Genomic DNA, 115343 nt, shown 5'->3' with positions numbered 1-115343 from the left:
TAAATACATCAGCGATTACTTTAATTCCTACGACCGTCATTTCGATTCGAATGACGTATGAATCAGCAAATCCAACTGAAATTGTTGGGGTAACATTCATTGCACAAGTACTCTCTATGATCGGAGCGATTTGGATTGACCGCTATTTTTACCGAAGAAGGAGTAGGAAGGGGCGGAAAAAATGAGCATTGTCAATACGATATCATTATGGGTAATCCCTTGTGTCATTGGTTTTATCCTTCTATATGGCACGATAAAGAAAGTTCCGACGTATGAATCGTTCGTTGAGGGGGGAAAAGAAGGGATTCAAATTGCAATCTCTATTTTACCGTTTATGGTTGGAATGCTCGTATCTATTTCTATATTTCGAGCTTCAGGTGCATTAGATGCAATGATATCAGTAATGAAGCCGATGTTAGATTTAATTCATGTCCCAGCAGAAATTGTTCCACTAGCACTTATACGTCCTATTTCGGGCTCTGCTGGTTTAAGTATTACGACCGATTTAATTGCGACGTATGGACCGGACTCGTTCATTGGGCGATTGGCTTCTACGATGCAAGGGAGTACAGACACAACTTTTTATATTTTAACAGTATACTTCGGAGCTGTTGGAATTAGAAAAATGGGAGATGCATTAAAAGTAGGACTTTTTGCCGATTTAATCGGAATTATTTGTTCGATTGTATTTGTTTCTCTATTGTTTCAGTAATGCTATTCATTTTTTATGCTATTTCGCTTATAATACGTATACGACCACTATTAAGGTGTTGCTTAATAGTGGTTTTTTTATGCGGTATTTTTGACAAAATAATGAACTTTTATTGTGAGCAATATGAAAAATATGGACAATAATAAAAGGTAAAAACATGATTTGACCTTTATATGTTTATTATCATCGCTATGTTGTTTAAGTAAGATGGAGCAAAAAGCCGTCAAGCGTAGGCGGTTGCCAAGTCTTTCTAATGTAAGGTAAGATAAATTCGAGGTGAAAAAAAGAAATGGAACGATTACAAAAAGTGATTGCGCAAGCAGGTATTGCATCGAGAAGAAAGGCTGAGGAATTAATTCAGCAAGGAAAAGTGAAAGTTAACGGAAAAATAGTGAAGGAGTTAGGAACGAAAGTAACTCCTCAAGATAAAGTAGAAGTAAATAACATCCCTCTTGAAAAAGAAGAACCTGTTTATTTTTTACTATATAAACCAACTGGCGTAATTTCAAGTGTATCAGATGATAAAGGAAGAAGTGTTGTAACAGACTTTTTCCCGGAAATTACACAACGTTTATTCCCAATCGGACGCTTAGATTATGATACGTCTGGCGTATTATTAATGACAAACGATGGGGACTTCGCAAACGTATTAATGCACCCTAGATATAAAGTTGAAAAAACATATGTTGCAAAAATAAAAGGGCCTCTAACAGGTGAGAAAATTCGCATGTTAGAACGCGGTGTGATGTTAGAAGACGGAAAAACAGCACCAGCGCGTGTGAAAATCATTTCTTGGGACAAGCGTAAAGAAATGGCGATTGTACAATTAACAATTCATGAAGGACGTAACCGTCAAGTACGTCGTATGTTTGAAGCGTTAGATTGTAAAGTAGTGAAACTAAAGCGTGAACGCTATGCTTTCTTAGAAGTAGGAAGCCTGCGACCTGGTGATGCAAGAGAATTGACACCACATGAGGTAAAACAATTACGTGCATTGGCTTCTACAAAGCCTCGCTAATCGATATTGTGAAAATTTCACCAGTGGAATGCTCCGCTGGTGATTTATTAAAAAATACATATATTCATCACTCGTCGAAGAGAGGGGAGACAATATGAAAAAAAATCGCTTATTATTTCGCGTTATTATTCTGCTCATTTTATGTGGTGCTGTAGGATTTACACTTTATCAAGGATATTTCTCTAAAGAAGAGAAAATGGAAATTGGAAAAGAAGCACCTAACTTTGTTGTGACAGATTTAGAAGGAAAGAAAATTGAGCTAAAAGATTTTAAGGGAAAAGGTGTATTTTTAAACTTTTGGGGTACGTGGTGTAAACCTTGTGAGAAAGAAATGCCTTATATGAATGAACTATATCCAAAGTATAAAGAAAAAGGCGTTGAAATCATTGCGTTAGATGCAGATGAAACGGATATTGCTGTTAAGAATTTTGTGAAACAATACGATCTTAAGTTCCCTGTTGCAATCGATAAAGGTGGAGAAATTATAAAAACGTATGGAGTAATACCATTACCAACAAGCTTCTTGATTGATAAAGATGGTAAGGTGATTCAAGAGATTAAAGGTGAACAAACGAAGGAACAATTGGAGGAGTATTTAAAGAAAATCACTCCGTAATAAAGAAAACCTTTACATACAAGGCGCTTACCTATAGTGCCTTTGGTTTAAAAATTCTGAGTATTGCGGTAACTTGAGGTTAGAATATACAATAGTACATATAGATACAGGGGCGGTGAGAGTGTTGAAAGAAATTAAATGTGAATGTGGACATGTGAATCCGATAGGAACTGTTTTTTGTGAAGCTTGCGGGAAACCATTTGAAAGCAATGAAAATATAAAACTATTGGATATGCGCTATGAGGGGAGTGCTCGGAGATCTCTCACGCAAACAAAAACGATTATTGATAAAATTTGGAGCTTTTTCTCTTCTGTAAAAGTCGGTGTATGGCTCATTGTAATCACTTTAGCTGCATCGGCGATAGGGACTATTTTTCCGCAAGAAATGTACATAACTCCAGGAATTGCACCAGCTGAATATTATAAGCAAGAATACGGATTTTTAGGGCAATTATACTATCAATTAGGCTTTAATAATTTATACGGTTCGTGGTGGTATATGATTTTAATTGCTTCAATTGGTATTTCACTTGTGATATGCAGTTTAGATCGTGTCATTCCACTTTATAAAGCTTTAAAGAAGCAAGGGGTGAAAAGACACCCTAGCTTTTTAAAGAGACAAAGATTATACGGTACTGGTACACCGCAAGATGGTGATTTTGAAAGAGTTCAAAAGAATTTAAAGAAAAGAAACTATAACGTAAAAGTGGAAGACGGAAATATTTTGGCGGAAAAGGGACGGTTTTCACGCTGGGGTCCATATGTGAATCATATCGGTCTTATTATCTTTTTATTTGGTGCAATGCTCCGTTTTTTACCGAGTATGTATGTAGATGAAACGCTTTGGTTACGTGATGGTGAAACGAAAGAAATACCAGGGACGGATGGCCAATATTATTTAAAAAGTGAGAAGTTTATAAAGGAAGTTTATGATAAAAGTAAGGACAAGGAGGTTTTTGATGAAGCAATTGACCGTGTAGGTGATAAAATGATTGCGAAAAACTTCCAAACGAATGCCGTATTATATAAAGCGGTAGGTGAAAAGATAGCTGGACAAAAACCAAAATTGGAAAAAGTAAAAGAAGTTGAAATTCGAGTAAATGAACCGCTGAAATTTGATCAATTTGCTGTTTATCAATTGAGTTATAGAGAAAATGAATTTAAAAGTATGTCCTTCCGTTTGCAAAATAAAGAAAATAATCAAAAGTGGGGACCGATTAAAGTTGATTTAACAAACCCTGCAGAAAAATATGATTTAGGAAATGGTTATTCTTTAGAACTATTAAGCTATTTCCCTGATTTTTATTTTGATGAGAATGGAAGACCAAATACAAAAACAAAATTACAAAACAACCCTGCATTTGTATTTAAAATGTTTACACCTGAAACACCAGATGGTGAAGTGAGTTTTGTTGGTATTCAGCAAAATATAGAACCTGATGGGAATAACAAATATAAAATGTCCTTTGCAGGTGTGGAAATGCAAAATGCAACAGCACTTACTGTAAGAAAAGATTTAACGCTTTGGATTCTCGGTATTGGAGGGTTTATATTTATGGTTGGTGTCATTCAAGGAATGTATTGGAATCATCGCCGTATTTGGATACAACGCGTTAATGATGAATGGTGGATTGCAGGACATACGAATAAAAACTGGTTCGGTTTAAAGAAAGATATTGAAAGAGTACTAGAAGGTACAGCAATTCCGCAACCAAATGATAAAGTAGTCGATAAAAAAATTAGTTAAGGTGGGGAAACGATATGGTGCAAATAAGTAGTAACTTTCTCTTTACCGCATTTATTTTATATTTAATTGCCACTCTATTTTTTGGGGGAGCAATTAAAGAAAAGGGTCATAAATGGGCAAATGTAGGAATAACGATTACAATTTTAGGGTTTATTGCACAAACGGTATATTTTGTTACAAGATGGATTGCATCAGGACATGCACCGGTTAGTAACTTTTTTGAGTTCGGTACGTTTTTCGGCATGATGCTTGTCGGAGCATTTATTGTCATGTATTTTATGTACCGCGTAAGTATAATTGGGCTCTTTGCATTACCAGTTGCGCTTTTATTAATTGCCTACGCGAGTATGTTTCCGAGGGAAATATCACCGCTTATTCCATCTTTAAAAAGTAATTGGTTACATATTCACGTGACGACTGCGGCTGCAGGGCAAGCAATTTTAGCAATTAGTTTTATTACAGGCGTTATGTATTTATTGAAAAATGTAGATCAATCAGTGAAAAGTAAACGTACATTTTGGCTAGAGACGGTAGTATTCACACTTGTTTGTACAGTTGGGTTTATTGGAGTAACAACGGTATATTCTAGTATGAAATATGAAGCAAAGTTTCAATGGATTGATAAAAATGAACAACAAGTGGAAATGAAATACAATCTTCCGGCTTTAGTGGGGCCGCATGAAGGGAAGTTACTGACAGAAAATAAATTAGAGCCGACAGTTGAAGTTCCGGCGATTGTAAATGCGAAAAAATTAAATACTGTTATTTGGTCAGTGTTAGTCGGAACGTTACTCTATATTGTATTAAGGCTAATTTTACGTAAACGAGTATCAGCGGCACTTCAGCCGTTAGTGAAAAATACGAATAGCGATTTGTTAGATGAAATAGGATATCGTTCTATTGCAATTGGATTCCCAGTTTTCACATTGGGTGCATTAATTTTCGCTATGATTTGGGCTCAAATAGCGTGGACACGTTTTTGGGGCTGGGATCCGAAAGAGGTTTGGGCACTTATAACGTGGCTCTTTTATGCGGCGGTATTACATTTACGTTTATCAAAAGGATGGCATGGAGAGAAGTCAGCATGGTTAGCGGTAATTGGTTTTGCAATCATTATGTTTAACTTTATTGTAGTAAACTTAATTATCGCGGGTTTACATTCATACGCATAGAGAAATAAAATAGGAGAGTGTATGTCACTTTCCTATTTTATTTTTGTCAACTTTTCTTCTTTTTTGAGAAAAACATGACAAAGTAGCGGTTGATTTTGTAAAATGATGTCGAGGACATTATATACTGTTCAAAAAAAATACATAGTTTTGGAAAAAAATTGAACAAACTTTATTATTCTTGTGAAGCATAATATGGGAAGTGAAACATTTAGAAGATTGCTTAAATAAACGAGAATAGCGCAACATAATAGTATAGAAGGGTAGGTGTGAACCGTTGTGGTAAAAGTACGCAACGGGTAGAAATGGAAAATGAATCAAGAATTTTAATTGTAGACGATGAGGATCGTATTCGTCGTTTGTTGAAAATGTATTTAGAGAGAGAACAATACACAATTGAAGAAGCAGACAATGGTGATACAGCTTTAGAAATGGCGCTGCAAAATGATTATGATTTAATCCTATTAGATCTTATGATGCCTGGTAAAGATGGTATTGAAGTATGTAAAGGGGTTCGTGAGAAGAAAGCGACGCCAATTATTATGTTGACAGCAAAAGGTGAAGAAGTAAATCGAGTACAAGGGTTTGAGGTAGGAACCGATGATTATATTGTGAAACCATTTAGCCCACGTGAAGTAGTGCTTCGAGTGAAAGCGGTCTTACGCCGTTCTGTACCAACAACATTCTTTACACAAGATACAACGACAAAAGATGTTACTGTATTCCCTCATTTAACAATTGATAATGATGCACACCGTGTTACAGCAGATGGTAATGAGGTGAACTTAACACCGAAAGAGTACGAATTACTATTATTCTTAGCGAAAGCGCCTGATAAAGTATTCGATCGTGAGCAATTGCTAAAAGAAGTATGGCAATATGAATTCTTCGGAGATTTACGTACAGTTGATACGCATGTAAAGCGTTTACGTGAGAAGTTAAGTAAAAAATCACCCGATGCTGCGAAGATGATTGTTACCGTTTGGGGCGTAGGTTACAAGTTTGAGGTTGTGAACGACTGATGCTTTGGAGAAGTGTAGTAGGGAAGTTATGGATGACCATATTACTTCTCGTTTCGTTCGTGCTTGGATTTGTTGCGATTTTACTTTCACAGTTTTTTAGAACATATTATGTAGATATGAGTGAAGCTAGGCTTCAAAAAGTTGCAACAAGTGTTTCAGAGTTAATTGAAGAAGGTGCCGATGTAAAAACGATTGAGAATATCGCGTACAAATTCTCTGACCCACTTTCAAGGATCATTATTGTAGAAGATGGTAAAGAAATATCTTCTTCACCGAAACAAGAAGGATTAGTCACTCTTACAATGGATGATTTGAAAGAAGATAAAGAATTAGCGGCTGTTTTTACAGACAAAAAAGAAATTAAGAATAACATTAGAAAAGCCTCTAATAGTAGAAAGAATAAAAATACTGAAAATGATATTATGATTGTCGGAAAACCAGTGCAGTCAAAAAATCAAAGTGCAGTGTTTGTATACGAATCTTTACAAGTACCGATACAAGGTATGGAAAGAACGACTGATTTTATATTCTTATCAGCAGGGATTGCGATTATATTAACAACTTTCTTTGCATTCTTCTTATCTACTCGAATTACAGCGCCACTTCGTAAAATGCGTGAGGTTGCTTTTGAGGTGTCGCGTGGGAAGTTTGATGCAAAAGCTCCTATGGTATCCCAGGACGAGATTGGTGAGCTTGCAACAGCCTTAAATCAAATGGGGAAACAGTTGAAGTTTAATATGAATGCCCTGCAGCAAGAGAAAGAACAGTTAGCTAGTATTTTAAGTAGTATGGCAGATGGGGTTATTACATTAAATCAAGAGGGTGAAGTCGTTGTAATCAATCCGCCGGCTGAACATTTCTTACAAGTTTGGCAAGAAGAAAAAGAGATAGAGCTCAGTAAAAAACTACCTTCTGAACTTGTTGAACTATTCCATCTCGTTGTAGAAAGCGAACAACAACAAGTGGTTGAAATTAATTTACAAAAAGGTAACTATGTAGTTCTTATGACGCCGCTTTACAATCAAACGAAAATTCGTGGGGCTGTAGCTGTATTGCGTGATATGACGGAAGAACGCCGTCTTGAGAAAATGCGCCAAGACTTTATTGCGAACGTATCACATGAACTTCGTACACCGATGGTCATGCTCCAAGGGTATAGTGAAGCAATTTTAGATGATATTGTGCAAACAAAAGAAGAAATTAACGAGTTTGTTCAAATCATTTATGATGAATCCGTTCGTTTAGGGAAACTTGTAAATGAATTGTTAGATTTAGCGCGTATGGAAAGTGGTAATGTAGAGTTACATATAGGTGAAGTTGATATTCATCCTTTCGTTGAAAAAATAGGTCGTAAATTCCAAGGAATTGCAAAGGATAAAGAAGTCGCGTTAACGGTTGATTTCAAAAATCCAATTGAGCAATACCCGTTTGATGCAGATCGTATGGAACAAGTATTGACGAATTTAATTGATAACGCAATACGTCATACGAACGCAGGTGGACACGTAACGCTTGTAATTGATACGAAAAATAATGGTCTTATTTTTGAAGTACAAGATTCGGGCGCTGGTATTCCAGAAGAAGATATTCCATTTTTATTTGATCGTTTCTATAAAGCTGATAAAGCAAGAACACGTGGGAAAAAAGGTGGAACAGGACTCGGGCTTGCGATTGCAAAAAATATTGTGCAAGGCCATGATGGGAAAATTGCTGTTTCAAGTGTTGTTGGAGAGGGAACTACATTCTCTGTATATTTACCGAATCGTATAATTTAAATATGCGTTTTAAAAGTTGATAATGAATAAAGTTCTACTGTTGTTTATTTTTTTGTAAAATCAATTAAATAAATAATAGTAGAACTTTTTTTCTAACTTAGTCGAATGAAGAATGATGAGAGGGGTGTCGTAAAGCAATGAAATTATATACAAAAACAGGAGATAAAGGGACAACAAGTGTAATAGGTGGCAGAGTGGATAAAGATAATATCCGAGTGGAAGCATATGGCACGATAGATGAGGCGAATTCTCATATTGGATATGCGATGACTAAACTACAAGGCGGGGTTTTCGGAGATATTTACAATGAACTTGAAACGATTCAACATGAACTATTTGATTGCGGGGGAGACTTGGCGATAGTAGGTGAGAAAATTCCTTATAAAGTAAAAATTGAAATGGTCGAAAACTTAGAAGGTAGAATTGATTCATATATAGAAGAAGCACCGCCGCTAGAGCGCTTTATTTTACCAGGTGGAAGCGAATCGGCAGCTGCTATTCATATTGCACGTACAGTTGTAAGGCGAGCAGAACGATGTATCGTGTCCTTGCAAAAGGAAGGAGAAATAAATGCAGTTGTTCTAAAGTATGTCAATAGATTATCTGACTATTTATTTGCAGTGGCTAGAGTAATAAACGCTCGATTACAAGTAAAAGATGTAGAGTATAATCGCAGTGCAATCGTTTTTCGTGATAAGAAAGAGAAGGAAGTGGAGTGATTCACTTTCTTTTTTTGTATACTTTTTTCTGTAATATACCAAAATAGAGAAGGTATGGTCGTAATTAGAAAACGGAGGATGTATATGAAAGCTTTAAAATACGGCGTCATGTTATTGACAGTACTGTTTTTATCTCAATTACATGTGTACGCAGAGGGAAATCAATGGGCATGGCCTGTTGAAGGACAGATAAGTGATTATTTTGGAACAAGGCACGGAAAACACTACGGTATAGATATAGCGGCACCGATCGGCACGCCTGTGTCAGCTATTCAAGAAGGGAAGGTAACAAAGTCTTATTATTCAAGTAGTTATGGAAACGTTATATTTATTAAACATGGAGAATATGAGGCTGTGTATGCACATTTAAATAAGAGATATGTAGTTCAAGGGGATTATATTTCAAAAGGAGAAATAATTGGAGAAGTAGGAAATACAGGAGAATCCCGAGGTGCACACTTACATTTAGAAGTTCATCAAGGAAGATGGACGATGGCAAAAAAGAATGCGATGAATCCATTGCTTGTTTTACATGAACAAAGAAATGAAACAGTTTCTTCATCGTTATACGTTGTCCAAAAAGGTGATACTCTAGTTAGCATTGCACGGAAATTTAGAATGTCCGTTAAGGAAATTCAAGAAAAAAATGGGTTGCAACAAGAGCTCATTTATCCAAATCAACAATTATATGTAAAGTAAAAAAAGAGCTAGTTTAACTAGCTCTTTTTTACCAAAAAATAAAGACACATATAAATCCAGAAATAGCTAAGTAGCTATATAAGTAAAATACTTTCGCTCTTGTTTTTTCGTTTGTTCGAAATAGTACAATAGTCGGTTCAATTAAACCAATTGTCAAACAAAGTAAACCAAGAAGCATACAACCGATTGAAATAGAGTACAGGGCGATTTGTGGTCCTTGAAATGGAATCATCCATTTTAATAAAAATGCAATGAGTGCAGTATAGCAAATGCTGCCGATGTATTTATTCAACGGTGCATTAGAACGGAAACCAGGAAGTTTTTTTAAGAAAGAGCGGGAAACAACTTCAGTTTGTAAAGATGTATGCTCTTCGATTATTTTTTGAGCTTCTTTTCCTTTTTGGAAAAGGGATAATATCCAGTTTCGCTCACCTTGAAAAATAAATTGTGAAGTTGTTAAATAATGATCCACCTTCACTTTATTCCAACTCTTCCACGGATGACGCTCACATAATTTTAATTTACTTTCTGTCTTTTTATCATACTGATAAATACTGATGCCATCTTCATCGAAAGCAGCATAGTATGTCTCGCTTGAGAATGTGCCTAAATCAATTGGACAGTAGAAAAGTAATTCTTTTTTTAAGTAAAAGTATTCTTTCCTTAAGTTTTTTTTCATTGTTTCTCGAATAGAGTGTCTCTTCTCTTTCTTCATGACATTTCCTCCATAATCCAGAAAATGTTCTTATCTTAACAATTCAACATCTTATCACTTTTAATTATATATGACTAGGGGATTCATAGGAGAAATGCCGAATACTAAAAAATATGGAGTGTATTGTAAAATATAATGAATGATTTTGATTATGTAAAATCAACAACTTATTTTTAATAAGTTACGATTTTTTTGTTCACAATACGATCATGTTGTTGTATAATGAAGTGGAAAATAGAATATCGGTCTATCTTCGGGGCAGGGTGAAAATCCCGACCGGCGGTGATGAACTATATGTGATTTTGTTCTAAGCCCGCGAGCCGTTAAGGCAGGATTTGGTGTGATTCCAAAGCCGACAGTACAGTCTGGATGGGAGAAGATGGAGGTTCAAGCGTTCAAAAAAGATAAGTATTTGAACGTCTGTTTGATGTGCCTTAAATTCTCCCTTTGTGTAAAACACAAAGGGTTTTTTCGTTCTATGAAAAAGTAGGCATAGCAGAACCTTTCCACTTTCCATGAGATGATCGATGGAAAAGGAGAGAGAAAGATGAAACAAAAAAACAGTGTAGTGCAGATGGTGAGTGTAGCGATGCTAAGTAGTATTGCATATTTACTGATGATGTTGGATTTCCCATTCCCAGGGCTTCCGCCATTTTTAAAAATTGATTTTAGTGATGTACCAGCTCTAATTGCTGCAATTATTTTCGGGCCGGTTGCAGGGATAATTGTAGAAGCGATAAAGAATATTTTACATTACGGGATTCAAGGGAGTTTAACGGGAGTACCAGTTGGAGAAATTGCTAACTTTATTGCAGGATGTTTATTTATTGGACCAGCAGCTTTCTTATTTAGAAAGTATCGTACTGTTAAGAGTTTAACGACAGGATTAATGCTAGGGACAATTACAATGGCTCTTATTATGAGCGTATTAAATTACATCATCATATTCCCAGCTTACACTTGGTTTTTAAATTCACCAGCTATGTCTAGCGAAGCGATAAAGACAACGGTTGTAACGGCAATCTTACCATTTAATTTGATTAAAGGAATTGTTGTGACAATTGTATTTGTAGCGTTATTCTCACGCCTGAAAGTATGGGTGTTTGCAAAAATGAAAAATGCATAAAATATAAAATAAAACCATTAGTAGTATGTAACTACTAATGGTTTTTTAATAAGGAGAATGAAAATAGAAAACAAAAAATACCCCTCAAAGAAATGAGGGGTATTTTTTGAAGTTAATAAAAGACTATTCGAACTTTAAAGCATCGCCGTCGAATGATTCGTCAGCAACTTTAATTGAGTCAGTTGGACAACCTTCAAATGCATCCATCATATCTTCAAGTAATACATCTGGAATTTCAACAATACCTTGGTTATCGTCTAATGTTACGAATGCAATACCTTCATCATCATAGTCATAAATGTCTGGTGCAGCAGCGCCACAAGCACCACATGCGATACAAGTATCTTTATCAACGATTGTATATTTTGCCATCTTTTTTCCCTCCTGATAATATGTATGTGAAAAGCTCGCCATAAAAATTATAACCTTATTGTAAAACGGTTTTTAAAACTTTTCAACATAAAATTATAATGATAATCCTTATCAATTAGAGTGTCAACTAATTTCTGCATTATGTCATAAGATTTTCAAAATACGTAAATGTTATTTCGTTTGGTACAATAGAATATATACAAGTACATATTGCCCATATGATAAGTTTAATGAGTAACTAAGTTAGATTGAAAGGTGGAAGCGGTAATGCAACTACAATATACTGTATTGTATTGTTTAAAACAATTGAATGGTGAAAGGACCGTTTCTTCTATTTATTATTTATTAAAGGGAAAACGTTCTTCGCAAACGTTACAAGATGGAAATATGTTCCGAATTTCTTTTTTGTTTGGAATATATAAATCGCTAAATAGAGCTGAATATGATCGTGAAGTTGCAAAGTTGTTGCAAGCAGATTTGATTCAAGAAATACATGAAAATACATATTTGTTAACACCTAAAGGTAAAATGCAGTTACATACATGGGAGGAAGGGTATGCTTTTCCAGCGCATTTACATGGTTTGCACTATGGTGAATTAGGTGAAACATTTTGGAAAAGATTATCTTTAATTATTCAAACTATATCTAATTTACAACAGAATAATACGAAGTTTATTCCTATTCAACAAGATACAGAAATAATGGTTTGGGTGAAACGCTTTTTAACAGGTATGCCGTATAGGCGTAGTGAATTGGCAAAAAGATTATGGAAAGAAATATATACTCTTTTAAGGAAATGTGATGTGGTAGAAGCAACGATTGTAACATATAGATTAACAGGATATGAACGTATCGGTTGTACATTGCAGCAGTTAGCAGAAATTACGAAACGAGATGTTTTCAGGGTGTACTTTTTATTTTGGGGTACAATTCATTTCCTTATACAAGAAGTTCGCGATTATGAAAATGAATTTCCGTTATTAGCTGAAATTATTTCTTATCCAAATGAGAGAGCTGAATTATTTAGTTTATCAACAAAAAAAACATATAATTTTTGGAGGCAAGGGCGCTCATTAGAAGAAATAGCGACAATTAGAAATCTAAAGGTTGCAACGATAGAAGATCATTTTGTTGAAATTGCTTTGCGAGAAAGAGATTTTTCAATCGAGATGTTTATGGAAAAAGACAAAATAGATAAAGTAACAGAAGTAATTGATGCATTACAAACACGTAAGCTGCGTGAGTTGAAACAAGCGGTTGGAGAGGATATCTCTTATTTTGAAGTTCGTCTTGTATTGGCGCGGATGGAGGGTATAAATGAAACTTGAGGAATATTTATATAGGTGGTTTGGATATTCTGAATTTCGTCCAGGTCAAAAAGGGGTAATTACAGATTTATTGGAAGGAAAAGATGTTATAGCGATGCTTCCGACCGGAAGAGGGAAGTCTATGTGCTATCAACTTCCAGGGCTCATGCAAGAAGGGACAGTACTTGTTGTATCACCATTATTATCTTTGATGGAAGATCAGGTTACACAATTAAAATATGTTGTGAAAAACCGAGTGATAGCATTTAATAGTTTTCGGACATTACAGGAAAAAAGAGAAGCGATGAAAAGATTAGCTTCTTATAAATTTATTTTTGTATCACCAGAGATGTTGCAGTCGGAATTGTTAATAAGAGAATTGAAGAAAGTTCATATTTCATTATTTGTTGTGGATGAAGCTCATTGTATTTCGCAATGGGGTTATGATTTTAGACCAGATTATAAAAAACTAAATGTAGTTATTAAGAATATTGGGTCTCCTACAGTGCTAGCATTAACTGCAACAGCGACGAAAGATGTACTCCGAGATATAGCAGAGAGTTTGAATTTGGAGAATGTGACGCAGCATGTATACTCTATTGATCGTCCAAATATAGCAATGGAAGTACAATTTGTAGAGACGATAGAAGAGAAGAAAGAGGCGCTTTTGGACCAGGTGATGTATTTACAAGGGCCGGGGATTGTATATTGTTCAAGCAGAGCGTGGACAGAACGTTTAACGGAATATTTAAGAGGAAAAGGCGTTACTGGTGTCGCTTTCTATCATGGTGGTATGGAACATGAAGAGCGTATGTTAATTCAACAGCAGTTTATGAATGACCAATTACAGCTTGTAATATGTACAAGTGCTTTTGGTATGGGAGTAAATAAATCGAACACGAGATATATTATTCATTTTCACTATCCGACTAATATAGCTTCTTATTTACAAGAAATCGGAAGAGCTGGAAGAGATGGTGAACCAAGTATAGCTATTTTACTATGTAGTCCGTTAGATCACGATTTACCAATTTCAATAATTGAAGATGAATTGCCAAGCCAGTCACAAATACAATTTTTATTTTCTTTACTACAGGAAAGAATGTTTCAAACGAAAGAATTACCAATAGAAGAGGTAGAAGAAATTTGTTATAATGCAGCAAGATTTAATGAACAATATTGGCGTTTCATCCGCTATCATCTTGAACAGCTTGGAATCATACAACAACGAAAACTAATATTAGAGAGCTTGTCAGATGAAATTATGAACAGATTAATAGCTGAAGTAGAAATAAGGTTACGTAATAAATATAGTGAGCTAGAAAATATGAAATCGTGGATACAAGTGAAAGGATGTAGACGTGAATATTTGCTACAACAGTTCGATTACAGAAAAGAGGGCGAGTTAAAGAATTGCTGCGACTATTGTCATATTACAAAAACAGATTATAAAAAAAGACAAGCGCAACAATCGGATTTCGACTATAATTGGGAAACAGAGTTACAAAAGCTTTTCGGTCTAGAAAAGATGGGGGAATGATGAACATTCAAAGGCATAATATTGAAGATATGAGTCCGAAAGAAATAAGGCTGAATCTGTATATCACACAGTTCATTATTATCGGTATCGGTTGTTTACTAGCATATATACTATTCCGAGATATAAAATCGGTGTATAGTCTGTGGAAATGGGAACCGGTGTCTATATTTATAATAGGTGGCTTGTTAGCGATTGGTATTGTGTTATTAGATTATGTTGCAATGCGAGTATTTCCAGAGTCTTGGTTTGATGATGGTGGTATTAATGATAGGATGTTTCAAGGGATGTCAGTTATGCATCTACTCGTTATTACGTTCATTATCGGCTTTGCAGAAGAATTTTTATTTAGAGGTGTAGTGCAGACGCACTTTGGAATTGTAATAGCGAGTTTTGTATTTGCAGTGTTACATATTCGGTATATAAAAAAGCCATTTTTGTTTTGTTTCGTCTGTTTCATTAGTTTTGTCTTTGGTTACGTATTTGAATGGACAGGAAATTTGTTTATAACAATCTTTGCACACTTTCTTGTTGATTTTATAATGGGACTCCAATTAAGAAAATAAATGGAAGGTGGTGGTGAACAACATGAGAAGACGAATTCCTGATTTTGAAGAGGAATTAGAAGTTGAGCGAGTGGAAGAAAAAGAAGGTTTACCGCCGCGTAGTGAAATTCATAGAAATAAAGAAAAAAAACAAAAGTTTAAAATGAATCATATTTTCGTTCGAGTTTTAACATTTCTATTCATATTACTACCAATTAGCATCTTATGGTATACAGATAAATATATTCAGGTGAAAAGTGATAGTAATAACGCTGGAAAAAGTGCATTTGAGGTTATTTTTTTTGATTCAGCTAAATCTGAGTCCGAGGCATCATCTGAGAAAGTCGTCACGCATACGGTGAAAGAGGGAGAAACTTTAGAAAGTATAGCGAAGCAATATTTTTCAGATGAAACTGGGATCGAAGTGATTAAAAAGTATAATGATTTACAAAAAGATGAAGTGAATGTAGGTCAAGAATTAAAAATTCCGATAAAAGATAAGTCCACAAAGCGAGAAAGTTAGTAAAATACTTACTATAAAAACTGAGGATTATCTTTATGAGGAGGGGAGTAAAAATATATGATATGGATTATCTTATTAAGTACTCTCGTTTGTATTGGTATTATAATGCTTCTTGTAATGTATACAGAAGCAATGCGTAATACGGTGCTAGAACATACTTTAATATTTGAAGAATTTCCGAAAAGTTTTCAAAAAGTAAATGTATTTTTTATATCTGATATTCATAGAAGGGTCATTTCGAATTCGTTAATTGAACAAGTAAAAGGAAGAGTTGATCTTGTAATTATTGGTGGTGATTTAGCGGAAAAAGGTGTCCCTTTATCGAAAATCTCTGCAAATATACAAAAGCTAAGAGCGATAGCTCCTGTATATTTTGTATGGGGAAATAATGATTATGAAATTGAATATCATGAATTAGATGCTTTGTTATTAGAAAATAATGTAAAAGTTTTAGATAATACAAGAGTTGTATTTGAGTCTGAATTAGGAGAGAAAATTTGTTTGCTCGGTGTAGATGATGTTGGTTTGGAACGTGATCGTTTAGATTTAGCGTTGGCTGATTGTAAAGAAGATGGTTTTCGCATATTAATTAGCCACAACCCTGATATAATAAATAAAATGTCTGGAAAAGAACAAATTTCACTTGTGCTAAGTGGACATACACATGGAGGGCAGATTCGATTATTCCCATCTAAAAAATATTTAAAAGGTGGCGTATATAAGCATTCAAATATAACTCTTTTTGTTAGTAATGGGTATGGAACAACGTTGATTCCACTTCGCTTCCGAGCACCTGCTCAAACACATATTATTACGTTATGCGGAGGGAAATGATGCCAACTCTAAACGGAAAATATAACATAAAAGCTGTTTCAAAAATAATTGGAGTTCAACCAAGTACGCTTCGTGCATGGGAAAGAAGATATCAAATGATTGCCCCAAAGCGGAATCATGCGGGGCATCGATTATATACAGAAGAGCATATTCAAATTTTGAAATGGTTAATGGACAAGGTTTCTTCCGGCATGATGATTGGACAAGCAGTTCAATTATTAGAAGGGAATCGTTTGCAGAATAGTGTTCAAAATGAAATACATTACGATAGAGAAGTTGTTTTAGTGGACGATTTACTACAAGCTTTGTTAAAATTTGATGAAATTACAACTTCTGCATTGTTAAACGAGGCCTTTAGTATTTATGCAACAGAAAAAGTTATCGCAAGTATTGTTCTTCAAGTGTCAAATAAATTGTTAACGTTAAAAAATAATAATGAAGTTACAATGGTGCAATTCCAATATGTCGTATCATTTTTACAAACGCGTCTAGGGATGGTATATCATAATGCATCATCGTTTTCTTCTATACACAAAGTTGTTGTGTTAGAAAGTAATATGTTGAAAGGGTTTGTTTTCTCAACGTATTTACGATTAAAAGGATATGAGGTGATATATATTAGGGCAAGCTTAGCGGAAGATAGTATTACGTTAGCTGTTGAGCAAATAAGACCTAAATATGTAGTAATCTCTTTTGATGACGGACGAGAACTGAAGAACGCAACGAGCTACTTGAATTTGTTGCAAGAAAAAAGTGAAAACCTTTCTGTTGGGGTTATAGGAGAAATAGGTGCTGGAGATCAGTTGAACATTCAAACAAGCCTAATTGGTGACACGAAAGAAGAATGGGATGATTGGTTAAAAATATTAGAATAGTTGTTCGAAAAGAACCATCTATTTTCTATTTCATATAATAAAAATTATATTCATTGGTTGCGTAGGGAGGGTATGAGATGAGGCTGGAACGATTAAATTACAATAAGATAAAAATTTTCTTAACATTTGATGATTTATCTGAACGAGGATTAACGAAAGAAGATTTGTGGAGAAATGCACCGAAAGTACAGCAATTATTTCGTGATATGATGCAAGAAGCAAATAAAGAATTGGGATTTGAAGCGGATGGCCCGATTGCAGTTGAAGTATTTTCTCTACAAGCACAAGGAATGGTCGTAATTGTAACGAAAGAACATCAAGAAGCGGATACAGATGATGAGTTCCGTGACGAGTTTATTGAAATGCAAGTGACTCTAGATGAAAGCGAGCATATCCTTTATGAGTTTGCTACACTAGATGACGTAATTAACCTGTCGAATCGTTTATATAACCTTGATGTAACTGGCGGAAAATTATATACGTGGGATGGGCGTTTCTATCTTTGGATGGAAGAAGAGGAGCAAATACAATTACTGAAGGCAGATTTTATAGCTATTTTAGCGGAATATGGTAATCCGTCTACAGCAACTATTTATCGTCTAATGGAGTATGGTAAAGAATTAATGGCTTCTCAAGCAATTGAACAAATACACAATTACTTTGTGAAAAAACAAAACCTTAGCTAATGTAACATAGCTAAGGTTTTGTTTTTTACCTTACTTAAATGTATTTTTTCAAAGTACTGTACATGAATAAAATAAAAAATATTTAAATATTTAAGTATTTTACTTTTCTAAAAGCGATAAAAGGACTATAATGATAGTGAAAACGCTTGCAAAAGAAAATACTTTGTATATATTTGTTAGCGTTTTCTATTGCATTCCAAATTTAACGGTGTATACTAGGCAATGAAGGTTTACTAAACAAGTGAAATTACAGGGGGTTTACTTACTATGGTAGCCGAAAAGGGAACTCAAACAAAAACACAACAACAAAGGGAACAACATTTTGAACTATTGAATTCAACACAAATTGTTATCAGTGAAGCGTTAGAAAAATTGGGTTATCCAAACGAAGTATATGAATTATTAAAAGAACCAGTTCGTATGATGACAGTGAAAATACCAGTTCGTATGGATGACGGGACTGTTAAAATATTTACAGGATATCGTGCACAACATAATGATGCTGTTGGTCCAACGAAAGGTGGAATTCGCTTCCATCCGAATGTAACAGAAAATGAAGTGAAAGCACTTTCAATTTGGATGAGTTTAAAATGTGGTATTGTTGATTTACCATATGGCGGAGGTAAAGGTGGAATTATCTGTGACCCGCGTGAAATGTCATTCCGTGAGTTAGAAAGATTAAGCCGCGGTTATGTACGAGCAATTAGCCAAATCGTAGGACCGACGAAAGATATTCCAGCTCCAGATGTATTCACAAACTCTCAAATTATGGCATGGATGATGGATGAGTATAGCCGTATTGACGAATTTAATTCACCAGGATTTATTACAGGTAAGCCACTTGTATTAGGTGGATCACATGGACGTGAAACAGCAACAGCGAAAGGTGTTACAATTTGTATTCGCGAAGCTGCAAAAAAACGCGACATTGATATTAAAGGTGCACGCGTTGTTGTTCAAGGATTCGGTAATGCTGGTAGCTTCTTAGCTAAATTTATGCATGATGCAGGTGCGAAAGTTATTGCGATCTCAGATGCTTACGGCGCATTACATGATCCAAACGGATTAGATATTGATTATTTATTAGACCGTCGTGATAGCTTCGGTACAGTAACAAAACTATTTAATAATACAATTTCAAACAAAGAATTGTTAGAACTTGATTGCGACATTTTAGTTCCAGCTGCAATTGAGAACCAAATTACAGAAGAAAATGCTAATGATATTAAAGCAAAAATCGTTGTTGAAGCTGCAAATGGTCCAACAACATTAGAAGCAACTAAAATTTTAACAGATCGCGGAATTTTACTTGTTCCAGACGTATTAGCGAGTGCTGGTGGGGTAACAGTATCTTACTTTGAGTGGGTACAAAATAACCAAGGTTACTACTGGACTGAAGAAGAAGTAGAACAACGTTTAGAAAAAGTAATGGTAAGATCATTTGATTCTATTTATGAAACAGCACAAGTTCGTAAAGTGAATATGCGCTTAGCAGCGTATATGGTCGGTGTTCGTAAAATGGCTGAAGCAAGTCGCTTCAGAGGTTGGGTATAATATTATATTGTGAGAAAACGTGATTCCTTTCGAGGGAATCACGTTTTTTTTGTTGAAGTATTAGAGTGAGGTGTTGTAAATGGGAAATGAAATGATGGAACGGGTAGAACAATTAGAAGAAAAGGTTAAGAGGTTAGAGGGAGAACTTGCAAGAACGACGAAAGCCAAAAAGACAAGTATTGTTCGGGTGTTCGGGGAAGGGCTACTGTTTTTAATATTTGGTGCGGTTGTAGTAGGGCCAATTATCGCCTTTGTAATCACGATTCTTACTGGATTTGCTGAAAAATAAAATAAAAACGAAAAGAACGCTTGTTCTATGCGAACAAACGTGCTATACTCTCCTTAGATAAACAAAACGGAAATGATTTTAAGGAGAGATAAATGATGAAAATGACAGTAGACCAAAGATTTATGATGCCAGCGGATGTTGTAGAACGAGTGGAAGTATTAAGAAACAAACAAAGTAAGCGCGGCACATTATTACAATCAGTAAATAAATTTTTCGGTTTAGATACGAAAGAAGATTGTGTTTGGTTTTACGGTTTTTATGGAGTTGCTGTAAGTATTTTATTATTTATGGTGTTCACATCAAATATTTTCGATTTTCTCTTCGCGTAAGAAATATGCTATAAGGACATTGCTACCGAATACATATATAAAGAAGTAAGGTAATCTTCTGAAGCGGGAGTTGGTAGTAATGGCGATGTTTCCTATAGAGCGTAACTATATTGGATATGGAAGTTCACGGCCGGGAATTCCTCTTTCTAAAGTAAGGTTTATTGTAAGCCATGATACGGGGAATCCTGGTAGCAATGCGATTGGGAATCGGGATTATTTTAATGAAATACAACCGAAAGCTTCGGCACATACATTTATAGATGACAAAACAATACTAGAAATTATTCCTATAAATGAAGTTGCTTATCATGTTCGATATGGTGTGCCGACAGATAATGACTTATATGGGTATGATGCCAATAAGGCTGCCATTGGAGTGGAGCTTTGTTATGGCGGTGATGTTAATTTTTGGGAAGCATATACACGTTTTACGTGGTATCATGCGTATTTATGTCAAAACTTCGGCTTGAATCCGAAAAAAGATATCGTATCACATAAAACACTTGATCCAGCCAGAAAGATTGATCCTGAAAATGTTTTAGGGAAACAAGGTATTAAATTTCAGCAGTTTTTAGCAGATGTCTATCGGATGTACGTTTCGTTTAGATGACAAATATATGAAAAATGAATACAATAAAGATAGGTGCCTACTGCTGTAAGTAGGTTTTTTCTTGTTTTTATAAATAGTGTATTGGTAGAAGACTAGGAGTGAACCGAGTATGCAGAAAGAAACAGCTATCATAATTGGAGGCGGTCCGTGCGGATTAGCAGCAGCAATTTCGTTGCAAAAGGTAGGGATAAATCCGTTAGTAATTGAAAAAGGAAACATTGTAAATGCGATTTATAATTATCCAACCCATCAAACATTTTTCTCTTCTAGTGAAAAATTAGAAATTGGTGATGTAGCTTTTATTACAGAAAATCGTAAGCCTGTTCGAAATCAAGCGCTTGCGTATTATCGTGAAGTAGTAAAGCGTAAATCTGTACGTGTAAATGCTTTTGAACGAGTAGAGAAAGTTCAAAAAGATGGAGAAGTTTTTCAGGTTGAAACGACAAAGCGTGACGGAAGTAAAGAAATGTATATAGCGAAATATATTGTTGTAGCAACTGGATATTATGACAATCCAAATTATATGAACGTTCCAGGTGAGGAATTGAAGAAGGTAGCTCACTATTTTAAAGAAGGACATCCTTATTTTGATCGAGATGTAGTAGTTATAGGTGGGAAAAACTCGAGTGTAGATGCCGCGTTAGAGCTTGTGAAAGCTGGTGCGCGTGTAACGGTACTATATCGCGGAAGTGAGTATTCACCAAGCATAAAGCCTTGGATTTTGCCAGAGTTTGAGGCGTTAGTTCGAAATGGTACAATTCACATGCATTTCGGGGCTCATGTGAAAGAAATTACTGAACATACATTAACGTATACAGTTGATGGCGAAGCATATACAATCCAAAATGATTTTGTATTTGCGATGACTGGTTACCATCCTGATCATAGTTTCTTAACAAAGATGGGTGTTCGGATTGATGAAGCGACAGGACGTCCAATTTATGCAGAGGATACGATGGAAACGAACGCTGCAAATATTTTCATTGCAGGTGTAATTGCTGCTGGAAATAATGCAAATGAAATATTTATTGAGAACGGTCGATTTCATGGGGATGCGATTGCGCAAACCATTGCAACAAGAGAAATATAAAAAGAAGCTGTCGGAATAAACTTCGACAGCTTCTTTTTTAATCGTGCATAAACATGTTTTGGATTGCTTCATGAGAAGTTGTATTCTCTAATGCAACTAATAATTTAATACGTGCTTTTTGAGCGTTTAAACCGTATGTGAATACAATACCCATATCTTTTAATTGTTTGCCGCCACCTTCATATGAATATACATCTTGAACGATCCCATTGAAACAGCGAGAAACTAATACGACAGGAATTCCTTTATTTATTAGCCGTTCTAGACTAGGAAGTGTTCTTGGAGGTAAATTACCTTGTCCAAGCGCTTCAATAACAATCCCGTCTACTGGAAGATTTTCAATTGCTGCTAACAATGTATCGTCCATACCAGCGTACGCTTTTAGAACGACTACATTTTTAGAAACCTTATTTACTGAATATGTTTCGTGATGTACTAAAGCATGGTGGAATACAACACCACGTTTTGTTACCATACCGATTGGTCCATACTGTGGACTTTGGAATGTTGCTACATTACTTGTATGTGTTTTCGTTACGTTTGTAGCGCAATGAATTTCGTCGTTTAATACGACTAAAACGCCTTTTTCGGCAGCTTCACTACTGCTAGCGACTTTTACAGCTGATAAGAAGTTATATAGACCATCAGCACCTAATTCATTGCTAGAGCGCATTGCGCCTGTTACAACGATCGGAATAGTTGCTTGTACTGTTAAATCTAAGAAATAGGCCGTTTCTTCTAATGTATCCGTACCATGCGTAATGACTACGCCATGAATGTTGTCTTGTTTTACTCTTTCATCAATGATGACTTGTAATTGTAACATTTCGCTCGGTGTCATATGAGGAGATGGTAGATGAAACACATCTTCAACGATTAAATCAACATCGCCTTCTAAATCAGGAATGAATTTTAAAAGAGGATTTTTTTCACCTGGTTGTACGACCCCAGTTTCTTTATCTTCCTCCATTGCAATTGTTCCACCTGTGTGTAAAACTAGGATTCTTTTCAATGCTTATACCCCTTTCAAGTAAAAAAATACATTTAGAACATAACATGTTTTGAGTAAATTCGACAATGGAAATGTATAAAAGTATGCCTCGAAAATGACAATAAAATGAAATGCTATATGTACGATGTATAAAATTACGAAACGAAATGTGCAAATACAGTATAGGAGGGAGCCATTACGTTGAAAAAGATGGAGAGAATGCTTATTCGTATATTAATAATACAATTCATTTGTCTTTCTGTTGTGCAATTGTTATTTATACATAAGTCATCAGTGAAATATTTATCTAAAATTGTTTATTATGAAGGTGTCATGGTAAAAAACAAAGCAGAAATCTTACAGGTGAATAGGTAGTTTTCATTTTCTTCTATGAAGGATTATGCTACAATAATTGAGGATTTAATGACGTGAAGCAAATGAGAAGAAGCAGGAGAATACCTGCTTTTCGTTTTGTTTTATAAGTGAAAAAATGAGGTGTTACAATGGATAAACGAATTTCAATTGCTATAGATGGTCCAGCAGCTGCTGGAAAAAGTACAGTTGCGAAAGTTGTAGCGAAGAAGCTTTCTTACGTTTATATTGATACAGGCGCAATGTATCGTACGATTACATACGCAGCCCTTGAGCAAAAAGTGGATATTGAAAATGAAGAGCAGTTAATGGAAGTTGTAAAAAATGTGAAAATCGAGTTTCAGCAAGGAGAAAATACACAACTTGTATTTTTAAATGGACAAGATGTTTCTGAAGTAATTCGTACACCTGAGGTAACGAATCGAGTATCGATTGTGGCGAAACATCGCCTTGTTCGTGAAGAAATGGTACGCCGTCAACAAGAGTTAGCGGAAAAAGGCGGCGTTGTAATGGATGGTCGTGATATTGGTACACATGTGTTACCAGATGCTGAAGTGAAGATCTTTATGCTTGCTTCTGTTGAAGAAAGAGCAGAAAGAAGACATTTAGAAAATATGAATAAAGGTTTCGATTCTAATTTAGAGCAATTAAAAGAAGAAATTGCTCAGCGTGATAAATTAGATTCAGAACGCGAAGTTTCTCCTCTAAAAAAAGCTGATGATGCATTGGAATTAGATACAACTTCTTTATCAATTGAAGAAGTTGTCCAAAAAATTATGGGTATTGTTTCGGGAGTGTTTGCGAAATAAAGAAAGGGGGGAGCCTCTTTCTTTTTTGTTTATATAAAAATGTAAAGGATACGTGAATTGTGAGTCTCTTTCCTTGACAAATGACTGGATTTATAAGAAGTTAGTTAAAGAGGAATAAAACTGTCAGAATATATTCGCTATTATATTTCAAAACATACTTTCTTCAACATGATTTTGCTGTATACTATTTATATAGGTTTAATATATTTTCTAGTGAAATGTATGAAGCTTACGTATGTGATGATAAATTCTTAAACATGCAAATGAAAACAATTGTTTTCATTTCGTATATACATAAAAAATGCTTTGTCAATTCTGTAGGGAGGTATTTCCATGGTAGAGAAAATGAATGAAGAAGTTATGGATTCAAAAGAATTACAAGTTGGTGACGTTGTTACAGGTACTGTAACGAAAGTTGAAGAGAAACAAGTGCTTGTAAATGTTGGATACAAAACAGATGGCGTAATTCCAATTAGTGAATTAGCTAACGTTCATATTGAAAAAGCAAGCGATGTTGTAGAATTAGATCAAACACTAGAATTAAAGGTTATTAAGTTAGAAGAGGATGATCTTGTATTATCTAAACGTGCTGTTGATGCAGAAAAAGCATGGGTAGAATTACAAGAGAAATTTACTTCTGGTCACGTATTTGATGTTACCGTAAAAGATATCGTGAATGGTGGATTAGTTGTGGACCTTGGTGTTCGTGGCTTTATACCAGCTTCACTTGTAGAAGTACATTATGTAGAAGATTTTACTGACTATAAAGGCAAAACATTAGCCGTGAAAATTGTTGAATTGGACCGTGAAAAAAATCGTGTAATCCTTTCGCATAAAGCGGTAGTAGAATTAGAACTAGATTCTAAGAAGAAAGAAGCAATTTCTTCATTAAAAGAAGGCGACGTTGTTGAAGGGACAGTACAACGACTAACGGATTTTGGTGCTTTCGTTAATGTTGGCGGTGTGGACGGTTTAGTTCATATTTCACAAATTTCACACGAACGTGTAGAGCAACCTTCTGAAGTATTAGAGCAAGGTCAAAAGGTAAAAGTAAAGGTATTATCTGTTGATGCTGACACACAACGTATTTCTTTATCAATTAAAGCAGCTCAACCGGGACCTTGGGAAAATGTTGGTGGCGAAGTAAAAGCTGGAGATATTCGTGAAGGAGTAGTAAAACGTCTTGTTACATTCGGTGCATTCGTTGAAATTTTACCGGGCGTTGAAGGTCTTGTGCATGTATCTCAAATTGCAAATCGTCACGTGAAAAATCCAAATGAAGTATTGGAAATGGGACAAGAAGTAAAAGTGAAAGTGCTTGAAGTGCATGTAGCAGAGAAACGTATTTCTTTAAGTATAAAAGAAGCGCTTGAGGAAAATAATGTAACTGAAGATTATAGTCAGTATGAACCGAATGCTGATTCTGCTACTTTCCAATTAAGTGACATTATTGGTGAACAACTGAAAAAATTAAAAAAATAAAGAGGGGTACAAGTGGTAAGGGCAAAACGTAAATTAGATCATATTGAATACGCTCTTTCTACTGGTCAGTCTCGTACGCATGGCTTTCATGATATTGATTTTGTGCATCAAAGCTTGCCAAATTCAAATTATGACACAATAACATGTGAAACAAAAATCGGCGAACTTTCACTAAGTTCGCCGATTTTTATCAATGCGATGACTGGTGGTGGAGGAGAGAAAACGTTACATATTAATGAGCAATTAGCATATGTAGCGAAACGTCATAACCTTGCTATGGCTGTAGGATCGCAAATGGCAGCGTTAAAAGATGAAAGTGAGGCTGCTTCTTATAAGATTATTAGAAAGGTAAATCCAAATGGTATTTTCTTTGCTAATTTAGGTAGTGAGGCAACTGTTGAACAGGCAGAGCGTGCTGTTGATATGGTTGAAGCGAATGCATTGCAAATTCATTTAAATGTCATACAAGAGTTAACGATGCCAGAAGGAGACCGTGACTTTACTGGTGTACTTCAGCGTATTGAGAAAATTGTTTTAAATAGTAAAGTTCCTGTCATTGTAAAAGAAGTTGGATTTGGGATGAGTAAGGAAACAATGCAACAGTTAGCGAGCGTAGGTGTAACGGCAATTGATATTGGCGGACAAGGTGGTACGAATTTTGCTGCTGTTGAAAATGAAAGAAGACAGCGAATGCTTTCTTATTTTAATAACTGGGGCATACAAACAGCTACCTCGATTATTGAAGCAACCTCTACAAATAATAACCTCTCTTTTATTGCATCTGGGGGTATACAAACAGCGCTTGACGTAGCGAAAGCAATCGCATTAGGGGCGAATACAACTGCTTTTGCTGGATACTTTTTACGCATTTTAATGCAAGATGGCATCGAGAAGTTAGTGGATGAAATTGATCTATTACATGCAGACTTGAAATTTATTATGACAGCTCTTGGCGCGAAGACGATAGAAGAGTTACAGTCTGTTCCTCTTGTTGTAAAGGGCGAAACGTATCATTGGTTAACGCAGCGTGGCATTGATACGACGCATTATAGTAGAAGATAAAAAATCGACCGTTTGGTTGATTTTTTTGTTTTCTATTCATTTTAGTAATATAAAGCGAGGGATGGAATTGATATTCTAGAAAAATGAAATAATTCCTATATATAAACAGTATCTTGTAAAATTTGCGACTGAGAAATGTAGATAATGTGCCATTGAATTATTGCAGAAGGTTTAATTTTTCTAAGAAAAATAGGTATGGATAAAAATAAAGTTTAGAAAGATTTGTATGTGAAATGTTATTTCAATATGAATAGAAATTATGAAGAAATATGTAAAAGACGGTTTCGTACAATATCGAAACCGTCTTTTTGTATTCATTAGTGCTGATTCTGTTTTCGAGCTTGCTCAGGTGTATCAAGTCCAGTTGCACCCGGATATTGTAGTGATTGGTCACGATCAGATTCAACGCGGCGAGATTCTCTTAGTTTTTTTTCTTGACGATCTTTACCCATAATGAATAGCACCTCCTTATTAAAAGTGTTGCTGTTATATGAAAAAACTATGCGCGAAGAAAGTGGATTAACTTTCATAAAAAGTTCCCATAATGGAAAACATAGGAGGTGAAATGATGGAAGGGAGTACTTTTTATTTTGTAGCTTGGATAGGGTGGATTGTCGTAACATTTTTTATGAAAAAGGACTCTATTCGGTGGAAGATAAGCGCCTGTATATTGATTTTTATTATTTGTTCTCCGTTACATGTAACGATTGCTTCATTTACGGTATCAGTAAATGCACTTTTACTTTCTGGTATAGCTTTTATAGGACTCACGCTCTATTCTATTTGGAAAAAATTATATAGCTTACTTTCGGCACTTATTATTGCAATGTTATATACAAGTTTTCATTTGTTAGAAGTATATGATCCAATTTGGATTGTGGTGGACAGGTTGTTTTTGTTAAGTAGCGCTCTTGTATATGCATCCGTTTTATTACATGAGGATCGCATATTACGACTATGTTCTCTTTATATAGGAATGTTACAGGGAGAATTGTTTGTGACAATTATTTTTCGGAAACTGCATTTTCCTTACGATTACGGTAGTTTAGCGTTTTTTGATATCGTTGCTGTTTCTACATTATTCATGGCAATTTTATTTTGGATTGCGAAAGTCTCCGTACACATGGAACAGTTTAAGAGGAAAACACGTAAAAGAAAGGCGAGGGTAATACATGATTGAATATACACCGGCCATTTTATGCGGCGTAATAGCAGGGACAGTAACGAGAGTGCTCATGCTTCGGACAGATACCCGGCAATATCCGACGAGGCTCCACGGGAAAATTATTCATATTGCGATGGGGTTAATTGCGGCGGCTTTAGGAGCGATTGCAATTCCGTCTATATTGAAAAAAGATTTTTCTGCCATTACGTTTCTTACGTTAGCAGCAACACAGTTTCGTGATGTGCGTAATATGGAAAGAAATACACTTCAACAATTAGATGGTTATGAGCTTGTACCACGTGGGAATACATATATTGAAGGAATTGCATTAGTTTTTGAAAGTCGCAACTATTTGGCGATGTTAACGTCGTTTGTAACGACGTTTGCTTATATAGGGTTCCGTTCATGGATTGCTGGAGTCGTTATGGCTATCATCGCATTTTTTATCGCGAAAACATTAATGTCTGGTAAGAGGTTGCATGATCTTGTTGATATCGAGCATGTTCCACTTCGTTTTGAAGGGGCGGGGCTATATATTGATAATATTTACATTATGAATATTGGATTGCCAGCAAGACAAGAGGAAATTATGAAATATGGAATGGGCTTTATTTTAAGACCGAAATCAATTGATGCGATGGTGACAATCTCAAACTTAGGGCAACGACAAGCTATTTTACATGATGTTTCTGTTGCTTTAGGGATTTATAGAGATTCTGGTACGCCGGCACTTGCGCCGCTAGCAAAGCGTGATTTAGAGGATGGCAGGGTTGGAATCTTTGTCTTACCACAAGATCAAGATGTGGAGAAAGCAATAGGTGTCATAGGGAACGTGCCGACGTTAGAAAGTGCTGTTCATATGTCATCGGAAGCCCCGAAAGGAAGGGGAGATAAGAGATGATGTTAGAAAGTGTAATTCTTGCAGTTATTACAACGACTCCGGAGAAATTTGCTGGTGGTGCCCCTCTGTTTACTTGTGAATCGACAGAGGAGTTAGAATTTGTTGCAAATAATTTAGAGGCAATTCTAGATGGCATTGCGCATCGCTTACAAGAGAATGTATATATTATTGTGAAACATTAGCAACGTGTGTTATAATGTGAGGTGTTTTGATACGCTGAGAAATATTCTGGAATGCAAATCCCTTCTTGCACAAAGAAGGGTTTTTTACATAATAAACAGAAGCAAGTTGAAAGGATGAAAGTATATGCCGAAACCAGTAATAGCAATAGTAGGCCGCCCGAACGTAGGGAAATCTACTATTTTCAATAGAATTGTTGGAGAGAGAGTTTCAATTGTAGAAGATATTCCAGGTGTAACGCGCGATCGTATTTATAGCGCTGGAGAATGGTTAAATCATGAATTTAACATTATTGATACAGGTGGAATTGATATTGGAGACGAGCCATTTTTGACACAAATTCGTCAACAAGCTGAAGTGGCAATTGATGAAGCGGATGTTATCATTTTTATGACAAATGGTCGTGACGGTGTAACAGCAGCTGATGAAGAAGTTGCGAAAATATTATATCGTTCAAATAAACCGGTTGTACTTGCAGTAAATAAAGTGGACAATCCGGAAATGCGCAGTGACATTTATGATTTCTATGCATTAGGATTTGGTGAGCCATTCCCAATTTCAGGTACACACGGATTAGGATTAGGTGACTTATTAGACGAAGCTGCACAGCATTTTCCAAAGATTGAAGAAGACGGATATGATGAAGATACAATTCGTTTCTCTTTAATTGGACGTCCAAACGTAGGGAAATCATCACTTGTAAATGCTCTTCTTGGTCAAGAGCGTGTAATTGTTAGTAATGTAGCAGGAACAACTCGTGATGCTGTCGATACACCATATAGTAAAGATGGAAAAGATTATGTAATTATTGATACAGCTGGTATGCGTAAAAAAGGGAAAGTGTATGAAAGTACAGAAAAGTATAGTGTACTTCGTGCACTAAGAGCGATTGAACGTTCTGACGTTGTTTTAGTCGTTTTAGACGGTGAAGAAGGAATTATTGAACAAGATAAAAAAATCGCTGGATACGCTCATGATTCAGGGCGAGCTGTCGTGATCGTTGTAAACAAATGGGACGCAGTGAAAAAAGACGAGAAAACAATGAAAGCATTTGAAGAAAACATCCGTGCTCATTTCCAATTTTTAGAGTACGCACCGATTGTATTCTTATCTGCAAAAACGAGAAAACGTACACAAACGTTAATACCGGTTATTGATGAGGTAAATGAAAGCCATAGTATCCGTATTCAAACGAACGTATTAAATGATGTAATTATGGATGCGGTAGCGATGAATCCAACGCCAACGCATAATGGTAGTCGTCTGAAGATTTTCTATGCAACACAAGTTGCGGTAAAACCACCAACATTTGTTGTGTTTGTAAACGATCCAGAACTATTGCACTTCTCATATGAGCGCTTCTTAAAGAATCGTTTACGTGAATCATTCGGCTTTGTAGGAACACCGATTCACATTATCGCTAGAGCAAGAGACTAATGGAGAGGATGTGATTTTATGACAAAAATCACAGTAGTTGGAGCAGGTAGCTGGGGAACAGCGTTAGCGATGGTATTAGCTGACAATGGGCATGATGTACGTATTTGGGGAAATCGTTCTGAACTTATGGATGAGATTAATACAAAACATGAGAATAGTCGATATCTCCCAGGAATTACATTGCCAAGCACAATCGTAGCCTACTCTTCTTTAGAAGAAGCATTAGTAGATGTAAATGTAGTACTTCTTGTAGTACCAACGAAAGCGTATAGAGAAGTACTGCAAGATATGAAGAAATATGTAGCGGGCCCCACTACTTGGATTCATGCAAGTAAAGGAATTGAACCTGGTACGTCAAAACGTATTTCGGAAGTGATTGAGGAAGAAATTCCAGAGGACTTGATTAAAGATGTTGTTGTACTGTCTGGACCGAGTCATGCTGAAGAAGTAGGGTTGCGCCAAGCGACAACTGTTACGTCTGCAGCAAAGCGTATGGAAGCGGCTGAGGAAGTACAAGATTTGTTTATGAATAGTTACTTCCGTGTATACACAAATCCAGATATCGTTGGAGTTGAACTTGGTGGTGCGTTAAAAAATATTATCGCATTAGCTGCTGGGATAACTGATGGTCTTGGATTAGGGGATAATGCGAAAGCGGCATTAATGACGCGTGGTTTAACGGAGATTGCTCGTTTAGGAAGAAAAATGGGTGGAAATCCGTTAACGTTTGCTGGACTAACTGGTATGGGTGACTTAATTGTAACTTGTACAAGTGTTCATAGCCGAAATTGGCGTGCTGGAAATATGCTTGGAAAAGGACACTCTTTAGAAGAAGTGTTAGAAAGTATGGGTATGGTTGTCGAAGGTGTAAGAACAACGAAAGCTGCTCATGAATTGGCAGAAAAAATGGAAGTAGAAATGCCAATTACAGCTGCTTTATATGATGTGCTATTCAATGGGAATAATGTAAAAGATGCAGTAGGCTCATTAATGGGGCGTGTTCGAAAACACGAAGTGGAAGCTATACCTGACTTACTTTAAAGAAAAGCGACAGAAGTACATTTGTACTTCTGTCGCTTTTTATTTTTTGGGTCTTTTCACCATTTTTTTATTTTTGCATAGGATGAAGAGTAACTTGAGGAGAGGGTGAAAAGAATGGATAACAACATTTTTAATAACATTGAAAAAGAAGCGAAAGTGAATAAAGAAGATATTTTTAAATTAGCATCATCGGTACAAAATGCGAATTTACGTGATGAGACTGTACTTCGTCAATTGATTCATCAGGTGGCTCTTATGGCAGGACGTGAAGTGCCGAAAGAACAAGAGGATCAAATTGTAAAAGCGATTATTAACAATAATATGCCGACAGATTTTGGCTCGTTAAGCAAAATGTTTAAAAAATAAAATATGAGAAACAAAGAGTTTGTAAATTGCATATGATAGCCATGAAAGTATGGGAATAGAGCTGTTTTGGGCATATTTGGTCAACCGAAGCGAGAGATATGCTCGCTTCGGTTTTATTTTTATCTAGACTGGTGGAAAATGCTGAAAAACCTATTGATTAAAACTACATATTCTCGATTTGTAGTAAAATGTTCTTTTTTGTATTTGTTTAAAGATTTTAATTTGTTAAAATAGTATAAAAATAGATTAATAAAAAGGGGTGTGTATATGTCGGAAGGGCTTATAAAAATGTGGTTTGCTTTAGGAGCAATTGGATTTATGTTTTTTGCAGTAAGTTTTATTTTACTAAGCAGATATAAAATAAAGAATAAAGTTTTGAAAGGGATTACAGCATTGGTAGCGTACACCCTCATGATTGTGTCAGGAATTGTTATTTTTCTTGTTGTATTTAGTGGTCCTGTACAGCAGTAAAGGGCATGGTACGGAGCGAGTTATATTAGTATGAAAAGGTGATTACTAGTGAAAAAAGTCCATATTATTTTAATATTTTGTTGTATGAGCATTTTAACAGGGTGTCTGTATCCAAAAGAAAATATGAAACAAAATGCTGTTCCTTATGAAGATCAGCTACAAGTCGTTCAAAAAGCTGTTGCGACATTTAAGGAGCAAAATGACGGGATATTGCCAATTAAGACGCGGGATATGAATACGCCTATTTATCAAAAATACCCAATCGATTTTCAAAAGATTTCTCCGCGTTACATACAAGAAGCACCAGGGAATGCCTATGAAAGCGGGGGAGTATATCAATACGTATTAATAGACGTTGAAACAAACCCAACAGTAAAATTAATTGATGTGAGGATGGCTGAACAAATTCAGCAATTATCATTAAAGCTGAGGATGTATCGAGATGAACATCAATATCCACCTTTTAAAAAGGTAATTTCAGATGGTGTGTATGAATTAGATTTCAAAAAACTTGGATATAAAGATGTACCGCAAGTGACAAGTCCATATTCTGGTAAAGGCCTTCCTTTTGTAATTAATGAGAAGGGAGAAATTTATGTTGATTATAGAATCGACTTATATGAAGCGTTGAAAAAAAATGAAGGGCAATTTAAGGAGGGGGAAGATATTCGAAATATACTTTCGAAAGATTCTCCGTTTGTACCTGCGTATTCTTTACCGTATACGGTAAAGAGTGGAGAACCAATTTTTTTAAAATCATAAGTCATGAACCTTTCTTTTAGTGAATAAGTTCTAGAAGAAAGGTTTTTTATGTTACACAACTTGCGATGCAAACAAAAGGTATTTTTTTAATAGTCATATGAAATTGGACAAAATTATATGATATATTGTCCGAACTTCTAGAATACCATTATATTATATCAGATATTATAGGCAACGTTAGAGAAGGTATTAGTTGACTATAAACGTGGAATTATTCCCAAAAATATTGAGGGAGGGAATCACTTGGAAAAGGTAGATATTTTTAAAGATATTGCGGAACGCACAGGCGGTGATATTTATTTTGGAGTTGTAGGAGCTGTTCGAACAGGGAAATCAACATTCATTAAAAAATTTATGGAACTTGTAGTTATTCCTAATATTGAAAATGAGTCTGACCGTCAAAGAGCGCAGGATGAACTACCTCAAAGTGCTGCTGGCCGTACAATTATGACGACGGAACCGAAATTTGTTCCAAACCAAGCGGTTTCTATCGAAGTAGATGAAGGTCTTGAAGTGAATATTCGATTAGTAGATTGCGTCGGATATACTGTTCCAGGAGCAAAAGGTTATGAAGATGAGAATGGCCCGCGCATGATTAATACTCCTTGGTATGAAGAACCTATTCCATTCCATGAAGCTGCAGAAATTGGAACACGTAAAGTAATTCAAGAACATTCAACAATTGGTGTTGTAATTACAACAGATGGAACGATTGGTGAAATTCCAAGAAGAGATTATATAGAGGCAGAAGAACGCGTCGTAAATGAGCTAAAAGAAGTCGGAAAACCTTTCATTATGATCATTAACACTGTACAGCCGTATCATCCAGATACAGAGCAATTGCGCCAAAGCTTATCTGAAGAATATGATATCCCAGTCATTGCGATGAGTGTTGAAAGTTTAAGAGAAACAGATGTATACAATGTACTTCGAGAGGCGTTATTCGAGTTCCCTGTTTTAGAAGTGAATGTGAACCTTCCGAGCTGGGTAATGGTGCTAAATGAAGGGCATTGGTTACGCCAAAGTTATCAAGAAGCCGTTCAAGAGACTGTGAAGGATATAAAACGTCTTCGTGATGTAGACCGTGTCGTATGGCAGTTTAGTCAGTATGAATTTATTGATCGAGCGAGCCTAGCTGGCATTGATATGGGGCAAGGCGTAGCAGAGATTGATTTATATGCACCAGATGAATTATATGATCAAATTTTAAAAGAAGTAGTAGGAGTAGAAATTCGAGGGAAAGATCATTTATTGAAGCTTATGCTCGATTTATCTCATGCGAAAATAGAATACGATCAAGTGGCGGATGCTCTGCGTATGGTCAAACAAACAGGATATGGTGTAGCGGCGCCTGCGTTAGCTGACATGAGTTTAGATGAACCAGAAATTATTCGTCACGGTTCAAGATTTGGTGTGAAATTAAAAGCTGTAGCTCCATCTATTCATATGATTAAAGTAGATGTGGAGTCTACGTTTGAGCCAATCATTGGTACGGAAAAACAAAGTGAAGAACTAGTTCGTTACTTAATGCAAGATTTTGAAGATGATCCATTATCAATTTGGAATTCTGATATATTTGGACGTTCACTGAGTTCTATTGTTCGGGAAGGCATTCAAGCGAAACTATCTTTAATGCCAGAAAATGCGAGATATAAATTAAAAGAAACGCTAGAAAGAATTATTAATGAAGGATCTGGCGGATTAATTGCGATTATATTATAAGAAAAAATCCCTCTCATCGTAGAGGGATTTTTTAATTTTCGCATATAGAATAGGAAAATAAACAGCTATTATCTAATATATTGTTGTAAATTGTCAAGTTTCATCAGATTTTCACATTTTAAGAGTAACAATTTCCTTAAAAATATTGAATTATAAAGGAGAATCGTATAATATAGGCGTTGATAATGATTTATCTACATCTTTGTAGTATAGAATTTGCAAAAATTGCCTACAAATGAAAGTAAGACTCATTTTATGATCATTATACAGTCTTATCTTTGGGAGGAGGTGAATGGCATGAACAAGACAGATTTAATCAATGCTGTTGCAGAAGCAAGTTCCCTTTCTAAAAAGGACGCAACAAAAGCAGTAGACGCTGTTTTTGATTCTATCTTAGAAGCTTTAAAACAAGGTGATAAAGTACAACTGATCGGATTCGGTAACTTCGAAGTTCGTGAGCGTGCGGCTCGTAAAGGTCGTAACCCACAAACAGGTGAGGAGATTGAAATCGCTGCAAGTAAAGTACCTGCATTCAAACCTGGTAAAGCGTTAAAAGATGCGGTTAAATAATCCTTACATATTAACAGGGAAGAAGAGTTTCCTTTTTGGAAACTCTTCTTTTTGCTTTTAAAAACATAAATATGCTAGAATGTGTTCGTATCACTTTTAGGTTTTCGGGAGGGCTAGCGGATGGCAAAAGTTAATTTAGAACAAATTGAACATGCAGTACGTCTTATTTTAGAGGCAATTGGAGATGATCCTAATCGAGAGGGAGTACTTGATACACCAAAGCGTGTTGCAAAAATGTACGCAGAAGTGTTCTCAGGTATGCATGAAGATCCGAAAGAACATTTACACAAAGTGTTCGGAGAAGATCATGAGGAGCTTGTACTAGTAAAAGATATACCGTTTTATTCGATGTGTGAGCATCATTTAGTTCCATTCTATGGAGTTGCTCACGTTGCATATATTCCGCAAGGCGGAAAAGTAACAGGGTTAAGTAAATTAGCTCGTACTGTAGATACAATTGCACGTCGTCCACAACTGCAAGAACGTATTACATCAACAGTAGCGAACTCTATTATGGAAGTACTAGAGCCGCATGGTGTAATGGTAGTAGTAGAAGCGGAACATATGTGTATGACGATGCGCGGTGTGAAAAAGCCAGGTGCAAAAACAGTAACAACAGCAGTACGTGGTGTGCTAGAAAATGATGCTGCAGCACGTAGTGAAATTTTATCTTTTATTAAAACGAAGTAAAGAAAAGTGGGAAACTGCTTTTCTTTTTTTTTTTTTGTAAATAAATGATATAGTTTTAGCGAGGCAGAGTGAGAATAGAAAGATTACTTAAAAGAATAGAAGATGTTATGTAGTTCGGTAGAAGTTTGGAAAGAGTAGCCAAGTTTTGGTTATAGAAAATAGAGTGTATGTGTTATAATAAGTTTTATGAATTAGAAAACAAGGGTGATTTTTGTGTGTGACATCTACGGAGGGTATGCGGGTATAAGAGAGAAATTGATGGTGAAATTACGCCATCCTTATTTTATAAACTATATTGAAGAACCATTTATTGACGAAGAGAAAATCGCATTGTTATATGGTGCTTTAAAAGGTGCAAATTTACATATAGAACAAATTGAGCATTATGTAGTGACGATTATGCTTGTGCAAATTGCGCTTGATACACATGAAAGAGTATCAAATAAAGCAGGGGAAGAAGCGAATGAATCGCATAAGCGTCGCCAGTTAACAGTGCTTGCTGGTGATTACTATAGCGGGTTATATTATTACTTATTGTCTATGAATCATGATATTGTTTTAATTCGTGCGCTTGCTGAAGGAATTAAAGAAATTAATGAACACAAAATAATGTTATATCAAAAAGCGCATAAAACGGTGGATGACATAATGGAGAGTGTAGTAATGATTGAGTCTGCACTGTTGCAAAAAACATGTGATCATTTTCATTTAGCGCATTGGAAGCCGTTTATAACATATGTACTAGGGAAAAATCGTCTCCAAAAAGAATGTGAACTACATGTTAATAAACAACATTCACCTGTTTTTCAAGCTGTTCAAGGGATTGTGAACGATAAAGCAGATGCAGAAACAGTTATGAATGGATGGATGATGAAACTTAGGAAGAAAGAAAATCAATTTTTAGAAAATCACACAGATATAAGCGAAATAAACTCTGTGTTAAGAGATACATCGAAGACATAAGCAATTTTACATTGGAAGAAGGTACGAGCATGCAACAATCAAAAGAAGAAAGAGTACATGATGTATTTGAGAAAATCTCTGATAAATACGATGTGATGAATTCTGTAATTAGTTTTCAAAGACATAAAGCGTGGCGCAAAGAGACGATGCGCATTATGGATGTAAAACCAGGTAGTAAAGCGCTTGATGTATGTTGCGGAACAGCGGACTGGACAATTGCGCTAGCTGGAGCGGTGGGTGAACAGGGCAAGGTTGTTGGTTTAGACTTCAGCGAAAATATGTTATCTGTTGGTAAGCAAAAGGTAGAAGCGTTACAATTAAAACAAGTAGAACTTCTGCACGGGAATGCAATGGAACTTCCATTTGAAGATGACACGTTTGATTATGTAACGATTGGATTTGGTTTACGTAATGTACCGGATTATATGCACGTATTAAAAGAAATGACACGTGTAGTAAAACCAGGTGGAAAAGTAATTTGTTTAGAAACATCTCAACCAACAATGATTGGTTTTCGACAAGGTTATATTTTATACTTTAAATATATCATGCCGTTATTTGGAAAGTTATTTGCGAAAAGTTATAAAGAATATTCATGGCTACAAGAATCTGCTAGTACATTCCCAGGTATGAAAGAATTGGCTAATATGTTCGAAAAAGCTGGACTTGAACGTGTGCAAGTGAAGCCATTTACTTTTGGGGTAGCAGCGATGCATTTAGGCATGAAACCAGAATCAAAATAGAAAAAAGAAGTTTTAGGTTAAGGTGAACAATATGAAGTTACAACTTATGTACTCTTTTTTACGATCGGATATTAATGTGATAGAAAAAGAATTAAAAAAGACAGTTGCTTCTGAACAGCCATTAGTAGAAGAGGCGGCATTACAACTTATTGAAGCTGGTGGGAAGCGAATTCGTCCTGTATTTGTGTTGCTTGCGGGGAAATTTGGAGATTATAAGTTAGATGCAATTAAGCATGTAGCTGTTGCGTTAGAACTTATTCATATGGCTTCTCTTGTTCACGATGATGTTATTGATGCTGCGTTTTTACGACGTGGTAGTGCAACTGTGAATGCGAAATGGGGAGATCGTATTGCAATGTATACAGGGGACTATTTATTCGCTAAGTCTCTTGAATGTATAACGAATATTGAAATTCCAGAGGCGCATCAGGCGCTATCGCATACCATTTTAGAAGTTTGTAAAGGTGAAATCGAACAAATTAAAGATAAGTATAACTATGACCAAAATTTAAGAACATATTTAAGAAGAATAAAGCGAAAAACCGCTTTATTAATTGCTGCAAGTTGCCAACTAGGAGCGATTGCTGCTGGCGCTAATCGTGATACGGTAAGCCGTCTGTTTTGGTATGGCTATTTCGTAGGGATGTCGTATCAAATTATTGATGACATTTTAGACTTCGTTTCTACAGAAGAGAAACTTGGAAAACCTGCTGGGGGCGATTTATTGCAAGGAAACATTACGCTTCCTGCCTTATATGCTATGGAAGATCCAATCCTTTGTAAGAAAATCAGATCTGTACATGAAAATACAACAGCGGACGAAATGAAAGAAATTATTGAAGCTGTAAAGAATAGTGCTGCTATTGATAAAGCATTTGCGTTTAGTGAACGTTATTTACATAAAGCATTAGAAATGATAAAACCACTCCCACGTGGACAAGCAAAGTATGCATTACAAAATGTAGCAAAGTATATTGGAAAACGAAAATTTTAGTGTTTTTTCTAAAAAATAAAATAATCTCTCTATTTCAAAACTATTGCACAATTGTGATAAGGGTGTTAATATGTGTGTGGGGATATACAATTACATACATAATTCAGAAGTGGAGAGATTTTTTATGGAAAAAACATTTCTAATGGTTAAACCAGACGGTGTACAACGTGCCTTCATTGGGGAAATTGTAGCTCGTTTTGAGAAGAAGGGCTTTCAATTAGTTGGTGCAAAATTAATGCAAGTCACTCCAGAAATCGCTGGACAACACTATGCTGAGCACACAGAAAAACCTTTCTTTGGTGAATTAGTAGACTTTATTACATCTGGTCCTGTATTCGCAATGGTATGGCAAGGTGAAGGTGTAGTAGATACAGCTCGTAACATGATGGGTAAAACAAGACCACATGAAGCAGCTCCTGGAACAATTCGTGGAGATTTCGGTGTAACTGTTGCCAAAAATATTATCCATGGTTCTGATTCGTTAGAAAGTGCAGAGCGCGAGATTGGTATTTTCTTTAAGGAAGAAGAATTAGTTGACTACTCAAAATTAATGAATGAATGGATTTACTAATTATTTTGAAATAATTTGTAAACGCTTTAATCACTGTGATAATAGTAGAAAGTGCAAGGAGAATAGGGGTATTCTTCTTGCACTTTTTTTATTTCTATTAGTTACGAAGTTAGAGCTGTTATGATATATTGATATGTAAAGTAAAGGCCTATCGGAGAATAAGCGAATGGCTGATGTATGAATAACTCTTTCATATTTTTAGAGTAATGAAAGATAAAATTATTGCTTAATATAGCGAGATAAATACATATACGAAAAGAGGAATAACGTATGCGATATATTACAGCTGGTGAATCTCATGGTCCACAACTTACAACGATTATAGAAGGTGTTCCAGCCGGACTACCATTAGTATCGGATGATATAAATGAAGAGTTAGCTAGAAGGCAAAAGGGATATGGGCGTGGTAGACGCATGCAAATTGAAACAGATCAAGTGCAAATTGTAAGTGGTGTTAGACATGGAGAGACATTAGGTTCTCCAATTGCACTTGTTGTTGAAAACCGTGATTTTGCACATTGGACAAAAATTATGGGTGCAGAGCCGTTAACGGAACAAGAAGAAAAAGAAATGAAAAGGAAAGTAACAAAACCAAGACCTGGACATGCTGATTTAAATGGTGCGATTAAATATGGTCATAGAGATATGAGAAATGTACTGGAACGCTCTTCGGCACGCGAAACGACAGTACGTGTTGCTGCTGGTGCGGTTGCAAAAAAAGTGTTAGCGGAACTTGGTATTGCAGTAGCAGGCCATGTAATTGAAATTGGCGGTGTACAGGCTAAAGAGACTACGTATCGTTCAATTGAAGAATTAAAAAGTATTACAGAAGCATCACCTGTACGCTGTTTAGATGAAGAAGCCGGTAATCAAATGATAAAAGCAATTGATGATGCGAAATCAAATGGTGATTCAATCGGTGGCATCGTGGAAGTAATTGTGGAAGGAATGCCGATTGGAGTAGGCAGCTATGTGCATTATGATCGAAAACTAGATGCAAAATTAGCAGCCGCAATAATGAGCATTAATGCCTTTAAAGGGGTCGAGATTGGAATTGGTTTTGAAGCAGCACATAGACCGGGTAGCGAAGTTCATGATGAAATTTTGTGGGATGAAGAGCATGGATATACAAGAAGAACAAATAACGCGGGTGGTTTAGAAGGCGGTATGACGACTGGAATGCCAATTGTTGTGCGCGGAGTGATGAAACCGATACCTACACTATATAAACCTCTTCAAAGTGTCGATATTGATACGAAAGAGCCTTTTACAGCAAGTATTGAACGTTCAGATAGTTGTGCTGTTCCAGCAGCTAGTGTCGTTGCGGAAGCGGTTGTAGCTTGGGAATTAGCGACAGCTTTAATAGAACAATTTGGATTAGATCGTATGGACCTTATTCGTGAAAATATTGAGAAACATAATGAATATGCGAGGGGATTTTAATGGAAAACATACATATTCAAACGAAATCAAAAGAATATGATGTACATGTAGGAAAAGAATCGTTGTCACATTTGACAACAATCGTTCAAAACATGCAGCCATCTGTATCAAACATTATGATTATTTCAGATGAGGCTGTTGCACCTTTACATTTACAGACAGTTGTAGATGCGTTGCAAATAGATCAAAAAGTATTTTCATTCGTTGTACCGAGTGGTGAAAAAGAGAAGTCCTTTGAAAATTTCTATGCGGCTCATACGTCAGCTCTTGAAAATAAATTAGATAGAAATTCTTTAATTATCGCACTTGGAGGCGGGATGATTGGAGATTTAGCTGGTTTTGTTGCTGCGTCGTTTATGCGTGGAATTCGCTTTGTTCAAGTTCCCACTACTTTATTAGCTCACGATAGCGCGGTAGGTGGGAAAGTAGCAATCAATCATCCGTTAGGTAAAAATATGATAGGTGCATTCCATCAACCAGAAGCAGTTGTATATCATACGCCGTTTTTACAGTCTCTTCCTGAAAAAGAGTGGCGCTCAGGTTATGCAGAAGTGATAAAACATGCTCTAATTGGTGATGTAAAGCTATATCATTGGCTAAAAGAAGAAGTGCAAACATTAGCAGATCTTCGTGATGAGAAATTAATCCACATATTAACGAAGGCGATTCCTGTAAAGGCAAACATTGTAGCGCAAGATGAAACAGAAAAAGGCGTACGTGCACATTTAAACTTTGGACATACGTTAGGCCATGCTCTAGAAAAAGAACTAGGATATGGAAATATTACTCACGGTGACGGAGTAGCGGTTGGAATGTTATTTGCTATATTCTTAAGTGAACAAGTGTATAAGGTAAATCTTGCTTATGAAGAGATGAAGCAGTGGTTCTTGAAGTACGGCTATCCAAAAATGCCAAGTGATTTAAGTGTAGAACGCCTCGTCGGGTTGATGAAACAAGATAAGAAAGCGAATGCAGGAACAATTCATATGGTACTTATGCAGGAATATGGGGTAGTGAATGTCGTATCTATTCCTGATGAGACTGTTCATATTGCGTTAGAGGCATTTCAAAAGGATATGGGTATAAGAAGTAGATAACAGCTATGGAGAGCCTATTTAGAAGCATTTTCGTAATAGTGACAGTTATGATAAACGATTATAGTAAGGGAGTATAACCGTATTGTAATCGAATTGAATAAAACGACTGGGGGAAGAAAAATGAGAGTGAAAGAGCAATTGTTAACTTTGAGAGCATATGTACCTGGGAAAAATATTGAAGAAGTAAAAAGGGAATATGGATTATCAAAAATTGTGAAATTAGCATCGAACGAAAATCCATTCGGTTGCTCAGCACGCGTAACAGAAGCATTAACTTCTTTAGCGAGTCAATACGCTCTTTATCCAGATGGACATGCCTTTGAACTTCGGACACAAGTAGCAAAACATTTAGGTGTTAAAGCGGAACAACTGTTATTTGGTAGTGGATTAGATGAAGTTATTCAAATGATTAGTCGTGCGTTACTACACGAAGGAACAAATGTTGTAATGGCGAATCCAACATTCTCACAATACCATCACCATGCTGTTATTGAAGGAGCAGAAGTTCGTGAAGTACCACTTAAAGATGGCGTTCACGATTTAGATGCGATGTTACAGCAAGTAGATGATCAAACGAAGATTGTATGGATTTGTAACCCGAATAATCCGACAGGTACATATGTAGAAAAACAAAAATTACTTTCATTTTTAGAATCAGTTCCTAAGTCAGCGCTTGTTATTATGGACGAAGCATATTATGAATATGCGGGAGCAGAAGACTATCCGCAAACATTACCACTTCTTGAAAAGTATGAAAATCTTATGGTATTACGTACGTTTTCAAAAGCATATGGTCTAGCTGCTTTCCGTATCGGATATGCAGTTGGTAATACGGAGTTAATCGGGCAGCTAGAAGTAGCGAGGTTACCATTTAATACATCGACTGTAGCGCAATCTGTAGCACTTGCTGCATTAGAAGATCAAGCATTTTTACAAGAATGTGTGAAAAAGAATGAAGAAGGATTACATCAATATTACGCATTTTGTAAGGAATATAACGTATTCTATTATCCATCTCAAACAAATTTCATTTTCTTAAAACTCGGTATTCCTGGTAATGAAGCTTTTGAACGATTAATGAAAAAAGGATATATTGTTCGTTCTGGTGCTGCATTTGGTATCGATGATGGCATTCGTATTACTGTCGGTTTGAAAGAAGAAAATGATGAAATTATAGAGTTACTGAAAGAACTTGTAAATGAGCAAGTACAGAAAGAGGAAACATATTCTTAAGAGATTGTGAAGGCTCCTATTAGAGGAGTCTTTTTTATCGCATTAAAAAAGTTGAAGTTTAGTAATTAAGTTGTTCTGTAAATCAAGATTGGTATGGCTCGATAATTAGTGGGAGAAGTTATTTGCACGGTCATAAAAGAAAGCGGTACAATAGAAGAAGGTAAGAAGGTAAGAAGGTAAGAAGGTAAGAAGGTAAGAAGGTATCGGTATCATATCCGAACCTTTTGAACAATTAACTACTCTGTAAGAAGAAGCATGCTCATTCTAAAGGTTGCGTTCTAACAATGAGTTGCTTATGATAAAGTGAAACTTTAATCAGTGGGGGGATGTTTATCCCCCGCTGATTATTAGCCCACACCAATCGGGCTTTTACGGGCAGTTGCCCCCAAAACTAACTTCTTTGCCCTAGCTGAATTTTGAGGTGGGGTCTTACTGCCCGTTAATAGCAGGGTAAATGAACAGAAAAGAATATTTTTTAGAATTAAAGGAGACGTTTATGCAAAAGTTTGAACAAGCTGTTTCATATATTGAAAATGGTGAAGCGGAAAAAGGATTACAATTATTAAAAGAGCAATTAAAAATTGCGAATGATGAAGAGAAGTATGATATTGCTCGCTATTATCATACTCTTGGATTTACGGATGAAGCGTTAGCTATTACAGAAGATTTGCGTTTATTGTATCCAGAGGAAAGTGAATTCACTGTATTTTTAGCAGAATTATATATTGATCTAGATAAAGAAGATGAAGCGATTGAAGTACTTCATGATATTCCAGAAAATGATGATTTATATGTTCAATCGTTATTACTTGTAGCGGATTTATTCCAAATGCAAGGTTTTGATGATGTAGCAGAACAAAAACTATTAAAGGCGAAAGAAATGATGCCTGACGAGCCTGTCATTACGTTTGGATTAGCAGAGTTATATAGTAGTAAAGGTGAAGAACAAAAGGCAATCACTTATTATGAGTCGCTATTAGCGGAACATAAAGTAATGGGTGGTGTTGTCATTGCCTTACGCCTTGGAGAAACGTTAAGTGCGATTGGAAATTGGGAAGAGGCGATTTCTTACTACGAAGCAGGTTTAGAAGAACAAAAAGATATTCACTCATTGTTTGGATATGCCTTCACATTATACCAAGGTGAAGAATACCAAAGAGCAATTGGTGCTTGGCAAGAACTGAAAGAATTAGATCCTGAGTATGCATCCCTTTACATGTATTTAGCGAAAAGCTATGAAAAAGAAGGAATGCTTCAAGAAAGCTATGAAACACTTCATGAAGGAATTAAAGTAGATGAACTTTCTGTACCATTCTATGTAGAATTAGCGAACATTGCAGCGAAATTAGGGAAAATAGCGGAAGCAGAGGAAGTGCTTCAAAAAGCGCTTGAGTTAGATCCAGGACATTTAGGTGCAACATTAAAATATGCGTACATCTTAAAGGAACAAGAAAAGTATGAAGAGCTAATTGCCGTTGTAGAGCGTGCTATCGATAGCGGAGAACCAGATACACAACTACTTTGGGATCTTGCGTTTGCAAAAAAACAATTAGAAATGTATTCGGATGCATTAAAACACTATGAAAGTGCATATACTTCTTTTAAGAATCATCCAGACTTCTTGGAAGAGTACGGTTATTTCTTATTGGAAGAAGGTATGCGAAAAGAGGCGAAAGAAGTATTTACTCAGTTAATACAACTAGACCCGACACAAATTCATATTGAAGAATTGTTATATAATTTAGAGGATTTTTCATAAGTTGGAAGGAAACTGAATACCGCTTCTTGAATCTAAAAAGAAAAGAGAAAGACAGAGGAGGGACTTAATTGCTATGAATACCCCTGTTTCTGTAAACGAGAAGAAGGATTTTGTAAAATGGTTTTTGAATAATTACCAACTGAAACAGCGTGAATGTGTATGGATTTTGAATTATTTAATGAGTCACGACCAATTGATGCATAAAGTCCACTTCGTAGAGCATGCAAAATATTGTCCGCGTGGCTTAGTAATGTCCGCGAATTGTGTAAAAGACACACCGTTTCACTTTTTTAAACAAAATGTTATGACAACAGATGCTGAAAAATCGTTTCATGATATTCGTTTAAATCGAGATGAGGATATTTATATTCAACTCAATTTTAAATCATCGTTTCAAAATGCCAATTACGTAGCTGTATTAGAAGAAAACCCATATTTACCAAAGCACATTGAAGTAAATGAAAAAGATCGTTTACTTGCAGAAAGGTTTTTAGAAGAAAGTGTATTTTCTTTTAGAAGAGAACGTCTTTTGAAACAAATTGATGAAGCGCTGGATAAGCAAGATAAGGAAGCGTTTCATAGGTTAACAGCGGAGTTAAAGATGTTATAGAATTCATTTGGATTCATAAAATTTTACAAATTTCAGACTTTTTCAAGAAAAACTACCTTAATATAGGTAGTTTTTCTTTTTTTACCTCTTTTAGTATGGTTTAATATATATAAAGTGAAAGTTCTGTCATTTATAGATGGGGGAGGGAAGACATTTGAAATGGATTGTAAAAGATGTGGAACAGTTTGAGCAAGCAAGAGAATATGTAGATACGGGTGTTATACCACTTTTATCAATTTCAGCAGCGAAAGAAATGAAAATGGTAGTAGAACAAGGGGAATTTATCGAATTGTTGAGTATGGAGCTAGAAAGAGAATATAAAGGAAGAGTGCTTTTATTACCTGCATTTACGTATCTAGTAGAAAGTCAAAAAAACGAAAAAGGTCGTTTGCAAGAATGGACAAATCATTTGAAAAAGCAAGGTTTTAAGCATATTGCTTATGTTACAAGTGATTTTTCATGGAAAGAAGATATGCAAGAATTGCAGGGAGATTTATTTTGGTTTCCTTCATTAGCGTTAGAACAATTTAGTGATCAAGCGAAAAGAGAAGTGATTCATGCACATATAAAAAATATAATGGTAATGTTAGAAGAAAAATGGGGAAAATAATAATAAACAGAAAGTTCTTATTATTATGAGTAGTATGATATTGACCTGTGCATGAGCGTATTATATCATGATAGTGTCCTAGTTTTTATTTTTTATATAATTTATCACGAGGGGACAATTTCTGATAGAGGGGGGAAATTTTCGTGAGCGAGAAAGAACATCGTGTGTCAAGAAGACAGTTTTTAAATTATACCCTTACAGGGGTAGGAGGCTTTATGGCGGCGGGTATTTTAATGCCGATGACGCGATTTGCGCTTGATCCGGTGTTAAGAAAAGAAGCGGGAACGGATATGGTTGCTGTTGCACAAGTAAAGGATATTACAACAGAGCCGAAACGTTTCGACTTTAAGGTGAAGCAGGTTGATGGTTGGTACAAGTCCGAAGAGCCAAAATCAGCTTGGGTTCATAAAGATGAAAGCGGAGACATTGTTGCGTTTTCTCCGGTATGTAAACATTTAGGATGTACAGTGAACTGGAATTCGGACAAAGCACATCCGAATCAATTCTTTTGTCCATGTCACGGGGGCCGTTACACAAAAGACGGGATAAACATTAAAGGCACGCCGCCCCTTGCTCCACTTGATGTATACGAATCTAAAGTGAAAGATGGAACGCTGTACTTAGGAAAAGCGAAGCCAAGAGGGGGTGCAAAGTAGATGCTAAATAAAATTTATGATTGGGTAGATGAAAGGTTAGATATTACACCAATATGGCGTGATATCGCTGATCATGAAGTACCTGAACATGTAAACCCGGCACATCACTTTTCTGCATTCGTTTATTGCTTTGGCGGACTTACCTTTTTCGTTACTGTAATTCAAATTTTATCTGGAATGTTTTTGACGATGTATTATGTGCCTGATATTAAAAATGCTTGGGAATCGGTTTATTATTTGCAAAATGAAGTTGCATATGGGCAAATTGTTCGTGGTATGCACCACTGGGGTGCTAGTCTCGTCATTGTAATGATGTTTTTACATACACTTAGAGTTTTCTTCCAGGGTGCGTATAAAAAGCCTCGTGAGCTAAACTGGATTGTTGGTGTTCTTATTTTCTTTGTTATGTTAGGTCTTGGTTTTACCGGATATTTATTACCGTGGGATATGAAAGCGTTATTTGCCACGAAAGTAGGGATTCAAATTGCAGAGCAAACGCCGCTCATTGGTCCTTACATTAAAACATTACTCGCTGGTCATTCCGAAATTGTTGGCGCTCAAACATTAACTCGCTTCTTTGCTATTCACGTCTTCTTCTTACCAGCAGCACTTCTAGGTTTAATGGCCTTCCACTTCATCATGATTCGCAAACAAGGTATTTCCGGTCCACTATAAGAGATTGCTAAATTAAAGGGGAAAGAACTAAAGGAGGGAGATTATGCATCGCGGCAAAGGGATGAAGTTTGTAGGAGATTCTCGGGTACCAGTAGCTCGGAAACCAAATATTCCAAAAGACTATTCGGAATACCCAGGGAAAACAGAAGCATTTTGGCCGAACTTCTTGTTAAAAGAATGGATGGTTGGTGCAGTTTTTTTAATCGGTTATTTATGTTTAACAGTGGCGCATCCGTCACCGCTTGAAAGAATGGCGGATCCAACTGATGCTGGGTATATACCACTTCCAGATTGGTATTTCTTATTCTTGTATCAGTTATTAAAGTATTCTTATGCTTCTGGCTCATTTACTGTAATTGGAGCGTTCATTATGCCAGGGATTGCGTTTGGCGCATTACTGTTAGCTCCATTTCTTGATCGAGGCCCAGAAAGACGCCCATTGAAGCGTCCTGTAGCAACGGGATTTATGCTTTTAGCAGTTGCATCGATTATCTTTTTAACTTGGGAATCTGTAGCACACCACGACTGGGAAGCTGCAAAAAAACAAGGAGCAATTGTAAAAACAGCACCAGTTGATAAAAATGATGACGGTTATAAATTAATGCAAAAAAATACTTGTTTAACATGTCACGGTGACAATTTACAGGGCGGCGCAGCAGCACCAGCACTGCAAAATTTAACTTTGAAGCCTGAAGAAATTGCTAAAATTGCGAAAGAGGGAAAAGGTTCCATGCCTAAAGGTGTATTTAAAGGTACAGATGAGGAACTGAAGAAGCTTTCGGAATTCGTTGCAAAGTATAATAAAAAATAATAAAAAGCTGACTACAAAATTTGTAGTCAGCTTTTTATTTTGATGATAGAAAGTTTACTATATAATAGAGTAGAGTTTGATGAAAGAATGAAAGGTGTTGGACATACAGCTTGGTTTACTTGTATGCAATGTTAAGACAACGCTCCGTATTATCATTTTTATTAGTTGTTAACATATTAGGTACAATATACGGATTCATATGGTATGGAAATCAATTAAAAGAAACTTTACCTATATTTTGGCCGTTTGTACCCGATAGTCCTATGGCAAGTCTCTTTTTTGTCTTTGTTTTAATCGCTTTTTTAATAAAGAGAAATTGGGGATTAATAGAGGCGCTAGCGATTGTTACTTTAATAAAATATGGTATATGGGCTGTTGTTGTAAATGGGGTTATGATCTATGTAAAAGGTCCTATTGGCCTTATCGGGTATATGTTAATGCTTTCGCATTTTGCGATGGCAGTACAAGCAGTGCTATATGCACCGTTTTACCGTATAAAAAAATGGCATTTTGCGGTAGCCGCTATATGGACATTACATAATGATGCAATTGATTATTTGTTCTGGCAAATGCCGAGATACGGAATTATGCATTTGTTTGTAGGAGAAATTGGTTATTTTACGTTCTGGTTAAGCATTGCTGTGCTTTGTATGACATATTATTATTGCTTACGTGAGAATCGAAAACAGTTTTCTTTATGATAGTTAGAATATGTAGGGGGAGAAAATGAAGAAAAATACGAGTGGTACAAAAATATTGGATCGATTGATTACGATAATTGTTTCATATAGCATAGCATTTTCTATATTTGCACTCGCAACAACGGCGGTTGTATATGGAAAATGGCTATATTATTTTGAAATTGATTTTTTGAACATTCCAGATTTAGCAGATATGACGAAGGATGATATTAAAAGAAATTATGATGTGCTTATCACATATTTATCGCCATTTTATGACGGAGCATTACATTTGCCAACACTAGATATGTCTACAAATGGCCGTGTTCATTTTGTAGATGTGAAAAACATTTTAGTAAAGATTCAATATGTAATGTATGCGACAATTATAATTGCAATAGTAGGCGGCATGTATTTGTTAAAAAAGAAAAATGAAAAGTTTTTACTACATGGATCTATTTTAACAATCATTTTTCCAATAGCGTTAATGTTACCGATTGTTATTAATTTTGAAAAGAGTTTTGTGATATTCCATAAGCTTTTATTCAGTAATGATTATTGGGTTTTTGATCCTGAGAAGGATCCGATTATATTAATGTTACCAGAAGAGTTTTTTATGCATGCAGCGTGTGCTATTTTATTATTTATTTTATGTGGTAGCATAATTTGTTATAGCTTGTATAAATATTTCGTAAAAAAGAAAAGGATTTCAAAAGAAAAATTCTCTGTTTAAAGAGAATTTTTTTTGTTTGTAAAACGATAATATATTTTTCGGTCCAGTTCTGTTCTATTCTTGTCCACATTAACATATTTTGTACTAGTAGTTATAGGGGGGACCGTGATGAAGAGAACATTAATTGGACTGATTGCATTTCTAATTATCATGTTTCCGTTACGTATATATGCTGAGGAGTGGAGTGAACTAACAGGGTTGTTAGATGACTCATTACAATTAGTGAAGCGTAATGAAGATGAAAAAGCAGTACAAGTACTGCAACATTTCTCGGAGCAGTTTGTAATAAAGGGGAATGAAAAGAAGCAGGAAGTAACGCCAGATCAAGTTAGAGTTATTTCTTTAGCTTACGACAAGGCGAAACAATCTCTCGCGGAAGAAGATGTAAGGAAACAAGTTAAAATTGATAATGTGTTAGCCCTGCAGCTCGCTGTCGATGCGCAAGTATCGAAATATCAACCACTTTGGATGGAAAGAGAAGGAAAAGTAATGGATGCCTTTTCTCAAATGGAAAAAGCGATGAAAAAAGAAGATACGGGACAGTTTCAACAAACGTTAAACACATTTTTACATGAATTTAATATTATTTATCCAAGCTTAATGATTGCCTTGCCAGAAAATGAAGTGCAGCGTGTAAATGCCCATTTATCTTATTTAGATGAATTTCGTAACGTTATGTTAAAAACAAAAGGTGGGCAAATGCAATTAGGAATCATTAAAGGAGATTTGCAAAAAATATTTCATACAGTAAAAAAAGATGAAATTGCACCTTCTCTCATTTGGTTTATGACAATTACTGGAGGTCTTATTTTATTCACATTAACTTATGTTGGGTGGAGAAAGTATAAAGGAGAGAGAGAAAAAAGAAAAAGTAATGTACATTCTAAGAATAGATAATGTAATAAATAAAGATTCGGATTGTAAGGTTTATTCATTGACAATGGTGGCAGAAGAAAATAGAATGAGAAGTACTATAATTAAAACTTCAATGGAGGTTCATGATGTTTTATTTAATTTACTTCGCGATCATTTTGATCATACCGTTGTATGCACAGTCAAAAGTACGTAGTGCCTATAGCAAGTATTCACAAGTTTATTCAACATCAGGTATGACAGGAGCAGAAGTGGCTCGGAAAATCTTAGATGAAAATGGATTATACAACGTAGCTGTAGAAGAAACACCAGGTCATTTATCAGACCATTATGATCCAACTGCCAAAACAGTTCGATTATCAACAGATAACTATTACGGTCATTCAGTTGCTGGTACAGCAGTTGCAGCACACGAAGTAGGACACGCAATTCAAGATGCAAAAGATTATAACTTTATGCGTATTCGTCATTCGTTAGTGCCAGTTGCGAACTTTGGTTCAAATATTTCTTGGATATTTATTATGATCGGTATTTTTGCATCGATGGCCAACATGATATTTTTAGGTATCATTTTAATGGCAGCAGGTGTTGTGTTCCAACTCGTTACATTACCAGTTGAGTTTGATGCATCAAAGCGTGCGATGCAACAAATTGAAGCGTTAGGAATCGTATCAACAGATGAATATGGCCAAGCTCGTAAAGTATTAAATGCGGCAGCATTAACATATGTAGCAGCTGCAGCCGTAGCGGTATTTGAATTATTACGTCTCGTATTAATTTATACTGGTATGCAGCGTAGCGACGACTAAAGACTATCAATTTTGATAGTCTTTTTTGTTTTGTGGATTGAATTATATAATGTATTGCAAATAGAAATAATAGAAGTAATGCGGAAAGGCGGTGGGGAAATGAAATATCCAGACCATTTAGTAAAACAGGTGAAAGAGCGTAGTGCTCCTTATCAATTAGAAGGTTTTTTAAGTGGACAAGGCCCTGAAAATCCGAAATTTATGTTGTTAGGAGAAGCGCCTGGTGAAACAGAAATTCATAATGGGATTCCGTTTAGCGGGAGAGCGGGAAAACAATTAATGGGTTTTTTAGAACGTATTCACGTTACAAGGGAAGAAGTATATATTACGAGTGCTGTTCGGAGTAGACCTTATAAGTGGCGAGAGAAAAAAGAACGAAATGGTTCTATTATACAAAAAAAGTATAATAGAACGCCAAATCAAGGAGAAATAGTTGCCCATGCACCTTTGTTAGATTATGAATTAGAGAAACTAAATCCGAAGCTAATTGTCACGCTTGGCAATATCGGTCTTCAGCGTTTAACAGGAAAAGGTAAAAAAATCACAGATGTACACGGGCAATTATTCAAACAACCCATTCAAAAATTAAAGGATATGCAAAGTGCAGAATTTACATGGTCAGAGAAAGAATATCATATTTTTCCGACCTTCCATCCTGCTTCCATTTTTTATAATCGGGGCTTATTGGAGCTTATTTATGAGGATTTAGAGAAACTTAAGCAATACGTAATAAAAAACTAGAAAAGCTAAAAAGCTTTTCTAGTTGTGTTTATGTATGTAATGGGTTTTTATTTTCATCCAACGTAAAACCTTCACCAACTACATCATGTACGTCACTTACTGCAACAAATGCATGAGGATCTACAGAAGTAATAATATTTTTTAATTTCACGATTTCATTTTTAGCAACAACGCAATACAATACGTTCCGTTCCACTTTTGTATACGATCCAACAGCTTTTAAAAAGGTCGCTCCGCGCTCCATCTCAGATAAAATTTTAGCAGCAATTTCATCGTTTTTATCGGAGATAATAGTTGCTCCTTTTGCTGCATAGGCTCCTTCTTGCATAAAATCAATGACTTTCGCCCCGATAAAAACAGCAACTAACGTATACATACCCTCGCGATATGATAAATAGGTAAGGATAGAGACGATAATGACGATAGCATCAAACATAAACATCGTTTTCCCCATACTCCAGCCAACATATTTATGAGCGAGTCTCGCAATAATATCTACACCGCCAGTAGTTCCGCCGTATTTAAATATGATCCCAAGACCGATACCAATAAATGCCCCAGCAAATAAAGCTGCGAGTGTCATATCATTTTGTAAGTTTACATGTAAGTTGAGAACTTCGTAACGCTGAAAAATCCATAGAAATAAAGATACGCTAAAGGTGCCGATTAGTGTATATATAAATGTCGCTCTTCCAAGTAACTTCCAACCAATAAAAAATATAGGGATATTTAAAATTAAGTTTGAATAAGAAGGGTCAAACTTAAATAGAAAATACAATAATAGTGTAATACCGGTAAATCCACCTTCTGCAAGGTGATTTTCAATATTGATATTCACAATACCGAAAGAAAAAATAGCGGAACCGATTAAAATAAAAATGATATTTCGAATCTTCAAATTTGATGTCATATAGAAATCCCCCTAATTATGTAAATGGCATTGCTCCGCTGAAACGGTAAAACATAATGATAAGTAATTTCTAGTTGCTAGTGAAAATAGTGAAGGCTATAAAAATCGATTGGTTCTGGTTGATTTTTTGCCAAAAACGCAAAAGAAGTTTCACTTTACCCCGTTCCAACGGCTGGTAGGAGATAAAGCTCTGAAGAAAGGCAAACCAGCCGTAGGAACCCGATTGGTGCGGGCTAATCTTTTGCCAAAAACGCAAAAGAAGTTTCACTTTATTATAATCTTTCCCAAAAAGGGTCGCAAATAGGTGTTTGGCGGGGAATAATATTTGTCAAATCGCGATGAATTGGCTAACATGAAAGAGGAAGGATTAGAGGTGAATTGTATGGAAGCGAAAACGATGAAGGATATGCAGAAAGAAGTTGATGCATATATTGGTCAGTTTAAAGAAGGTTATTTCAGTCCACTTGCAATGATGGCTCGTTTAACGGAAGAAATGGGGGAGCTTGCAAGAGAGGTGAATCATTATTATGGTGAGAAACCGAAGAAAACAACTGAAAAAGAACGTAGTATTGAAGAAGAGCTTGGAGATGTATTATTTGTTATGATTTGTATGGCAAATAGTTTAAATATTGATTTAGAAACAGCACATAACATTGTAATGAATAAATTTAATACTCGCGATAAAGATCGCTGGACACGTATTGATGAGGGAGAGAAAGAATAATGAAAGAAATTAAAGTAATTATCGCTGGACCAAGAGGACGTATGGGACATGAAGCAGTTCTTCTTATGGAAAGAACGGAACATTTTAATTTAGTAGCAGCAGTGGATTATAAGCATGGTGGAGAGAAAATCTCTGATTTACCGGGAATGCCAGCGCTAGATGCACCTATTTACGCAGATTTACATACTTGTTTAGAGGAAGTAGAAGCAGATGTGTTGTTAGATTTAACAACGCCAGAAGTTGGGAAACAACACGTTACACTAGCAGTTGAGCGTGGACTTCGTTCTGTTATTGGTACAACTGGATTTACAGAAGAAGAGCTAAAACAATTAACCGAGACTGCGAAAGAAAAAGCAGTAGGAACAATTATCGCTCCAAACTTTGCAATTGGTGCAGTTCTTATGATGAAATTCTCACAAATGGCAGCGAAATACTTCCAAGATGTTGAAGTAATTGAATTGCATCATGATCAAAAACTAGATGCACCATCTGGTACAGCGGTAAAAACAGTAGAATTAATCCGTCAAAATCGTGAATCAAAGCAGCAAGGTCATCCAAATGAAGTAGAGCAACTAGAAGGGGCTCGTGGTGCAAATGTAGACGGCATTCATATTCATAGTGTACGTTTACCAGGACTTATTGCACACCAAGAAGTAATGTTTGGTGGAGACGGACAAATGTTAACAGTTCGTCATGATTCATTCAATCGTGCATCATTTATGTCTGGTGTAAAACTATCAATTGAGACAGTAATGAATCTAGATCATCTTGTGTACGGTTTAGAAAATATTATCGACTAAAGGGGAGACAACGGATGAAAATTGCCTTAATCGCACATGACAAAAAGAAAGACGACATGGTTTCGTTTGCATACGCATATAAACCAATTTTTGAACAACATGAATTATTTGCAACAGGAACGACAGGACTTCGTATTATGGAAGCGACCGGCTTAGTTGTAACAAGATATCAATCTGGTCCTCTTGGCGGCGATCAAGAAATTGGTGCAATGATTGCAAAAAATGATTTAGACATGGTAATTTTCTTCCGCGATCCATTAACAGCACAACCGCATGAACCGGATGTGAATGCATTGCTTCGTTTATGTGATGTATATGCAATTCCACTTGCGACGAATATGGCAAGTGCTGAAATGTTAATGCACGCATTAGAGCGAGGAGATTTAGATTACCGCAAGTTAAGAAAATGAGGGGAACAATTATGAGTGGATTACATATATTAGCGTTTGGTGCCCATGCCGATGATGTTGAAATCGGCATGGCGGGTACCATTGCTAAATATACGAAGCAAGGGTATGAAGTAGGTATTTGTGATTTAACAGAAGCTGATCTTTCTTCTAACGGAACGATAGAGTTAAGAAAAGAAGAAGCGAAGGCGGCAGCTCGTATAATGGGAGTAAAAACGAGACTAAATTTAGCGATGCCAGACCGTGGTTTGTATATGAAAGAAGAGTATATACGTGAAATTGTAAAGGTAATTCGTACATATAAACCAAAACTAGTTTTTGCGCCGTATTATGAAGATCGTCATCCAGATCATGCAAATTGTGCAAAACTTGTGGAAGAAGCTATTTTTTCAGCGGGAATTCGCAAATATATGCCAGAGGTTCCACCACATCGTGTGGAGTCTTTTTATCATTATATGATTAATGGTTTTCATAAACCGAATTTTTGTATAGATATTAGTGAATACGTATCGCAAAAGGTGGAAGCATTAGAAGCGTATGAAAGTCAGTTTTCAACAGGGAGTGATGGTGTGAAAACGCCGTTAACAGAAGGTTACGTTGAAACTGTAGTCGCCCGTGAGAAAATGTTTGGAAAAGAAGTTGGAGTTTTATATGCCGAAGGGTTTATGAGTAAGAAACCGGTTTTATTACATGCTGATTTAATAGGGGGATGTAAATGAAATTAAAAATAGGTATTACATGTTATCCTTCTGTAGGTGGTTCTGGAGTTGTTGGAACAGAATTAGGAAAGCAATTAGCGGAACGCGGGCATGAAATTCATTTTATTACATCGGGTTTACCATTCCGGTTAAATAAAGTGTATCCAAACATTTATTTTCATGAAGTGACGGTAAATCAATACTCTGTATTTCAATATCCACCATACGATTTAGCGTTAGCGAGTAAAATGGCAGAGGTTGCACAAAGAGAAAACCTAGACATTTTACATGTGCATTACGCAATACCACATGCCATTTGTGCTTATTTAGCAAAACAAATGATTGGAGAGCGTATTAAAATTGTTACAACCTTGCATGGAACAGATATTACTGTGTTAGGATCCGACCCTTCGCTAAATAATTTAATTCGTTTTGGTATTGAGCAATCTGATGTTGTGACGGCTGTCTCGCATTCATTAATTAACGAAACGCATGAGCTTGTAAAACCAAATAAAGACATTCAAACGGTATATAACTTTATAGACGAACGTGTATATTTCAAACGTGATATGACCCAATTAAAGAAAGAATACGGTATAAGTGAGAGTGAAAAGATACTCATTCACATTTCAAACTTCCGTAAAGTGAAACGTGTGCAAGATGTTGTGCAGGCATTTGCTAAAATTGTTACAGAAGTAGATGCGAAGTTGCTTCTTGTTGGAGATGGACCAGAATTTTGCACGATTTTACAGTTGGTGAAAAATTTACATATTGAAGATCGCGTCTTATTCTTAGGGAAGCAAGATAATGTTGCAGAACTACTTGCGATGAGTGATTTAATGTTGCTTTTATCAGAGAAGGAGAGTTTTGGTCTTGTTTTATTAGAAGCGATGGCGTGTGGTGTACCTTGTATCGGAACAAGGGGTGGAGGTATTCCAGAAGTCATTCAACATGGTGATACAGGATATTTATGTGAAGTTGGCGATACAACAGGAGTGGCAGATCAAGCCATTCAGCTATTAAAGGATGAAGAACTTCACCGTAATATGGGAGAGCGAGCAAGAGAAAGTGTTTACGAGCAGTTTCGCTCTGAAAAAATCGTCTCACAATATGAAACGATTTACTATGATGTACTAAGGGATGACAAAAATGGAAAGATTTAAAAAAGCTAGTTCTATTATTGAGACTTTAAAGCAACAAGGGCATGAGGCTTACTTTGTCGGTGGAAGCGTAAGAGACCTTATTATCGATAGGCCGATTGGAGATATTGATATTGCGACATCTGCTTTACCAGAAGAAGTGATGGCTATATTTCCAAGACATGTTCCTGTTGGTCTTGAACATGGAACTGTAATTGTCGTAGAAAATGGTGAGCCTTATGAGGTAACCACTTTTCGAACAGAGAGTGAATATGAAGACTTTCGAAGACCTAGTAGTGTTCAATTTGTTCGTTCATTAGAAGAGGATTTAAAACGTCGTGATTTCACAATGAATGCAATTGCAATGACAGAAGAAGGAAAAATGGTTGATTTATTTGCTGGACAGGAAGCGATTCAAAAGAGAGAAATTGTGACAGTGGGAAATGCTGCGGATCGGTTTCAAGAAGATGCCCTGCGAATGATGCGTGGTATTCGGTTCGTAAGTACGTTAGGTTTTTCTTTAGAGACGAAAACGAAGCAAGCAATTGAAACATATGGACATTTGCTGGAACATATAGCAATTGAGAGAATTACAGTGGAGTTTGAAAAACTGTTAACTGGCACATATTGTGTGAAGGCTCTCAAAGAATTAGTAGAAACGAAACTATTTTCTTATCTGCCATATTTACAGATGTCAGAAGAGAAATTGTTAAAAGCTACGCAGTATAAATGGGATTCTTTTGAAGCAGACATTGAGGCGTGGGCGTTTTTCTTATATTGTATCGGGGAAGAACATCCAGCTGTCTTTTTACGTCAATGGAAGTTTTCGAATAAAAAAATAAAAGATATCGTCGCAGTTTTATTAACAATCCGTAAGAGAAAGGAGAAGGATTGGGATACAGTTCTTCTTTATAAAACGGGAATTCATATAGCTGAAATGGCAGAAAGAGTATATGAAGCGATGATTGAAAGCTATGATCATACAGCTGTTAACCGGGTACAAACGTTGTTTCAAGCATTGCCAATTAAGAGTCGACAAGAGATGAATGTGACTGGGAATGATTTGTTAAACTGGGCAAATAAAAAGCCAGGTCCGTGGGTTGCTGAAATGATTCAAAAAATTGAAGAAGCAATTGTACAAGGAAACGTAGTAAATGAGAAAGAGTGTATAAGGGAGTGGCTGCAAGAATGCAATCTACTATAAGAAAGCAGTTATTGCAAGTTTTTTCGGAAGCGGATGGCGAGTTTGTATCTGGTCAAACGATTAGTGATAAACTTGGTTGCTCAAGAACTGCTGTGTGGAAACATATGGAGGACCTTCGGAATGAGGGATATGAACTTGAAGCTGTGCGTCGATTAGGTTATCGAATTGCAAGTAAGCCAGACAAAGTGACTGCGAATGAAATACAGTTAGGGTTACAAACGAAACATATTGGTAGAACAGTGTATTTTGAAGAGTCCGTTGAATCGACGCAACATATTGCAGCAAAGCTTGCTTATGAAGGTGCAGAAGAAGGAACAATTGTTGTGGCAGAAGAACAAACAGCGGGTAGAGGTCGTTTAAGCAGAAAATGGCATTCACCAAAAGGAACAGGAATTTGGATGAGTATTATTTTACGTCCATCAATCCCGGTTCAACATGCACCACAACTTACTTTGTTAGCCGCTGTTAGCGCTGCGCAAGCAATTGAAAAGTGCACAGGTGTAAACGTAGGAATAAAATGGCCGAATGATATTTTAATTCAAGGGAAAAAGGCTGTAGGAATATTAACAGAAATGCAAGCTGATCCTGATAAAATTAATGCTGTCATTATGGGTATTGGTATTAATGCGAATCAAAAGCAAGAACATTTTGATGAGGAAATTCAGCATATTGCTACTTCTTTAGCGATTGAATCTGGTAAGCCAATTGTTCGTGCGGAGCTTATGCAACAAATCTTTTTACAACTAGAAAAATTATATGAAGAGTATTTACAAAATGGTTTCTCTGTCATTAAAATTCTTTGGGAAAGTTACGCTGTAAGCATCGGGAAAGAAATTAACGCTCGAACGATGAGAGAGACAATTACAGGGATAGCAAAAGGAATTACAGAGGATGGTGTATTGCTCCTAGAAGACCATGAAGGAAAAGTACATCATATTCATTCTGCGGATATCGAAATTAAGTAAAAGAAGTTCCTCTTTTGGAACTTCTTTTTTATTTCCATATTAATAAAATCTTTTAATATTTAAGTTTTATTTTAAAAGATCGTCCAGTTGAGTTTGCTTCTTATTTGACGATTACTTTACCTTCCATTCCTTTGAGGAGATGGTATCGACATATTAATTCATATGTACCGGCACTGTTAGGTTTCACGGTAATGTTTTTTTCTTTTCCTGAATCGACGACGACATCAATACCGAGTTTTTTGATTGTAAAGGTATGCTCACTCTTACCTTTATTTTTCAACAGTAATGTTGTTGATTCGTTAATTGGAATCGTGATGACGTTTGGATTAAAGTAATCATCGTTTAGCTCAACTTCAATCACTTTCGCTGACGCAATAGGTTGTGCCAAGTCGTTAACTGAGGCAAATACATTGAGGGAATTTAAAGTTGTTATTACCACAAGCATCACAAGAAAACCGATGAATCGAAATAACCATTTGTTTATAGACATTCGCAATTCTCCTTTTGTAAGTATATCTCCTCAATTAACCTGCATCATTATTTTATGAGTTATACCATGTATTTAAAAAGTTTATCTTTCTATGATTGAATCGTTCACTTATAAATTTCACATACCGTAATAAGAATAAAAATTATTTTTTCAAAAAAATGTAGTAATTCCTTTTTGGAGTTTGCTATAATTAGTTCGAATGTGGGCAGTATCAGAGCGAACTGCACTATGATTCGAAGCAATACGAAAAATAATAACTTGGATTCTGCCTTGATCCAATAACGGACTGGGACAGAGGGATGAATAATGCCGACTAACACACAACCCTTCTGCCCTTTTATGGCCAGAGGGGTTTTTTATATGATTTCGGCCATCTCCTCTCTCCTGTATAAAGGAGGAGTAGTTTTTGAAAACAAAAACAGATTTTTTGAAAATGAAAGAGCAAGGTGAGCCGATTACAATGCTAACGGCGTATGATTATCCATCTGCTAAGTTAGCAGAAGAAGCGGAAGTTGATATGATTTTAGTTGGAGATTCCCTTGGGATGGTTGTGCTCGGCTATGATTCAACAGTACCTGTAACAGTAGAGGATATGATTCATCATACGAAAGCTGTACGCCGAGGAGCGAAAGAGACGTTTATTGTAACTGATATGCCATTTATGTCGTATCATGTGTCGCCTCAAGATACGATGGTGAATGCACGCCGCATCGTTCAAGAGAGTGGTGCTCATGCACTGAAGGTAGAAGGTGCAGGAGAAGTGATATCAACTATTCATTACTTGACGAGTGCGGGAATTCCTGTCGTGGCACACTTAGGCTTAACTCCTCAATCTGTAGGAGTGTTAGGTGGCTATAAAGTACAAGGAAAAGATGCTGAAAGTGCAAAAAAATTAATAGAAGATGCGAAGAGATGTGAGGAAGCTGGTGCGATAGCACTTGTATTAGAATGTGTGCCAATGCAGCTAGCAGAATTTATTTCGAAGCAACTAACAATTCCAACGATTGGAATTGGAGCAGGGCAAAAAGTGGATGGGCAAGTACTCGTTTATCATGATCTTATCTCATATGGCGTAAATCGTGTTCCGAAATTTGTGAAGCAATATACGTCTGTTCAAGAGGAGATTGTGCGAGGGATTTCACAATACGTAACTGAAGTAAAGACAGGTCAATTTCCGGAAGAAAAACATTCATTCACAATGAAAGAGGAAGAATGTTTAGCGTTATACGGAGGAAAACAATAATGAAAATCATAAATACAGTGCAAGAGATGCAGCAAATTACAAACGAACTACGTGCAAGTGGAAAAAGTATTGGTTTTGTCCCAACGATGGGTTATTTACATGAAGGTCATGCGACTTTATTACGTAAGGCAAGAGAAGAAAATGAAATTGTAGTTTTAAGCGTGTTTGTTAATCCGCTACAGTTTGGACCAAATGAAGATTTAGATCGATACCCTCGTGATATTGATAGAGATGAAAATGTAGCAAAAGAAAACGGTGTAGATTATTTATTTTATCCGAGCGTAGAAGAAATGTATCCAGCAGAACAAACGACAACAGTAGAAGTTGTGAAGCGTACCGATGTGTTATGCGGAAAACAAAGACCTGGTCATTTCGCTGGTGTTGCGATTGTACTAATGAAACTATTTAATATTACATTGCCAACACGTGCTTATTTCGGTATGAAAGATGCACAGCAAGTTGCTGTCATTGAAGGATTTGTCGCTGATTTTAATATTCCGGTTACAATCGTACCGGTGGATATTGTAAGGGAAGAAGATGGATTAGCCAAAAGTTCTCGTAACGTGTATTTATCACCAGAAGAGCGTGAAGAGGCTCCTCATTTATACCGCAGTCTATGTATAGCGAAAGAAAGAATTGAGACAGGAGAACGTAATGCAGAAATCATTACAACTCTTGTGAAGGAGTATATTGAGACGTATACGAAAGGCACTGTAGATTATGCTGATTTATATGCGTATCCTTCACTACAAGTAGTGGATAAAATTGAAGGACGAATCATTTTAGCAATTGCAGTTAAATTTGACAATGTACGATTAATTGACAATATAACATTAACGGTTAAATAAGGGGGAGCATCTATGTTTCGCACAATGATGAGAGCGAAGCTACATCGCGCAACAGTAACAGAAGCAAATTTAAATTATGTAGGTAGTATTACAATTGATGAAGATTTAATGGATGCAGTAAATATTGTAGAAAACGAAAAAGTCCAAATTGTAAATAATAATAATGGTGCTCGCTTAGAGACATATGTTATTAAAGGAGAACGTGGTAGCGGTGTTGTTTGTTTGAATGGTGCAGCTGCAAGGCTTGTACAGCCAGGAGATAAAGTTATTATTATTTGCTACGGTTTAGTGGCAGAAGAAAATATTCATAAACAAGAGCCGAAAATTGCAGTATTAGACGATGATAATCAAATTATTGAAATGTTAGGTGCTGAAAAAGCGGGTACGATATTATAAGTAAGAAGGCTATCTCTATTATGGAGATAGCCTTTTTTGTGCATCTTTTCATTAAGATGAGATAAAACGTGGTATAGTAACATTATATAATTTTCTGTTTGATAGGTAAGAAATTGAGGTGTTACATATATGAGTAAGCGTTATGTCGTTGTGGATTTAGAGACGACAGGGAACTCCTGGAAAGATGGGAAAGATAAAATTACCCAAATTGCAGCTGTTGTAGTGGAAGATGGAGAGATATTAGAGATTTTTTCATCTTTTATTAATCCGAAGAGAGAGATTCCACCATTTATTACAGAGTTAACAGGGATTGATGAGAGTATGGTTAAGCAAGCCCCGTTATTTGAAGATGTAGCCCCAATGGTTGTTGAGCTATTACAAGGTGCAGCTTTCGTTGCACATAACGTTCACTTTGATTGGAATTTTTTAACGGAAGAATTAAGGCAGGCTGGATATACAGAAATACATTGTCCAAAAGTTGATACAGTTGAGTTGGCGCAAATTCTTTTGCCAACGGCTGATAGTTATAAATTACGTGATTTAGCTAAACAACACGAATTAGAGCATGATCAACCGCATCGTGCGGATAGTGATGCTCTTGCAACAGCGGAATTGTTTTTACAATTTTTAAATGAAATTGAGAAGTTACCCCTTGTCACCTTGCAATCGCTTTATGAATTGAGTGATGTGTTTCAAAGTGATATAGCGGATGTGCTTTCTGAAAATATTTTAAAGAAAATGATGCATGGTAAAAAAGGAGCAGAGGGATATGAAGTGTATCGAAATATTGCCCTTCGAAAACGGAATTATTCTTTAAACTTAAGTGAAACATGTGCATTTAAATTTGATGCTTTCTTGCATAAGACAATTGATAAACTTGAGTCGAATATGCCAAAGTTTGAAAAAAGAGAAAGCCAACAGAGTATGATGAAGGAAATATATACAGCGCTAAGAGATTCTAGGTTTTCACTAATTGAAGCAGGAACAGGAACAGGAAAGACACTTGCATATTTGCTTCCAAGTATTTATTTTGCAAAGAAAAAAGAAGAACCTGTCATCATAAGTACCCAAACTGTACAACTGCAGCAACAAATACTAGAAAAAGAAATTCCATTATTACAGAAAATAATGCCATTTTCATTTGAAGTAGCTCTTCTGAAAGGAAGAAAGCATTATCTTTGTCTACATAAATTTGAATATGCTTTGCAAGAAGAAGAGAAGAATTATGATATGGCGCTCACGAAGGCAAAAATTTTAGTGTGGTTATTGCAAACGGAAACGGGCGATCGTGATGAATTAAATATTCCTGAGGGCGGAAAGTTACTTTGGAACCGGATTTGTAGTGATGTACATAGTCCGGGTGGGATGCAAAGCAACTGGTTTAGTCGTTGTTTTTATCAACGAGCAAAGAATAGAGCATTATTTGCAGATATCGTTATTACAAATCATGCGTTATTATTTCAAGATTTTTCAAGTGAAGAACCACTGTTTGCTTCATGTGAGCATATTATTTTTGATGAGGCTCATCATATCGAGGAAGCAGCGAGTAGAACATTAGGTGAACAGTTCTCCTGTATGTATTTCCAGCTAGTTTTATCTCGTCTTGGTACGCTAGAAACAGATGATGTACTTTCTAAAGTATATAAAATGATGAAAAAATCAGAGCAAGCCTCCCGTTCTACTTTTCGCATGGTAAGTCATAGTTTGAAGGAATTGAAATTTGATGCGGATGAGCTATTCCAAATGTTACGTGCATTCATCTTTAAACAAACAAAGCAGGAACAAGGGATCAGCAATATGCCACTCATTTATCGATATAACACGGAAGTAGAGAAAGGTAAGTTATGGGATAGTATTACCGAGTTAACAAATCGCTTTGTATATGATGTAAGAAAATTACTCTCTACACTTGAGAAGCAAGTTGATATATTGCAAAGTAAATTAGAATGGGAAATGCATGTTGTTACAGGTGAATTTATGCATTTAATTGAGTTGTTGAGAAAGATGGCGCAATCTTTACAAGTACTCATTTTAGAAAAAAATTCATATGTGACATGGATGGAAACTGAAACGAAGGGAACCATTCATTCAACTGTTTTATATGGGCAACCTGTTCATATTGGTGAAAGATTTGCTGATGAATTTTTAACAGAGAAAAAGAGTGTTATTTTCACATCAGCAACGCTAACAGTAAACGATTCATTTGACTATATAAAAGAAGAGCTAGGCTTACATGATTTTGCTCCAAATACATTACAGGTCCCATCACCATTCCATTTTGAAGAACAGATGAAATTAATGGTTTCAACGGATGTGCCCTTTATTAAGCAAGCAAGTAATGAAGAATATATTGAATCTGTGTCGGCTCATATTGCAAAAATAGCGAAAGCTACAGAAGGTAGAATGCTTGTTTTGTTCACTTCGTATGAAATGTTGAAAGAAGCATATACGAATTTGAAAAATGATGAGGAATTAGAAGGCTATTTATTATTAACGCAAAGTGTGAATAATAAGAGCAGAAGTCGTCTCATTCGTAAGTTTCAAGAGTTCGATAAATCAATTTTATTAGGAACAAGTAGTTTTTGGGAAGGGATAGATATACCTGGAGATGCCCTTAGTTGTCTTGTTATTGTCCGTCTTCCCTTTACGCCTCCTCATCAACCGATGATGGAAGCAAAAGGAGAGTGGTTAAAAAATCAAGGAGAGGACGTATTCGCTAAGTTAGCACTCCCGCAAGCAATACTGCGTTTCAAACAAGGATTTGGTCGTCTTATTAGAACAAGTACAGATACCGGAACGGTGTTTGTACTAGATCGTCGTTTGACAAGCGCTTCCTATGGAAAACGTTTTTTACAATCAATTCCAACTGTTCCGCTTTATGAAGGCCCTCTAGAAGAATTGTTAGAACAATTAAAGGAACGGCCAATTGAATAAAATTGGAAGGAAAAATACGCCTGAAGTGCATGTAAACTTCAGGCGTAAAAAATGTGGGTAGGAGGAATTTTATTTTTCTTACTTCTTGTATACAAAATGTATCGGTTTTCGACTTGAAACCTTTTTTTGCTGTACATGTCCTGCTATAATAGATGGGTGATGAAGCAGGGGTTGTAAAGAATGTACTCTTATTGTAACCGCATTGCGTTCTTCTATAATTAGAAATTTTTGTGTAACGGAGGAGTTTTTTCATGGATAAGAAAATCGAAGTCCTATCAACGACGCGTATTAAATATTCGTCTGACTTGTATAAAATCGTTGATAGTTTGAATCGTACGTTAAAAGAGCAGGACCTCATGTTCGGATTAGCATTAGACGAAAAAGATAAAGAAACAGCTGTATTTACGATTTACAGAACGTAGTGATACAATGAAAAAGTGGATCTTTGCAATCGTTATCGTAATCGTTGCTAGCGGAATATATGGGGCGTATGTTTATAATAAAGCAATGGAAAAGAAAATCCATAAAGAGGAAAAATCTGTAGAAATTGCGAAAGAAAAGGCAAAGCTTACAAAAGTAAAATCTGTTGATTATTATAACGGAAATTCTTCATATACAGTCGTACAAGGTGCAGACGAAAAAGGAGAACAAATTATTGTTTGGGTGCCTAATAAAAAAGGGAATGTCCTTGTGAAGAAAAAGAGTGAAGGTATTTCTGAAAAAGAAGCTTTGCAAAAGTTGGCTGAACAAGCTACAGGAAAAGGCGATGAGCCGAAGCCAAAGCCAAAAGAAATTACAAAAGTAAAATTAGGTGCTCAAAACGATATTCCGTTGTGGGAAATTACATATATTGATCAGGAAGATCGTTATACGTATTATTATTTAGAGTTTCAAAATGGGGATTATGCTGGTCACTACAGCATTGAAAAATAGATGTAGGGGGAACTACAAATGAAATTAGCAAAGCGAGTAGCTGCTTTAACACCATCTGCAACTTTAGAAATTACAGCAAAGGCACAAGCATTAAAAGCAGAAGGTCATGATGTAATTGGATTAGGAGCAGGAGAACCTGACTTTAATACGCCAGAACATATTATGGATGCTGCACATAAAGCGATGTTAGAAGGACATACGAAATATACACCAACAGGTGGGTTACAAGCGTTAAAACAAGAAATTGTGAAGAAGTTTACTCGCGATCAAGGAATTGCGTATGATCCGTCTGAAATTATTGTATGTAACGGCGCAAAGCATGCATTATATACATTATTCCAAGTGCTACTTGATGAAGGTGATGAAGTTATCATCCCTACGCCATACTGGGTAAGTTATCCGGAACAAGTAAAGCTTGCTGGTGGTAAGCCAGTTTATGTAGAAGGCCTTGAAGATAATGAATACAAAATTACAGCGAAGCAGCTGCGTGAGGCAATTACAGAGAAAACGAAAGCAGTTATTATTAATTCACCGAGCAATCCAACAGGAATGATTTACAGCAAAGAAGAATTACAACAGCTTGGAGAAGTATGTTTAGAACACAATATTTTAATCGTTTCAGATGAAATTTATGAGAAATTAATTTATGGTGGAGCAGAATATACTTCGGTTGCCCAGCTTTCTAATGCATTAAAAGAACAAACACTTATTATTAATGGTGTATCTAAATCTCATTCTATGACAGGATGGCGTATTGGATATGCAGCAGGAAATAAGCAGCTTATTAAAGCGATGACGAACTTAGCGAGTCATAGTACGTCAAACCCTACTTCAATCGCTCAATACGGCGCAATCGCGGCATATGCAGGCTCACAAGAACCTGTAGAAACAATGCGTCAAGCATTTGAAGAGAGATTAAACATTATTTATGATAAATTAATTCAAATCCCTGGCTTTACTTGCATTAAACCACAAGGTGCATTTTACTTATTCCCTAATGTAAAAGAAGCAGTAGCTTTATCAGGATACGAAACTGTTGATGATTGGGCAAAAGCTCTATTAGAAGAGGAAAAAGTAGCTCTTGTACCAGGTACAGGATTTGGTGCTCCAAATAACGTTCGTTTATCATATGCGACATCTCTTGAACAAGTGGAGAAAGCATTAGAACGTATTCACACGTTTATGAAAAGTAAAGTGCAAGCTTAATTGTATATTTTATTAATGTAATACAAAAACCTTCCTACATAATAGGGAGGTTTTTTTGACGAATTGTGGCAAAAAGAAATAGCGAAAGGTGTGTTATACTAGAGAGCGAGGTGTTTGGTGATGAAAAAGAAAATGATGTTACAGTGGTTTGAGCAGGGAAGCATTGCAATTCCAAAATTACTTATGATGCATTATAAAAAATTAGGGTTAAATGAAACAGAATTTATGGTTGTACTTCATGTACATACATTTTTAGAATCGGGCAATTCATTTCCGACTCCGTCAGAGATTTCAGAACGGATGACGATTACCGAAATGAAATGTATGGAAGTAATTCAGGCATTGATTCAAAAAGGTTTTTTATCACTAGAAGGTGGACAAAAATCAGAAGCGATGATGTGTGAAAGTTATTCTTTACAACCGCTATGGGAAAAAATATTGCATTTCTTAATGAATGAATCAATAGAGGAAGAACAAAAAGAAATAAAGCAATTGCAAGTAAATTTATATACAGTATTTGAAAAAGAATTTGGAAGACCACTTTCTCCATTTGAATGTGAAACGTTGGGAATGTGGGAAGATCAAGATCAACATCATCCGAATTTAATTCAAGCGGCCCTCAGGGAAGCTGTAATGAGTGGTAAGCTTAATTTCCGATATATTGATCGTATTTTATTTGAATGGAAAAAGAATGGTATTAAAACAGTAGATCAAGCCCAAAACCAAGGACGGAAATTTAGAGCAAATCAACAACGAACGCAGCAAACGACAAAACAAGAGACGAAATTTACTGGAAAAGTGCCTTTTTATAATTGGTTGGAGCAGTAATGTAGGAGGAAGTATATGTTAAATAAAACGCAAATTCGCTATTGTTTAGACACAATGGCGGATATGTACCCAGAAGCACATTGTGAATTAATTCATGATAATCCATTTGAACTAGTAATCGCGGTAGCATTATCTGCACAATGTACAGATGCACTTGTAAATAAAGTGACGAAAAATTTATTTCAAAAATATAAAACACCAGAAGATTATTTAAGTGTTTCGCTAGAAGAATTACAACAAGATATACGTTCTATTGGTTTGTATAGAAATAAAGCAAAAAACATTCAAAAATTGTGCAGAATGTTATTAGATGATTACAATGGGGAAGTGCCGAAAGATCGAGATGAGCTTACGAAGTTACCAGGTGTAGGTCGGAAAACAGCAAACGTAGTTGTTTCGGTAGCGTTTGGTATTCCGGCAATTGCTGTTGATACGCATGTAGAGAGAGTGAGTAAACGGTTAGCGATTTGTAGATGGAAAGATTCGGTGTTAGAAGTAGAAAAGACATTAATGAAGAAAATTCCGATGGATGAATGGAGCGTTACACATCACCGTATGATTTTCTTTGGACGTTATCACTGTAAAGCGCAGCGACCACAATGTGAAGAGTGCCCTTTACTAGAAGTATGCCGAGAAGGAAAGAAGCGAATGAAGGGGAAATAAAGGATGGAGCGAGTGATAGAAATACCGAGAGAATTTCGGTGCTTACCATTTTTTAAAGAAAGTATAAATTCGATTGCGTATTATACAGAACAGTCATTTGAAGAAACAATACAAAAGACTTATTTTATATATGATATGGAAAGACAATATGAGCCGTGGAATGAAATTGAAAACAGTATTCCGGTAATGTTGAATGTATGGAAAAATAAGCATGAGGACATTGCTACTTTATTTCGAAACAGAAAGAAACAAGAAGCTGAAGGTCCGATGATTCTTTTTGCAGCACATTTATTATCAATTGTATATTGGCTAAATGAGCAACCTGTTCATAGTTTGAATAAAATAGAAGATTTTACGAGTGAATTGGAAGTGCAACCAGTTAATTTTATAGAGCGATATTCGTTCATTATAAAGAAACCGAATAATTATCATTCTTATATTCAGTTAGCGCAGTTGTATATTGAAATAGAAAAACTATATGTAAAGAAAATGATAACAAAAAAGAAGTCCTATTCTCGTTAAGAGAAAGGACTTCTTTTTTTGTATTAAGACTCTGTTGTAACAACATTTCCGTCTGCGTGAGGTGTATCTTCGCCGGTATTTTGTTGTTGTTGTTGTTGCTCTTGTTGTTTCTTAGCTTCTTCTTCAGCTTTTTTTCTAGCTTCCTCTTCAGCTTTCTTTTGAGCCTCTTCTTGCTGTTTACGTTGTTGTTCTTGTTGTTTTTTAGCTTCCTCTTCAGCTTTCTTTTGAGCTTCTTCTTGTTGTTTACGTTGTTGTTCTTGTTGTTTCTGAGCTTCTTCTTCAGCTTTTTTAGTAGCTTCTTCTTGTTTTAATTTGTCTTCATTGGCCTTTTTCTGAGCTTCCTCATCAGCTTTTTTCTTAGCTTCTTCTTCAGCCTTCTTCTTAGCAGCCTCATCTTCAGCTTTCTTCGCGTCTGGAGTTCCTCCAGGCGCAGTGAAGGATGCACCAACGGCAGGGCTTGTTCCAGTACCTTTTTTCGCTACTACAGAGAAGCTGTAAGTAACGCCTGGTTTAATACCACCAAGAGTAGCTGTCGTACCTTTTATTGATAAACTACCACTTGAACCGTCAGTCGCTTTATAGCTTGCGGCATACGCATCAACTTCTGCTGGTCCAGACCAGTTTAGTGTAACTGTGCTAGCGCCATCGAAAGTGACATTAAGACCACTAGGTGCATCTACTTTAATTTGTTTCACTGCATCCTTTTTAGCGCCTTTTACGTACAATTCACCATTTAATTCTTGTACAGAAGAAGGGCGTTCGAAACGAGTTTTATCTGTAGCGAATTTACTCATCATTACTTGGAACATTTGCTGTGCAATTCTAGTATAACGATCACTAATGTAGTTTTCTGGGCCATTTTTTTCGTACCCAGTCCATACTGCCATTGTATATTGCGGTGTATATCCAGCGAACCAGCTATCTCTGTTTGCATCAGCTGGAATACCATATTCTTTTATAACGTCTGCATCAAAGTTTTGTGTTCCTGTTTTACCGGCAACATCAACACCTGAAACGTATGCTGTTGGACCCGTACCACCAGAACCAGGTTTTACTACGTCACGAAGAACGTCAGTCACCATGTAAGCTGTGTAGTCTTGCATCGCACGTTGTTCTTTCGGTTTAAAACTTTTCTTTTTCCCATCTGGGAAGATAACTTCTTTTACGAAGTGCGGTTTATTGTAGTTCCCACCGTTACCAAAGGCTGCATATGCACCTGCTACTTGTAATGGAGAACTATCGTTACTACCAATTGCTGTTGATTCATATGTTTTGCCGTCTTTAAATGTCATACCTAAACCTTCAGCAAACGCTTGTGACTTAGGAAGACCAACCGCTTGAGCTGTCTTTAAAGCGGGAATGTTTAATGATTTTTTCAAAGCTTCACGTAGTGAAACGTCACCTTTGTAACTATTTGTTGCATTTCGTATTTTTTTACCATCGGAATACGTATATTCTGAGTCATTTAATTGATGGTATGTAGACCATTGTAAATTCTCAATTGCTGGACCGTAGTCGAAAATTGGTTTCATTGTTGAACCAACTTGGCGTTTTAAATCAGTGGCCATATTATGACCTTTGAAAGTAGACTTACTTTCTTTACGCCCAGCTCCAATTGCTCGAACTTCTCCAGATTGTGTATCCATAAATACGAATGATCCTTGGAATTGATCGTTCGGATACTTAATAAGATTGCCATCCATAATTTTATCAGCATAATCTTGCGCATCTTGATCAAGTGTTGTATGAATCGTTAAACCATCTGAACCGATATTTACATCGGGATATTCTTTTTCAACTTCTTTTACAACAGCATCTAAAAATGCTTGATACTTCATCTCCGTTACTTCTGAAGATGGTTGAAGACCTTCAGTTACAGGGATTTTCGTTGCGTTATCCATCTCAGCTTTTGTTATATAACCATGTCGATTCATTAATGATAATACGACGTTTCGACGTTGTGTAGCTCTTTCAACGTTGTCTTTTTTTGTAGGATCATAAATATTAGGACCTTGGGGTAAACCTGCAAGCATTGCAGCTTCATGTAATTGTAAGTCTTTTAAATCTTTGTCATAATATTTTTTTGCTGCTGTTGCAATACCGTACGAACGGTTACCTAAGTTAATCTTATTTAAATACATTTCTAAAATTTCATGTTTAGAGTATTGTTGCTCTAATTTGTAAGATAGGTACCATTCTTGCACTTTTCTCTTTGCAGTTTTGTCCATCGTTAGAAAATAGTTTTTGACTACTTGTTGTGTAATCGTACTACCACCTTGAGATCCGAATCCCCCAGTGACATTTTCCATAACTGCTTTTGTAGTTCGTTTAAAATCAATTCCATTATGATCATAGAAACGTGAATCCTCAGTTGCAAGGAATGCATTTTCAACTACTTTTGGAATTTGATCATACGTAACGTGGGTTCGTTTTTCAGCACCGTATTCATAGAAAAAGTTCCCGTTCTTATCAAGAAACTTTGTTGATAAAGGGTTGACAAGTTTTGATTTGTCTAATTTTGGAGCATCCTTCACCATAACAAAGAAAGCGGACACGCCAGCTACAAGACCAACGATACCAAGAAGTAGACAACCTATAAGGAATTTTTTAAAAAAGGAGCCTTTTTTCTTTGGTTTTTTCTCTGTATTTGTTTCTTGCTTTTGATTTTTTACATGATTTCGTTCTGTACGAGAACGATAATTATCTGACATTATACTTTCTCCTACCTTTCATTCTCTCCCCAAAAGTCGAAAAAAGAGCCTTAGTGATGACTCTATCACGAAAAATAAACCGTGTCTAGTACACGGATATAATCAATCCGAGGGTGATAACCGCATGATAATAAGGATCCATGCTCTTCTATTTCTTCTTTCGTAATCGATTTTCTTCCACCTGTATTTTGACGATTCCAAAATGCAATAATATGTTTTGCATCTAATAAATAAAGTTCATCAAAAAGTGTAAATTTAATAATAACAAATGCAATTCCATTATGAGCGATTACTTGCTTCATATGCTCAATTTGATGAAGGTGGAAGTTTTGAAGTGGAAAACTCGTTTTATTTTTTGTTTCTTTCGCTTCAAAATCGATGTATTTCCCTTTATATACACCGTTGTAATCTGTTGTAGAAGGTTGTTTAAAATACGCTTCTTTTACCACTGCAGCACTTCGAGCGGGGTAATCCACTTTTACAATTTGAAGAGGTGTAGGTTTTTTATGTACGCATGCAATATTATGGGTTAAGTAATATTCATTCGTTTCATTCAATTCCTCTTCAAGGGACATACCTCTATTACTGTAAGTATGTTTTTTAATTGGTGTTTTATGAGGTTGTGAAGCTTGATTGTACCGTTTTCCATTTGGGTAACGAATGGTCATAGTGTGTCCACTCCCAACTTGCTAAGAATTACTTACAAAGGTGATTATAACAAAAAATGAAAAAAGATGTGACCTTTTTCAAGAAAGGTATGAGGACTTCTTTATGTTTACATGGAATGATTATGAAAAAATCAAGCAATATCGTAAAAAGATGATGGTCTGTACAGAAGAGGAAAAAACAATCGTTTACAACATGAAGAGGGAAATAGAAATAGCTAATATGGACAACATTTCTCGAACAGAGTGTTATCAAGAATATTATGTAAGAAATAGTGAGATTAGGTGGGCTTTTTTAGCAAGTATGGTCTCAAGAAATGCAGGATGGAATATGACTGATTTAGAAGGGAGATATTATGCTACTGTTTTACCTCAAACAGTAAAAAAACATTTGTTTTTAACTTACGAAGAAGCAAATTGGATTATTTTTTTAGATGCATTTCCTCAGCTGTTGTTATACGAAGAAAGTAAGAGGAGGCAGATCCCACTATTCCATTTGTTACAATATTTTAACGTATCCATTTTTATGGAAAAAGAATGGATATATTTTTGGGAGAAAAAAGATATAAATAGACTTATGACAGCGCTTATTATAAATGAACAAAATAAAATTCAAAAACCAGTTATTGAGAATGCATACTTTAAAAAACATGTATTCCATACAGCCCTTTTTAAATTACAAGAAATGCTTCATATTAGTGCCGTTATATTCCCAACCGTTGAAGGGAAGGTGTATGGTTTTTCAGTTTATCAATTTGAAACGTTACAGAAGCGTATAGAACTAGGAAAGAAATTAGCAGCGTTACTGTTCCATCCGAATTACAAAAGTTTATTCCATAGATTTGCATCGCAAACGATACACACAGGATCAAGAACAGATTATGAATGTTATGTAAGTGAAGCTAGAAAATCTTGTACACCAGCTCTTAGAGAAGTTTATCCTGCTGTTGCACATGATGAAATAAGTATGAGAGATTGGTTTTGTAGAGATACGGAAATAAATGAACTATTTTTACGAGAAGAGTATACGGGTGAAGTTGATATAACAGAATGGTATAAAAGAAAGAGGGAGCAAATCTATATTGCTTCCACCGTAAATCGTTTTGTTAAAAGGATGGATGAGTTCGTGATATAATAAAAAAGAAGTCCCGTCTTCATAAATGAAGACGGGACTTCTTAATGTGAAGTAACCCTACTATGCGTGGTAAACATTTAATCTCAAAACGTAATGAATATAAGAGATTAAAGAAGTTTCACTTTATGTAGCAGGGAAGTTTGGACCATCTAATTTTGGATTGCCAGTTTCGGGTTTATTTTGTTTATTTTGTTTTTTCTTTTTTTCGTTTTTGTTCTTTGCCATTTTCATGCACCTCCTTTTTGTATTGTTACCATTTCTATAAATGACATACAAAATGATTTCTTTGACGAATAACAACTAGTTTTGTCATGTGGGCAGGAGTGAAGAATCATTCGGCGAAATTACATGACAAAGGAAAAGCAAAGAAGGAGGCGTTTTGTATATGGCGATGGTTCAGAAGGAAGATGTAATGAAAACAATGGATCAAATGTTAAGTTCTCTCGATTTGCTGGAAATGAATATAGGGATTAGAATGAATCATGCATTAAAGGATAAGAGTGAAAAAATATGCAACAAGATAGAAATAACAGAAATGCATATTGAGCATATGGAAAATAAATTAGTGCATCACGAAGAAAAAGGGAATTGGGTGAAGGCATTTCAAAACGTCGTAGTGAGTGCATAATAAGGTGGGAATAAAATGAAGTATGAGGCATTAATACAGTCTTCGGAAAAACTTATGCAACATAATAATGAAGCAAATGTGAAAAAAAGAGAAATGATTGAATACGATTTTTATAAGGATATGAAACCGTTTGTAGATATGGTAGATGAGGAATTAAAAGTGTGGAAAGAATTAGCTTATGAATGGATTAAGGAAGAAAAACCGAAGTATATACATGTACAGCAAATTGATCAAGTGTACGATAATTTACAAACAAATGTGTTGCAATGCTTTGTAAATAAAGGTAAAGGTAAGCGATTCTTTGAGACGCATCAAGCCATTTCGTATACTTTGCAAAATATAATTGAGCAATGTAAGTAACAAGAGGGAAAACCCTCTTGTTTTTTATGCTTCTGTCACTGTTGTAGGTTTTGTTGCCCCGTTTATTTCTAGTTCTTTTATTACTGTTCGGTAATCTGAAATACATATTTTCCCTTCGAGATACCAATGTCTCGCAAAGTCTAACAATTCATTTACATTCTCTGTGTAATACCCCTTTTTTTGAGAAAACGCTTGTTTTAAATCCCCTAATACCATGTTGATTCCTCCCCCATGAGAATCTTCTTCTTTTTTATCATAGCATGGAAGGGTTTTCTTTTATAATTTTTTAAAAATTTAAACTTCCGACAAAAATAGACAGATACTCCGTCACACAAATTATTTTACAAGTACATATTATATATGTAGAAACTTATGTGAAGGAGGAGAGAATGCATGTTTCAACAATCTAACGTATATCAGCAATCTAATCCATATGCACAGCAAAATATGTACCAATATAATACGGATACATATTTACGTTATAATATGTATCCTTTCGAGCCTCATTATGGAAATCAAAATTATTACCAGCCATTTGAAGTATCGTTTATGAATCAACCGCAGCAACCGTATATGAATCAACAACCGCAACCTTATATAAATTCACAATACTATATGCCACCACCATCTCCCTATGGCAATCAACAAGCGATGTTTTATCCACCAAAACAACCGTATCCGACACAAAATAAACAAAAGCAACAGCAGCAACCAAGTCAATTTTCTAGTTTTGTTTCCCAATTTAAAAATTCAGATGGTAACTATGATGTAAATAAAATGATGAATACAGCTGGACAAATGATGAATGCGATGAATCAAGTGACAGGTATTGTAAAGCAAGTGGGAGGCTTTTTTGGTAAGTAATGTCGAAGGTTTGTCTATAAAAAGCATTGGATAGAAAATCAAAGACTAGACAAATTTCCTTAGAATAAATGGGTATATATAACAAGCGGCTTACCCTCTTTTCTCATACTGTAAAGTGTAATCAGATTTTTTTATGAGAGAGGAGAGAAAAACTATGCATCATTGTCATCCTTGCTTTGGAGGGCATAAGCCTACAGGACCTATTTGTACAACTGCTCCTGTCATTCATCCGACGAAACAATGCGTAACACATTCTTTTTCAACAACGGTGGTGCCACACATTTTCCCGACGCATACAACACATGTACATCATCAACAAATTAAAAACCAAAACTTCTTCCCGCAAACAAATTCAAATGTAAATGTTGTGGACCCAATCGATCCAGGATTCGGCGGATGTGGACCATGTGGCCATGGTCATCATCACCACCACCACGGTCATCAAATATCCCCATTCGGACCAGGACCGAATGTATCGCCGTTTGGACCAGGACCAAATGTATCACCATTTTTACCAAACAATGTATCACCAGTAGGTCCGAATATTGGACCAAACGTTGGTGGAATATTTAAAAAGTAAATGATATGTTAGAACTAGCGAAATGCTAGTTCTTTTTTTGTAATTGGAGTGTTGATATGAAAGTTATTGCAGTAACAGGTTATAAGCCATTTGAACTTGGAATATTTAAAAATGATCATCCAGGAGTAGAATGTATAAAAAAGGCGCTGCGTCGTAAATTAACTGCTTTTGTAGAAGATGGGTTAGAGTGGGTTATAATAAGTGGCCAGTTAGGTGTAGAATTATGGGCTGCTGAAGTTGTTTTTGAAATACAAGTAGAATATCCAGATTTAAAATTAGCGGTATTTACTCCATTTTTAGAACAAGAAGAAGGTTGGAAGGAAGATAACCGTGAATATTACGAATTTATTCTCTCTCAAGCAGACCATGTTGATAGTATCACAAAACGAAAGTACGAAAGCCCAGAGCAATTTAAATTAAAAAATCAATTTTTTATTGAAAAAAGTGATGCACTTTTAGCTGTATATGATGAAGAAAAACCAGGGAGTCCTAAATATATTGTAGAAGCGGCAAAGAAAAAAGGAGAAATAGAAAATTATCACAGTTATTTCATTCTTTTTTCCGATTTACAAGATATAATAGAAGAGGAACAGTGGAATAATGCTGAGTAATATGTAATATAGTACTCGTATATATGATTGACAAAAAGCATTGTTTCTGAAAAAATTTAGTTAATGAAAGTTTTGGCAAAAATTTGAGGTGAAGAAAATGATTTCGGATAAAATTAAATTAACGGCAAAAGATATTTTAGAAAAAGAATTTAAAACAGGTATGAGAGGTTATCAACAAGAAGAAGTAGACAAGTTTCTTGATATGATCATTAAAGATTACGAAGCTTTTCACAAGGAATTTGAGCAATTAAAGCAACAAAATGCTCGTTTAAAGCGTGAACTAGAAGAACAAAAGCTAGCAGCAACGCAAGTTCCACAACAACCAGTTGTACAAACACCAGTTGCACAACCAGTATATAACAACACGAATACGGACATTTTAAAACGTCTATCGAATTTAGAAAAAGCTGTATTTGGAAGTAAGTTATACGAATAATTTCTGGTGATAAAAAGGTTACAGCATTTTACATAGAAAAAAACATTGCAAAATCTTTTTGTTTCCACTATACTAATGGATGTCATAACGTTTGGGTAATCGCTGCAACGCCAACGTTGTAGAGGAAAGTCCATGCTCGCACGGCCTGAGATGGCTGTAGTGTTCGTGCCTAGCCAATTCATAAGCTAGGGTATTCTGGCTGTAAGGCTGGTTTAACGGCAGGGAAAAAACCTAAGTCCTTTCGGATATGGTTTGACTACCTTTAAAGTGCCACAGTGACGAAGTCCTTGAAGAAATGATAGGAGTGGAACGAGGTAAACCCCACGAGCGAGAAACCCAAATAATGGTAGGGGAATCTTTTCCAAGGAAATGAACGATGGGAAAGGACAGGTTGTATAACCTGTAGATAGATGATTGCCACCGGAGTACGAGGCGTGGGCCGTTTGCAGTACAAAGGAACAGAACATGGCTTACAGAACGTTATGAACCAACTATGAAATAACTCAGCTCTCCTTTGTTAGAGGAGGGCTTTTTATTTGTATGAAGTTATAAATGATGAGTTAAAATGGTTAATGAGAAAATTCTTCGTAAAATGTAATAATTAATAGGATAAATGGCTATTAATTATTGTTTGAATATACATAAGAGGTGAATGCAAATGGGAAAAGTTACTTTAATCGCAACAGCGGCAATGGGTATTGAAGCTTTAGTTGCCCGAGAAGTTCGTGATCTAGGTTATGAATGCCAAGTAGAAAACAGCAAAGTAACATTTGAAGCAGATGAAAAGGCGATTTGTCGCACGAATTTATGGTTACGTACTGCGGACCGTGTGAAAATTAAAGTTGGCGAATTTAAAGCGACAACATTTGATGAGCTGTTTGAGAAAACGAAAGCATTAAACTGGGGAGATTATATTCCAGAAAACGGTGAGTTCCCTGTTATCGGTAAATCTTTAAAATCTGAGTTATTCAGTGTTTCGGATTGCCAACGTATCGTTAAAAAGGCTGTCGTTGAAAAATTAAAAACAACATATAAACGTACAACTTGGTTTGAAGAAGATGGCCCGTTATTCCGTATTGAGATTGCAATGTTAAAAGATATCGCAACATTAACAATTGATGCAAGCGGTGTTGGGCTTCATAAACGTGGATACCGTGTGGATCAAGGGGAAGCTCCTTTAAAAGAAACATTAGCTGCGTCTTTAATTAAATTAACAAACTGGAAGCCAGATCGTCCTTTCGTGGATCCTTTCTGCGGATCAGGTACAATTCCGATTGAAGCAGCATTAATTGGACAAAATATCGCACCAGGATTTAACCGTGGTTTTGCATCGGATGAATGGGGCTGGGTTGGTAAACAAAATTGGCGTGAAGCTCGTCAAGAAGCTGAAGATTTAGCGAACTATGATCAACCATTGCAAATCATTGGATCAGATATCGATCATCGTATGATCCGTGTTGCTCAAGATAATGCAGAAGAAGTCGGTTTAGGCGATTTAATTACATTTAAACAAATGCAAGTAAAAGATTTCACAACAAAAGAGGATTATGGCTATGTTGTAACGAATCCTCCATACGGAGAACGTTTAAGTGAAAAAGCACTTGTTGAACAACTGTATAAAGAAATGGGACAAGTATTCCGTCCATTAGACACATGGTCGGCGTATGTATTAACAAGTTACGAAGCGTTTGAGAAGTGCTACGGAAAAGATGCATCGAAGAAACGTAAACTGTTTAACGGATTTATCCGTACAGATTACTACCAATACTTTGGAAAACGTCCACCTCGTAATTCATAGTATAAAACTCCTCCAGCGCGCATATACTGGCTATTATGTAATGCGTAAAGGAGGAACTAATATGGATAGTTTCCAATTATCAATGATTCAAAAGGCTATTCACCGTACGTATGATGAGCTCGGAAAAGAAGTGGATAGCCAAGGTGCGATTGTAGATGAAATACAAAAAGCACAAGAAGAATATTTGTCAGCTCTTTCACATGAAACAGCGATAGATAAACGGTATTTAAAGTCATTAATATAGAAGAAAATTTTCCTTTTTCGAAAGGAAAATTTTTTTTCGTGTATTTCTATGTATTACAACAGGGGAAAGTGGCTGCACATATATGAGTAGCAGTTGCTATATCTTTTATAGAAAAACTTTTTGGTTGGAGGCTAAGGATGTTTACTGAGAAGAGATTACCATTTGAAGTAGGGAAACAAGACAATTTTTATGATAAGTTGAATGAGTGGATTGGAGATGTATTTTACGACATCCTTCCGGAAAAAGGCTTTGAAGAGCGTGATGAACAAATTTTTATGGCGTTTCAATTAGAGCGTGCTTTCCAAGAAAAGAAAGTTATGTTCGCAGAAGCGGGTGTAGGAACCGGGAAAACAATTGTATATCTTCTATATGCAATTTGCTATGCGCGTTATACTGGGAAACCAGCTATTATCGCTTGTGCAGATGAAACGTTAATTGAGCAGCTTGTGAAAGAAGAAGGGGACATTGCTAAATTATCTGAGGCATTAGGCTTATCGGTAGATGTAAGACTTGCGAAATCAATGGATAATTATTTATGTTTACGTAAACTTGAAGATGTTATGAGTGGACGAGCTCCAGAAGTAATTGAAGATGTGTACTACGAATTACCGCAGTTTGTATTCGATCATGGTACGATGCAAAACTTTACTCACTACGGTGACAGAAAAGAATTTCCACTTTTAAATGACGAAGAATGGTCAAAAGTAAATTGGGACTACTTCCAAGATTGCTTTACTTGTGATTCTCGTCATCGTTGCGGGCAAACTCTATCACGTGAACATTATCGTAAAGCGGCAGATTTAATTATTTGTTCTCAAGATTTCTATATGGATCATATTTGGACGTACGATGCTCGTAAGCGTGAAGGGCAAATTCCGTTATTACCAGAAAGCAGTTGTGTTGTATTCGATGAAGGACATCTTGTAGAATATGCAGCTCAAAAAGCTTTAACATATCGTTTAAAGCAAACGATGATGGAGCAACTTTTAACGAGATTATTACAAAATGATATTCGCGAGGAGTTTGCGCATTTAGTAGAAGAAACAATTTGGCAAACAGAGCGATTCTTTGATGTGTTGCAAGAGAATAAAAAAGAAATTGCTGGTTCTGATCGTTTAGAAATTACTGTGACAGAAAAAGTAACGGCTGAAGCGAAGCGACTTTATGCGAAAATTGGTGAAGTCGGTGATGCATTAGTATTTGAAAGTGAAATGCATACAGTAAACACGTATGATTTAAATATCGTTGATGAACATTTAGATGTATTAGAGCATTCACTTCGTCTGTTTATGCACGAGAAAAATGTAATTACATGGGGTGAAGAAGGTGATGGAGCCTTCACGTTAGTAATTATGCCGCGTGCAGTTGAAGAAGTATTACAAGAGAAAGTATTCTCGAAGAAAATCCCGTATATTTTCTCTTCTGCTACATTATCTAACAACGATTCATTCGCATTTACAGCAAATAGCTTAGGGGTAAAAGATTACTTATCATTCTCAGTTGCCTCCCCGTTTGATTACGAAGAGCAAATGGCAGTAAACTTACTATCTCATACGAAAGAAAATGAATGGGAAAGAAAGTGTCAATATACACTTGAAAATATACAAAAAACAAATGGACGTACACTTGTATTATTCCGTACAACGCAAGAACTTGCAGCGTTTAAAGAATATGTAAGTAAAGAACAAATGTCAGTTCCGTTCCTATATGAAGGGGACCAAGAAATTAGTCAGCTTGTTTCTCGTTTCCAAAATGAAGAAGAGACTGTACTTTGTGCCGTTCATTTATGGGAAGGTTTAGATATTCCTGGTTCATCATTATCACATGTTATTATTTGGTCATTACCATTCCCTCCAAACGATCCTGTGTTTGAAGCGAAGCGTAAGCACGTAAATGATCCATTCTGGGATGTAGATGTACCATATATGATTTTACGTCTTCGTCAAGGGATTGGCCGTTTAATTCGTACGAGCGAAGATAAAGGTGCTATATCAATATTCTTATCTGATACAGAAGATGAGAAAGTGGTAGAAGCAGTGAAAAACGTACTACCAGTAGTAGGTAAAGAATTATAAGGAGAAAGCTTGGCGCTCGCCAAGCTTTTTTTCTATTATAAAAGGAATTTAGATTTTCATGTCGAATTAAGTTTGAGGTAGAAAAAGGAGGTTTTTATATAATGACAGTAGCTACATATGAAGTAGAAAAACAATTTTTAACATATGTGAAGAAGATACAAAATTACGGAGAAGCATTAAGCTTAATGTTTTGGGACTTGAGAACAGGGGCGCCTAAAAAAGGTGTAGACCAGCGTTCAGAAGTAATTGGCATGCTTTCATCAGAAGTGTTTGCTATGTCGACTTCAGATGAAATGGGAAATTATTTAACAGAGCTTGAAGATTTAATACGTGAAGACAAGCTTTCTGAAACGACGAAGAAAATGGTGGAAGAGTGCCGTAAAGAATATGATAGAAATAAGAAAATTCCACAAGCGGAATATGAAGCGTATGTGAAATTAGAAGCGAAAGCAGAAAGTGTGTGGGAAGAAGCTCGCGAAAAATCTGATTTCGAAATGTTCCGTCCGTATTTAGAACAAATCGTTGAATTTAAAAAGAAATTTATTACATATTGGGGTTATGAAACATATAAATATAATACATTATTAGATATGTATGAGCCGGGCATTACGGTAGAAGTGTTAGACCACGTATTTGGTCAACTTCGTGAGCGTATCGTACCGCTCGTAAAAGAAATATCGGATTCGCAAAAGAGATTAAAGACAAGTGCTTTATCAGAACATTTTTCAAAAGAAAAACAAAAAAACTTTACATTAGAGCTATTAAAGCAATTAAATTATGACTTTGAAGCAGGTCGTCTTGATGAAACGGTACATCCATTCGAGATCACATTAAATAGAGGGGATGTTCGTATTACGACACGCTATGACGAAAAAGATTTCCGTATGGCTGTGTTTGGCACAATTCATGAATGTGGTCATGCTGTATATGAACAAAATATTGCAGAGAAATTTGAAGGTACACCGCTATGTAGTGGAACATCTATGGGTATTCATGAGTCACAATCATTATTCTTTGAGAACTTTATCGGTCGTAATAAATCATTCTGGAAGAAAAATTATGATTTATTAAAAGAGTATAGCGATGGTCAATTCAATGATATATCAGTAGATGAGTTTTATGATGCAATAAATGAATCGAAGCCTTCATTTATTCGCATAGAAGCAGATGAGCTTACATACCCGCTTCACGTTATGGTTCGTTATGAACTTGAGAAAGAGTTATTTGATGGCACATTACAAGTGAAGGATTTACCAGCGGCTTGGAACGATAAAATGGAAGCATATTTAGGAATTCGTCCGGCTAACGATGCACAAGGCGTATTACAAGATGTTCACTGGGCTGGTGGTTCATTTGGATACTTCCCATCTTATGCGCTTGGTTATATGTATGCAGCGCAATTTAAGCAAAGAATGGTAAAAGACATTCCGAATTTTGATGCATTATTAGAAGAAGGAAACGTAACACCAATTCGTGAATGGTTAACAGAAAACATTCACCAATACGGTAAAACGAAAAAGCCACTTGAAATTTTAGAAGATGTAACAGGTGAAGGATTGAATGCAAATTACTTAGCAGATTATTTAGAAGCGAAGTATAGAGAGATTTACGAGTTATAAAAAAGGGCTGCTTACTTGCAGCTCTTTTTTTAAGGGGATAGAAAAATGGAGTATACTTATACAGTAATGGCGCAAGAAGAAGCAGAAGAAATTGCATACAACTGGCATTATGAAGGGAAATATTCCTTTTACGATATAGAGGCAGATGAAGAAGATTTAGCCGAATTTTTACAAGATGAGAGTAGAGGGGATCATACATTTTCTGTGAAGGAAAATGGCACTCTCATTGGTTATTTTACTGTTTGTAAAATAAATGATGGAACGGTTGATATAGGTCTTGGGATGAGACCTAATATAACTGGGAATGGATTTGGTTTACAGTTCATAAATGCTATACTAGCTTTTAGTAAAGAAAAATATGGATGCAAGTATATAACACTATCAGTAGCTACATTTAATAAAAGAGCGATTAAAGTGTATAAAAGGGCAGGGTTTGAAGCAGTTGGGACGTTTATACAGAAGACGAATGGTAGTTATTTTGAATTTTTGGAAATGAATTATATATGTAAAGATAACTAAAAAACAGAAGAGAGTTCTTCTGTTTTTTAGTTTAATGTTTTTTTTAGCAACTGTATTAACTTTCAGTTGCTAGCATGTGTATAGCTGCTTCATGCATGTCTTTCAAACCTGATACTTGAGCGTATTCAGCAACAGTGATGCTACTTGTTGTTAGAAGTTCGATAATATGTTCTTCCATTCTTGACCAAGTTTTACCACCAGCGTTGTCATAAGAGTGAATTAACTTTGTTAATCCATCTTTCCCAAAGAGTAGATAATGCGATGTGAAATCTATAGATACATCACCTATCCCTACTTCTGTCCAATCGATTAAACCAGTTACATTATTTTTTTTATCAATCAGAATATGACCTGGATGTATATCCCCATGCTTTACTCCCACGTGAGATGGCCAAAAAGAATCTTCAGCTAGCCATGCTTGCCAACGATCCCATAAGTTTTGATTAATATGGTATTGTTCCTTCACTCGATTCATCCTTTGTTGCATAGAAGTTCTTAATTCATTAGCCGTAAGAATTTCAACACCTATATTATTAAATTTTTGCTGAGGTAATGAATGTACATTCGCTAGAACTTTTCCTAATGAAATATAGTATTCGGTTGGTACATTCTTTTCATTAAAGTTCCATACATATCTTTGTTGTTCTATATCGATAGTAGCAGCAGGAAAGCCATTTAGTTGTTTATAAGCAATTAGTTCTTCAGAAAATATAGACCAATCAGGAACTTGGAATGCTGCATGTTTTTTCATAATTTCTAACGCTTCTTTTTCTCGTAAGGCATGTCTCATGGATTCTGGTCTACGAGGAATTCTTAGTATCCATTTATCTCCGTTTTGTTCTGTAACGTGTGCTACTTGAAAGTCAACGCCAGATTCATTGATTTCTATTGAATCTTCTAAGATATTTAGTCCTTTTTTATTTGCTAATTGTTTCACTTTAAATGTATTCATTTTTATTTCCTCCAATTGTTTATTTTGATTTTAATGCTTTTATACGTTTTCTGTTACTAATCATCCTAAATACATCAATATGATTAAAGAAATGTAATCATAAAAAAACCACAGACGGGCTTCTGTCTGTGGTTAAGAGTAAACGAGGATATAAGGAATAAACGTCTCTCTTTGTATGAAAAATATACGAAAAAAAGACAGATGTATATCTGCCTTTCTCCATGTGGAAAGTGTACTCTTCCGTTGAAGATTATTAAAAATGTGCAGACTAATCCCGTTTACTCTGCTTTATGAAAACAGAGCCTTTGAACATATTAAGTTACTTAGTGTTCAAAGTTTGCTGACGTAGTCTTCCTGCGTGCATCATCTTTAACAATCCTCCTTTTAATAGTATAGTAACAATATACTTTGTTTATAAGTAAACATCAACTAAAAATACTAGATGTAATATTAATTGAAAGTGTTGAAAGAGTATGTGTATCATTGAAATTTAGTAGCAAATAGTAGGTCTAGCAAGGAAGGTAGAGATAAGCATGATTACAATTAAAACGAAAAATGAAATAGATTTAATGCATGAATCTGGAAAGTTACTTGCTTCATGTCATAGAGAAATTGCGAAGATAATGAAACCAGGTATTACAACAAAAGAAATTAATACGTTTGTGGAAGCGTATTTAGAAAAACATGGTGCAACGTCTGAGCAGAAAGGGTACAACGGATATCCATATGCGATATGTGCATCTGTAAACGATGAAATGTGTCATGCATTTCCGGCCGATGTTCCTTTGACTGAGGGTGATATTGTAACAATTGACATGGTAGTAAACTTAAATGGTGGTCTTTCAGATTCTGCTTGGACGTATAGAATTGGAAAAGTTTCTGATGAAGCAGAAAAGTTATTACTAGTAGCCGAGAATGCTTTGTATAAAGGCATTGAGCAGGCGATAATCGGTAATCATGTAGGAGATATTGGTTATGCGATTGAAAGTTATGTAGCTGCTGAAGGTTTTTCTGTCGCAAGAGACTTTACGGGACATGGAATCGGTAAAAAAATTCATGAAGAACCAGCAATTTTTCATTTTGGGAAGCAAGGACAAGGGCCTGAGTTACAAGAAGGAATGGTAATTACAATTGAGCCAATTGTCAATGTAGGTATGCGATATTCGAAAGTAGATTTAAATGGATGGACCGCGAGAACGATGGACGGGAAATTATCAGCTCAATATGAGCATACAATTGCGATTACAGAAGATGGACCAATCATTTTAACGAAGTTATAATTGGGAATGAAAGAGTTTACAAAACTCGAACGAAAATGATGTTTTTATAAAATTTGTACGTGTTTTATGAATAAAAGCTTTTCAAAGTATAAAAAGTGCGTTATAATCCTTCTATAAAATAAATAGTTAGCTACACTCATATAATCGCGGGGATATGGCCTGCAAGTTTCTACCGAAGTACCGTAAATACTTTGACTATGAGTGAGGACGAATATATTTGCTTGTTTAGCATTCTTTTTTGCGAAACTCCAAAAGCGCGTCTCTCACTTGTAAAGAGTGGTGGCGGCTTTTGGAGTTTTTTTATTGCATAAGAGGGGGAACAAACATGAAAGTATTACAAGAAAAGATTTTGAACGAAGGAAAGGTTTTATCTGGTGATGTATTAAAGGTAGATGCATTTTTAAATCATCAAATTGATCCAGTACTTATGCAAGAAATCGGAAAAGAATTTGCTAAACGTTTTAAAGAAGAGAACATTACAAAAATCGTGACGATTGAATCTTCAGGTATTGCACCAGCAGTTATGGCTGCATTAGAGCTTGGTGTAAAAGTAATCTTTGCTAGAAAGCGTAAATCGTTAACGTTACAAGATAATATGTATGTTGCAAACGTATATTCATTTACAAAACAAGAAACGAATGAAATTTCGTTATCTCGAAATCATATTGATGAAAGTGATCGCGTTTTAATTATTGACGACTTTTTAGCAAACGGTCAGGCTGCTTTAGGTTTAATGAGCCTAGTAGAGCAAGCTGGAGCAAGTATTGCTGGACTTGGTATTGTTATTGAAAAAGCATTTCAAGATGGAGGAAAGAAGCTTCGTGAACAAGGCGTTCGTGTTGAATCACTAGCAGAAATTGCATCACTTCATAATAACGCAGTTACATTTGTACAGCAAGAAACTGCGGAGGTGAAATAAACGATGAAGCAACATCCAATTAAAATCGCATCGCTTGGTATGCAGCATATGCTTGCTATGTATGCTGGCGCAATTATCGTTCCGCTTATAGTGGGCGGCGGACTTGGTTTAAATCAAAAAGAGTTAACATATTTAGTCTCAATTGATTTATTAATGTGCGGCGTTGCGACAATTTTACAAGCATTATCAAATCGCTTTTTCGGTATTGGACTCCCAGTTGTACTAGGTTGTACATTTACAGCCGTTGGGCCGATGATTGCAATCGGAAAACAATACGGCGTATCCTCTATTTATGGAGCAATTATTGCTGCGGGGTTATTCGTTGTTATTTTTGCGAAATTATTTGGAAAGCTTGTAAAGCTGTTTCCACCTGTTGTAACAGGATCTGTCGTTACCGTAATTGGAGTTACACTTGTTCCAGCAGCAATTAATGATATGGCTGGAGGAGTAGGAAGTAAGGATTTCGGTAGTCTTGAAAATTTAGCATTAGCATTTGGTGTGTTACTATTTATTATCATTATGTATCGTTTCTTCGACGGATTTATTCGTTCAATCTCTATTTTACTAGGTCTATTGTTCGGTACAATCGTTGCAGCATTTATGGGGAAAGTAAGCTTGCAAGCGGTTGGAGAAGCGGATTGGTTCCATGGTATCCAGCCATTTTATTTCGGTACACCAACGTTTGAATTAACGCCAATTATTACGATGATTCTCGTTGCTTGCGTAGGGATTGTAGAAGCGACAGGTGTTTATTTTGCATTATCTGATATTTGCAATAAAAAGATTGGTGAAAAAGAATTAACAAAAGGGTATCGTGCAGAAGGATTAGCGATGGTGTTAGGTGGTATTTTCAACGCCTTTCCGTATACAACATACTCACAAAACGTAGGGCTTGTTCAATTAACTGGAGTAAGAAATCGCGTGATTATTTACACGTGTGGTGGTATGTTAATCGTTCTTGGATTCATTCCAAAAATCGCAGCTATTACAACAATCATTCCGAAATCAGTACTTGGCGGTGCGATGTTAGCGATGTTCGGTATGGTAATGGCATATGGTATTAAAATGTTAAGTAGCGTTGATTTTGGAAGACAAGAAAACTTATTAATCGTTGCATGTTCTGTTGGGATCGGACTAGGAGTTACTGTCGTTCCTACATTATTCTCACAACTTCCAGAAAGCATTCGTATTTTAACAGATAACGGAATCGTACTAGGAAGTGCGTCAGCAGTCCTTTTAAATATCGTATTTAATATGGTGCCACAGCGTAAAGTGAAAGTAAAAGAAGAGCCGGTGTCTATGCAAAGTGCGGTAAGAGAAGCGTAAAATTGATAAAAGGTTCAAATCGCATGCGATTTGAACCTTTTATTTTTGTGTTGTTTACGAGACCTTGCTTTTCTTTTTAAGTGGCATCATCTTTCCGTACGTACCAAGGCGCCATATATACTCAAGTGGCCCGTATTGGTAACGTGACAGCCACCAGCGGCTAATAAAGATTTGCAGCGTGTAGAAACCGATGCAAAATAGTGGTCCTACCCATAATGGAGCAAGATAATCATTTTTGAACAATATTCCGAATACAAGCAACGTAACAATTGTATGCGAGATATAATTTGTTAATGCCATTCGACCAACGTACTGGAACGGACGTAATATCTTTTGCCATTTTTCTTTTTGTAATAAACGCATGAGCGTGAAAATGTAGAATATGAATAATGTCTTTCCGCTTATCATCGTAATACCCATAAGTGAAAATGGTGTGTATGGCTGATTGTTCATAAAGAAGTAAACCATAATAAACCACATCGGTAATGTTAAAACAAACATAATAATTTGCCATTTCTTTAGTTTTGGATCTAATTCTTTCGCACGGCGGAAAATATCTTTTTTACCGGCATATAATCCGAGTAAAAACAATCCTAGTGTTTCAGGAAGCATAATAAGACTGTTACTTATTGCTTCAGAGTAGAAAGAATAGAATCGGTCTGTGATTTGTAAGCCCCAGTTTTCTAACGGCATAATTGCTGTGGAAAGGCCTAACTCCTCTACTGGCACGATTAACATGACAAGAGAACCTAATAATGTGAACAATTGCATGAAACTTAATAGTACAATTGACCATATTAAAATAGTACGTGGCTTTCTTTTGTAAAATAAAAATAAGAAAAACCCGGTAATTGCATAAGTATGTAAAATGTCTCCGTCCCATAAAAGAACGTAATGTAAGAAACCAAATAATAATAAAATAAGTAAGCGACGAACAAATAAAGTTTTTGGTCGATCTGTTTTCGCTTCAGCACGAGTCATAAAAATGTAAAATCCTAGGCCGAATAAAAACGAAAAGATAGTATAAAACTTTGTTTGAATAAACATATCGTAAAATAGACGGATATAGCTATCTAGCCCCTCGTAAACTCCTGTAATATCACGTGAGTCAATCCCGGCGATAACAGGCCAGTTCACAAGAAAAATACCAAGTACAGCTATTCCTCTAATAATATCGATGGAGTGTATCCTCTCGCCTTGTGAAATGTTTTGTGTCATTATTTTCCTCCTTGTTAAGTAATTCCCTTTTATTATACAAAATGTAAGATGGAGGGTATAGGGTGGATTTCCATTTTTTTTAACTATTAAGTTATGTAAGATGAGATATAATAAGAGTGCACAACAAGTTTTAATCTTCTTCAAAACAGGCAGTGAAGCTCCTTCTTATAAGGGGCTTTCTTTATGAAAAAGTGTTGATAATGATTCTCTTTAATGATAAAATGTATTCAAAAGTGATAATCATTATCAAAAAAGGTTGGTGCATGAGTATGGTATATGCATTAGTAGCAGGTACAGTCGCTGTATATGCAGTTATTGCAAAGTATGTTTTAAATGGAGTAGGAACAGCAAAATGAGTGATATTACATAAAATCCCTTTCATTTGTAAAAAGAATGAAAGGGATTTTTTATTTTTAATGAGAATATGCTGAAAATTTAGTATGATAGTAAAGTGAAAAGGTAATCAATGAGTAGGTGCATTTCTCATTGGTTATTAGCTTGCAAATAGCATATACATCTTGGATAAAGGGGAACAAGGGGATGACAAACATAGTACAGACAAACGGTATGAAAAAGCTTGTTTGTTTTTATGAAGAGTGGCAAAAACACGGCGATGCAGAGAATAGTTTAAAGTTGTTTGAAGTAATTCAAAAATATAAACGAGAGCAGCTTATGATAGCATTCTGCGGTCACTTCTCAGCAGGGAAATCAACGATGATGAATCATCTATATAAAGCGCAGTTGTTACCGACAAGTCCAATTCCGACAAGCGCTAACGTCGTTAAAATTGAAAAGGGATTTGATCGTGTTGTTGTAACGATTAAATCTGGAGAGCAGTACGAATATGACGGTGCATATTCAGCAGAAGAATTAAAACAAATTTGTAAAGATGGCGATGAGGTAATTGGTGTTCATATTTATCGGAATGATGCACCAATTCCTGAAGGTGTTATGTTAGTTGATACACCAGGGATTGATTCAACAGATGATGCCCATCAACTAGCGACAGAATCAACGCTGCATCTAGCAGACGTAATTTTTTATATGATGGATTATAATCACGTCCAATCGGAAGTGAATTTACAATTTGTTAAAGAATTGAAACAACGTAATAAAACGGTTTATCTCGTTGTAAATCAAATAGATAAACATAAAGAAAATGAATTATCGTTTGCAGATTATAGCGATAGTGTAAAACAATCATTCTCTAACTGGGATATTGAAGTAGATGGAGTTTATTATACATCATTACGAATGATGAACCATCCACATAATGAAATTGAAAAGCTAGAAACGTTAATTACTTCTATTATGAAAGAAAAAGAGCAGTATGTAAGAGATGGAATGGTGCGAGAAACAGAATATTTAATGGGGGAACATTTCTCGTTTATTCTTTCTGAAAATGAAAAAGCTCTTTTGAAATATGAGGAAGAGTTAGCATCACCGCTTTCCATTTCAGAAATAGTTGAAAAGAAAGAAGAGCTAACGGAAATGAAACATCGCGAGGCTAATAAAGAGTCTCAAATGAGAAATGAATTTATAAAAGGCTTACAAGCTATATTAGATAACGCGTATTTAATGCCATTTGAAATGAGAGAATTGGCAAATGCATACTTAGAAACAAAATTAACAAAATTTAAAGTTGGTTTGCTATTTGCGAAAGGAAAGACTGAGCAAGAAAAACAGAGACGTTTAGATGCTTTTTATGCTGCTTTGCAAAAGACTGTCGAAACGCAACTTGATTTTCATGTGAAAGAATTTATTGTTGCCTTCTTAAAAGAAGAAGGGTTGTTTACAGAAGAGATTGGGAAAGACATATATGATTTAGAAATTGCTTTTGGACCAGAAATGTTAGCAGAAGTAATTAAACAAGGTGCAGGTTTCACAGGTGATTACTTACTTCTTTATACAGCGGATGTAGCGAATGAATTAAAGAAACGTTATTTTACAAAAGCACAGCAAATTTTTGATAAAAGTGCAGTCGTTTTAAAGCAAAAGGTAAAAGAAGCAGTTGATCGTATTGAAGAAGAGATTGAAACATATACGATGTTGCAAACGGCGAAAGAAACGAAATTGCAATACAGTAACAATTTGGAGGCATATGAAGGCTATTTACAAAATGTTTGGCATGATCGTGTTGCTACACCAGAAGGATTGCAAATAGAAGAGATATTGCAAAGTAAAAAACAAATTGTTAGTGAGAAATTCACACTACAAGAGCAGGAAATTGTAAATGATAACGTAACGGCTCGTGAGGAAGAGATAAAAGGAACGGCAGCTTTAAATATTCAGCGTATATTAGAGAAAGTGAAGAAAGCTGAAACGATATTAGAGCCATTGCCAGCGCTAAAACATGTACAGCAAGAGGTAATAGAAAAAAGGCGCCGTGTGGAAACGAAACAATTTACAGTAGCATTATTTGGAGCTTTTAGTGCTGGGAAATCATCATTTGCCAATGCATTGCTTGGTGAGAAAGTACTTCCAGTGTCACCAAATCCGACGACGGCAACGATTAATCAAATTTTGCCAGTTACAGAGGAAAAACCACACGGAACAGTAATGGTTCAATTTAAATCAAAGCAAGCCTTATTAGAAGATATGAAAGCTGTTTATAAGCTGTTTCATTATGAGATTACTACGTTAGATGAAGCGTTAGCACAGATTGATAAAGTTATGAAATACCCTTCACCAACTGGGAAGCAAAAAACAACATTTAGCTTTTTACGAGCAGTACAAAAAGGGTATGATACAGTTTCTGCACATTTAGGCGAGAAAGTACAAGTTACATTAGAAGAGTTTTCTGATTATGTAGCGAATGAAGAAAAATCTTGTTTTGTTGAGTACATGGAGCTTTATTATGATTGTGCATTAACAAGGCAAGGAGTAGCGCTTGTAGATACACCTGGAGCGGATTCTATTAACGCCCGCCATACAGACGTTGCGTTCCAGTATATTAAAAACGCAGATGCTATTTTGTTTGTCACGTATTATAATCACGTGTTCTCTCGTGCTGACCGTGAATTTTTAATTCAGCTCGGTCGTGTAAAGGATACTTTTGCTCTTGATAAAATGTTCTTCTTAATTAATGCGGCCGATTTAGCAGAGTCTGAAGAAGAACTTGAAATGGTAAAAGGTTATATCGCAGACCAGCTACTACAATACGGTATTAGAAATCCACGTTTATTTGCAATTTCAAGTTTATGTGCGCTTGAAGAGAAACAAGGAAAAAATATTGAGAAAGAGAAGTACGGTATTTTACAAAACTCTGGGATTACTAAGTTCGAGGAATCATTTACATCCTTTATGATGAGAGATTTAATGCTCGTATCTGTTCATGCTTTATATGGTGCATTGCAAGGGGCAGATCAGCTGTTAGTAAATATGATAAATGGTGCAAAGCAGGGGAATGAAGAGAAAGAGAAGCAAACGAAAAAATATGAAGCAGAGCGTGATCAACTACTTCATATTATTTCATCATATAGTGTGCTTGCTGAAGAACAGGCGATGCAAAATGAAGTGAAAGAATTGCTTTATTACGTGCAACAACGTCTATTCCTACGTTATAACGATGTGTTTACTGAATTTATTAATCCAGCATCACTTCGAACGGATGGAAATGTGAAAGTGCAGTTGCAGCAGTGTGTTATGGAATTAGTAGCATTTATTCAGCATGATTTATTACAAGAAATGCGTGCGACATCATTACGCCTTGAAAGATGGATAGATGAAGCGATGAAGCGTGCAAAGAATGAAATTGTGGTGAACTGTAAAGTAGAAAATGAATCAATTTCTATGAATGGAACAGTGGAATATGAATATAAAGATATTACACATAAAGAACCGTTTCCTTCAGTTGAAATAAAAGATTTCAAAAAAGCATTGGCACACTTTAAAAACGAGAAAAGCTTTTTTGAAAAGAATGACAAAGCCTTTATGCAAGAAGACGCTAAATCTGTATTAGAACCTCTCGTATCAAACTATGTAGCTGATGAAAAAGATTTATTTGTTCATCATTATAAGCAAGAGTGGGATTTGAAATGGAACTTATTCCAAAAAGTGATGCAGCAAGATGTGATGAATTATTATGAAAGTGTATTATTTGCATTGGCTGAAACGATTGATGTATCACTATATGAACAAAGTAAAGAACAATTGCAAAAGCAATTAGTAGAGATTGAAAAAGAAATGTATGTGATGTAGTCGTTATGAGAAAAAGATTCGTTCGATTTTCTTTTGTAGTACCGTATCTAAAGATTTGACAAATCCAGCAAATTCATCGGTAGAAATCATATGAGTAAGAACGAGTCGTCTGCCGTCTGGTGTTTCACCGCATAAGACGAACGAAGAAAATTCATATGTTTTATTTTCTACTACTAATTTTGGATAGGAATACGTGTCGCTCTTCTTCTTCTTTCCATCAATAGAGATGACGTTGCATTTTTTCTCATTGTTGTCCATGGTGAATCCCTCCTTTCTATTACTTATGGTAGACAAGGAGGGTTTAGAACAATAGAGAAGGGGGAATTTTTTATGACTGTTGTAATAGAACGTATTTCAAAAGAAGCTATACCGAAGTCTTTATTACTACTTGCTGATCCAAGTGAACAGCAAATTGGTGCATATGTACAAAGAGGATTAACATACGTAGCTAAGCAAGAGGATAATGTAATCGGTGTATATGTAATTTTGGAAACAAGGCCGAAGACGATGGAAATTATGAATATTGCGGTTGTAGAGCATTTGCAAGGAAAAGGGATTGGAAAGAAGCTAATAAGTCATGCTATAGAAACTGCTAAAGGATATGGTATGTCAAAACTTGAAGTTGGTACAGGCAATTCTAGTGTTTCACAACTTGCTTTCTATCAAAAATGTGGATTTCGTATTTTTTCTATTGATTTTGATTACTTTTCGAAGCATTATGAAGAAGAGATTATTGAAAATGGGATTGTATGCCGTGATATGTTTCGGCTTGCAATGGAATTAAATCAGAACGTATAACTTATTTAGGGGGAAGAGAAGATGGAAGTACATAAAGCAATTACAGCACATTCTCGTAAACAAAATGAAAGTGTAAAAGCATGTTTACAATTAGATGCGCAGCGTGAAGCAGCTATTGAAGCAGCCGTATCTCTTGCGTCAAATGGGAAAGAATTTTCGGTTGATGTCATTAATGTTGTAACGAAGCAAATTAATGCTCTTGCAAAAAATGGTGTTACACTAGAGCGTAAATATGTTACAAAAGAAATGGTTATGGAGTATGTAAGTCGTTTGAAAGAGAAAGAAGGTCGTTAAAGATGTTAGTTACAGTCGAATGGTTACGTGAGCATATAGAAGATGAGAACGTCCGTATAATCGATTGTCGTTTTGATTTAGCGAATCCTAATTGGGGTAGAGAAAAGTATGAGGAGGAACATATTCCTCATGCATTATATTTTGATTTGAATGTAGATTTATCAAGTCCTATAACAGAACATGGTGGTCGCCACCCGTTACCAAATATTGAGGAGTTTGCAGACAAGCTGTCGCGAGCTGGTATTGATGAACATACGACAGTGATTGCATATGACAGTGAAGCGGGTGCAAATGCTTCTCGTCTTTGGTGGTTATTAAACTATGTAGGACATGAGAAAGTATATATATTAGATGGTGGATTTCCAGCATGGAAAGAGAATGGACTACCAGTAACAACAGAAATTTGTGTTGCTAAACGAAAAGCATTCAAAGCAAATGTACAAAATCATATGCTTGTAACGATGGAAACGGTGAGAGAGAATATCTATGCAGGTGCAGATGTTACGTTAATTGATTCTAGAGAGCCAAAACGTTATGCTGGTGTAGAGGAACTTGTTGATCCGAAAGCAGGACACATTCCAACAGCAGTAAATTATTTTTGGAAGGATGGAATGCTGCAATCAGGACAATTTAAGAATGAAGCTCAGCAACAAGAACGATTCCAAAATCTTTCGAAAGATAAGGAAACAATTGTATATTGTGGTTCTGGTGTTACAGCATGTCCAAATATCGTTGCATTGAAATTAGCTGGATTTCAAAATGTTAAATTGTATGCAGGTAGCTGGAGTGATTGGATTTCTTATCCAGAAAATCAAATTGCAAAAGAAGAAGATTAATCACTTGCATGCAAAAATAATTTGTATTAAAATAAGGTCACAAGCAAGAGATTGCTCGAAAAACTTTGTATTTTACACATTGGAAACAATGTGATAATATAACGACAAGTAAATAATACATCCTGCGGTGTACGTAACTTATTTATGTCTAAAACCGATGTTAGTTATACGGAAGCTCAATATTTAGTGACCATCATCAAGCCTTCCTTGTGGAGGAAGATGTACGGTAACTGTGAGGGCATCCACCTGCGAGTAGCGGGTTTTTGGACATTTACGAGGAGCGGCACTTGCGGGGGTCTTATTTCAACTAACATTATATAAAATTCCTACGGTGTACGTAGCTTATGCATGTCTTAAACCAATAAGTTTAATATGGAAGTTCAATATTTAAATGTAGCTAACATGCCATCTTTTTAAGAAGGAAGTTACAAACATTTGTGAGAGCATCCACCTGTGAGAGCAGGTTTATGGACATCTAGAGATAACGGCATATGTGGGGCTATATAAAAACCTTACGTTTTATACGTAAGGTTTTTTTGTTGTATACATATATCCATGTTATCTCGATTCACCTGTGAAGTTTCCATAATAAATGTAGCACTTTCTGTCTTCATCAATCTCTCTTGAATCTAAAGTAAACTCCATATGCATGCCGTCCTGTTGAATATATATAATATCTGAATGAAGAGATGGTAAAATTTCTTCATAGTTCCATACATCTTTACTTTCAATCAAGTTGGAACTCGTATCCTTTAGCTCTCTAATTTCAAAACCGATGTGGAAGTAAGTAGGATCTGAAGGGTCGTTAGAAAAAGTTTCTTGTTGAATATATATAACTACTGTTCCATCTGGATCTACTGAAGTTGCAGTAACAACATATGTATTTTTATCTTTTATAAAATATTCACAAGTCATGCGTGCGATAATTTCAGAATTAGAAATATTTGTGTAATTCCATAAAGCAGGATACCCTTTTGTTTCATCATTAAGTCGATATTCTAAGCGCATTTCATCACTCTTCTTCCTTTTTCTTCTACTTTATCATGGCTTCTTATATAATAGAAATATATTTTATAAAGGGGAGTGCGAAGGTGACAAAAACGAAATGGCTAGTAGGTGGTGTCGTAACGTCTTTAATGACTGGCACCTTATTTGGCTGCGCACAAGATTTACCCCCAAAACCGAATGATAAAAGTTGTTCAGATTGGGATTGGGATGATGAACTTGGGGTATGGCAGTGTGATGATAGTAGTTCAGGTTATCGTGGACATTATTTCTATGGCGGAACATACTATCAAAATAAATCCACTTTTAAAAATTCATCGGCATTTAAATCGTATCAATCGTCTGCGGAATTTAAAGGTGGAATTGGAAGCGGTTCAAAGGGAGGATTTGGGGGCTAACATATGTCGCAATACATAAGGGATCGAAAAGAGTTTTATTCAAAATATCAGGATTTCTGGTCGGATTTATATGAATGTGAGTATAGTTTGTTTCATGTTTTTCCTATAACAAATGAGACTATGAAACAATTACAAGTTGCAACTGAACGAATGGGGAAAATATTTTTTAAGACTGCTAGACTTTTGCGTAATTTAAGTGACGAACAGCTTCTTGAACTTGGATTTCCCCCCGCAAGCTTATCGTTCATTAGAATGAAAGGATTATATCCTGAATCTGTTATTTCACGATTTGATTTCGTTTTAACAGGCGATAACCAAATGAAAATGCTTGAGTTTAATAGTGATACACCTACCTTTATTATGGAATGCTTTCAAATGAATGGGGAAGTTTGTAAAAAGCTAGGTTATGATGATCCAAACTTAGGCCAAGAGCGATTGCTATCCTCTGGTGTTACAAAAGCTGTAATGGAAGCGACAAAGGGAATAGACAACCCAAATGTTGTTTTTACAGCGCATCATGAGCATATTGAGGATTGGAATACGACTATGTATTTAAGTCAGTTATGCCGTGTTGAAAATAAAGTCGTGCCAATGTCAGAACTTAGAATTACAAAAGATTCTTTAGTGGATAGGGATGGAGTGCAAATTGATGTTTTATATCGTCAAACATATCCGATAGAAGATTTAATTGAGGATCAAGATCCTGAAACAGGGGATTTGGTAGGTGTGGAGTTGTTGCAACTCGTAAAAGCCGGAAAGCTGTTTATTATAAATCCTTTGTCAGCATTTTTACTTCAGCCTAAATCAGTTCAGTGTCTTATTTGGGGATTAGCAGAAGAAGAGGTCTTTTATACAAATGAGGAACGACAGTGGATTAAAGAATATATGTTACCTACATATTTAGAACCAGATTTATTTTTAGGAAAAGGTTCTTTCGTTCAAAAACCTTCATTTGGTAGAGAGGGAGACACGATTACCATTCGTGATAAGGACGAAAATATTATGATTCAAAATGCACACCAAACGTATAAAGCGTCACTGCCGATATTTCAAAAGTATACAGAACTTCCAGTCGTATCTTTGGAAACAGAGAAAGGGATGGAGAAACTGTCGTATGTGTTTGGTTCGTTTTTAATTGCAGGAAAAGCAAGTGGTATCGGTATTCGTGCTGGTGAAAAAATTACGGGGAATGAATCGTACTATTTACCAGTAGGTATAAAAAAGGAGGAAGTATATGATTAATTTTTTATTATATTTAGCAGTAACACTTGGTCTTTTATGCATAGGTCTTTTCCTGATGGAAGTGACAACGAAAGTAAAAGAATTTAAGTTAATGGCCCAAGGGAATAAGGCAGTAAGCTATGTACTTGGAGGGCGATTACTGGGGTTAGCTATTGTTTTATATTCAACAGCAGCTAATTCCATTTCACTTCTTGATATGGTTTCGTGGGGAGCGGTTGGGATTTTGGCTCAAATTATCGTCTTTTATTTAGCTGAGTGGCTTACACCACGCTTTAATATAAATAAAAGTCTTGAAGAAGATAATCAAGCGGTCGGTCTTTTTCTTATGTTTTTATCGCTTTCAATTGGGATTGTAATTGCTGGTTGTATAACTTATTAAAAACTTTACGTTTAAACGTAAGGTTTTTATTTTTACTAATTTTAAAATATGTGCTTCATTCATTTGATACGTAGAAAGAGAAATAGTATGTATATGAGAGGGAGTTGTTGTAATAAGGAAAAGATTCCATTCAAGGTGTTGACATCTATTTTAAATAAGAGTAACATTTTCTATGTAATAAAAATAAGTCTCTGTTAGGTGAGGCTCCTGTATAGAGAAATGCTACTGCCCAAAAATGTCGAGAGACGCCAATGGGTCAACAGGAATGATCGAATTAAGGTTTTTCTTAATGTAGCTGGTAATGTACCTATGCTATACAGTGCTAAAACTCGGCGAGGGAGAGGTCCGTAGATTTCTAATTGTATTAGGAATCGTTTATTTGTGTATGTCATGGCCTTTACTCTTTTCGGAGTAAGGGTCTTTTTGTTACAAAGCTATGAGTAATTTCATAGTATAAACTATAAAATAAAACGAGGAGGTGAGGAGCATGTCAAATTCTGACTCGGTTCCGTTACCCATATACTTCAAATCAAAAATATATGATGTAGGCAGGAAACGACTTGTTCCTCCCTCTATATTTATCATCATGTAGCGTTTATATGTATGTTTAGGCGCTAGACACTTTCACCGTAAAGTGGATAAATTGAGAAACAAAGCGTTTCTTCCTACGTTGTAAAGGAGGAGACGATAATATGTTATATGCAAACAAAACTGTGGGTAACACGTCATATAAATTAAGCAAAAAATCAATGAAAGAACAAACGATGCTTCAAAAAAATAAAGATTTATTAATTGAAATCGCAACGAGAGATGTAAAATCTGTATTTGCGTATTTTAAAACAACAAGAGATGGATTATCTATGAAAGAGGCACAAAAACGTATTCAAGTATACGGCCGAAATGAATTAACTTCAAAAAGAGCTCGTATTGCAGAAGTGATGATGAAGCTAGGTGGAATGATCCCAGGTTTTTCAAAACAACATGTGAGAGATGGATTACAATGTGAGAAGATTACTGTGTCTCGAGTAGAATGTTCTAGTGTAACAGGTTTAAACGGTGAATTAAAAATGATGGATTTGCCAGTACAAGAGCTTGTTCCAGGAGATATGATTTTCCTTTCAGAAGGTGATACAGTACCAGCAGATGTACGTATCATTTATGCAAATGATCTATTAGTAAATGAATCTGTGCTAACAGGAAACGATGCAAGTATTGAGAAATTTGAAAGTTGTTATCATCTTGAACGCAAACGATTTATTCCTTTGAAAAGAATGAAAGACTATAATCCACTTGAACTTGAAAATGTATGTTTCAAAGGGACGTATATTGTTAGTGGAAATGCAAAAGCTGTAGTAGTTTCAACTGGGAAAAATACGTATACAGGGATTCTTCATACTTGTTGTAGTAAAACGTCTTAATGTGTAAATGATGCTAAATATACAAAAACAATGTATAATAGACAAAGTTGAAAAACGTAGAATGGTAATCTATTTATATAACCTTACGTGATGACGTGGGGTTATTATTTTTTTTGGTAGGAGAGGAATTATGAAAAAAGTATTATTAGTTGATGGTATGGCACTATTATTTCGTGCTTTTTATGCAACAAGTGTCTACGGGCAGTTTATGAAACGACAAGATGGTACCCCTACAAACGGGATTCATGGTTATATGAAACATTTATTAACGGCAATGCAAGCAATTGAACCGACACACATCGTAACATGCTGGGATATGGGAAGTACAACATTTAGAACAGAGTCGTTCTCAAATTATAAAGCGAATCGTGCAGCGCCACCTGAAGAATTAATTCCGCAATTTGATCTAGTGCAAGAAATGACTGCAAAATTATCTGTTCCAGTTATCGGCATGAAAGGGTATGAAGCGGATGATTGTATCGGTACACTAGCAAAACAATACTGCAATGAAGCGGAAGTTTATATTTTAACAGGTGATACGGATTTACTTCAACTTGTTGATAAGAACGTTACAGTTATGCTTCTGCGCAAAGGAATTGGAAATTACGAGTATTACACACCAGAGAAAATTATGGAAGAAAAAGGTGTAGAACCGTGGCAAATCGTGCATGCGAAAGCTTTCATGGGAGATACGAGCGATAATTACCCAGGTGTAAAAGGTATCGGTGAAAAAACAGCGTATAAGCTTATTCAAGAACATGGTACAGTAGCAACTGTACTAGAAAATGTGGCATCATTAACGAAAGCGCAACGTACGAAGATCGAAAGTGATTTAGAGAATTTAAATATTTCATTACAATTAGCGCAAATTCATTGTGAAGTTCCAATTTCATGTTCACTAGAAGAAGGATTACACACAATAGATGAAGAAAAACTACGATTCGTTTGTGAAGAAATGAATTGGGGAAGACCTGAAATGTTAATCAATATGCTGTAAATAGTTTGGAAAGAAGGATGTTGCATAAGTCGAACTTAGACTAGGTGACACCTTCTTTTTTATTTTGAAAAAAAGAATTTTAGTAGATGAAAGTATATGGAATGCAGCTTAAAATATATAAATATTTCGACAAGGTAAATTGATATAAGATGATGCAAATGGCGATTTATGTAATTGAATGAAACGACTATAAAATTGTTTTAGGAGACTCTTTTTTGAGTGTTCACAAAGTTGTCAGAAAATAAACGGAATTTTCATATGAAGTTCAAATGGAATTCACAACAATCAATTATTATAAGAACAACCAGATAATTCTTTATCTTTTATATAAATCATCCCCCAAGGAGGACAATGAAAATGAGAAAAAAAGTGAGAAAATCTTTTAAACAATTATTAATTGAAAATAAACAATCACTATTAAATAATAAAGAAAATATGAAAGAAATTGAGGAACGAATTGAGAAACGACATGTAGCATATAGTGGTGCTAGTAATTAAATAAAATAAAAAAGATAGCCTATAAAGGCTATCTTTTTCATTTTATATTGGAAAAAATGCTATTCCTATCTTTAATCTTGTAAATATACAAGATATTTTTATAGTGCTTTTCTAGCAATTTTTTTCATTTTTCGAGGTTGAAATTGGTATATACCAATTAAAGGGATTAACTATTCATAATATTACAAAAAATGTTACAATACATTAAAAATTACGCTATAAATCATTTTAATATGAAAAATTGGAATGAAAAGAAAGGAGAGGAATATGAATAATGGTGTCGCTTTGAAATGATTATTATCATTTCATTAGGAGTTGATATAAAGCGATGAATAGGTATGAAGAACTGGATTCAATTAGAGGGATTTCTTCATTAGTAGTAATGATTGGCCATCATTTAATGATTTTTTCAGTATTTCAAAATTACAGTTATGAAGATAATAAACCATTTGTTATGTATCTATTAAAAGAAACACCTGCTCGTCTTGTTTTTAGTAGTGGTAACGAATCTGTTATTATCTTTTTTGTTTTGAGTGGATTTGTTTTGTATGAATCTATTCAAAAAAATTATGATAGCTATAGGTCATTCCTTGTAAAGCGTATATGCAGAATTTATATTCCATATATCGTAGCGATACTTATAGCTATTTTATGCCAAACTACAATGAGTGAATATGGAATTTCTCATTTAAGTGAATGGTTTAATCGCTCATGGACGATTGAAAGTTCTTTAAGCCTAATCGTGCAGCATATATTATTGGTTGGGAAATATAATACAGATGCATATAACGGCGTAATTTGGTCACTTGTTCATGAAATGCGAATATCAATCATTTTCCCGTTAGTTTTGATGGTTTGTTTAAGAAAAACGTTGAGGGATTCGTTATTGACATTGTTTAGTTTTAGTATATGCTCTGTTGCGATATTATTTTTATTTCGCTCGAGTTTAACATTAACAAGCTATATGTTAACACCACATTACACGGTGCTATTTTTACTAGGAGCACTAGTTGCGAAGTATAAAAATAATGTAATAATTTTTTATAGTAATCGTACTAAAAATGAGAAAATTGCATGGTTTTTATTAGCGATTTTACTTTATATGTATGAAGGGCTTATCGGAGAAATTAAAGTGCTCAATAATTTTATATTGCGAGACTACGTAGTAGCGATAAGTGCATGTTTATTTGTCATATTAAGTTTAGCAGTATCAACTTTGTCATCGTTGCTGCGTAATAAATACTTGTTATATTTGGGGAAGATTTCTTACAGTCTTTATTTATACCATATCATATCGTTATTTTCCCTTATATACATGCTTCATGAAATATTGCCGTTGCCTATCATTTTAATTTTTTCACTCGTTTTTTCATTTATACTTGCAATGCTTTCTTATATATTTGTAGAAAAATTTGCATTCAGAGTCGGAAAGTATGTAACAAAGCAAGCGAATAGAAAGAAGAAAGAGTTATCTGTAAAGAATGATGTGCAGAATATGAATCAGACAAAGGCGGTGAAATAATTGAAGCAAGAAATTAGTATGAAGGATTTTCAACAGTTATTGAAAAGAAGGATAGTAACAATTATTTTGACGATGTGCTGTTTAACTGTTTCTCTAATTCTTATCTCTATGTACGTATTAAAGCCTTCATATCAATATTCAACACAAATTCTCGTTGGGAATTTAGATGAGTTTAATAAGGAAAATTCAGCAAATAAAACACAGGAAAATAAGCAACTCGTAACTTCGTATGTTGATATTTTAAAAAGTCCACTTATTATTTCAACCGTCAAAAAAACTTTGAAATTAGAGCAATCAAGTTACGAATTAGCTCAAAAGATTTCAGTAGTGAATATGGACAATTCACAAATTGTTACTGTTACAGTAAAAGATTCGGATCCTAAAATTGTAAAAGAAATTGTAAAGTCACTGGCAGAACAATCTCAAAAAAGCTTTCAGCAGTATACGAATGTACAGGGAGTAAAAATATTAACTGACCCTGAGTTACAGGAAAAAGCTGAAAAACTGTTTCCGAAATTTCAACTTATTATCCCTATTTCTTTACTTGTTAGTTTTTTTGTTGGGGTAGGTTTAGCTGTATTTCGAGATTATTTTGATGAGCGTATATACGTCGAACAAGATTTGGAGAAAATAACAACAATCCCTGTTATTGGTTACATAAATATGAAACCGAAAAGAAAAAAGAAATTTACAGAAGTTGATTCGCAATCATCTATATATCGAGGTGAACATGTCGATGTTTAAGACAAAGAAACGGCTTCCATTTGACCCGCATGATACTTTAATGAAAGAGCAGTTTTATACGCTGTATCACGAGTTAAAAAAATCGGGGAAACAAGTGTTCACAATTAGTTCAACGAAGGATAGAGGCGTTGTTGCCTCGTTTATAGTCAATATAGGGCTAGTATTTGCAGAAATGAAAAAAAAGGTGTTACTTATCGATGTGAATTTTTCCGATCCTAAGCTACATCTATTATTACAAAGCAACCATACGAAAACAGTGAATGATATAATAAGCGATCCCTCCTGTAGTTATGAAACTTTCTCTAGTAACTTATCTAAATACTTATATTGTATTCCTGCAAAAAAAACAGTACACACCGGTACACCTTTAGTTGCTACAGATGAATTTGATGATGTAATTGCAAAATGGAAGGAAGATTTTGATTACATTTTCTTGTATTCCTCTGAAGTATTTGAGCTTCCTGCTACGCACATGATTGCAGGAAAATGCGATGGAGTGGTCTTAGCAGTTAAAAAGAGAAAAGATTCCCTACGTACTGTGCAAAAAGTGATAGCAAATATAAAGAAGAAAGAATGTGAATTAATAGGTATAGTTTTATATTCTTGAATGTGGGGGTAACGATTTATGATTCGTGAAACAAATCAAGCCGAGTTGTATACGATTCCGGCCCAAGAAAAGACCAGTATTTTGAATCGAAGTATAAAGCGCTTGTTTGATATTATATTTTCACTCATATTGTTACTAGTTACGCTGCCAATTATGTTGTTTTTTTGTATTATAATTGTTTTCGAAACAGCAGGAGCTCCAATTTATTTTCAAGAACGTTTAGGCATGAATGGGAAGAAATTTAATGTATTTAAATTAAGGTCGATGGTAACAGATGCTGAAATAAATGGACCACAGTGGGCAGATGAAAATGATCCAAGAATTACTAAAGTTGGATCATTTATAAGAAAAACGAGAATTGATGAATTGCCGCAACTTTTCAATATTTTAAAAGGCGATATGTCTTTTGTTGGACCTAGGCCAGAGAGAGAGTATTTTTATAAACAATTTGATACGTATATTCCAGAATTCAAAGACCGCTTAATCGTGAAACCAGGGTTAACAGGATGGGCACAAATAAATGGAGGATATAATCTTGATGCAAAAGAAAAATTGAAGTTGGACATGGAGTATATTGAAATGAAAACGATCAGGATGGATATTCGTATTTTATGTAAAACTGTTTTAATTGTATTGAACCGTAATGGTGCAAGATAAATATATGTAAGTAGGTTGCTTGCAAAGGAGAGCAGGTATGGGTAGATCTATTTTAAATAATATTATCCATCTATTTTATAGCACAATTTTAGCTAATCTTCTTCAGGCTGTGAGTTTAATTGCTTTAGCAAATTTTTTTAATGCACAAAATTATGGGATGTTTAGTGTTGCTATAGCAGTGACGTTTTTTATGTTATTTTTTACAGATTTAGGACTTACTAACACGTTTCTTCGAGAAGGGGCAAAAGATGGAGTAGACTTAGGGAAGATTTTATCGTCGTATATAAAAATAAGGATGATCCTACTTATTTTTATTTCTATAATCGGTTATATTGCTATTCATTATATGTATGCGGATAGAAATGTAATTTACATGATGATAAACGTAATGTTTTTCATGTTAATAGGATTAACTTTCCAAAATATAGGGATTGCCTACTTTCAGTTGATGGAACGAATGAAGTATATAGCACTTATTAAAGTTGTATCAGCGTCAGTTGTTATCATCATTACATGTTTTTGTATTTTCGGAGAGTTACCGGTGTATGTAACAGCTCGTTTATATGCTTTTGGGTATATGATCGGTGGTTTGTTCAGCATATATATCATGAGAAAAAAGAGGAAAATGAATATGAAAGTCGTAATCCATAAAGCATTATTTTGGCAATTAACTCCTTTTATTATTAGTGGTTTTTTAATAATGAGTACCCCGCAATTAGCGCCTATCTTGCTCAACTATACATTGCCATTAAGTATGGTCGGTGTTTTTGCAGTGGCGTACCGGATGCCAGTAGCTTTATATCAAGTGCCAGGAGTGATTGCAGGTGCATTTTTCCCAGTGCTCTTTAAACATTATAATCAGAATAATTTAGAAGAGCATACGAAATTAAATTTACTTCAAATGAAATCAATGGCGATTGTGGGAATATGTATGACAATCGGTTTATATTATTTAGCACCATACTTTATTTCTATATTTTTTCATGAGGAATGGAGCAATGCAGTAGAGCCACTCCAAATATTATCATTTCTCATTGTGCTGCAAAGTTTAAATATTGCTATAGCTGATGGCTTAACAACGAGTGGGCGTCAAAATAAAAGAACTGTTGTGCAATGTATAGCATTAGTGATAGGGGGGATTATGCTTTATAGCTTTAGTAGTATTGGTGGAGTGATAGGAGCGGCTTATGCTATGGTTTTATTTGAAATTGTAGCTTTAATTGGGTATATAGCAGTAAGTGTAGTGAGGAAGAAAATTGTATTCCAAATTGTCATACCTTATACAATTTATTTTGGCGTAACTTTTATTGGGGTGCAATATATGTTGCATACATATCATTTCATTGCGCTCGTTCTGAATACGTTAATCGTAGTAGTTGGTATATTCCTATATGATTATGAGCTGAAAAAACTTCTTTTTTCGTTTATAACAAAAACACGCAAAAAGGATTATATTACGAAACAGGGGATATAGCATATGGAAAATAATATGAAAATGTCGATGAAATGGATTATGCTTCTAATATTATTTGTCATGTTAAGTAAATACAATATATATATTGGATTTTCGTTGAAGATCTATATGATTTTTTTAGTCATATATTTTTGTTTAACAATTAAAAACTTCCATATCCAAAAGCTATATTTTCATGAAGTTGTATTTTTACTATTTTATTTCATCTATTGTTTGAGTGGAATTCTTTCTATATATTTACATGCTAGCATTCGTATGATTTTTGGTGTGTTACTTGTTTTAGGTTGTTATTTTATAATGAGAAATTTATTAGGAAATATTGAAATAGCAACACTTGAATCATCCATTTTTTATGTAGGATTTATATTTAATATTGTAAGCTTAATACTTTATATAGTTGGTTTACAGCACTTTGGGTTATACGGTGGAGAAGAAAGAGAAATTTTTGCCGGACTATTAGTTGATAGAGGATATCCAAGATTAATTGGTTTGCTAGATGATCCTAACATTTTTATTTTTTATAATACAATATTTTTTATGTATTATATGACAAATTTACATAATATGACGAACATTTTAGGATTGATTTTATGTGTTACGACAAGTTTATTAACTTTTTCAAGGGGAGGAATATTAGCGCTTGTGCTTGTCATTTTTGTATATGTATGTACTTCTAGTTTTGCAAAAAAAATAAAAATAATGATGAGTTTACTATTGTTTAGTGTAGTAATTTTTAGCTTATCGAATAGTGTAATGGGTGGCCAATTGGATGACATATTGAATAAACGAATTTCTGATTTTTCGCATGATAATGGAAGTGGCAGATTTACATTATGGGAAGCAGCTTTTAAATATTATTTATCTAATCCATATATCGGAATCGGTGCGTTTAATTTTTCGAATTATTATGAATTTCAATTTAATGAAAAATTATATGTGCACAATACATTTTTAGAAATTTTATCTGAATCGGGTACAATTGGTTTTCTTTTATATAGCGCTTTTTTATTTGTATTAATGTTCAAGTTAACGCAGTATACTTTGTTTCGTGAAAAACCGTATCTTTTATTGACTATGGTTGCATTTTTATTTCAGATGATGTCATTGTCACTCATTATTAACGAAGCGTTCTTTTTATTTTTAGCAATTGTTGTGAAGTACATTTCAATATATGAAGGAAGGGGAAAGATAGATGGTAAAATGTCTATCAGCACATAATAAGGCGCCTCATGTTTCTGTAATAACACCTTCTTATAATAGTATACGATTTATAGGTGAGACGATTGTATCTGTACAAAATCAATCATATGAAAATTGGGAGATGATTATCGTTGATGACGCTTCAACTGACGAATCTGTTACAAAAATTAAAGAGATAATAGAAGGAGACTCGCGTATTAGGTTAGTATCATTAAAAGAAAATATTGGTGCTGCTAAGGCTCGGAATATAGCAATTCAAGAGGCGAGAGGAAGGTATATTGCCTTTTTAGATAGTGATGATATATGGTTACCGCATAAATTGAAGACACAATTGTTATTTATGGAAGAAATGAGTGTGGCCTTTTCATATGCATCGTATAGTTTAATCGATGAAAACGGTAATGGACTAAATCGAGAAGTGAATGTACCGAAATCTGTTGACTATCATTGTTTGGCAGGAAATACAATTATCGGATGTTTAACAGTAATAATTGATCGTGAAAAAATTCCGCATATTGAAATGCCTAGTGTACAGCCGGAAGATACGGCGTTATGGCTGAAATTATTACATGAAGGGCATGAAGCGAAAGGGATACAGCAAGTATTAGCGAAGTATCGAATTGTAGCAAATTCGGTTTCCAGAAATAAAATTAAAGCAGCTTTTCGGTATTGGAAATTATTAAGAGACCAAAAATGTCTTAATGCAGTGCAAATCTTTTACTATTTTAGTAAGTATGCTTATCATGCCTATAGAAAAAATAAAATCCATGTAGTTGGGAAGACGCAATTATGAATATACTTTTGATGACAGATAAATTGATAACAGGCGGAGCTGAAAGTTATTTCTGTAAATTGGAAAGTAATTTGCGTTATGAGGATTTTAAGGTTTATACAGCTGCAGGTGATGGAGAGCTATATGAATCTCTTACTAGAAAAGAAAATTTTATGTTACTTAGCCGATGGAATCATTTGAGAAATATTTATTACTTACGAAACGAAATTTGTAAACGAAAGATAGAACTTATTCATGCCAATAGTTTACGAATGGTATTATATGCTTTTCTACTTCAAAAGTTTATGAAAAAAAAGATGAAAATTGTGTATACGAAACATAATGTAACGATATTAGAAAAGAAAATGCCAATTCTTTTTCGTTATTTCATGAATAAATATGTGAACAATATTATTACAGTAAGTGAGTTTGAAAAAAATAACTTACTTTCAATGCATGTAGCTGAAGAGAAAGTAAAGACAATTTATAACGGTGTGGATATAGAAAAGTTTTTATTCCAACAGAAAAAGAAAGAATCTATTTATAAAATAGGGATATTAGCTAGACTATCCAAGGAGAAAAACCATCAACTATTTGTAAAAATTGCAAATGTGTTGAAAAAAAGAGATGATTTTTTGTTTTATATTGCTGGTGATGGGCCAGAAAAAGAATCTATTATGAACGAAATAGAAAAGTATGGATTGCAACAAAGGGTAACAATGTTAGGGAATATTTCAGATCCGCATAGGTTTATAGGAAATATGGATGCCTTACTTTTATTATCTTTTCGTGAAGTGTTTCCAATGGTAGTAATTGAAGCAATGGCTACAGGGACACCAATTGTTTCAATAGATGTTGGCGGAATAAATGAAGCGGTAATAAATGGAGAATCAGGTGTTTTGATACATGAATATTGTGAATCTGAATTTGCAAGTGCACTTGAGGAACTACAGGGGAATGAAGAAAAGGTGAATGATATTAGACTGAAAGCACGAGAGAAAGCAGAGAGGTATTTCTCGTTAACTAAAATGATAGAAGAAACGAAAGGTATATATGAATTAAACAAATGACTGTACAGGTCGTTTGTTTTTTTTTATTATAGAAACTTTTAAGAGAAAACTCACATATTATATGAAAAAGGTAATATGAGGAGTGAATTTATTTTGTCAGAATATATTTCTTCCCAAGAAGATTGTGCACCAGAAAATAGCGTTCATATTGATTGTTTTGGAGCAGTACCGAACTCAGGAAATGATAGCTCATTAGCAATTCAGCAAGCTATAAATTATTGTGTAGCGAATCGAATTTCGACGGTTAGAATTACAGGGGTAAATACGTATAAAATTGTAAAGCCAATTATTATTAAATCAAACGTAAGATTAGAGTTAGATCCTACTGTAACGCTACAAATCGATGGAGATTTTAATGTGTTTGAACTGCAACAAAATGCATCTATAACAGGTGGTACAGTTCAAGTTATAAATCCACTGTTTCAATCTGCTGTTATTTATGTTTCCGGTTCACAACAAATAGAAGTTCCTAATTACTCTCTTATATCAAATATAAATATAATAAATGCAACGTCGTCATATAAAGGTAAGGCTATACACTTTTATTGTCAAAAAGCATGGGATTATATTAGTTTCTTTCAAGTTAACTTTATTCAAATTAAAAACTTTCAAACTGCAATACATTTAAAGACAGAATATATAGATGATATCAATACACCTTGCTGGATTAACGCAAATGTATTTCAATCTATATTTATTGATGGATGTCAGTATGGGATAGAAGTTGATGGAAACAGTGATTTACCAAATGAAAGTTCAGGAAATACGTTTCATGATATTCAAGTGCAATGTAGACAGCAAACGAAAAAAGTAATTCGTTGTACCGGCGCCTATAATACATTTGATTGTATGATTTGGGATACGTACCGGATGAGTAGTGAACAGATTGTCATTGAATTTTCTTCTAATTCGCATCGTAACTACCTTTTTTCAAATTTACTTTCTACAACTATTGTAGATAAAGGGCAATACAATGTTTGTAAGTCTACCTATGAAGAATCTCTTCGAATTCAGTTACCGATTACGTTAAATAAACCACATTTAATAGGGAATCAAGATGATATTTTAGTAAACGCTCAGCAGAAGTATACTGTTAAGCAAGTAAGTGGGAAATTACCGTACGGGGGGACTCTCGCAAATTGTTTTAATTTAATAGATGAACAAAGTGTAAACTATATTGATGTTCCAGATAGTAATCCAGTTGTGATTGAACTAGATTTCACGAAAAATCCAATCAAAATGTTAAATTGTTTTGGAATGTATTTTGGGTGGGGAGAGAGCCCGAAGAAAATTAAAGTTGAATATGCATTAAGTGCAACTGGAAATTGGGTTGTTGCGTCGGATGTTCCATTAAATGTAGGCGATACAATTATATCGAATATGAAGGCGAATCAGTTATATAAAGTTAGAATTACATTAAGTGGTTATTCTCAAGATCATAAGCGTTTTCGGATTAATCGTATGTTTGCAAGATCGTCGATGGAAAATGGGAATGCTTGGTTAGCGACAACTGGCGGAAGAATGTTTGGAGATATTGAAATAGAGGCAAGTAAAGGTATAATTATGAAGACTGTTAGTGGAGCGAAATGGAAAGTAACAATTAATGAGGCAGGTCAACTTATTACGACTAAATTAACTTGAGACGATGCCTAAGTGTATATCCTTGGACGAGTTATTGAGTAGGACGATAAAGGTAATGAAAAAGAGATTGTAATTTGGTTTCAACCAAACTACAATCTCTTTTTGTTTCATTTAACGCCACCAAATCCAAGTCCAAAGGTAGTTTCGTATATTCCGAGGAGTAATGCGAATAAAACGTTCCCCGTCAAAGAAGCAATTTAAATTTGGAACTATTTCATCTTCGTTTTCTGGAACAAAAGTGACGATGTTTTCGTTACTTGTAACGGTTACTGTAATTGGTGGATCGGTAGGCGAGGCTTGAAGTTGTAACGAAATATTAGCCGTATTTTTAAACTCATTAGTAACAGGTGGACTTATCACTTGTACGGTGAATAACACAATAATTGTTTCGCTTGGTTCTAAATTAGTAGCAACTAGGAAACCGATATTCGGATTCGCTAGTGGAGAGCGTTCTCCGTTAATGGAGACGGTGCCGCTCATAAATTGTAAACCTACTGGAATAGTATCCTGTAAAGAAATATTTAAGAGTGAAATCTCAGAAGTATTTGTAATACGCACCGTGTAATCAAAATATTGATTGAAATAAGCTGAGCTGACGGAAGCGTTTTTCGTGACTGCCGCAGTTACAAATTGAACTGGTATACGAACAATATTCGAATTAACAACGAAAGTAATAATCGGATCCTGTGGTGTCAATTGGAAAGCGGCTGTAACTGTTGCAGAATTTATAATTGTACTGTTTGAAGGAATAGAAGTTACAAGAACTTTAAATGTTATCGTTGCTACTCCATCTGCAGGTAAAGAGCCGATATTCATACCAGTGTCTGGACGGATATTTGGAACTTGAGTACCATTAATTGATACGCTGTTTTCTATAAATGTTGTACCGGCTGGAATTATATCTAGGACGGAAGTACTGATTGTAGGAATTGGTGAATGATTTATCACCTCTAATGTGAAAGTTATGATGTCCCCTGTCGCCACGATAGATTTATCGGCTGTTTTTTCAATACTAACCATTGGATCAACTATTATTGTTGTAACAGTATTTGTTTGCTTTGTAACGGTATTTATTTGCCTTGTAATCGTAATAGGAGGTTCGGTTGGACCGACAATAGGTGTATAGGAAATAGTAGCATCGTTATTGATTGTAGATTGAAGAGTAGAAGAAGATATTGTCACTTGGAATGTAATAATAACAGATTCGTTTGGAGCAAGGTTGCCTAGCGTAATACCATTTTCAGGATTCGCATTAGGTTGATTGATTCCGTTAATCGTAACACTACCAATAACGAATGTCGTATCTACTGGTGCCGTGTCTACTAGAAGAAGATCTTCAATAGTGATATTACCACTATTAGTAATCGTAATGGTGTACGTTAAAGTTTGACCAGGTAAGGCACTCGTGAAATCAACAGCTTTTATCGCAATGACATTATCATTTTGGACGGTTGTTGTAACAGTATTTGTTGTGGTTGTATTTGTAACAGGTGCGTTATTTGGATTGACAGTATAGTTAAAGGTAGTAATTGCATTGTTGTTAAGTTCATTTGGTGTTGGGATAGAAGTCACAAAAACTTGGAATGAAGCGATAGCATCTCCACCAACAATTATAGTGTCAATTGGTATACCGCTTACTGGATTAACTCCCGGAAGCGTTTTTCCGTTTACAATAACGCTATTTTCTATAAATGTGGTACCTTGAGGAATTATATCTTGAATGACTACATCATTTGCTGCAACATTACCAGTTTGATTGAGTGTAATCGTATACGTTAACGTATCACCGACAGTTGCAAATGCCAGGTCAACAGCTTTATTACTATTTAAAGTCGCGTGATTAATTTCTGTTACGGCAGCTGATGAAATAATAGTTTCTGTAATAGGTGGTCGATCTGGTAACGTGTATTGAAATTTAATTGTACTCGTGTTAGAAATTGGATTTGTTTGTGGGATCGAAGTAACACGTACTTGGAATAGAATAGTTGCTGTTGTATTAGGCGGAATGTTATCAATTTGTATCCCGCTAAGTGGATTGTCATTTGGACGAGCGTTGCCATTCGCAATAACACTGTTCTCTATAAAGTTCGTATTTGCTGGGATGATATCTGTCACGATAATGTTTTCTACTTGTATATTCCCGTTGTTTGTGATGGAAATTGTGTAAGGGATAATCGTTTGTAGGTCACCGTATTGGATAGGCGTTGTTTTTGTTGCGACTACAGTAGCAGTAATAACTTCAGTGAAGGTAATATTACTAGTCGATATTTGTTCTTCTCCATTTATCGTATAACGAGAAGTTGATTGATTTTGAACATGGCCGCTAGCTGGAAGCGCTATGACGGTAACAGAAAATGTGACTGGGATAGAAATGTTAGGAGCAATCGTTCCTACAAGTATACCGGTACTTGGATTGGCGTTAAGCTGCGGAATGTTATTTACTAAAACGCTACCGTCAATAAAAGTAGTTCCACCAGGAATATTGTCTGTAAATACAACAGCAGTGGCATCTGTATTCCCTGTATTCGTTAAAGTTGTTGTATAAGTTAAAATGTCACCAATTGTTACAGAAGTTAAATCAACGGTTTTAAGTGAAACGATATCAGCATCATTAATTTGAACGAAAGTAGTGTTGGAAGTAGTCGATTTTTGAATTGGTGCAAAATCAGGGTTGAAAATAAAGTCGTAGACGATGTTTGCAGTATTAGGTGTTGGGTTTACAGCAGGTAAATTCGTAACGGAAACTTGGAACGTTATTGTAGTCGCTTGACTTGACGCAATATTAGGAATAGAAAAACCGATATTTGGATCTGCTGCAGGAAGTACCGTGTTGTTAACTATTACACTTCCTGGAATAAAGACTGTTCCATCTTCTATCGTATCTGTAAAAAAGATGGAGTTAGTTGTAGTGGATCCGTTATTTTGAATGAGTACTGTATATTCAATAGTTTCATCAATATTAGCTAATATTGTATTAGCAGATTTTGTAGCGATAAGAATAGCATCAATAAATTGTATATTTGTAGTATTGGAAGATGTCGTTTCTGAAATTGGTGGTAAGCTTGGGTCTGGCTGATACTCATAGTGGATGACGGCGATATTATTAATGTTATTTTGAGGAGGTATAGAGACTACATTTACTTGGAATGTAACGATAATTGTATTGTTTGGAAGGATAATATTAAGGGTGATTCCGGTAATTGGATTCTCGTTAGGTCTTGGTATACCATCTACAAGAATGCTATTTGGAATGAATGTGGTGCCAGCAGCAATTGCGTCAATTAGGAGAGTATTTGTAATAGGTACTGTACCAGCGTTTGTAACTGCGACTGTATATGTGATGATTTGACCGATGCGTGTAATAGATCTGTTAGCGGATTTAATTGCACTAATATTTGCTGTACGGATTTCAGTATTTACTGCATTTGATAACGATCTACGCTGAATAATTGGAGAACTAGGCTCAATTTGGTATTCATACGAAGTGTCTGAAATGTTAATGACTGTATTGCCAGGAGGTATACTTGTAAGTTGTACTTGGAATGAAATAGTGACTGTTTCATCTGGTTGTATCGTGCCAAGAGTTATTCCATTTTCAGGGTTCGCACCAGGCTGAATGACATTATTTATTGATAAGCTATCTTCAATGAATATCGTACCTTCTGGAATATTGTCAATGAACAATGTATTGTTAGCCGGAACAGTTCCTATATTTTGTAGTGTATTTGTGTAGGTAATATTTTGCCCGATGGATACGAAAGTAACATCTGCCTGCTTAACAGAAATAATATTTGCATTTTGAAGTGATGTTGTAACGATATTAGAGGTTGCAGAGCGATTCACTGGGGGAGCTGTAGGAATGCTTACATATTGGTACGTTGCTGAAGATTGATTTACAATTTCGGTTTCAGTAGGTGGATTGTTTGTTTGTACTTGAAATAGTATTGTTTTGGAACTATTTGATGGGATCGTTCCAATTGATATTCCGTTTTCTGGATTTGTATCAGGCTGAAGTACACCGTTAATTGTGACACTGTCGGGAACGAATGTAGTCCCAGCTGGAATCGAATCTGTAAAAATAATATTTATTGCGTCAACATTGCCGATATTTTTCACTTCAGAAATATAAAGGATCGTTCCACCAATATCTACAGTTGTTGGATTGGATGTTTTTGTAATTGTTAATTGTGCTTGCACGAAATTTGTAATGACGATATTACTAGTAGATGTTTCCGTAATAGGCGGTTGCCCTGGATCTGGTTGAATTGTATATGTTGTATTGGATTGATTTGTAATCGATTGTTGCGAGAATGGATCGTTAATAAGAATTTGGAACGAAATAAGGTGAGTAGCGTTTGCTGCTAGGTTAGGCAAAGTAACACCTGCATTTGGATTGGCACCAAGTATAGCTGTTCCGTTAAGTGTAAAACTATTGTCTACGAATGTAGTCCCTTCTGGAAGAGTATCTGAAAATATAAGATTTGAAGCAGGAATATTTCCGGTATTCTCTAGCGTTATCGTATAAGTCAAAATATCACCTGTTGTTGCTTGTTGTGCATTGACTCCTTTTAAAGAAAGGATAGTCGCATCCGAAATTTGTGTGACTGCTGGATTAGACGTTATTGTTCGAGAGATGATAGGAGCGGTTGGATCGGCGATAAAAGTATAGGAAATACGGGCTATATTAGAAATTGGATTCACGCTTGGAATGGATTGAACGATCACTTGGAATGTTATGGTGATAATGTCTGAAGGCGCTATGGAGTTTAATGGTATCCCTACGTTTGGATCGGCACCTGGAGCTGAAACGCCATTAATGGTTACGCTATTCGGAATAAATGCAGTTCCT

General features: G+C 35.4%; 122 protein-coding genes, 3 other RNA genes and 3 riboswitches (1 of these 128 running past the window's edge). Of the genes, 110 read left to right on the top strand and 15 right to left on the bottom strand.

Annotated features, from left to right (window positions below; all coding sequences use genetic code 11):
* The 10 genes from spmA to BAQ46_RS21755 form a co-directional block, all read left to right on the top strand.
* Positions 1–185: the 3' end of a spore maturation protein SpmA gene (gene spmA / locus BAQ46_RS21800; RefSeq protein WP_000247808.1), read on the top strand. It extends 412 nt beyond the left edge of the window; 185 of the gene's 597 nt are visible here — the last part of the coding sequence; its start codon lies off the left edge, out of view; it ends in the stop codon at positions 183–185.
* A complete protein-coding gene (gene spmB / locus BAQ46_RS21795) occupies positions 182–712 on the top strand; it encodes a spore maturation protein SpmB (protein ID WP_000029510.1) in 531 nt (176 codons plus the stop codon). Before spmA ends, spmB begins: the two co-directional genes overlap by 4 nt.
* A gap of 289 nt (positions 713–1001) precedes the next feature.
* Positions 1002–1730 carry a 23S rRNA pseudouridine(2605) synthase RluB gene (rluB, locus tag BAQ46_RS21790; RefSeq protein WP_000440555.1) on the top strand — a complete coding sequence of 243 codons (729 nt, stop codon included), beginning with the start codon at positions 1002–1004 and terminating at the stop codon, positions 1728–1730.
* Positions 1731–1824: 94 nt separating this feature from the next.
* Positions 1825–2346, top strand: a complete 522-nt coding sequence (gene resA, locus BAQ46_RS21785) for a thiol-disulfide oxidoreductase ResA (RefSeq protein WP_000742198.1) — start codon at positions 1825–1827, stop codon at positions 2344–2346.
* A 121-nt stretch (positions 2347–2467) separates the two neighbouring features.
* The gene (resB, locus tag BAQ46_RS21780) at positions 2468–4093 is read left to right on the top strand and encodes a cytochrome c biogenesis protein ResB (RefSeq protein WP_071742721.1); all 1626 of its coding nucleotides are present in this window, start codon (positions 2468–2470) and stop codon (positions 4091–4093) included.
* Positions 4094–4107: 14 nt separating this feature from the next.
* Complete coding sequence (gene resC, locus BAQ46_RS21775; RefSeq protein WP_000250096.1) at positions 4108–5265, top strand: cytochrome c biogenesis protein ResC; 1158 nt, start codon at positions 4108–4110, stop codon at positions 5263–5265.
* A gap of 302 nt (positions 5266–5567) precedes the next feature.
* Complete coding sequence (resD, locus tag BAQ46_RS21770) at positions 5568–6284, top strand: DNA-binding response regulator ResD (protein WP_000426862.1); 717 nt, start codon at positions 5568–5570, stop codon at positions 6282–6284.
* Positions 6284–8059, top strand: coding sequence for a sensor histidine kinase ResE (resE, locus tag BAQ46_RS21765; protein ID WP_000964682.1), 1776 nt, complete (start codon positions 6284–6286; stop codon positions 8057–8059). The genes resD and resE overlap by 1 nt, the downstream gene beginning before the upstream one ends.
* Positions 8060–8196: 137 nt before the next feature.
* Positions 8197–8778 (top strand): cob(I)yrinic acid a,c-diamide adenosyltransferase, encoded by a 582-nt coding sequence (locus tag BAQ46_RS21760; RefSeq protein ID WP_000781291.1) that lies wholly within the window; start codon positions 8197–8199, stop codon positions 8776–8778.
* 84 nt (positions 8779–8862) lie between these two features.
* A complete protein-coding gene (locus BAQ46_RS21755; RefSeq protein ID WP_000645703.1) occupies positions 8863–9477 on the top strand; it encodes a peptidoglycan DD-metalloendopeptidase family protein in 615 nt (204 codons plus the stop codon).
* A 28-nt stretch (positions 9478–9505) separates the two neighbouring features.
* Here the strand turns inward: BAQ46_RS21755 and BAQ46_RS21750 are convergent, their stop codons facing one another.
* Entirely contained in the window at positions 9506–10192 is a 687-nt protein-coding gene (locus tag BAQ46_RS21750) for a hypothetical protein (protein ID WP_000711807.1), read from the bottom strand.
* 245 nt (positions 10193–10437) lie between these two features.
* Positions 10438–10577, top strand: a riboswitch (FMN riboswitch).
* Between the two features lie 162 nt (positions 10578–10739).
* On the opposite strand from BAQ46_RS21750, the gene BAQ46_RS21745 reads away from it, so the two are divergent.
* The gene (locus BAQ46_RS21745) at positions 10740–11318 is read left to right on the top strand and encodes an ECF transporter S component (RefSeq protein WP_000810850.1); all 579 of its coding nucleotides are present in this window, start codon (positions 10740–10742) and stop codon (positions 11316–11318) included.
* 123 nt (positions 11319–11441) lie between these two features.
* Here the strand turns inward: BAQ46_RS21745 and BAQ46_RS21740 are convergent, their stop codons facing one another.
* On the bottom strand, positions 11442–11690 hold the full coding sequence (locus tag BAQ46_RS21740) for a ferredoxin (RefSeq protein ID WP_001151996.1): 249 nt from the start codon (positions 11688–11690) through the stop codon (positions 11442–11444).
* Positions 11691–11957: 267 nt separating this feature from the next.
* Here BAQ46_RS21740 and BAQ46_RS21735 point away from each other — a divergent pair, with 267 nt between their 5' ends.
* The 12 genes from BAQ46_RS21735 (at position 11958) to BAQ46_RS21680 (ending at position 21870) form a co-directional block, all read left to right on the top strand.
* Positions 11958–13019 carry a YpbB family protein gene (locus BAQ46_RS21735; RefSeq protein ID WP_001176996.1) on the top strand — a complete coding sequence of 354 codons (1062 nt, stop codon included), beginning with the start codon at positions 11958–11960 and terminating at the stop codon, positions 13017–13019.
* A complete protein-coding gene (locus BAQ46_RS21730; RefSeq protein ID WP_061130498.1) occupies positions 13009–14538 on the top strand; it encodes a RecQ family ATP-dependent DNA helicase in 1530 nt (509 codons plus the stop codon). The genes BAQ46_RS21735 and BAQ46_RS21730 overlap by 11 nt, the downstream gene beginning before the upstream one ends.
* Positions 14538–15101, top strand: coding sequence for a CPBP family intramembrane glutamic endopeptidase (locus BAQ46_RS21725; RefSeq protein ID WP_061130497.1), 564 nt, complete (start codon positions 14538–14540; stop codon positions 15099–15101). The genes BAQ46_RS21730 and BAQ46_RS21725 overlap by 1 nt, the downstream gene beginning before the upstream one ends.
* Before the next feature lie 22 nt (positions 15102–15123).
* Positions 15124–15603, top strand: a complete 480-nt coding sequence (locus BAQ46_RS21720) for a LysM peptidoglycan-binding domain-containing protein (protein WP_001254345.1) — start codon at positions 15124–15126, stop codon at positions 15601–15603.
* 57 nt (positions 15604–15660) lie between these two features.
* Complete coding sequence (locus tag BAQ46_RS21715; RefSeq protein ID WP_000637818.1) at positions 15661–16437, top strand: metallophosphoesterase; 777 nt, start codon at positions 15661–15663, stop codon at positions 16435–16437.
* Entirely contained in the window at positions 16437–17312 is an 876-nt protein-coding gene (locus BAQ46_RS21710) for a MerR family transcriptional regulator (protein ID WP_071742719.1), read from the top strand. The genes BAQ46_RS21715 and BAQ46_RS21710 overlap by 1 nt, the downstream gene beginning before the upstream one ends.
* Positions 17313–17389: 77 nt before the next feature.
* On the top strand, positions 17390–17998 hold the full coding sequence (locus BAQ46_RS21705) for a genetic competence negative regulator (RefSeq protein WP_001235392.1): 609 nt from the start codon (positions 17390–17392) through the stop codon (positions 17996–17998).
* A gap of 267 nt (positions 17999–18265) precedes the next feature.
* Positions 18266–19552, top strand: coding sequence for an NAD-specific glutamate dehydrogenase (gudB, locus tag BAQ46_RS21700; protein ID WP_000225176.1), 1287 nt, complete (start codon positions 18266–18268; stop codon positions 19550–19552).
* 79 nt (positions 19553–19631) lie between these two features.
* Positions 19632–19841 carry a hypothetical protein gene (locus BAQ46_RS21695; protein ID WP_000526181.1) on the top strand — a complete coding sequence of 70 codons (210 nt, stop codon included), beginning with the start codon at positions 19632–19634 and terminating at the stop codon, positions 19839–19841.
* A 92-nt stretch (positions 19842–19933) separates the two neighbouring features.
* A complete protein-coding gene (locus tag BAQ46_RS21690) occupies positions 19934–20170 on the top strand; it encodes a DUF3961 domain-containing protein (protein ID WP_001983018.1) in 237 nt (78 codons plus the stop codon).
* A 79-nt stretch (positions 20171–20249) separates the two neighbouring features.
* A complete protein-coding gene (locus BAQ46_RS21685) occupies positions 20250–20780 on the top strand; it encodes a peptidoglycan recognition protein family protein (protein ID WP_001240643.1) in 531 nt (176 codons plus the stop codon).
* Between the two features lie 109 nt (positions 20781–20889).
* On the top strand, positions 20890–21870 hold the full coding sequence (locus tag BAQ46_RS21680; RefSeq protein ID WP_001168493.1) for a YpdA family putative bacillithiol disulfide reductase: 981 nt from the start codon (positions 20890–20892) through the stop codon (positions 21868–21870).
* Between the two features lie 37 nt (positions 21871–21907).
* Here BAQ46_RS21680 and ansA read toward each other — a convergent pair whose 3' ends face one another.
* The gene (gene ansA / locus BAQ46_RS21675) at positions 21908–22882 is read right to left on the bottom strand and encodes an asparaginase (RefSeq protein WP_000822020.1); all 975 of its coding nucleotides are present in this window, start codon (positions 22880–22882) and stop codon (positions 21908–21910) included.
* 180 nt (positions 22883–23062) lie between these two features.
* Here ansA and BAQ46_RS30435 point away from each other — a divergent pair, with 180 nt between their 5' ends.
* The 4 genes from BAQ46_RS30435 to BAQ46_RS21655 all read left to right on the top strand — a co-directional run bounded on the left by BAQ46_RS30435 (position 23063) and on the right by BAQ46_RS21655 (position 26586).
* Complete coding sequence (locus tag BAQ46_RS30435; RefSeq protein WP_000738061.1) at positions 23063–23236, top strand: YpfB family protein; 174 nt, start codon at positions 23063–23065, stop codon at positions 23234–23236.
* 128 nt (positions 23237–23364) lie between these two features.
* Positions 23365–24042 carry a (d)CMP kinase gene (gene cmk / locus BAQ46_RS21665; RefSeq protein WP_000361264.1) on the top strand — a complete coding sequence of 226 codons (678 nt, stop codon included), beginning with the start codon at positions 23365–23367 and terminating at the stop codon, positions 24040–24042.
* 333 nt (positions 24043–24375) lie between these two features.
* Positions 24376–25524 (top strand): 30S ribosomal protein S1, encoded by a 1149-nt coding sequence (gene rpsA, locus BAQ46_RS21660; RefSeq protein ID WP_000229577.1) that lies wholly within the window; start codon positions 24376–24378, stop codon positions 25522–25524.
* A 12-nt stretch (positions 25525–25536) separates the two neighbouring features.
* On the top strand, positions 25537–26586 hold the full coding sequence (locus BAQ46_RS21655; protein WP_000251042.1) for a type 2 isopentenyl-diphosphate Delta-isomerase: 1050 nt from the start codon (positions 25537–25539) through the stop codon (positions 26584–26586).
* A 317-nt stretch (positions 26587–26903) separates the two neighbouring features.
* Here the strand turns inward: BAQ46_RS21655 and BAQ46_RS30165 are convergent, their stop codons facing one another.
* Positions 26904–27038 (bottom strand): YpzI family protein, encoded by a 135-nt coding sequence (locus BAQ46_RS30165; RefSeq protein ID WP_000513898.1) that lies wholly within the window; start codon positions 27036–27038, stop codon positions 26904–26906.
* A 116-nt stretch (positions 27039–27154) separates the two neighbouring features.
* Between BAQ46_RS30165 and BAQ46_RS21645 the strand changes: the two genes are divergently transcribed.
* From BAQ46_RS21645 to BAQ46_RS21505, 29 genes are all read left to right on the top strand, one after another.
* Complete coding sequence (locus BAQ46_RS21645; protein ID WP_000399224.1) at positions 27155–27766, top strand: YphA family membrane protein; 612 nt, start codon at positions 27155–27157, stop codon at positions 27764–27766.
* A complete protein-coding gene (locus tag BAQ46_RS21640; RefSeq protein WP_000575282.1) occupies positions 27759–28652 on the top strand; it encodes a YIEGIA family protein in 894 nt (297 codons plus the stop codon). The genes BAQ46_RS21645 and BAQ46_RS21640 overlap by 8 nt, the downstream gene beginning before the upstream one ends.
* Positions 28649–28834 carry a capping complex subunit for YIEGIA gene (locus BAQ46_RS21635; RefSeq protein ID WP_000979054.1) on the top strand — a complete coding sequence of 62 codons (186 nt, stop codon included), beginning with the start codon at positions 28649–28651 and terminating at the stop codon, positions 28832–28834. Before BAQ46_RS21640 ends, BAQ46_RS21635 begins: the two co-directional genes overlap by 4 nt.
* A 124-nt stretch (positions 28835–28958) precedes the next feature.
* A complete protein-coding gene (der, locus tag BAQ46_RS21630; protein ID WP_001125893.1) occupies positions 28959–30269 on the top strand; it encodes a ribosome biogenesis GTPase Der in 1311 nt (436 codons plus the stop codon).
* 18 nt (positions 30270–30287) lie between these two features.
* The gene (locus tag BAQ46_RS21625) at positions 30288–31310 is read left to right on the top strand and encodes an NAD(P)H-dependent glycerol-3-phosphate dehydrogenase (RefSeq protein ID WP_000161776.1); all 1023 of its coding nucleotides are present in this window, start codon (positions 30288–30290) and stop codon (positions 31308–31310) included.
* Between the two features lie 114 nt (positions 31311–31424).
* On the top strand, positions 31425–31676 hold the full coding sequence (locus tag BAQ46_RS21620; protein WP_000369754.1) for a stage VI sporulation protein F: 252 nt from the start codon (positions 31425–31427) through the stop codon (positions 31674–31676).
* A 267-nt stretch (positions 31677–31943) separates the two neighbouring features.
* Positions 31944–32147: a DUF2768 domain-containing protein gene (locus BAQ46_RS21615; protein WP_001288998.1), complete on the top strand. Its 204-nt coding sequence runs from the start codon at positions 31944–31946 to the stop codon at positions 32145–32147.
* A gap of 48 nt (positions 32148–32195) precedes the next feature.
* Positions 32196–32909, top strand: a complete 714-nt coding sequence (locus BAQ46_RS21610) for a hypothetical protein (RefSeq protein ID WP_000755470.1) — start codon at positions 32196–32198, stop codon at positions 32907–32909.
* Between the two features lie 243 nt (positions 32910–33152).
* Positions 33153–34631, top strand: a complete 1479-nt coding sequence (gene spoIVA, locus BAQ46_RS21605; protein ID WP_000416519.1) for a stage IV sporulation protein A — start codon at positions 33153–33155, stop codon at positions 34629–34631.
* A 297-nt stretch (positions 34632–34928) separates the two neighbouring features.
* Positions 34929–35201 (top strand): HU family DNA-binding protein, encoded by a 273-nt coding sequence (locus BAQ46_RS21600; protein WP_001043860.1) that lies wholly within the window; start codon positions 34929–34931, stop codon positions 35199–35201.
* 120 nt (positions 35202–35321) lie between these two features.
* Positions 35322–35891: a GTP cyclohydrolase I FolE gene (folE, locus tag BAQ46_RS21595; protein ID WP_001151482.1), complete on the top strand. Its 570-nt coding sequence runs from the start codon at positions 35322–35324 to the stop codon at positions 35889–35891.
* Positions 35892–36104: 213 nt separating this feature from the next.
* Positions 36105–36854, top strand: coding sequence for a heptaprenyl diphosphate synthase component 1 (locus BAQ46_RS21590; protein ID WP_061130496.1), 750 nt, complete (start codon positions 36105–36107; stop codon positions 36852–36854).
* A 29-nt stretch (positions 36855–36883) separates the two neighbouring features.
* Complete coding sequence (menG, locus tag BAQ46_RS21585; RefSeq protein WP_001187663.1) at positions 36884–37597, top strand: 2-heptaprenyl-1,4-naphthoquinone methyltransferase; 714 nt, start codon at positions 36884–36886, stop codon at positions 37595–37597.
* 31 nt (positions 37598–37628) lie between these two features.
* Positions 37629–38591, top strand: a complete 963-nt coding sequence (gene hepT, locus BAQ46_RS21580) for a heptaprenyl diphosphate synthase component II (RefSeq protein WP_000776082.1) — start codon at positions 37629–37631, stop codon at positions 38589–38591.
* A 124-nt stretch (positions 38592–38715) separates the two neighbouring features.
* Positions 38716–39162, top strand: a complete 447-nt coding sequence (gene ndk / locus BAQ46_RS21575) for a nucleoside-diphosphate kinase (protein ID WP_000415887.1) — start codon at positions 38716–38718, stop codon at positions 39160–39162.
* Between the two features lie 270 nt (positions 39163–39432).
* Positions 39433–40605: a chorismate synthase gene (aroC, locus tag BAQ46_RS21570; protein ID WP_061130495.1), complete on the top strand. Its 1173-nt coding sequence runs from the start codon at positions 39433–39435 to the stop codon at positions 40603–40605.
* Positions 40605–41702, top strand: coding sequence for a 3-dehydroquinate synthase (aroB, locus tag BAQ46_RS21565; RefSeq protein WP_000427694.1), 1098 nt, complete (start codon positions 40605–40607; stop codon positions 41700–41702). The genes aroC and aroB overlap by 1 nt, the downstream gene beginning before the upstream one ends.
* Positions 41703–41822: 120 nt before the next feature.
* Positions 41823–42935: a histidinol-phosphate transaminase gene (gene hisC, locus BAQ46_RS21560; RefSeq protein WP_001264009.1), complete on the top strand. Its 1113-nt coding sequence runs from the start codon at positions 41823–41825 to the stop codon at positions 42933–42935.
* Between the two features lie 496 nt (positions 42936–43431).
* Positions 43432–44694, top strand: coding sequence for a tetratricopeptide repeat protein (locus BAQ46_RS21555; RefSeq protein WP_001168676.1), 1263 nt, complete (start codon positions 43432–43434; stop codon positions 44692–44694).
* Positions 44695–44767: 73 nt separating this feature from the next.
* The gene (locus BAQ46_RS21550; RefSeq protein ID WP_001095923.1) at positions 44768–45304 is read left to right on the top strand and encodes a ReoY family proteolytic degradation factor; all 537 of its coding nucleotides are present in this window, start codon (positions 44768–44770) and stop codon (positions 45302–45304) included.
* 154 nt (positions 45305–45458) lie between these two features.
* Positions 45459–45914, top strand: coding sequence for a YpiF family protein (locus BAQ46_RS21545; RefSeq protein ID WP_000871307.1), 456 nt, complete (start codon positions 45459–45461; stop codon positions 45912–45914).
* A 143-nt stretch (positions 45915–46057) separates the two neighbouring features.
* Complete coding sequence (qcrA, locus tag BAQ46_RS21540) at positions 46058–46570, top strand: menaquinol-cytochrome c reductase iron-sulfur subunit (protein ID WP_001290418.1); 513 nt, start codon at positions 46058–46060, stop codon at positions 46568–46570.
* Positions 46571–47245, top strand: coding sequence for a menaquinol-cytochrome c reductase cytochrome b subunit (qcrB, locus tag BAQ46_RS21535; RefSeq protein WP_000932700.1), 675 nt, complete (start codon positions 46571–46573; stop codon positions 47243–47245).
* 43 nt (positions 47246–47288) lie between these two features.
* Positions 47289–48056, top strand: a complete 768-nt coding sequence (gene qcrC / locus BAQ46_RS21530; RefSeq protein WP_000554606.1) for a menaquinol-cytochrome c reductase cytochrome b/c subunit — start codon at positions 47289–47291, stop codon at positions 48054–48056.
* 110 nt (positions 48057–48166) lie between these two features.
* Positions 48167–48757, top strand: a complete 591-nt coding sequence (lhaT, locus tag BAQ46_RS21525) for a lipoprotein heptaprenylglyceryl N-acetyltransferase LhaT (RefSeq protein ID WP_000262841.1) — start codon at positions 48167–48169, stop codon at positions 48755–48757.
* 25 nt (positions 48758–48782) lie between these two features.
* The gene (gene lit / locus BAQ46_RS21520) at positions 48783–49469 is read left to right on the top strand and encodes a lipoprotein intramolecular transacylase Lit (RefSeq protein ID WP_000742533.1); all 687 of its coding nucleotides are present in this window, start codon (positions 48783–48785) and stop codon (positions 49467–49469) included.
* Positions 49470–49577: 108 nt separating this feature from the next.
* Entirely contained in the window at positions 49578–50366 is a 789-nt protein-coding gene (gene ypjB, locus BAQ46_RS21515; RefSeq protein ID WP_000831595.1) for a sporulation protein YpjB, read from the top strand.
* A 104-nt stretch (positions 50367–50470) separates the two neighbouring features.
* Positions 50471–51151: a zinc metallopeptidase gene (locus BAQ46_RS21510; protein WP_000499536.1), complete on the top strand. Its 681-nt coding sequence runs from the start codon at positions 50471–50473 to the stop codon at positions 51149–51151.
* A gap of 99 nt (positions 51152–51250) precedes the next feature.
* Positions 51251–51892: a uracil-DNA glycosylase gene (locus BAQ46_RS21505; RefSeq protein WP_061130708.1), complete on the top strand. Its 642-nt coding sequence runs from the start codon at positions 51251–51253 to the stop codon at positions 51890–51892.
* 28 nt (positions 51893–51920) lie between these two features.
* Here the strand turns inward: BAQ46_RS21505 and BAQ46_RS21500 are convergent, their stop codons facing one another.
* Positions 51921–52802, bottom strand: a complete 882-nt coding sequence (locus tag BAQ46_RS21500) for a YitT family protein (protein WP_000203301.1) — start codon at positions 52800–52802, stop codon at positions 51921–51923.
* Between the two features lie 382 nt (positions 52803–53184).
* On the opposite strand from BAQ46_RS21500, the gene BAQ46_RS21490 reads away from it, so the two are divergent.
* Genes BAQ46_RS21490 through BAQ46_RS21460 form a run of 7 tightly spaced genes read left to right on the top strand, consistent with a single transcriptional unit; the run spans position 53185 to position 58739 of the window.
* Positions 53185–53526 carry a nucleotide pyrophosphohydrolase gene (locus BAQ46_RS21490; protein ID WP_002108639.1) on the top strand — a complete coding sequence of 114 codons (342 nt, stop codon included), beginning with the start codon at positions 53185–53187 and terminating at the stop codon, positions 53524–53526.
* Positions 53526–54326, top strand: coding sequence for a dihydrodipicolinate reductase (gene dapB, locus BAQ46_RS21485; protein ID WP_000658802.1), 801 nt, complete (start codon positions 53526–53528; stop codon positions 54324–54326). The genes BAQ46_RS21490 and dapB overlap by 1 nt, the downstream gene beginning before the upstream one ends.
* 14 nt (positions 54327–54340) lie before the next feature.
* Complete coding sequence (gene mgsA / locus BAQ46_RS21480) at positions 54341–54736, top strand: methylglyoxal synthase (RefSeq protein WP_000684755.1); 396 nt, start codon at positions 54341–54343, stop codon at positions 54734–54736.
* 11 nt (positions 54737–54747) lie between these two features.
* Positions 54748–55452 carry a bacillithiol biosynthesis deacetylase BshB1 gene (gene bshB1, locus BAQ46_RS21475; protein ID WP_000015666.1) on the top strand — a complete coding sequence of 235 codons (705 nt, stop codon included), beginning with the start codon at positions 54748–54750 and terminating at the stop codon, positions 55450–55452.
* Positions 55449–56594: an N-acetyl-alpha-D-glucosaminyl L-malate synthase BshA gene (bshA, locus tag BAQ46_RS21470; RefSeq protein ID WP_071742715.1), complete on the top strand. Its 1146-nt coding sequence runs from the start codon at positions 55449–55451 to the stop codon at positions 56592–56594. The genes bshB1 and bshA overlap by 4 nt, the downstream gene beginning before the upstream one ends.
* Positions 56581–57774, top strand: coding sequence for a CCA tRNA nucleotidyltransferase (locus BAQ46_RS21465; protein ID WP_061130707.1), 1194 nt, complete (start codon positions 56581–56583; stop codon positions 57772–57774). The genes bshA and BAQ46_RS21465 overlap by 14 nt, the downstream gene beginning before the upstream one ends.
* Positions 57759–58739 (top strand): biotin--[acetyl-CoA-carboxylase] ligase, encoded by a 981-nt coding sequence (locus BAQ46_RS21460; RefSeq protein ID WP_061130706.1) that lies wholly within the window; start codon positions 57759–57761, stop codon positions 58737–58739. The genes BAQ46_RS21465 and BAQ46_RS21460 overlap by 16 nt, the downstream gene beginning before the upstream one ends.
* A 100-nt stretch (positions 58740–58839) precedes the next feature.
* On the opposite strand, the gene BAQ46_RS21455 is transcribed toward BAQ46_RS21460, so the two are convergent.
* A complete protein-coding gene (locus tag BAQ46_RS21455; RefSeq protein WP_061130705.1) occupies positions 58840–59229 on the bottom strand; it encodes a cupredoxin domain-containing protein in 390 nt (129 codons plus the stop codon).
* Between the two features lie 406 nt (positions 59230–59635).
* Between BAQ46_RS21455 and panB the strand changes: the two genes are divergently transcribed.
* From panB to BAQ46_RS21400, 10 genes are all read left to right on the top strand, one after another.
* Entirely contained in the window at positions 59636–60472 is an 837-nt protein-coding gene (panB, locus tag BAQ46_RS21445; RefSeq protein WP_000853114.1) for a 3-methyl-2-oxobutanoate hydroxymethyltransferase, read from the top strand.
* Complete coding sequence (panC, locus tag BAQ46_RS21440; protein WP_000691778.1) at positions 60472–61320, top strand: pantoate--beta-alanine ligase; 849 nt, start codon at positions 60472–60474, stop codon at positions 61318–61320. Before panB ends, panC begins: the two co-directional genes overlap by 1 nt.
* A gap of 12 nt (positions 61321–61332) precedes the next feature.
* Entirely contained in the window at positions 61333–61716 is a 384-nt protein-coding gene (panD, locus tag BAQ46_RS21435) for an aspartate 1-decarboxylase (RefSeq protein WP_000490176.1), read from the top strand.
* Between the two features lie 129 nt (positions 61717–61845).
* Positions 61846–64650 (top strand): ATP-dependent DNA helicase DinG, encoded by a 2805-nt coding sequence (gene dinG, locus BAQ46_RS21430; RefSeq protein WP_000044928.1) that lies wholly within the window; start codon positions 61846–61848, stop codon positions 64648–64650.
* Positions 64651–64901: 251 nt separating this feature from the next.
* On the top strand, positions 64902–65072 hold the full coding sequence (locus BAQ46_RS21425) for a YpmA family protein (protein WP_000358352.1): 171 nt from the start codon (positions 64902–64904) through the stop codon (positions 65070–65072).
* A gap of 7 nt (positions 65073–65079) precedes the next feature.
* Positions 65080–65583: a cell wall elongation regulator TseB-like domain-containing protein gene (locus BAQ46_RS21420; protein WP_061130703.1), complete on the top strand. Its 504-nt coding sequence runs from the start codon at positions 65080–65082 to the stop codon at positions 65581–65583.
* An 18-nt stretch (positions 65584–65601) separates the two neighbouring features.
* Positions 65602–66789 carry an aspartate transaminase AspB gene (gene aspB, locus BAQ46_RS21415; protein WP_000761548.1) on the top strand — a complete coding sequence of 396 codons (1188 nt, stop codon included), beginning with the start codon at positions 65602–65604 and terminating at the stop codon, positions 66787–66789.
* Between the two features lie 120 nt (positions 66790–66909).
* Positions 66910–67617, top strand: a complete 708-nt coding sequence (gene dnaD, locus BAQ46_RS21410; protein ID WP_000728540.1) for a DNA replication protein DnaD — start codon at positions 66910–66912, stop codon at positions 67615–67617.
* Positions 67618–67632: 15 nt separating this feature from the next.
* Positions 67633–68280, top strand: a complete 648-nt coding sequence (nth, locus tag BAQ46_RS21405; protein WP_000933025.1) for an endonuclease III — start codon at positions 67633–67635, stop codon at positions 68278–68280.
* 3 nt (positions 68281–68283) lie between these two features.
* Positions 68284–68802: a YpoC family protein gene (locus BAQ46_RS21400; RefSeq protein ID WP_000442682.1), complete on the top strand. Its 519-nt coding sequence runs from the start codon at positions 68284–68286 to the stop codon at positions 68800–68802.
* 23 nt (positions 68803–68825) lie between these two features.
* Here BAQ46_RS21400 and BAQ46_RS21395 read toward each other — a convergent pair whose 3' ends face one another.
* Entirely contained in the window at positions 68826–71513 is a 2688-nt protein-coding gene (locus BAQ46_RS21395; RefSeq protein WP_061130702.1) for a PBP1A family penicillin-binding protein, read from the bottom strand.
* 65 nt (positions 71514–71578) lie between these two features.
* Positions 71579–72181, bottom strand: coding sequence for a Holliday junction resolvase RecU (recU, locus tag BAQ46_RS21390; protein WP_000155592.1), 603 nt, complete (start codon positions 72179–72181; stop codon positions 71579–71581).
* A 103-nt stretch (positions 72182–72284) separates the two neighbouring features.
* Here recU and BAQ46_RS21385 point away from each other — a divergent pair, with 103 nt between their 5' ends.
* On the top strand, positions 72285–73313 hold the full coding sequence (locus BAQ46_RS21385) for a DUF2515 domain-containing protein (RefSeq protein ID WP_061130701.1): 1029 nt from the start codon (positions 72285–72287) through the stop codon (positions 73311–73313).
* Between the two features lie 123 nt (positions 73314–73436).
* Here BAQ46_RS21385 and BAQ46_RS30925 read toward each other — a convergent pair whose 3' ends face one another.
* On the bottom strand, positions 73437–73613 hold the full coding sequence (locus BAQ46_RS30925) for a hypothetical protein (protein ID WP_001982922.1): 177 nt from the start codon (positions 73611–73613) through the stop codon (positions 73437–73439).
* Between the two features lie 85 nt (positions 73614–73698).
* On the opposite strand from BAQ46_RS30925, the gene BAQ46_RS21380 reads away from it, so the two are divergent.
* Positions 73699–73941 carry a hypothetical protein gene (locus BAQ46_RS21380; RefSeq protein ID WP_001252039.1) on the top strand — a complete coding sequence of 81 codons (243 nt, stop codon included), beginning with the start codon at positions 73699–73701 and terminating at the stop codon, positions 73939–73941.
* Between the two features lie 15 nt (positions 73942–73956).
* Positions 73957–74301, top strand: coding sequence for a YppE family protein (locus BAQ46_RS21375; RefSeq protein ID WP_000872959.1), 345 nt, complete (start codon positions 73957–73959; stop codon positions 74299–74301).
* Between the two features lie 24 nt (positions 74302–74325).
* On the opposite strand, the gene BAQ46_RS21370 is transcribed toward BAQ46_RS21375, so the two are convergent.
* On the bottom strand, positions 74326–74517 hold the full coding sequence (locus BAQ46_RS21370; protein ID WP_000242664.1) for a YppF family protein: 192 nt from the start codon (positions 74515–74517) through the stop codon (positions 74326–74328).
* A gap of 177 nt (positions 74518–74694) precedes the next feature.
* Between BAQ46_RS21370 and BAQ46_RS21365 the strand changes: the two genes are divergently transcribed.
* The 10 genes from BAQ46_RS21365 to BAQ46_RS21320 all read left to right on the top strand — a co-directional run bounded on the left by BAQ46_RS21365 (position 74695) and on the right by BAQ46_RS21320 (position 83047).
* Positions 74695–75165 (top strand): YppG family protein, encoded by a 471-nt coding sequence (locus BAQ46_RS21365; protein WP_000487707.1) that lies wholly within the window; start codon positions 74695–74697, stop codon positions 75163–75165.
* 154 nt (positions 75166–75319) lie between these two features.
* Positions 75320–75745, top strand: a complete 426-nt coding sequence (locus tag BAQ46_RS21360; protein WP_000546265.1) for a CotD family spore coat protein — start codon at positions 75320–75322, stop codon at positions 75743–75745.
* 56 nt (positions 75746–75801) lie between these two features.
* Positions 75802–76356, top strand: a complete 555-nt coding sequence (locus BAQ46_RS21355; protein WP_000862921.1) for an SLOG family protein — start codon at positions 75802–75804, stop codon at positions 76354–76356.
* 97 nt (positions 76357–76453) lie between these two features.
* The gene (gene gpsB, locus BAQ46_RS21350) at positions 76454–76792 is read left to right on the top strand and encodes a cell division regulator GpsB (protein ID WP_000622430.1); all 339 of its coding nucleotides are present in this window, start codon (positions 76454–76456) and stop codon (positions 76790–76792) included.
* A gap of 87 nt (positions 76793–76879) precedes the next feature.
* Positions 76880–77270, top strand: an RNA gene (rnpB, locus tag BAQ46_RS21345) — RNase P RNA component class B.
* Between the two features lie 180 nt (positions 77271–77450).
* A complete protein-coding gene (locus tag BAQ46_RS21340) occupies positions 77451–78590 on the top strand; it encodes a THUMP domain-containing class I SAM-dependent RNA methyltransferase (RefSeq protein ID WP_000521234.1) in 1140 nt (379 codons plus the stop codon).
* A gap of 61 nt (positions 78591–78651) precedes the next feature.
* On the top strand, positions 78652–78834 hold the full coding sequence (locus BAQ46_RS21335) for a DUF3921 domain-containing protein (RefSeq protein ID WP_000376895.1): 183 nt from the start codon (positions 78652–78654) through the stop codon (positions 78832–78834).
* A 137-nt stretch (positions 78835–78971) separates the two neighbouring features.
* Positions 78972–80909 (top strand): ATP-dependent DNA helicase, encoded by a 1938-nt coding sequence (locus tag BAQ46_RS21330; RefSeq protein ID WP_061130700.1) that lies wholly within the window; start codon positions 78972–78974, stop codon positions 80907–80909.
* Between the two features lie 101 nt (positions 80910–81010).
* Positions 81011–82528: a carboxypeptidase gene (ypwA, locus tag BAQ46_RS21325; protein ID WP_000215095.1), complete on the top strand. Its 1518-nt coding sequence runs from the start codon at positions 81011–81013 to the stop codon at positions 82526–82528.
* A 45-nt stretch (positions 82529–82573) separates the two neighbouring features.
* A complete protein-coding gene (locus BAQ46_RS21320; RefSeq protein ID WP_061130699.1) occupies positions 82574–83047 on the top strand; it encodes a GNAT family N-acetyltransferase in 474 nt (157 codons plus the stop codon).
* 55 nt (positions 83048–83102) lie between these two features.
* Here the strand turns inward: BAQ46_RS21320 and mphL are convergent, their stop codons facing one another.
* On the bottom strand, positions 83103–83999 hold the full coding sequence (gene mphL / locus BAQ46_RS21315) for a macrolide 2'-phosphotransferase MphL (protein WP_046197281.1): 897 nt from the start codon (positions 83997–83999) through the stop codon (positions 83103–83105).
* 533 nt (positions 84000–84532) lie between these two features.
* On the opposite strand from mphL, the gene BAQ46_RS21310 reads away from it, so the two are divergent.
* From BAQ46_RS21310 to pbuX, 3 genes are all read left to right on the top strand, one after another.
* A complete protein-coding gene (locus tag BAQ46_RS21310) occupies positions 84533–85279 on the top strand; it encodes a type I methionyl aminopeptidase (RefSeq protein WP_000628427.1) in 747 nt (248 codons plus the stop codon).
* Between the two features lie 116 nt (positions 85280–85395).
* Positions 85396–85497, top strand: a riboswitch (purine riboswitch).
* Between the two features lie 107 nt (positions 85498–85604).
* Entirely contained in the window at positions 85605–86198 is a 594-nt protein-coding gene (locus BAQ46_RS21305; protein WP_061130697.1) for a xanthine phosphoribosyltransferase, read from the top strand.
* A 3-nt stretch (positions 86199–86201) separates the two neighbouring features.
* Positions 86202–87524 (top strand): xanthine permease PbuX, encoded by a 1323-nt coding sequence (gene pbuX, locus BAQ46_RS21300; RefSeq protein WP_000809240.1) that lies wholly within the window; start codon positions 86202–86204, stop codon positions 87522–87524.
* Between the two features lie 54 nt (positions 87525–87578).
* Here the strand turns inward: pbuX and BAQ46_RS21295 are convergent, their stop codons facing one another.
* Entirely contained in the window at positions 87579–88742 is a 1164-nt protein-coding gene (locus tag BAQ46_RS21295; RefSeq protein WP_000193095.1) for a DUF418 domain-containing protein, read from the bottom strand.
* A gap of 540 nt (positions 88743–89282) precedes the next feature.
* Between BAQ46_RS21295 and BAQ46_RS21290 the strand changes: the two genes are divergently transcribed.
* On the top strand, positions 89283–92942 hold the full coding sequence (locus BAQ46_RS21290; protein ID WP_061130696.1) for a dynamin family protein: 3660 nt from the start codon (positions 89283–89285) through the stop codon (positions 92940–92942).
* Positions 92943–92945: 3 nt separating this feature from the next.
* Here BAQ46_RS21290 and BAQ46_RS21285 read toward each other — a convergent pair whose 3' ends face one another.
* Positions 92946–93200 carry a DUF3931 domain-containing protein gene (locus BAQ46_RS21285; protein WP_000369740.1) on the bottom strand — a complete coding sequence of 85 codons (255 nt, stop codon included), beginning with the start codon at positions 93198–93200 and terminating at the stop codon, positions 92946–92948.
* A gap of 72 nt (positions 93201–93272) precedes the next feature.
* On the opposite strand from BAQ46_RS21285, the gene BAQ46_RS21280 reads away from it, so the two are divergent.
* From BAQ46_RS21280 to ssrS (BAQ46_RS21260), 5 genes are all read left to right on the top strand, one after another.
* A complete protein-coding gene (locus BAQ46_RS21280; protein ID WP_000219273.1) occupies positions 93273–93740 on the top strand; it encodes a GNAT family N-acetyltransferase in 468 nt (155 codons plus the stop codon).
* A 21-nt stretch (positions 93741–93761) separates the two neighbouring features.
* Positions 93762–94034 (top strand): YpbS family protein, encoded by a 273-nt coding sequence (locus BAQ46_RS21275; protein WP_000451811.1) that lies wholly within the window; start codon positions 93762–93764, stop codon positions 94032–94034.
* A gap of 2 nt (positions 94035–94036) precedes the next feature.
* Positions 94037–94870 carry a sulfurtransferase gene (locus tag BAQ46_RS21270; protein ID WP_061130695.1) on the top strand — a complete coding sequence of 278 codons (834 nt, stop codon included), beginning with the start codon at positions 94037–94039 and terminating at the stop codon, positions 94868–94870.
* Positions 94871–94986: 116 nt separating this feature from the next.
* Positions 94987–95169: non-coding RNA, 6S RNA (gene ssrS, locus BAQ46_RS21265), on the top strand.
* 21 nt (positions 95170–95190) lie between these two features.
* A non-coding RNA gene (gene ssrS, locus BAQ46_RS21260) (6S RNA) lies at positions 95191–95374 on the top strand.
* Positions 95375–95428: 54 nt separating this feature from the next.
* Here ssrS (BAQ46_RS21260) and BAQ46_RS21255 read toward each other — a convergent pair.
* A complete protein-coding gene (locus BAQ46_RS21255) occupies positions 95429–95878 on the bottom strand; it encodes a hypothetical protein (protein ID WP_001235530.1) in 450 nt (149 codons plus the stop codon).
* A gap of 83 nt (positions 95879–95961) precedes the next feature.
* On the opposite strand from BAQ46_RS21255, the gene BAQ46_RS21250 reads away from it, so the two are divergent.
* The 15 genes from BAQ46_RS21250 (at position 95962) to BAQ46_RS21180 (ending at position 110494) form a co-directional block, all read left to right on the top strand.
* Positions 95962–96273, top strand: coding sequence for a hypothetical protein (locus BAQ46_RS21250; protein ID WP_000169022.1), 312 nt, complete (start codon positions 95962–95964; stop codon positions 96271–96273).
* Positions 96274–96276: 3 nt separating this feature from the next.
* Positions 96277–97515: a glutathionylspermidine synthase family protein gene (locus tag BAQ46_RS21245; protein ID WP_061130694.1), complete on the top strand. Its 1239-nt coding sequence runs from the start codon at positions 96277–96279 to the stop codon at positions 97513–97515.
* The gene (locus tag BAQ46_RS21240) at positions 97508–97894 is read left to right on the top strand and encodes a DUF350 domain-containing protein (RefSeq protein ID WP_000606860.1); all 387 of its coding nucleotides are present in this window, start codon (positions 97508–97510) and stop codon (positions 97892–97894) included. Before BAQ46_RS21245 ends, BAQ46_RS21240 begins: the two co-directional genes overlap by 8 nt.
* Before the next feature lie 183 nt (positions 97895–98077).
* Positions 98078–98243: riboswitch (M-box (ykoK) riboswitch) on the top strand.
* Positions 98244–98586: 343 nt separating this feature from the next.
* Positions 98587–99312: a P-type ATPase actuator domain-containing protein gene (locus BAQ46_RS21235; RefSeq protein ID WP_000964968.1), complete on the top strand. Its 726-nt coding sequence runs from the start codon at positions 98587–98589 to the stop codon at positions 99310–99312.
* Between the two features lie 130 nt (positions 99313–99442).
* Positions 99443–100309, top strand: a complete 867-nt coding sequence (locus tag BAQ46_RS21230; RefSeq protein ID WP_000757054.1) for a 5'-3' exonuclease — start codon at positions 99443–99445, stop codon at positions 100307–100309.
* Positions 100310–100666: 357 nt separating this feature from the next.
* The gene (locus tag BAQ46_RS21225) at positions 100667–100807 is read left to right on the top strand and encodes an FbpB family small basic protein (protein WP_001228048.1); all 141 of its coding nucleotides are present in this window, start codon (positions 100667–100669) and stop codon (positions 100805–100807) included.
* 328 nt (positions 100808–101135) lie between these two features.
* Entirely contained in the window at positions 101136–102329 is a 1194-nt protein-coding gene (locus BAQ46_RS21220; protein WP_061130693.1) for an acyltransferase family protein, read from the top strand.
* Positions 102330–103073, top strand: a complete 744-nt coding sequence (locus BAQ46_RS21215) for a YveK family protein (RefSeq protein WP_061130692.1) — start codon at positions 102330–102332, stop codon at positions 103071–103073.
* Positions 103060–103680 carry a CpsD/CapB family tyrosine-protein kinase gene (locus tag BAQ46_RS21210; RefSeq protein WP_041184092.1) on the top strand — a complete coding sequence of 207 codons (621 nt, stop codon included), beginning with the start codon at positions 103060–103062 and terminating at the stop codon, positions 103678–103680. Before BAQ46_RS21215 ends, BAQ46_RS21210 begins: the two co-directional genes overlap by 14 nt.
* An 18-nt stretch (positions 103681–103698) precedes the next feature.
* The gene (locus tag BAQ46_RS21205; RefSeq protein ID WP_071742714.1) at positions 103699–104337 is read left to right on the top strand and encodes a sugar transferase; all 639 of its coding nucleotides are present in this window, start codon (positions 103699–103701) and stop codon (positions 104335–104337) included.
* Positions 104338–104374: 37 nt separating this feature from the next.
* On the top strand, positions 104375–105811 hold the full coding sequence (locus BAQ46_RS21200) for an oligosaccharide flippase family protein (protein ID WP_071742712.1): 1437 nt from the start codon (positions 104375–104377) through the stop codon (positions 105809–105811).
* A 3-nt stretch (positions 105812–105814) separates the two neighbouring features.
* The gene (locus BAQ46_RS21195) at positions 105815–107029 is read left to right on the top strand and encodes an O-antigen ligase family protein (protein WP_071742710.1); all 1215 of its coding nucleotides are present in this window, start codon (positions 105815–105817) and stop codon (positions 107027–107029) included.
* Positions 107004–107804, top strand: a complete 801-nt coding sequence (locus tag BAQ46_RS21190; RefSeq protein WP_071742709.1) for a glycosyltransferase family 2 protein — start codon at positions 107004–107006, stop codon at positions 107802–107804. The genes BAQ46_RS21195 and BAQ46_RS21190 overlap by 26 nt, the downstream gene beginning before the upstream one ends.
* A complete protein-coding gene (locus BAQ46_RS21185) occupies positions 107801–108853 on the top strand; it encodes a glycosyltransferase family 4 protein (protein ID WP_071742707.1) in 1053 nt (350 codons plus the stop codon). The genes BAQ46_RS21190 and BAQ46_RS21185 overlap by 4 nt, the downstream gene beginning before the upstream one ends.
* Positions 108854–108946: 93 nt before the next feature.
* On the top strand, positions 108947–110494 hold the full coding sequence (locus BAQ46_RS21180) for a hypothetical protein (protein WP_071742705.1): 1548 nt from the start codon (positions 108947–108949) through the stop codon (positions 110492–110494).
* A 111-nt stretch (positions 110495–110605) separates the two neighbouring features.
* On the opposite strand, the gene BAQ46_RS21175 is transcribed toward BAQ46_RS21180, so the two are convergent.
* Positions 110606–115343: beta strand repeat-containing protein (locus BAQ46_RS21175; protein ID WP_116777255.1), on the bottom strand; the 4738-nt coding region annotated here is incomplete at its 5' end.

This window comes from Bacillus paranthracis, assembly GCF_001883995.1.
Classification (GTDB): Bacteria; Bacillota; Bacilli; order Bacillales; family Bacillaceae_G; genus Bacillus_A; species Bacillus_A paranthracis.
This window is presented reverse-complemented; position numbering and strand designations above follow the sequence as displayed.

Bases quoted from the DNA above. Each gene is read 5' to 3' on its own strand.
- spmB (WP_000029510.1), top strand. From the start codon at position 182: ATGAGCATTGTCAATACGATATCATTATGGGTAATCCCTTGTGTCATT.
- rluB (WP_000440555.1), top strand. From the start codon at position 1,002: ATGGAACGATTACAAAAAGTGATTGCGCAAGCAGGTATTGCATCGAGA.
- resA (WP_000742198.1), top strand. From the start codon at position 1,825: ATGAAAAAAAATCGCTTATTATTTCGCGTTATTATTCTGCTCATTTTA.
- resC (WP_000250096.1), top strand. From the start codon at position 4,108: ATGGTGCAAATAAGTAGTAACTTTCTCTTTACCGCATTTATTTTATAT.
- resD (WP_000426862.1), top strand. From the start codon at position 5,568: ATGGAAAATGAATCAAGAATTTTAATTGTAGACGATGAGGATCGTATT.
- resE (WP_000964682.1), top strand. From the start codon at position 6,284: ATGCTTTGGAGAAGTGTAGTAGGGAAGTTATGGATGACCATATTACTT.
- BAQ46_RS21760 (WP_000781291.1), top strand. From the start codon at position 8,197: ATGAAATTATATACAAAAACAGGAGATAAAGGGACAACAAGTGTAATA.
- BAQ46_RS21755 (WP_000645703.1), top strand. From the start codon at position 8,863: ATGAAAGCTTTAAAATACGGCGTCATGTTATTGACAGTACTGTTTTTA.
- BAQ46_RS21750 (WP_000711807.1), bottom strand. From the start codon at position 10,192: ATGAAGAAAGAGAAGAGACACTCTATTCGAGAAACAATGAAAAAAAAC.
- BAQ46_RS21745 (WP_000810850.1), top strand. From the start codon at position 10,740: ATGAAACAAAAAAACAGTGTAGTGCAGATGGTGAGTGTAGCGATGCTA.
- BAQ46_RS21740 (WP_001151996.1), bottom strand. From the start codon at position 11,690: ATGGCAAAATATACAATCGTTGATAAAGATACTTGTATCGCATGTGGT.
- BAQ46_RS21735 (WP_001176996.1), top strand. From the start codon at position 11,958: ATGCAACTACAATATACTGTATTGTATTGTTTAAAACAATTGAATGGT.
- BAQ46_RS21730 (WP_061130498.1), top strand. From the start codon at position 13,009: ATGAAACTTGAGGAATATTTATATAGGTGGTTTGGATATTCTGAATTT.
- BAQ46_RS21725 (WP_061130497.1), top strand. From the start codon at position 14,538: ATGAACATTCAAAGGCATAATATTGAAGATATGAGTCCGAAAGAAATA.
- BAQ46_RS21720 (WP_001254345.1), top strand. From the start codon at position 15,124: ATGAGAAGACGAATTCCTGATTTTGAAGAGGAATTAGAAGTTGAGCGA.
- BAQ46_RS21715 (WP_000637818.1), top strand. From the start codon at position 15,661: ATGATATGGATTATCTTATTAAGTACTCTCGTTTGTATTGGTATTATA.
- BAQ46_RS21710 (WP_071742719.1), top strand. From the start codon at position 16,437: ATGCCAACTCTAAACGGAAAATATAACATAAAAGCTGTTTCAAAAATA.
- BAQ46_RS21705 (WP_001235392.1), top strand. From the start codon at position 17,390: ATGAGGCTGGAACGATTAAATTACAATAAGATAAAAATTTTCTTAACA.
- gudB (WP_000225176.1), top strand. From the start codon at position 18,266: ATGGTAGCCGAAAAGGGAACTCAAACAAAAACACAACAACAAAGGGAA.
- BAQ46_RS21695 (WP_000526181.1), top strand. From the start codon at position 19,632: ATGGGAAATGAAATGATGGAACGGGTAGAACAATTAGAAGAAAAGGTT.
- BAQ46_RS21690 (WP_001983018.1), top strand. From the start codon at position 19,934: ATGATGAAAATGACAGTAGACCAAAGATTTATGATGCCAGCGGATGTT.
- BAQ46_RS21685 (WP_001240643.1), top strand. From the start codon at position 20,250: ATGGCGATGTTTCCTATAGAGCGTAACTATATTGGATATGGAAGTTCA.
- BAQ46_RS21680 (WP_001168493.1), top strand. From the start codon at position 20,890: ATGCAGAAAGAAACAGCTATCATAATTGGAGGCGGTCCGTGCGGATTA.
- cmk (WP_000361264.1), top strand. From the start codon at position 23,365: ATGGATAAACGAATTTCAATTGCTATAGATGGTCCAGCAGCTGCTGGA.
- rpsA (WP_000229577.1), top strand. From the start codon at position 24,376: ATGGTAGAGAAAATGAATGAAGAAGTTATGGATTCAAAAGAATTACAA.
- BAQ46_RS30165 (WP_000513898.1), bottom strand. From the start codon at position 27,038: ATGGGTAAAGATCGTCAAGAAAAAAAACTAAGAGAATCTCGCCGCGTT.
- BAQ46_RS21645 (WP_000399224.1), top strand. From the start codon at position 27,155: ATGGAAGGGAGTACTTTTTATTTTGTAGCTTGGATAGGGTGGATTGTC.
- BAQ46_RS21640 (WP_000575282.1), top strand. From the start codon at position 27,759: ATGATTGAATATACACCGGCCATTTTATGCGGCGTAATAGCAGGGACA.
- BAQ46_RS21635 (WP_000979054.1), top strand. From the start codon at position 28,649: ATGATGTTAGAAAGTGTAATTCTTGCAGTTATTACAACGACTCCGGAG.
- der (WP_001125893.1), top strand. From the start codon at position 28,959: ATGCCGAAACCAGTAATAGCAATAGTAGGCCGCCCGAACGTAGGGAAA.
- BAQ46_RS21625 (WP_000161776.1), top strand. From the start codon at position 30,288: ATGACAAAAATCACAGTAGTTGGAGCAGGTAGCTGGGGAACAGCGTTA.
- BAQ46_RS21620 (WP_000369754.1), top strand. From the start codon at position 31,425: ATGGATAACAACATTTTTAATAACATTGAAAAAGAAGCGAAAGTGAAT.
- BAQ46_RS21615 (WP_001288998.1), top strand. From the start codon at position 31,944: ATGTCGGAAGGGCTTATAAAAATGTGGTTTGCTTTAGGAGCAATTGGA.
- BAQ46_RS21600 (WP_001043860.1), top strand. From the start codon at position 34,929: ATGAACAAGACAGATTTAATCAATGCTGTTGCAGAAGCAAGTTCCCTT.
- folE (WP_001151482.1), top strand. From the start codon at position 35,322: ATGGCAAAAGTTAATTTAGAACAAATTGAACATGCAGTACGTCTTATT.
- menG (WP_001187663.1), top strand. From the start codon at position 36,884: ATGCAACAATCAAAAGAAGAAAGAGTACATGATGTATTTGAGAAAATC.
- hepT (WP_000776082.1), top strand. From the start codon at position 37,629: ATGAAGTTACAACTTATGTACTCTTTTTTACGATCGGATATTAATGTG.
- ndk (WP_000415887.1), top strand. From the start codon at position 38,716: ATGGAAAAAACATTTCTAATGGTTAAACCAGACGGTGTACAACGTGCC.
- aroC (WP_061130495.1), top strand. From the start codon at position 39,433: ATGCGATATATTACAGCTGGTGAATCTCATGGTCCACAACTTACAACG.
- aroB (WP_000427694.1), top strand. From the start codon at position 40,605: ATGGAAAACATACATATTCAAACGAAATCAAAAGAATATGATGTACAT.
- hisC (WP_001264009.1), top strand. From the start codon at position 41,823: ATGAGAGTGAAAGAGCAATTGTTAACTTTGAGAGCATATGTACCTGGG.
- BAQ46_RS21555 (WP_001168676.1), top strand. From the start codon at position 43,432: ATGCAAAAGTTTGAACAAGCTGTTTCATATATTGAAAATGGTGAAGCG.
- BAQ46_RS21550 (WP_001095923.1), top strand. From the start codon at position 44,768: ATGAATACCCCTGTTTCTGTAAACGAGAAGAAGGATTTTGTAAAATGG.
- qcrB (WP_000932700.1), top strand. From the start codon at position 46,571: ATGCTAAATAAAATTTATGATTGGGTAGATGAAAGGTTAGATATTACA.
- qcrC (WP_000554606.1), top strand. From the start codon at position 47,289: ATGCATCGCGGCAAAGGGATGAAGTTTGTAGGAGATTCTCGGGTACCA.
- lit (WP_000742533.1), top strand. From the start codon at position 48,783: ATGAAGAAAAATACGAGTGGTACAAAAATATTGGATCGATTGATTACG.
- ypjB (WP_000831595.1), top strand. From the start codon at position 49,578: ATGAAGAGAACATTAATTGGACTGATTGCATTTCTAATTATCATGTTT.
- BAQ46_RS21510 (WP_000499536.1), top strand. From the start codon at position 50,471: ATGTTTTATTTAATTTACTTCGCGATCATTTTGATCATACCGTTGTAT.
- BAQ46_RS21505 (WP_061130708.1), top strand. From the start codon at position 51,251: ATGAAATATCCAGACCATTTAGTAAAACAGGTGAAAGAGCGTAGTGCT.
- BAQ46_RS21500 (WP_000203301.1), bottom strand. From the start codon at position 52,802: ATGACATCAAATTTGAAGATTCGAAATATCATTTTTATTTTAATCGGT.
- BAQ46_RS21490 (WP_002108639.1), top strand. From the start codon at position 53,185: ATGGAAGCGAAAACGATGAAGGATATGCAGAAAGAAGTTGATGCATAT.
- dapB (WP_000658802.1), top strand. From the start codon at position 53,526: ATGAAAGAAATTAAAGTAATTATCGCTGGACCAAGAGGACGTATGGGA.
- mgsA (WP_000684755.1), top strand. From the start codon at position 54,341: ATGAAAATTGCCTTAATCGCACATGACAAAAAGAAAGACGACATGGTT.
- bshB1 (WP_000015666.1), top strand. From the start codon at position 54,748: ATGAGTGGATTACATATATTAGCGTTTGGTGCCCATGCCGATGATGTT.
- bshA (WP_071742715.1), top strand. From the start codon at position 55,449: ATGAAATTAAAAATAGGTATTACATGTTATCCTTCTGTAGGTGGTTCT.
- BAQ46_RS21465 (WP_061130707.1), top strand. From the start codon at position 56,581: ATGGAAAGATTTAAAAAAGCTAGTTCTATTATTGAGACTTTAAAGCAA.
- BAQ46_RS21460 (WP_061130706.1), top strand. From the start codon at position 57,759: ATGCAATCTACTATAAGAAAGCAGTTATTGCAAGTTTTTTCGGAAGCG.
- BAQ46_RS21455 (WP_061130705.1), bottom strand. From the start codon at position 59,229: ATGTCTATAAACAAATGGTTATTTCGATTCATCGGTTTTCTTGTGATG.
- panC (WP_000691778.1), top strand. From the start codon at position 60,472: ATGAAAATCATAAATACAGTGCAAGAGATGCAGCAAATTACAAACGAA.
- panD (WP_000490176.1), top strand. From the start codon at position 61,333: ATGTTTCGCACAATGATGAGAGCGAAGCTACATCGCGCAACAGTAACA.
- dinG (WP_000044928.1), top strand. From the start codon at position 61,846: ATGAGTAAGCGTTATGTCGTTGTGGATTTAGAGACGACAGGGAACTCC.
- BAQ46_RS21425 (WP_000358352.1), top strand. From the start codon at position 64,902: ATGGATAAGAAAATCGAAGTCCTATCAACGACGCGTATTAAATATTCG.
- BAQ46_RS21420 (WP_061130703.1), top strand. From the start codon at position 65,080: ATGAAAAAGTGGATCTTTGCAATCGTTATCGTAATCGTTGCTAGCGGA.
- aspB (WP_000761548.1), top strand. From the start codon at position 65,602: ATGAAATTAGCAAAGCGAGTAGCTGCTTTAACACCATCTGCAACTTTA.
- dnaD (WP_000728540.1), top strand. From the start codon at position 66,910: ATGAAAAAGAAAATGATGTTACAGTGGTTTGAGCAGGGAAGCATTGCA.
- nth (WP_000933025.1), top strand. From the start codon at position 67,633: ATGTTAAATAAAACGCAAATTCGCTATTGTTTAGACACAATGGCGGAT.
- BAQ46_RS21400 (WP_000442682.1), top strand. From the start codon at position 68,284: ATGGAGCGAGTGATAGAAATACCGAGAGAATTTCGGTGCTTACCATTT.
- BAQ46_RS21395 (WP_061130702.1), bottom strand. From the start codon at position 71,513: ATGTCAGATAATTATCGTTCTCGTACAGAACGAAATCATGTAAAAAAT.
- recU (WP_000155592.1), bottom strand. From the start codon at position 72,181: ATGACCATTCGTTACCCAAATGGAAAACGGTACAATCAAGCTTCACAA.
- BAQ46_RS21385 (WP_061130701.1), top strand. From the start codon at position 72,285: ATGTTTACATGGAATGATTATGAAAAAATCAAGCAATATCGTAAAAAG.
- BAQ46_RS21380 (WP_001252039.1), top strand. From the start codon at position 73,699: ATGGCGATGGTTCAGAAGGAAGATGTAATGAAAACAATGGATCAAATG.
- BAQ46_RS21375 (WP_000872959.1), top strand. From the start codon at position 73,957: ATGAAGTATGAGGCATTAATACAGTCTTCGGAAAAACTTATGCAACAT.
- BAQ46_RS21370 (WP_000242664.1), bottom strand. From the start codon at position 74,517: ATGGTATTAGGGGATTTAAAACAAGCGTTTTCTCAAAAAAAGGGGTAT.
- BAQ46_RS21365 (WP_000487707.1), top strand. From the start codon at position 74,695: ATGTTTCAACAATCTAACGTATATCAGCAATCTAATCCATATGCACAG.
- BAQ46_RS21360 (WP_000546265.1), top strand. From the start codon at position 75,320: ATGCATCATTGTCATCCTTGCTTTGGAGGGCATAAGCCTACAGGACCT.
- BAQ46_RS21355 (WP_000862921.1), top strand. From the start codon at position 75,802: ATGAAAGTTATTGCAGTAACAGGTTATAAGCCATTTGAACTTGGAATA.
- gpsB (WP_000622430.1), top strand. From the start codon at position 76,454: ATGATTTCGGATAAAATTAAATTAACGGCAAAAGATATTTTAGAAAAA.
- BAQ46_RS21340 (WP_000521234.1), top strand. From the start codon at position 77,451: ATGGGAAAAGTTACTTTAATCGCAACAGCGGCAATGGGTATTGAAGCT.
- BAQ46_RS21335 (WP_000376895.1), top strand. From the start codon at position 78,652: ATGGATAGTTTCCAATTATCAATGATTCAAAAGGCTATTCACCGTACG.
- BAQ46_RS21330 (WP_061130700.1), top strand. From the start codon at position 78,972: ATGTTTACTGAGAAGAGATTACCATTTGAAGTAGGGAAACAAGACAAT.
- ypwA (WP_000215095.1), top strand. From the start codon at position 81,011: ATGACAGTAGCTACATATGAAGTAGAAAAACAATTTTTAACATATGTG.
- BAQ46_RS21320 (WP_061130699.1), top strand. From the start codon at position 82,574: ATGGAGTATACTTATACAGTAATGGCGCAAGAAGAAGCAGAAGAAATT.
- mphL (WP_046197281.1), bottom strand. From the start codon at position 83,999: ATGAATACATTTAAAGTGAAACAATTAGCAAATAAAAAAGGACTAAAT.
- BAQ46_RS21310 (WP_000628427.1), top strand. From the start codon at position 84,533: ATGATTACAATTAAAACGAAAAATGAAATAGATTTAATGCATGAATCT.
- BAQ46_RS21305 (WP_061130697.1), top strand. From the start codon at position 85,605: ATGAAAGTATTACAAGAAAAGATTTTGAACGAAGGAAAGGTTTTATCT.
- pbuX (WP_000809240.1), top strand. From the start codon at position 86,202: ATGAAGCAACATCCAATTAAAATCGCATCGCTTGGTATGCAGCATATG.
- BAQ46_RS21295 (WP_000193095.1), bottom strand. From the start codon at position 88,742: ATGACACAAAACATTTCACAAGGCGAGAGGATACACTCCATCGATATT.
- BAQ46_RS21290 (WP_061130696.1), top strand. From the start codon at position 89,283: ATGACAAACATAGTACAGACAAACGGTATGAAAAAGCTTGTTTGTTTT.
- BAQ46_RS21285 (WP_000369740.1), bottom strand. From the start codon at position 93,200: ATGGACAACAATGAGAAAAAATGCAACGTCATCTCTATTGATGGAAAG.
- BAQ46_RS21280 (WP_000219273.1), top strand. From the start codon at position 93,273: ATGACTGTTGTAATAGAACGTATTTCAAAAGAAGCTATACCGAAGTCT.
- BAQ46_RS21275 (WP_000451811.1), top strand. From the start codon at position 93,762: ATGGAAGTACATAAAGCAATTACAGCACATTCTCGTAAACAAAATGAA.
- BAQ46_RS21270 (WP_061130695.1), top strand. From the start codon at position 94,037: ATGTTAGTTACAGTCGAATGGTTACGTGAGCATATAGAAGATGAGAAC.
- BAQ46_RS21255 (WP_001235530.1), bottom strand. From the start codon at position 95,878: ATGCGCTTAGAATATCGACTTAATGATGAAACAAAAGGGTATCCTGCT.
- BAQ46_RS21245 (WP_061130694.1), top strand. From the start codon at position 96,277: ATGTCGCAATACATAAGGGATCGAAAAGAGTTTTATTCAAAATATCAG.
- BAQ46_RS21240 (WP_000606860.1), top strand. From the start codon at position 97,508: ATGATTAATTTTTTATTATATTTAGCAGTAACACTTGGTCTTTTATGC.
- BAQ46_RS21235 (WP_000964968.1), top strand. From the start codon at position 98,587: ATGTTATATGCAAACAAAACTGTGGGTAACACGTCATATAAATTAAGC.
- BAQ46_RS21230 (WP_000757054.1), top strand. From the start codon at position 99,443: ATGAAAAAAGTATTATTAGTTGATGGTATGGCACTATTATTTCGTGCT.
- BAQ46_RS21225 (WP_001228048.1), top strand. From the start codon at position 100,667: ATGAGAAAAAAAGTGAGAAAATCTTTTAAACAATTATTAATTGAAAAT.
- BAQ46_RS21220 (WP_061130693.1), top strand. From the start codon at position 101,136: ATGAATAGGTATGAAGAACTGGATTCAATTAGAGGGATTTCTTCATTA.
- BAQ46_RS21210 (WP_041184092.1), top strand. From the start codon at position 103,060: ATGTCGATGTTTAAGACAAAGAAACGGCTTCCATTTGACCCGCATGAT.
- BAQ46_RS21205 (WP_071742714.1), top strand. From the start codon at position 103,699: ATGATTCGTGAAACAAATCAAGCCGAGTTGTATACGATTCCGGCCCAA.
- BAQ46_RS21200 (WP_071742712.1), top strand. From the start codon at position 104,375: ATGGGTAGATCTATTTTAAATAATATTATCCATCTATTTTATAGCACA.
- BAQ46_RS21195 (WP_071742710.1), top strand. From the start codon at position 105,815: ATGGAAAATAATATGAAAATGTCGATGAAATGGATTATGCTTCTAATA.
- BAQ46_RS21190 (WP_071742709.1), top strand. From the start codon at position 107,004: ATGGTAAAATGTCTATCAGCACATAATAAGGCGCCTCATGTTTCTGTA.
- BAQ46_RS21185 (WP_071742707.1), top strand. From the start codon at position 107,801: ATGAATATACTTTTGATGACAGATAAATTGATAACAGGCGGAGCTGAA.